Annotated in this window: 108 protein-coding genes and 1 other RNA gene (2 of these 109 running past the window's edge); 56 read left to right on the top strand and 53 right to left on the bottom strand. The window is 63.5% G+C overall.

Annotation, left to right across the window (positions count from 1 at the left end; all coding sequences use genetic code 11):
- Positions 1-283: the beginning of a cobalt-precorrin-5B (C(1))-methyltransferase gene (locus tag A4C63_RS05775; RefSeq protein ID WP_063911875.1), read on the bottom strand. The gene continues 812 nt to the left of window position 1, outside the view; the window shows 283 of its 1,095 coding nt (coding positions 1-283); its start codon is at positions 281-283; the stop codon falls past the left edge of the window.
- Complete coding sequence (locus tag A4C63_RS05770) at positions 276-1,487, bottom strand: bifunctional cobalt-precorrin-7 (C(5))-methyltransferase/cobalt-precorrin-6B (C(15))-methyltransferase (protein WP_063911874.1); 1,212 nt, start codon at positions 1,485-1,487, stop codon at positions 276-278. The genes A4C63_RS05775 and A4C63_RS05770 overlap by 8 nt, the downstream gene beginning before the upstream one ends.
- Before the next feature lie 242 nt (positions 1,488-1,729).
- Between A4C63_RS05770 and cobG the strand changes: the two genes are divergently transcribed.
- From cobG to A4C63_RS05735, 7 genes are all read left to right on the top strand, one after another.
- Positions 1,730-3,061 carry a precorrin-3B synthase gene (cobG, locus tag A4C63_RS05765; RefSeq protein WP_172827487.1) on the top strand — a complete coding sequence of 444 codons (1,332 nt, stop codon included), beginning with the start codon at positions 1,730-1,732 and terminating at the stop codon, positions 3,059-3,061.
- A complete protein-coding gene (locus tag A4C63_RS05760; RefSeq protein WP_003257545.1) occupies positions 3,054-3,680 on the top strand; it encodes a precorrin-8X methylmutase in 627 nt (208 codons plus the stop codon). The genes cobG and A4C63_RS05760 overlap by 8 nt, the downstream gene beginning before the upstream one ends.
- Positions 3,677-4,411 carry a precorrin-2 C(20)-methyltransferase gene (locus A4C63_RS05755; protein WP_016712210.1) on the top strand — a complete coding sequence of 245 codons (735 nt, stop codon included), beginning with the start codon at positions 3,677-3,679 and terminating at the stop codon, positions 4,409-4,411. Before A4C63_RS05760 ends, A4C63_RS05755 begins: the two co-directional genes overlap by 4 nt.
- 2 nt (positions 4,412-4,413) lie before the next feature.
- Positions 4,414-6,096 carry a precorrin-3B C(17)-methyltransferase gene (gene cobJ / locus A4C63_RS05750; protein WP_063911872.1) on the top strand — a complete coding sequence of 561 codons (1,683 nt, stop codon included), beginning with the start codon at positions 4,414-4,416 and terminating at the stop codon, positions 6,094-6,096.
- A 93-nt stretch (positions 6,097-6,189) separates the two neighbouring features.
- Entirely contained in the window at positions 6,190-6,873 is a 684-nt protein-coding gene (locus A4C63_RS05745; RefSeq protein ID WP_063911871.1) for a hypothetical protein, read from the top strand.
- 59 nt (positions 6,874-6,932) lie between these two features.
- Entirely contained in the window at positions 6,933-7,625 is a 693-nt protein-coding gene (locus A4C63_RS05740; RefSeq protein ID WP_172827486.1) for a hypothetical protein, read from the top strand.
- Complete coding sequence (locus A4C63_RS05735; RefSeq protein ID WP_063911870.1) at positions 7,618-8,241, top strand: hypothetical protein; 624 nt, start codon at positions 7,618-7,620, stop codon at positions 8,239-8,241. The genes A4C63_RS05740 and A4C63_RS05735 overlap by 8 nt, the downstream gene beginning before the upstream one ends.
- Here the strand turns inward: A4C63_RS05735 and A4C63_RS05730 are convergent.
- From A4C63_RS05730 to A4C63_RS05690, 9 genes are all read right to left on the bottom strand, one after another.
- The gene (locus A4C63_RS05730; protein WP_063911869.1) at positions 8,238-8,834 is read right to left on the bottom strand and encodes a MarC family protein; all 597 of its coding nucleotides are present in this window, start codon (positions 8,832-8,834) and stop codon (positions 8,238-8,240) included. The genes A4C63_RS05735 and A4C63_RS05730 overlap by 4 nt on opposite strands.
- A gap of 177 nt (positions 8,835-9,011) precedes the next feature.
- Complete coding sequence (locus A4C63_RS05725) at positions 9,012-11,783, bottom strand: hybrid sensor histidine kinase/response regulator (protein ID WP_063911868.1); 2,772 nt, start codon at positions 11,781-11,783, stop codon at positions 9,012-9,014.
- Positions 11,784-11,927: 144 nt separating this feature from the next.
- Positions 11,928-13,223 carry a phosphoribosylamine--glycine ligase gene (purD, locus tag A4C63_RS05720; RefSeq protein WP_063911867.1) on the bottom strand — a complete coding sequence of 432 codons (1,296 nt, stop codon included), beginning with the start codon at positions 13,221-13,223 and terminating at the stop codon, positions 11,928-11,930.
- A gap of 111 nt (positions 13,224-13,334) precedes the next feature.
- Complete coding sequence (purH, locus tag A4C63_RS05715; RefSeq protein ID WP_063911866.1) at positions 13,335-14,942, bottom strand: bifunctional phosphoribosylaminoimidazolecarboxamide formyltransferase/IMP cyclohydrolase; 1,608 nt, start codon at positions 14,940-14,942, stop codon at positions 13,335-13,337.
- Between the two features lie 81 nt (positions 14,943-15,023).
- On the bottom strand, positions 15,024-15,344 hold the full coding sequence (gene fis, locus A4C63_RS05710; protein ID WP_012274390.1) for a DNA-binding transcriptional regulator Fis: 321 nt from the start codon (positions 15,342-15,344) through the stop codon (positions 15,024-15,026).
- Complete coding sequence (dusB, locus tag A4C63_RS05705; RefSeq protein ID WP_046613238.1) at positions 15,341-16,354, bottom strand: tRNA dihydrouridine synthase DusB; 1,014 nt, start codon at positions 16,352-16,354, stop codon at positions 15,341-15,343. Before dusB ends, fis begins: the two co-directional genes overlap by 4 nt.
- A 254-nt stretch (positions 16,355-16,608) precedes the next feature.
- Entirely contained in the window at positions 16,609-17,994 is a 1,386-nt protein-coding gene (locus A4C63_RS05700) for a DUF3426 domain-containing protein (RefSeq protein ID WP_063911865.1), read from the bottom strand.
- 42 nt (positions 17,995-18,036) lie between these two features.
- Positions 18,037-18,915, bottom strand: a complete 879-nt coding sequence (prmA, locus tag A4C63_RS05695; protein ID WP_063911864.1) for a 50S ribosomal protein L11 methyltransferase — start codon at positions 18,913-18,915, stop codon at positions 18,037-18,039.
- Between the two features lie 180 nt (positions 18,916-19,095).
- Positions 19,096-19,551 (bottom strand): MaoC family dehydratase, encoded by a 456-nt coding sequence (locus tag A4C63_RS05690; protein ID WP_063911863.1) that lies wholly within the window; start codon positions 19,549-19,551, stop codon positions 19,096-19,098.
- A gap of 143 nt (positions 19,552-19,694) precedes the next feature.
- On the opposite strand from A4C63_RS05690, the gene A4C63_RS05685 reads away from it, so the two are divergent.
- Genes A4C63_RS05685 through A4C63_RS05675 form a run of 3 tightly spaced genes read left to right on the top strand, consistent with a single transcriptional unit; the run spans position 19,695 to position 21,370 of the window.
- Positions 19,695-20,057: a CidA/LrgA family protein gene (locus tag A4C63_RS05685; protein ID WP_063911862.1), complete on the top strand. Its 363-nt coding sequence runs from the start codon at positions 19,695-19,697 to the stop codon at positions 20,055-20,057.
- Positions 20,054-20,770 carry an LrgB family protein gene (locus A4C63_RS05680; protein ID WP_013974365.1) on the top strand — a complete coding sequence of 239 codons (717 nt, stop codon included), beginning with the start codon at positions 20,054-20,056 and terminating at the stop codon, positions 20,768-20,770. Before A4C63_RS05685 ends, A4C63_RS05680 begins: the two co-directional genes overlap by 4 nt.
- 9 nt (positions 20,771-20,779) lie before the next feature.
- Positions 20,780-21,370, top strand: a complete 591-nt coding sequence (locus A4C63_RS05675; RefSeq protein ID WP_063911861.1) for an LON peptidase substrate-binding domain-containing protein — start codon at positions 20,780-20,782, stop codon at positions 21,368-21,370.
- Between the two features lie 111 nt (positions 21,371-21,481).
- Here the strand turns inward: A4C63_RS05675 and A4C63_RS05670 are convergent, their stop codons facing one another.
- Positions 21,482-22,798: a bifunctional DedA family/phosphatase PAP2 family protein gene (locus A4C63_RS05670; RefSeq protein ID WP_063911860.1), complete on the bottom strand. Its 1,317-nt coding sequence runs from the start codon at positions 22,796-22,798 to the stop codon at positions 21,482-21,484.
- Between the two features lie 3 nt (positions 22,799-22,801).
- Positions 22,802-23,470 (bottom strand): DNA-3-methyladenine glycosylase, encoded by a 669-nt coding sequence (locus A4C63_RS05665; RefSeq protein WP_063911859.1) that lies wholly within the window; start codon positions 23,468-23,470, stop codon positions 22,802-22,804.
- 330 nt (positions 23,471-23,800) lie between these two features.
- On the opposite strand from A4C63_RS05665, the gene A4C63_RS05660 reads away from it, so the two are divergent.
- The 13 genes from A4C63_RS05660 (at position 23,801) to A4C63_RS05600 (ending at position 36,223) form a co-directional block, all read left to right on the top strand.
- Complete coding sequence (locus tag A4C63_RS05660) at positions 23,801-25,072, top strand: glutamate-5-semialdehyde dehydrogenase (protein ID WP_063911858.1); 1,272 nt, start codon at positions 23,801-23,803, stop codon at positions 25,070-25,072.
- Between the two features lies 1 nt (position 25,073).
- The gene (gene nadD / locus A4C63_RS05655; RefSeq protein WP_063911857.1) at positions 25,074-25,733 is read left to right on the top strand and encodes a nicotinate-nucleotide adenylyltransferase; all 660 of its coding nucleotides are present in this window, start codon (positions 25,074-25,076) and stop codon (positions 25,731-25,733) included.
- A gap of 43 nt (positions 25,734-25,776) precedes the next feature.
- Positions 25,777-26,196 (top strand): ribosome silencing factor, encoded by a 420-nt coding sequence (gene rsfS, locus A4C63_RS05650; protein ID WP_013974359.1) that lies wholly within the window; start codon positions 25,777-25,779, stop codon positions 26,194-26,196.
- A 10-nt stretch (positions 26,197-26,206) separates the two neighbouring features.
- The gene (gene rlmH, locus A4C63_RS05645; RefSeq protein ID WP_003249722.1) at positions 26,207-26,674 is read left to right on the top strand and encodes a 23S rRNA (pseudouridine(1915)-N(3))-methyltransferase RlmH; all 468 of its coding nucleotides are present in this window, start codon (positions 26,207-26,209) and stop codon (positions 26,672-26,674) included.
- A 16-nt stretch (positions 26,675-26,690) separates the two neighbouring features.
- Positions 26,691-28,580, top strand: a complete 1,890-nt coding sequence (gene mrdA / locus A4C63_RS05640; RefSeq protein WP_063911856.1) for a penicillin-binding protein 2 — start codon at positions 26,691-26,693, stop codon at positions 28,578-28,580.
- 38 nt (positions 28,581-28,618) lie between these two features.
- A complete protein-coding gene (gene rodA, locus A4C63_RS05635) occupies positions 28,619-29,722 on the top strand; it encodes a rod shape-determining protein RodA (RefSeq protein WP_015271941.1) in 1,104 nt (367 codons plus the stop codon).
- 17 nt (positions 29,723-29,739) lie between these two features.
- Positions 29,740-30,750, top strand: a complete 1,011-nt coding sequence (gene mltB, locus A4C63_RS05630; RefSeq protein WP_063912403.1) for a lytic murein transglycosylase B — start codon at positions 29,740-29,742, stop codon at positions 30,748-30,750.
- Positions 30,750-31,751: a septal ring lytic transglycosylase RlpA family protein gene (locus tag A4C63_RS05625; protein WP_063911855.1), complete on the top strand. Its 1,002-nt coding sequence runs from the start codon at positions 30,750-30,752 to the stop codon at positions 31,749-31,751. Before mltB ends, A4C63_RS05625 begins: the two co-directional genes overlap by 1 nt.
- Positions 31,752-32,021: 270 nt before the next feature.
- Positions 32,022-33,182: a D-alanyl-D-alanine carboxypeptidase family protein gene (locus A4C63_RS05620; protein ID WP_063911854.1), complete on the top strand. Its 1,161-nt coding sequence runs from the start codon at positions 32,022-32,024 to the stop codon at positions 33,180-33,182.
- Between the two features lie 73 nt (positions 33,183-33,255).
- Complete coding sequence (locus A4C63_RS05615; protein WP_003249736.1) at positions 33,256-33,531, top strand: DUF493 domain-containing protein; 276 nt, start codon at positions 33,256-33,258, stop codon at positions 33,529-33,531.
- A complete protein-coding gene (lipB, locus tag A4C63_RS05610; protein WP_063911853.1) occupies positions 33,531-34,178 on the top strand; it encodes a lipoyl(octanoyl) transferase LipB in 648 nt (215 codons plus the stop codon). The genes A4C63_RS05615 and lipB overlap by 1 nt, the downstream gene beginning before the upstream one ends.
- 2 nt (positions 34,179-34,180) lie before the next feature.
- A complete protein-coding gene (gene lipA / locus A4C63_RS05605) occupies positions 34,181-35,197 on the top strand; it encodes a lipoyl synthase (RefSeq protein ID WP_063911852.1) in 1,017 nt (338 codons plus the stop codon).
- 87 nt (positions 35,198-35,284) lie between these two features.
- Positions 35,285-36,223: an LD-carboxypeptidase gene (locus A4C63_RS05600; RefSeq protein WP_063911851.1), complete on the top strand. Its 939-nt coding sequence runs from the start codon at positions 35,285-35,287 to the stop codon at positions 36,221-36,223.
- 120 nt (positions 36,224-36,343) lie between these two features.
- Here A4C63_RS05600 and A4C63_RS05595 read toward each other — a convergent pair whose 3' ends face one another.
- The 5 genes from A4C63_RS05595 to leuS form a co-directional block, all read right to left on the bottom strand.
- The gene (locus tag A4C63_RS05595; RefSeq protein WP_063911850.1) at positions 36,344-37,657 is read right to left on the bottom strand and encodes a lytic murein transglycosylase; all 1,314 of its coding nucleotides are present in this window, start codon (positions 37,655-37,657) and stop codon (positions 36,344-36,346) included.
- A gap of 60 nt (positions 37,658-37,717) precedes the next feature.
- Entirely contained in the window at positions 37,718-37,882 is a 165-nt protein-coding gene (gene arfA, locus A4C63_RS05590) for an alternative ribosome rescue factor ArfA (RefSeq protein ID WP_025340762.1), read from the bottom strand.
- 200 nt (positions 37,883-38,082) lie between these two features.
- Positions 38,083-39,120 (bottom strand): DNA polymerase III subunit delta, encoded by a 1,038-nt coding sequence (holA, locus tag A4C63_RS05585; protein WP_063911849.1) that lies wholly within the window; start codon positions 39,118-39,120, stop codon positions 38,083-38,085.
- Between the two features lie 39 nt (positions 39,121-39,159).
- Positions 39,160-39,765 (bottom strand): LPS assembly lipoprotein LptE, encoded by a 606-nt coding sequence (lptE, locus tag A4C63_RS05580; RefSeq protein ID WP_063911848.1) that lies wholly within the window; start codon positions 39,763-39,765, stop codon positions 39,160-39,162.
- A 61-nt stretch (positions 39,766-39,826) separates the two neighbouring features.
- Positions 39,827-42,433 (bottom strand): leucine--tRNA ligase, encoded by a 2,607-nt coding sequence (gene leuS / locus A4C63_RS05575; RefSeq protein WP_063911847.1) that lies wholly within the window; start codon positions 42,431-42,433, stop codon positions 39,827-39,829.
- A gap of 227 nt (positions 42,434-42,660) precedes the next feature.
- Between leuS and A4C63_RS05570 the strand changes: the two genes are divergently transcribed.
- Both A4C63_RS05570 and A4C63_RS05565 read left to right on the top strand, forming a co-directional pair.
- Positions 42,661-42,975 carry a hypothetical protein gene (locus A4C63_RS05570; RefSeq protein WP_063911846.1) on the top strand — a complete coding sequence of 105 codons (315 nt, stop codon included), beginning with the start codon at positions 42,661-42,663 and terminating at the stop codon, positions 42,973-42,975.
- 136 nt (positions 42,976-43,111) lie between these two features.
- The gene (locus tag A4C63_RS05565) at positions 43,112-43,873 is read left to right on the top strand and encodes a YdcF family protein (protein ID WP_063911845.1); all 762 of its coding nucleotides are present in this window, start codon (positions 43,112-43,114) and stop codon (positions 43,871-43,873) included.
- A gap of 129 nt (positions 43,874-44,002) precedes the next feature.
- On the opposite strand, the gene lnt is transcribed toward A4C63_RS05565, so the two are convergent.
- Genes lnt through A4C63_RS05545 form a run of 4 tightly spaced genes read right to left on the bottom strand, consistent with a single transcriptional unit; the run spans position 44,003 to position 47,858 of the window.
- Complete coding sequence (gene lnt / locus A4C63_RS05560) at positions 44,003-45,520, bottom strand: apolipoprotein N-acyltransferase (RefSeq protein ID WP_063911844.1); 1,518 nt, start codon at positions 45,518-45,520, stop codon at positions 44,003-44,005.
- An 8-nt stretch (positions 45,521-45,528) separates the two neighbouring features.
- Positions 45,529-46,368, bottom strand: coding sequence for an HlyC/CorC family transporter (locus A4C63_RS05555; protein ID WP_003257584.1), 840 nt, complete (start codon positions 46,366-46,368; stop codon positions 45,529-45,531).
- Between the two features lie 25 nt (positions 46,369-46,393).
- Positions 46,394-46,867, bottom strand: coding sequence for an rRNA maturation RNase YbeY (ybeY, locus tag A4C63_RS05550; RefSeq protein ID WP_015271932.1), 474 nt, complete (start codon positions 46,865-46,867; stop codon positions 46,394-46,396).
- A complete protein-coding gene (locus A4C63_RS05545) occupies positions 46,860-47,858 on the bottom strand; it encodes a PhoH family protein (protein ID WP_063911843.1) in 999 nt (332 codons plus the stop codon). Before A4C63_RS05545 ends, ybeY begins: the two co-directional genes overlap by 8 nt.
- 250 nt (positions 47,859-48,108) lie before the next feature.
- On the opposite strand from A4C63_RS05545, the gene A4C63_RS05540 reads away from it, so the two are divergent.
- Positions 48,109-48,435: a DUF1820 family protein gene (locus A4C63_RS05540; RefSeq protein WP_063911842.1), complete on the top strand. Its 327-nt coding sequence runs from the start codon at positions 48,109-48,111 to the stop codon at positions 48,433-48,435.
- A 3-nt stretch (positions 48,436-48,438) separates the two neighbouring features.
- On the opposite strand, the gene A4C63_RS05535 is transcribed toward A4C63_RS05540, so the two are convergent.
- The 4 genes from A4C63_RS05535 to A4C63_RS05520 form a co-directional block, all read right to left on the bottom strand.
- Entirely contained in the window at positions 48,439-48,984 is a 546-nt protein-coding gene (locus tag A4C63_RS05535; protein ID WP_063911841.1) for a tetratricopeptide repeat protein, read from the bottom strand.
- 195 nt (positions 48,985-49,179) lie between these two features.
- Complete coding sequence (gene hemL / locus A4C63_RS05530) at positions 49,180-50,463, bottom strand: glutamate-1-semialdehyde 2,1-aminomutase (RefSeq protein ID WP_063911840.1); 1,284 nt, start codon at positions 50,461-50,463, stop codon at positions 49,180-49,182.
- Positions 50,464-50,479: 16 nt separating this feature from the next.
- Positions 50,480-51,103, bottom strand: coding sequence for a thiamine phosphate synthase (thiE, locus tag A4C63_RS05525; protein WP_063911839.1), 624 nt, complete (start codon positions 51,101-51,103; stop codon positions 50,480-50,482).
- 13 nt (positions 51,104-51,116) lie between these two features.
- Positions 51,117-51,914: a hydroxymethylpyrimidine/phosphomethylpyrimidine kinase gene (locus A4C63_RS05520; RefSeq protein ID WP_063911838.1), complete on the bottom strand. Its 798-nt coding sequence runs from the start codon at positions 51,912-51,914 to the stop codon at positions 51,117-51,119.
- Between the two features lie 265 nt (positions 51,915-52,179).
- On the opposite strand from A4C63_RS05520, the gene A4C63_RS05515 reads away from it, so the two are divergent.
- Positions 52,180-54,168 (top strand): hybrid sensor histidine kinase/response regulator, encoded by a 1,989-nt coding sequence (locus A4C63_RS05515; protein ID WP_063911837.1) that lies wholly within the window; start codon positions 52,180-52,182, stop codon positions 54,166-54,168.
- Between the two features lie 458 nt (positions 54,169-54,626).
- Complete coding sequence (locus tag A4C63_RS05510) at positions 54,627-54,887, top strand: DUF3077 domain-containing protein (protein ID WP_063912402.1); 261 nt, start codon at positions 54,627-54,629, stop codon at positions 54,885-54,887.
- A 112-nt stretch (positions 54,888-54,999) separates the two neighbouring features.
- Here A4C63_RS05510 and A4C63_RS05505 read toward each other — a convergent pair whose 3' ends face one another.
- The 3 genes from A4C63_RS05505 to A4C63_RS05495 are packed head-to-tail and all read right to left on the bottom strand — an operon-like array spanning position 55,000 to position 57,416.
- A complete protein-coding gene (locus tag A4C63_RS05505) occupies positions 55,000-55,617 on the bottom strand; it encodes a hypothetical protein (RefSeq protein WP_256202899.1) in 618 nt (205 codons plus the stop codon).
- 22 nt (positions 55,618-55,639) lie between these two features.
- Positions 55,640-56,017 (bottom strand): hypothetical protein, encoded by a 378-nt coding sequence (locus A4C63_RS05500; protein WP_063911836.1) that lies wholly within the window; start codon positions 56,015-56,017, stop codon positions 55,640-55,642.
- Positions 56,010-57,416, bottom strand: coding sequence for a PAAR domain-containing protein (locus A4C63_RS05495; protein ID WP_082888269.1), 1,407 nt, complete (start codon positions 57,414-57,416; stop codon positions 56,010-56,012). Before A4C63_RS05495 ends, A4C63_RS05500 begins: the two co-directional genes overlap by 8 nt.
- 391 nt (positions 57,417-57,807) lie before the next feature.
- Between A4C63_RS05495 and A4C63_RS05490 the strand changes: the two genes are divergently transcribed.
- The 3 genes from A4C63_RS05490 to A4C63_RS05480 all read left to right on the top strand — a co-directional run bounded on the left by A4C63_RS05490 (position 57,808) and on the right by A4C63_RS05480 (position 61,739).
- Positions 57,808-59,460 carry an acyl-CoA dehydrogenase family protein gene (locus A4C63_RS05490; protein ID WP_063911835.1) on the top strand — a complete coding sequence of 551 codons (1,653 nt, stop codon included), beginning with the start codon at positions 57,808-57,810 and terminating at the stop codon, positions 59,458-59,460.
- 176 nt (positions 59,461-59,636) lie between these two features.
- On the top strand, positions 59,637-61,100 hold the full coding sequence (amn, locus tag A4C63_RS05485; protein WP_063911834.1) for an AMP nucleosidase: 1,464 nt from the start codon (positions 59,637-59,639) through the stop codon (positions 61,098-61,100).
- Between the two features lie 6 nt (positions 61,101-61,106).
- A complete protein-coding gene (locus A4C63_RS05480) occupies positions 61,107-61,739 on the top strand; it encodes a pseudouridine synthase (RefSeq protein WP_063911833.1) in 633 nt (210 codons plus the stop codon).
- Between the two features lie 113 nt (positions 61,740-61,852).
- Here A4C63_RS05480 and A4C63_RS05475 read toward each other — a convergent pair whose 3' ends face one another.
- Both A4C63_RS05475 and A4C63_RS05470 read right to left on the bottom strand, forming a co-directional pair.
- The gene (locus A4C63_RS05475; RefSeq protein ID WP_013974331.1) at positions 61,853-62,056 is read right to left on the bottom strand and encodes a DUF2788 domain-containing protein; all 204 of its coding nucleotides are present in this window, start codon (positions 62,054-62,056) and stop codon (positions 61,853-61,855) included.
- Positions 62,057-62,110: 54 nt separating this feature from the next.
- A complete protein-coding gene (locus A4C63_RS05470; protein WP_003249795.1) occupies positions 62,111-62,587 on the bottom strand; it encodes an Lrp/AsnC family transcriptional regulator in 477 nt (158 codons plus the stop codon).
- A 395-nt stretch (positions 62,588-62,982) separates the two neighbouring features.
- On the opposite strand from A4C63_RS05470, the gene A4C63_RS05465 reads away from it, so the two are divergent.
- Positions 62,983-63,768: a DUF6515 family protein gene (locus A4C63_RS05465; RefSeq protein WP_063911832.1), complete on the top strand. Its 786-nt coding sequence runs from the start codon at positions 62,983-62,985 to the stop codon at positions 63,766-63,768.
- Positions 63,769-63,898: 130 nt separating this feature from the next.
- On the opposite strand, the gene A4C63_RS05460 is transcribed toward A4C63_RS05465, so the two are convergent.
- Positions 63,899-64,771, bottom strand: a complete 873-nt coding sequence (locus A4C63_RS05460; protein ID WP_063911831.1) for a cation diffusion facilitator family transporter — start codon at positions 64,769-64,771, stop codon at positions 63,899-63,901.
- A 22-nt stretch (positions 64,772-64,793) separates the two neighbouring features.
- Positions 64,794-65,213 (bottom strand): hypothetical protein, encoded by a 420-nt coding sequence (locus tag A4C63_RS05455; protein WP_013974328.1) that lies wholly within the window; start codon positions 65,211-65,213, stop codon positions 64,794-64,796.
- 116 nt (positions 65,214-65,329) lie between these two features.
- On the opposite strand from A4C63_RS05455, the gene hrpB reads away from it, so the two are divergent.
- The gene (gene hrpB / locus A4C63_RS05450) at positions 65,330-67,858 is read left to right on the top strand and encodes an ATP-dependent helicase HrpB (protein ID WP_063911830.1); all 2,529 of its coding nucleotides are present in this window, start codon (positions 65,330-65,332) and stop codon (positions 67,856-67,858) included.
- Between the two features lie 14 nt (positions 67,859-67,872).
- Here hrpB and A4C63_RS05445 read toward each other — a convergent pair whose 3' ends face one another.
- The 3 genes from A4C63_RS05445 to A4C63_RS05435 form a co-directional block, all read right to left on the bottom strand.
- Positions 67,873-68,367, bottom strand: coding sequence for a hypothetical protein (locus A4C63_RS05445; protein WP_063911829.1), 495 nt, complete (start codon positions 68,365-68,367; stop codon positions 67,873-67,875).
- Between the two features lie 21 nt (positions 68,368-68,388).
- Positions 68,389-68,880 carry a hypothetical protein gene (locus A4C63_RS05440; RefSeq protein ID WP_063911828.1) on the bottom strand — a complete coding sequence of 164 codons (492 nt, stop codon included), beginning with the start codon at positions 68,878-68,880 and terminating at the stop codon, positions 68,389-68,391.
- 87 nt (positions 68,881-68,967) lie between these two features.
- The gene (locus tag A4C63_RS05435; RefSeq protein ID WP_063911827.1) at positions 68,968-69,624 is read right to left on the bottom strand and encodes a YciC family protein; all 657 of its coding nucleotides are present in this window, start codon (positions 69,622-69,624) and stop codon (positions 68,968-68,970) included.
- Positions 69,625-69,791: 167 nt separating this feature from the next.
- Between A4C63_RS05435 and A4C63_RS05430 the strand changes: the two genes are divergently transcribed.
- From A4C63_RS05430 to A4C63_RS05420, 3 genes are all read left to right on the top strand, one after another.
- A complete protein-coding gene (locus A4C63_RS05430; RefSeq protein ID WP_063911826.1) occupies positions 69,792-70,547 on the top strand; it encodes a DUF2076 domain-containing protein in 756 nt (251 codons plus the stop codon).
- 77 nt (positions 70,548-70,624) lie between these two features.
- The gene (locus A4C63_RS05425; protein WP_063911825.1) at positions 70,625-71,104 is read left to right on the top strand and encodes an NYN domain-containing protein; all 480 of its coding nucleotides are present in this window, start codon (positions 70,625-70,627) and stop codon (positions 71,102-71,104) included.
- Between the two features lie 8 nt (positions 71,105-71,112).
- Entirely contained in the window at positions 71,113-71,718 is a 606-nt protein-coding gene (locus tag A4C63_RS05420) for a PolC-type DNA polymerase III (RefSeq protein ID WP_063911824.1), read from the top strand.
- Here A4C63_RS05420 and A4C63_RS05415 read toward each other — a convergent pair.
- Positions 71,715-72,164 carry an Lrp/AsnC family transcriptional regulator gene (locus A4C63_RS05415; protein WP_013974322.1) on the bottom strand — a complete coding sequence of 150 codons (450 nt, stop codon included), beginning with the start codon at positions 72,162-72,164 and terminating at the stop codon, positions 71,715-71,717. The two genes, A4C63_RS05420 and A4C63_RS05415, sit on opposite strands and share 4 nt — an antisense overlap.
- Before the next feature lie 154 nt (positions 72,165-72,318).
- On the opposite strand from A4C63_RS05415, the gene yedA reads away from it, so the two are divergent.
- Positions 72,319-73,239 (top strand): drug/metabolite exporter YedA, encoded by a 921-nt coding sequence (yedA, locus tag A4C63_RS05410; RefSeq protein ID WP_063911823.1) that lies wholly within the window; start codon positions 72,319-72,321, stop codon positions 73,237-73,239.
- A gap of 55 nt (positions 73,240-73,294) precedes the next feature.
- The gene (locus tag A4C63_RS05405; protein WP_013974320.1) at positions 73,295-74,626 is read left to right on the top strand and encodes a DEAD/DEAH box helicase; all 1,332 of its coding nucleotides are present in this window, start codon (positions 73,295-73,297) and stop codon (positions 74,624-74,626) included.
- A gap of 117 nt (positions 74,627-74,743) precedes the next feature.
- Here the strand turns inward: A4C63_RS05405 and A4C63_RS05400 are convergent, their stop codons facing one another.
- The 3 genes from A4C63_RS05400 to A4C63_RS05390 all read right to left on the bottom strand — a co-directional run bounded on the left by A4C63_RS05400 (position 74,744) and on the right by A4C63_RS05390 (position 77,918).
- On the bottom strand, positions 74,744-75,985 hold the full coding sequence (locus tag A4C63_RS05400; RefSeq protein ID WP_063911822.1) for a TIGR03862 family flavoprotein: 1,242 nt from the start codon (positions 75,983-75,985) through the stop codon (positions 74,744-74,746).
- 148 nt (positions 75,986-76,133) lie between these two features.
- Complete coding sequence (locus tag A4C63_RS05395) at positions 76,134-77,048, bottom strand: histone deacetylase (RefSeq protein WP_015271914.1); 915 nt, start codon at positions 77,046-77,048, stop codon at positions 76,134-76,136.
- 183 nt (positions 77,049-77,231) lie between these two features.
- Positions 77,232-77,918, bottom strand: coding sequence for a histidine phosphatase family protein (locus tag A4C63_RS05390; RefSeq protein WP_063911821.1), 687 nt, complete (start codon positions 77,916-77,918; stop codon positions 77,232-77,234).
- Positions 77,919-78,098: 180 nt separating this feature from the next.
- On the opposite strand from A4C63_RS05390, the gene A4C63_RS05385 reads away from it, so the two are divergent.
- From A4C63_RS05385 to gabP, 5 genes are all read left to right on the top strand, one after another.
- On the top strand, positions 78,099-78,668 hold the full coding sequence (locus tag A4C63_RS05385) for a GNAT family N-acetyltransferase (RefSeq protein WP_063911820.1): 570 nt from the start codon (positions 78,099-78,101) through the stop codon (positions 78,666-78,668).
- Between the two features lie 147 nt (positions 78,669-78,815).
- Entirely contained in the window at positions 78,816-79,685 is an 870-nt protein-coding gene (gene tesB / locus A4C63_RS05380; protein ID WP_063911819.1) for an acyl-CoA thioesterase II, read from the top strand.
- Positions 79,682-80,272: an HAD family hydrolase gene (locus tag A4C63_RS05375; RefSeq protein ID WP_063911818.1), complete on the top strand. Its 591-nt coding sequence runs from the start codon at positions 79,682-79,684 to the stop codon at positions 80,270-80,272. The genes tesB and A4C63_RS05375 overlap by 4 nt, the downstream gene beginning before the upstream one ends.
- A 165-nt stretch (positions 80,273-80,437) precedes the next feature.
- Positions 80,438-81,448 carry an NAD(P)-dependent alcohol dehydrogenase gene (locus tag A4C63_RS05370; RefSeq protein WP_063911817.1) on the top strand — a complete coding sequence of 337 codons (1,011 nt, stop codon included), beginning with the start codon at positions 80,438-80,440 and terminating at the stop codon, positions 81,446-81,448.
- Between the two features lie 337 nt (positions 81,449-81,785).
- Positions 81,786-83,177, top strand: coding sequence for a GABA permease (gene gabP / locus A4C63_RS05365; RefSeq protein WP_063911816.1), 1,392 nt, complete (start codon positions 81,786-81,788; stop codon positions 83,175-83,177).
- 57 nt (positions 83,178-83,234) lie between these two features.
- Here the strand turns inward: gabP and A4C63_RS05360 are convergent, their stop codons facing one another.
- Positions 83,235-84,098, bottom strand: coding sequence for a LysR family transcriptional regulator (locus A4C63_RS05360; RefSeq protein ID WP_063911815.1), 864 nt, complete (start codon positions 84,096-84,098; stop codon positions 83,235-83,237).
- 266 nt (positions 84,099-84,364) lie between these two features.
- Between A4C63_RS05360 and A4C63_RS05355 the strand changes: the two genes are divergently transcribed.
- Positions 84,365-85,903: an MFS transporter gene (locus A4C63_RS05355; RefSeq protein WP_063911814.1), complete on the top strand. Its 1,539-nt coding sequence runs from the start codon at positions 84,365-84,367 to the stop codon at positions 85,901-85,903.
- Between the two features lie 67 nt (positions 85,904-85,970).
- On the opposite strand, the gene A4C63_RS05350 is transcribed toward A4C63_RS05355, so the two are convergent.
- Complete coding sequence (locus A4C63_RS05350) at positions 85,971-86,846, bottom strand: WYL domain-containing protein (RefSeq protein ID WP_063911813.1); 876 nt, start codon at positions 86,844-86,846, stop codon at positions 85,971-85,973.
- A gap of 119 nt (positions 86,847-86,965) precedes the next feature.
- On the opposite strand from A4C63_RS05350, the gene A4C63_RS05345 reads away from it, so the two are divergent.
- From A4C63_RS05345 to A4C63_RS05335, 3 genes are all read left to right on the top strand, one after another.
- Entirely contained in the window at positions 86,966-87,223 is a 258-nt protein-coding gene (locus A4C63_RS05345; RefSeq protein WP_063911812.1) for a hypothetical protein, read from the top strand.
- A 199-nt stretch (positions 87,224-87,422) separates the two neighbouring features.
- A complete protein-coding gene (locus tag A4C63_RS05340; protein ID WP_063911811.1) occupies positions 87,423-87,983 on the top strand; it encodes a hypothetical protein in 561 nt (186 codons plus the stop codon).
- 388 nt (positions 87,984-88,371) lie between these two features.
- Complete coding sequence (locus A4C63_RS05335; RefSeq protein WP_063911810.1) at positions 88,372-89,826, top strand: multiheme c-type cytochrome; 1,455 nt, start codon at positions 88,372-88,374, stop codon at positions 89,824-89,826.
- A gap of 85 nt (positions 89,827-89,911) precedes the next feature.
- Here A4C63_RS05335 and A4C63_RS05330 read toward each other — a convergent pair whose 3' ends face one another.
- The 8 genes from A4C63_RS05330 to A4C63_RS05295 form a co-directional block, all read right to left on the bottom strand.
- A complete protein-coding gene (locus tag A4C63_RS05330; RefSeq protein WP_063911809.1) occupies positions 89,912-90,118 on the bottom strand; it encodes a co-regulatory protein PtrA N-terminal domain-containing protein in 207 nt (68 codons plus the stop codon).
- 262 nt (positions 90,119-90,380) lie between these two features.
- Complete coding sequence (locus tag A4C63_RS05325) at positions 90,381-90,659, bottom strand: DUF2790 domain-containing protein (protein WP_063911808.1); 279 nt, start codon at positions 90,657-90,659, stop codon at positions 90,381-90,383.
- Between the two features lie 233 nt (positions 90,660-90,892).
- Positions 90,893-91,156: a DUF3077 domain-containing protein gene (locus A4C63_RS05320; RefSeq protein WP_063911807.1), complete on the bottom strand. Its 264-nt coding sequence runs from the start codon at positions 91,154-91,156 to the stop codon at positions 90,893-90,895.
- Between the two features lie 607 nt (positions 91,157-91,763).
- Positions 91,764-92,153: a transfer-messenger RNA gene (ssrA, locus tag A4C63_RS05315) on the bottom strand.
- Between the two features lie 99 nt (positions 92,154-92,252).
- Positions 92,253-92,537: a hypothetical protein gene (locus A4C63_RS05310; protein WP_063911806.1), complete on the bottom strand. Its 285-nt coding sequence runs from the start codon at positions 92,535-92,537 to the stop codon at positions 92,253-92,255.
- 302 nt (positions 92,538-92,839) lie between these two features.
- Complete coding sequence (locus A4C63_RS05305) at positions 92,840-95,650, bottom strand: FAD-binding and (Fe-S)-binding domain-containing protein (protein ID WP_063911805.1); 2,811 nt, start codon at positions 95,648-95,650, stop codon at positions 92,840-92,842.
- Between the two features lie 75 nt (positions 95,651-95,725).
- Entirely contained in the window at positions 95,726-96,871 is a 1,146-nt protein-coding gene (lldD, locus tag A4C63_RS05300) for an FMN-dependent L-lactate dehydrogenase LldD (protein WP_063911804.1), read from the bottom strand.
- A 63-nt stretch (positions 96,872-96,934) separates the two neighbouring features.
- Complete coding sequence (locus tag A4C63_RS05295; RefSeq protein ID WP_063911803.1) at positions 96,935-98,605, bottom strand: lactate permease LctP family transporter; 1,671 nt, start codon at positions 98,603-98,605, stop codon at positions 96,935-96,937.
- A gap of 256 nt (positions 98,606-98,861) precedes the next feature.
- Here A4C63_RS05295 and A4C63_RS05290 point away from each other — a divergent pair, with 256 nt between their 5' ends.
- Positions 98,862-99,629 (top strand): FCD domain-containing protein, encoded by a 768-nt coding sequence (locus tag A4C63_RS05290; RefSeq protein WP_063911802.1) that lies wholly within the window; start codon positions 98,862-98,864, stop codon positions 99,627-99,629.
- Positions 99,630-99,764: 135 nt separating this feature from the next.
- Here A4C63_RS05290 and smpB read toward each other — a convergent pair whose 3' ends face one another.
- Positions 99,765-100,247: an SsrA-binding protein SmpB gene (gene smpB, locus A4C63_RS05285; RefSeq protein ID WP_013974300.1), complete on the bottom strand. Its 483-nt coding sequence runs from the start codon at positions 100,245-100,247 to the stop codon at positions 99,765-99,767.
- A 162-nt stretch (positions 100,248-100,409) separates the two neighbouring features.
- On the opposite strand from smpB, the gene A4C63_RS05280 reads away from it, so the two are divergent.
- On the top strand, positions 100,410-100,844 hold the full coding sequence (locus A4C63_RS05280) for a type II toxin-antitoxin system RatA family toxin (RefSeq protein WP_046613141.1): 435 nt from the start codon (positions 100,410-100,412) through the stop codon (positions 100,842-100,844).
- Between the two features lie 61 nt (positions 100,845-100,905).
- Here A4C63_RS05280 and A4C63_RS05275 read toward each other — a convergent pair whose 3' ends face one another.
- The gene (locus tag A4C63_RS05275; RefSeq protein ID WP_063911801.1) at positions 100,906-101,439 is read right to left on the bottom strand and encodes an outer membrane protein assembly factor BamE; all 534 of its coding nucleotides are present in this window, start codon (positions 101,437-101,439) and stop codon (positions 100,906-100,908) included.
- A gap of 97 nt (positions 101,440-101,536) precedes the next feature.
- Here A4C63_RS05275 and fur point away from each other — a divergent pair, with 97 nt between their 5' ends.
- Positions 101,537-101,941, top strand: a complete 405-nt coding sequence (fur, locus tag A4C63_RS05270; protein ID WP_015271870.1) for a ferric iron uptake transcriptional regulator — start codon at positions 101,537-101,539, stop codon at positions 101,939-101,941.
- 191 nt (positions 101,942-102,132) lie between these two features.
- On the opposite strand, the gene recN is transcribed toward fur, so the two are convergent.
- Positions 102,133-103,806 (bottom strand): DNA repair protein RecN, encoded by a 1,674-nt coding sequence (gene recN, locus A4C63_RS05265; protein ID WP_063911800.1) that lies wholly within the window; start codon positions 103,804-103,806, stop codon positions 102,133-102,135.
- Between the two features lie 191 nt (positions 103,807-103,997).
- Here recN and grpE point away from each other — a divergent pair, with 191 nt between their 5' ends.
- The 6 genes from grpE to carB form a co-directional block, all read left to right on the top strand.
- Positions 103,998-104,555, top strand: coding sequence for a nucleotide exchange factor GrpE (gene grpE / locus A4C63_RS05260; RefSeq protein WP_063911799.1), 558 nt, complete (start codon positions 103,998-104,000; stop codon positions 104,553-104,555).
- Positions 104,556-104,656: 101 nt separating this feature from the next.
- Complete coding sequence (gene dnaK / locus A4C63_RS05255; RefSeq protein ID WP_063911798.1) at positions 104,657-106,582, top strand: molecular chaperone DnaK; 1,926 nt, start codon at positions 104,657-104,659, stop codon at positions 106,580-106,582.
- A 197-nt stretch (positions 106,583-106,779) separates the two neighbouring features.
- Positions 106,780-107,904, top strand: a complete 1,125-nt coding sequence (dnaJ, locus tag A4C63_RS05250) for a molecular chaperone DnaJ (RefSeq protein ID WP_063911797.1) — start codon at positions 106,780-106,782, stop codon at positions 107,902-107,904.
- Between the two features lie 13 nt (positions 107,905-107,917).
- Complete coding sequence (dapB, locus tag A4C63_RS05245) at positions 107,918-108,724, top strand: 4-hydroxy-tetrahydrodipicolinate reductase (RefSeq protein WP_063911796.1); 807 nt, start codon at positions 107,918-107,920, stop codon at positions 108,722-108,724.
- 326 nt (positions 108,725-109,050) lie between these two features.
- Entirely contained in the window at positions 109,051-110,187 is a 1,137-nt protein-coding gene (carA, locus tag A4C63_RS05240; RefSeq protein WP_063911795.1) for a glutamine-hydrolyzing carbamoyl-phosphate synthase small subunit, read from the top strand.
- Between the two features lie 105 nt (positions 110,188-110,292).
- A protein-coding gene (gene carB, locus A4C63_RS05235) for a carbamoyl-phosphate synthase large subunit (protein ID WP_063911794.1) crosses the window boundary here: on the top strand, positions 110,293-111,708 show its start. 1,806 nt of this gene lie beyond the right edge of the window; only the first 1,416 of its 3,222 coding nucleotides appear in the window; its start codon is at positions 110,293-110,295; its stop codon lies off the right edge, out of view.

Raw genomic sequence — 111,708 nt, 5'->3', positions numbered from 1 at the left:
CGGCCAGCAGGCGCACCTGGCTATAGAGCAGGGCGCCGTGGGTCACATCCGGGTCGTCGCCGGCGTCCTTGAGCGTGCCCGCTTCGGCGCCTTTGCTGGTGAGGCGGCAGAACTCCAGGCGCATCTGTACCACCTTGCCCTTGGGCAGGGTGATGCTGACGGCGTCGCTGCTCTCGCCGCCCAGCAGCAAGCGTGCTGCTGCCAGGCTGGTGGCGGTGGCGCAGCTGCCGGTGGTCAGGCCGCTGCGCAGGGGGGCGGGTTGTTCGCGGGTTTCTTCACGCATCGGCGGGTTTCACCACGTCCAGCAAGGTGATCGGCAGCGCCTGGCGCCAAGTGTCGAACGCGCCCAATGGCTGGGCATGGGCGATGTGGATGCGGGTCAGCTCGCCGTCGTGGCGTTCACGGAAATGCGCCAGGGCCAGTTCGCTTTGCAGGGTCACGGCGTTGGCTACCAGCCGGCCGCCGGGGCGCAGGTTTGCCCAGCACAGGTCGAGTACACCTTCGCGGGTGACGCCGCCACCGATGAAGATCGCATCCGGTTGCTCCAAGCCTTCCAGCGCCGCCGGTGCCTTGCCGCGGACCAGTTGCAGGCCGGGTACACCCAGCGCATCGCGGTTGTGTTCGATGAAGCCCTGGCGGCCTTCGTCAGCCTCGATGGCCAGGGCGCGGCATGCCGGGTGGGCACGCATCCATTCGATGCCGATCGAACCGCAGCCGGCGCCCACATCCCACAGCAGCTCGCCGGGCTGTGGTGCCAGGCGCGCCAAGGTGATGGCGCGGACATCGCGTTTGGTCAGCTGGCCGTCATGCCGGAAGGCGCTGTCCGGTAACCCGGCCAGCCGGTGCAGGCGCGGGGCGTCGGCTGCGGCCAGGCACTCGATGGCCACCAGGTTGAGCGCGGCGACGTCGTTGTGCGGCCAGTCCTGTGCGGTGCCGGCCAATTCACGTTCGTCCACGCCACCCAAGTGCTCGAAGACCCGCAGGCGACTTGGCCCGAAGCCCCGCTCGCGCAGCAGCGTGGCAATTGCTGCCGGGCTATCGCCGTCGTTGCTCAGCACCAGCAGGCGCACGCCGCTGTGCAGGTGGGCATTGAGCGCAGCCAGGGGCCGAGCGACCAGCGATACCACTTGCACGTCCTGCAGCGGCCAGCCCAGGCGGGCGGCGGCCAGGGCGCAGGAGGAGGGCATCGACAACACGCGCATTTCCGCGGCGGGCAATTGGCGCGCCAGGCTGGCGCCGACGCCGTAGAACATCGGGTCACCGCTGGCCAGCACGCACACCGGCTCGCCGCGCAGGGCCAGTAGCGGGGCCAGGGAGAACGGGCTTGGCCAGCTCAGCCGTTCGCCGGCCACGCAGCGTGGCAGCAAGGCCAGCTGGCGCGGGCTGCCGAAGATCCGCGCAGCGCCCAGCAACGCGCGCCGGGCCTGCTTGCCCAGGCCGCTGAAGCCGTCTTCGCCGATACCTACTACTGTCAGCCAGGGTGCCATGTATTCGTTCCGCCATTTTTGGGGCCGCTGTGCGCCCCTTCGCGGGCTCGCCCGCTCCCACAGGTACAGCGCAGCCGTTGCGGGTAGCGGTGATCCTGTGGGAGCGGGCGAGCCCGCGAAGAAGGCGGCGCGGTCCTGAATTTCTATTCGATCGCCGAGGATGCTCGACCACCGGCTTTTCATGCCGCCGGACAAAGCAGGCATAATACCGCGCCTTCTACACTCAAGCGCATTTTCACAGATTGCCGGACGCCCCTTTGAACCAGGCCCATGCCCCCCATGTATCGCCCCGTCCCTCGGCCTGCCCGGGGTTATGGCGCATCGTCGGTGCCCGTGATGGCGGTATCTGCCGCATCAAGCTGCCGGGTGGCCTGTTGCTGGCCGACCAGGCCGATGCGGTGGCGGCGGCAGCCGAGCGTTTCGCCGGTGGCGTGATCGAGGCCACCAACCGCGGCAACCTGCAGATTCGCGGCATTGGCAGCGAGCATCGCGCCCTGGTCGAGACACTGCTCGCTGCCGGCCTGGGGCCACGTGATGCCGCCGGTGACGATGTGCGCAACCTGATGCTCAGCCCACTGGCCGGGCATGACCCGGCGATGCTGCTTGACGCTCGGCCGCTGGCCGGGCAGATCCTCGACCTGCTGGAAGGCACCCCGCGTTTTCACCAGTTGTCGGCCAAGTTCGCCGTGCAGCTGGATGCCGGCGAAAACCTGACCATGCTCGAACACCCCCATGACCTGTGGCTGTCGGCCCTGCGCCTGGAGCAGCAGACCTGGCTGGCGTTTGGCCTGGCGGGTTGCCCGGCAGACGGCCAGGTGCTCGGCGCGGTGCCGGCGGAACAAGGCCTGGCACTGGTGCGTGCGGTGCTTGAGCGTTTCCTCGATCTGGCCACCCCGGTACAGTCGCGCATGCGCCAGTTGCTCGAGGTGTGTTCGACAACCGATTTCATCGACGGGCTCGGCCTGGCCATCCGCCGCGACGCCGCCGTGCTCGCATGGCGACGTGAATCGCACAACGTCTCGTGGCTGGGCGTGCTGCCCCAGGCGCAGGGTCTGGCCTTGGGCGTTGCTCCGCCGCAGGGTCGCCTGACCCCGGCCATGCTGCGTGGCGCCGCGCGTATTGCCCGTGAACGGGGCGATGGCAGCCTGCGCCTGAGCCCCTGGCAAAGCCTGGTGCTGACCAACCTGCAAGCGCAACACGTCGACCACACCCAGGCCGAATTGTCCGCGCTGGGCCTGCTCTGCCACGACCGTGAGCCACTGGCACGCATCAGCGCCTGCACCGGCGCCAGCGGTTGTGCCAAGGCCTTGGGCGAGACCAAGGCCGATGCCGTCACCCTGGCTGCGCTGCTCGGCCCAGGCGTGCCCGGCAGCGTGCACTTGTCCGGTTGCCCCCGATCCTGCGCCGTGGCCCATGTTGCCCCGGCCACCCTGCTGGCCCGCGCGCCGGGCCGTTACGACCTGTACCTGCGTGATGCGCGCCTGCCGGGCTTCGGCGCCCTGCGCGCCACCGACCTTACCTTGAATGAAGCAGGCGCCATGCTCGACCTGCCGACGGAGCACCTTGATGATTGACTACATCCGCGATGGTCAGGAGATCTATCGCAACTCCTTCCGGATCATCCGCGAGGAAGCCCGACTCGAGCGGATACCCGCAGACCTCGAAAAGCTCGCCGTGCGCGTGATCCACGCCTGTGGCATGGTCGACGCCATCGATGGCCTGCAGTTCTCCGAAGGCGCCGGCCGGGCCGGGCGCGAGGCGCTGCTGAACGGCGCGCCGATCCTGTGCGATGCGCACATGGTCGCCGAAGGCATCACTCGCGCCCGCCTGCCGGCCGATAACAAGGTCATCTGCACCCTGCGCGACCCGAGCGTACCGGGCCTGGCGAAAGACGCCGGCAACACCCGTTCTGCCGTGGCCCTGGAGCTGTGGCGACCGCACCTGGAAGGCAGTGTGGTGGTGATTGGCAACGCGCCTACCGCGCTGTTCTACCTGCTGGAAATGCTCGACGCCGGTGCGCCCAAACCGGCACTGATCCTCGGCTTCCCGGTCGGTTTCGTCGGTGCCGCCGAGTCCAAGGCGATGCTCGCTGCCGACAGCCGTGGCGTGCCGTTCGTGATCATGCAGGGCCGCCTGGGCGGCAGTGCGATGGCCGCCGCCGCGGTCAACGCCCTGGCCACGGAGGTGGAATGATGGCGCCGCGTGGACGTCTGCTGGGCCTGGGCGTGGGCCCTGGCGACCCTGAACTGATTACCCTCAAGGCCCTGCGCCTGCTGCGTGAAGCGCCGGTGGTCGGCTACTTCGTGGCCAAGGGCAAGCGTGGCAATGCCTTCGGCATCATCGAGGCGCACTTGCAGCCCGAGCAGACCTTGCTGCCGCTGGTCTACCCGGTAACCACCGAAGCCCTGCCGGCGCCGCTGTCCTATGAACAGGTGATCAGCGACTTCTACGACGAGGCCAGCGTGCAGGTGGCCGAGCATCTGGATGCCGGCCGCGACGTGGCAGTGATCTGCGAAGGCGACCCGTTCTTCTACGGCTCCTACATGTACCTGCACGACCGCCTGGCGCAGCGCTACGAGGCCGAAGTGATCCCCGGCGTCTGCTCGATGCTTGGTGGCGCCTCGGTACTGGGCGCGCCGCTGGTGTACCGCAACCAGAGCCTGTCGGTGCTGTCTGGCGTGTTGCCGGCCGAAGAGCTCAAGCGTCGCCTGGCCGACGCCGATGCGGCAGTGATCATGAAGCTTGGCCGCAACTTCCCCAAGGTGCGCGAAGTGCTGGCCGAACTGGGCCTGGACGGGCGCGCGCTGTATGTGGAGCGGGCGACCATGGCCAACCAGAAGATCGTGCCGCTGGACCAGGTCGACCCGCAGTCGTCGCCGTACTTCTCGCTGATCATCGTGCCGGGTGAAAAATGGCAGGGCTGAACATGCACCGGGCACCGGCGATCGTCATCCTTGGCCAGGGCAGCCTGACCACGGCGCAGCGTATCCAGCAGTGTTATCCACAGGCATCGATCCATGGCCTGGAAGGCCGGGTCGAGGGTGCCGACCTTTATTACACCGCGTTCGGCGATACCCTGCGTGGGCTGTACCAGCAGGACACGCCGATCATCGCCCTGTGCGCCGCGGGTATCGTCATCCGCAGCCTGGCCAGCCTGCTCAGCGAGAAAGGTGTCGAGCCACCGGTACTGGCCGTGGCCGAAGACGGCAGTGCCGTAGTGCCGTTGCTTGGTGGCCTTGGCGGTGTGAACGTGATGGCGCGCGAAATCGCCGAAGCATTGGGCGTTGCTGCGGCCATCACCACCAGTGGCGAATTGCGTTTCGGCACCTGCCTACTGAACCCGCCGCAGGGCTATGCCCTGGCGGATATCGAGCAAGGCAAGCGCTTCGTCTCCGACCTGCTGGCTGGCGAGACGGTGCGCATCGAAGGTGACGCGCCGTGGCTGCAGCAGGCGCAATTGCCTGCCAGTGACGCGGCCCGGCGTACCATCCATGTGGGGCACCAGGCGCGTCCGGCCAGCCGTGACGAACTGCTGATCCACCCACGTTCGGTGGTAGTGGGTGTTGCTGGTGGTAGTCTGGCCAGTATTCGTGCGGCATTGCAGCAGGCCGGCATCGCCGAGCCTGCAGTGGCCTGCCTGCTGGCCGACGAGCAAGCCATGGCCGATAGCGCCCTGCACGAAGCGGCACAGGCCCTGGGTGTTGCCTTGCGCTTTGCCGCCAAGGCGCATGATTTGGCCGGCATGGTTGCTGCGGCATTGCCCGCTGCGCAACTGATCGAGGTGGCAGATGTGGTCATCGCGGTGGCGCCAGCCCCGGTCGAGGTGGCGCAGGTTGGCCGTCGTCGCGGTCGCCTGGCGGTCATCGGCCTGGGGCCGGGGGCTGCCGAACTGATGGTGCCGGCGGTCAAGGCTGAACTGGCGCGGGCCGAGGATGTGCTCGGTTACGAAACCTACGTGCGCATGGCCGGCCCGTTCCGTGACGACCAGGTGCTGCACTGCACCGACAACCGTGAAGAGATGCAGCGTGCCCGGCATGCCTTCGAACTGGCGGCCCAGGGCCGTTCGGTGGTGGTGGTGTCGTCGGGTGACCCGGGTGTGTTCGCCATGGCGGCTGCGGTACTTGAAGCGCTGCACGAGTCCACTGACCCGGCCTGGCACCGGGTGGATCTCGAGATCCTGCCGGGGGTGTCGGCCTCGCTCGCGACGGCCGCCCAGGCGGGCGCGCCGCTGGGTCATGACTTCTGCGTGATGTCGCTGTCGGACAACCTCAAACCCTGGTCGATCATTGAAAAGCGCTTGGACCTGGCGGCCCAGGCCGACCTGGTGCTGGCGTTCTACAACCCGATTTCCAAGTCCAGGCCGCATCAGCTCGGCGTGGCGCTGGAAGTGGTGCGTCGGCACCGTGACGGGAACACGCCTGTAGTCCTTGGCCGCGATATCGGTAGGCCGGGGCAGACGCTGAAGGTCGTCACTTTGGCCGAGCTGCTGCCGGAAATGGTCGACATGCGCACCATGGTACTGGTGGGCTCCTCTACAACCTGCGTGTTTCCTCGTCTGTCGGGCGGGGTGTGGGCCTACACGCCGCGTTGGTACCCGTCGGCCAACTAGTTGCACCGGAAACCCTTCAGCGCGCTGTGTCGTGGGCGCGCTGGCTAAGGTGGTTACCCCTGATTCGAGGGGCAACCACCAAGGAGTTTCCAGATGTCCGAAGCAACACAAGTCACCACCACAAACGATTCCGCCATCCTGGTCGAAGGCAACCTGCTGGCCTGTGGCGCGGGCATGTCTGCACAAAGCCGTCACGATGTGAAGAACGCCTTCCACTTTGCCACGCTGGTGGCCGACAAAGCCTTCGACGCCGAAAAGCAGAGCAGGCAGTGGTACGACAAATTCGTCGATGTCATGCGTGATCTCGGCTTTACCATCCCGCGTCGCAGCTTCGAGCTGGAAACCTCGGCTGAGCTGTCTGTCACCATAGGCGCTATCGCTATCCGCGCGATAGGGGCTGCTGGTAATGCCATGCTGGGTGGCACGGTGCTGGGTGACCTGGCCAAAACCGCTTTCGACAAACTGACCACCGTCGAGAATGACGCCAAGGTGCTCGACCACAAGCGCAAGAACAAGGCCAGGGGCATGGTCGGCCTGGCCGCCTGTATCGAAACCGAAAACAACGATGTGGTGATGGTGGTGAGCTGCATCCAGGCCAGTGCGCCGCAACTGGACGACGACGTGCTGGGCATCCAGTGGAAGCTGGACAAGACCCACTACTACGCCGGCACCGCAGTGCTCACGCTCAATACCTTCGTCTACGACAAAGTCCGCGAAACCGTGGAAAACAAACTCGGCGTGCGCAGTGTCGAGAACGTTCTCCAGTACGACATCTGATTGCAGGGCGGCGTTGTCGCAACGCCGCCTTGTTCGGTTCTTCGTGACGAGGCAACGCAATGGATAGAACAGTTGAAAAACTGATGTTGATTGGCGGAACGGCATTACTGTATCCCGCGGGTACCGGCCAGATTCAACGTCAGGCCGCCTTTGACTCGATACTTTACGCACAGTTGTTGGCCAACAAGAACGCTGGGTCTCGCTTTGAAAACTACGAAGGCTGGTACGCTGCCTACCGAGATGCATACCGCCAACTGGGCTGGATCAAGCTGGCCAGCACGCATGACCTAAAACAGTTGGGGCAACCCGTGCGCAACGCGCAGGTTCAGCCACTTGAGGCATGGCTGAAAATACGCTCGATTCGCCACGAGGCCGTGCTGGGGGCTGTAAAGGCGGGCCTGAACCGATCAGCTGCAGGTTTTCGCCACTTGCTGAAGTTCAGTGTGCAGGACCAGGTGCAGCGTTCGCAGTTGGTGATCGAGCTTGGCCTGCTCAAACCGGGGCCGGCGCTCGACCTTTGCAGCATCACGCTGCAGATAGACAAGCCGATCTCGGGCATCTCGCTGGACATATTGCTGCGCGAGCAGCTGCTTCAGGGTGAAGCCGAGTTCAATGGGCTTTCTCTGGTGCTGGATAACGGGCGCTTCCAACACCAGCGTGAGGAACTGCAGGCGTTGATGAAAACCAAGGATGCCCAAGGAGATTACCGGTTCGACCCCTACGCACTGTCAACAGGAGCAGATCATGAGTGAGGCCACATCTGCCGTGATCGGCGCGGGGATCGTTTCGTTCCTGCCGGGTATTTCTGCGGGGCACAGGGACAAGGTGAAACTGGCCCTGGCGATGGCCGAGCGTTCCACCGAGGCGGCGTACAGGGAAGGGCTGGTCGAGGACTGGTTTGCCTACTACCGCAACCAGCTCAAGTACATGGGCTGGGACGCTGTTTCTGCCGAGCAGGTGCATTGGCCAGACAAGCAGCGTGCCAGGCAAGCTGACCAGGTGCTGGAGACCATTGCCGCAACCGCTGGTGAGCACTTTGCTTCGGTAATCAGTATTTCCATGCACAAACTGTTGGCCAACCCGGCGCCTTTGCGGGAGCTGGAGCGGCGTGCCTACGAACGGCAGCATTTCCAGTTACTGCCCTGTGCGCCGGCCGGCGTCAACCGGGTTGATATGGTGCTTTACCATGAAATGGACGCGCGCTCGGCGTTCAGTGCGGGCTTTATCAGCCACAAGCGCAGCCACCGGAACGTGCGTGCGGAGTTGGTACGCTTCAACCTCCTGGCATTCGAACACAGCTTTTTGCCCAAGGTGCAGGACCGCGTCGTGCAGGTTTCCTTGCAGCGCATTCTGGATTACGGCCTCTAGGGTGCCAGGTAGCCTTTGATGCCGGTGAAGATGATCTGCGCTGCCAGGGCGCAGACGAACAGGCCCATCAGCCGGCTGACGATCTGCAGGCCCTGGTCGCCGAGAATGCGCTCGATTCGGTGCGAGAGGTACAGCACCAGGCCGACGGTGAAGCTGGCCAGGGCGATGCTGATGATGGCCAGCAGCTTGTCGTCCCAGTGCGGGTGGCCGACGCCCATCACCAACAGTGCACCGATGGTGCCCGGGCCGACGGTCAGGGGGATGGTCAGCGGCACGATGGTGACATCCTGCTGCACATTGTCGGCCTGTACCGCGGACTTGCCTTGGGCCATGCCCAGTGCCGAGATGAACAGCACGCTGCCGGCGCCGATGCGGAAGGCGTCGGCGGTGATGCCGAAAATGCCGAAAATCGCCCGCCCGAACAGGTACAGCAGAACACTGGCGATGAGCGCGGCGAACGCCACCTTCCAGGCCAGCTGCTTGCGCTCCTTGCTGGAGTGACCGCGGGTCAGGCTGATGAAGCACGACAGCACGAAGAACGGGCTGTAGAGCACGAGCATTTTCAGGTAGACGCTGAACAACTCATGGAGCATGGGGGCTAGTCCAGGCAGTTATGGCTGGGCAGAGTTTATCAGCAGATTCTGTTGATAGCCTGTGCCGGCCTTTTCGCGGGTGAACCCGCTCCCACAGGGATAGCATTGCCTTCAGGCCTTATGCAGTACCTGTAGGAGCGGGTTCACCCGCGAAGAGGCCGGCACAGGCGCCTCAGATCAGGAACTATGCACCGGATCCACCTTGGCTTCCCGCTGGTTGGCCCAGTACTGGATCAGCTCGCGCAACTGCGACAATTCCACCGGTTTGGCCATGTGCCCGTCCATGCCCGCCAGGCGGGCGCGTTCCTTGTGTTCGGCAAGTATGTGCGCGGTCAGCGCCACCACCGGGGTGCGCTGGCGCTGGTTGGCAGTTTCCCAGGCGCGCAGCTGCTGGGTGGCTGAGAAACCATCCAGTATCGGCATCTCGCAGTCCATCAGCACCAGGTCGTAGTGCTGCGCCTTCATCGCCTGCAAGGCCTCTTCGCCATTGCTGGCGGTGTCGGGCTCGAGGTTGAGCTTGCCGAGCATGCCGCGGATCACCTTGGTCGAGATGCTGTTGTCCTCGGCGACCAGCACGCGGAAATCACCGGGGAGGTCCAGTGCCTGGGGGATACCGGGCAAACTGGCAGGTACGGCTTGCTCGCGGCCGCGCTGGGCCAGTTCTTCGGCCAAGGTGGTTTTCAGCGTGTAGCCGGCCACCGGCTTGGCGAGGATCCGCTTGACCCCGGCGTTGCGCGCAATGACCTTGCTCGGCGCGTTGCTGATGCCGGTGAGCATCACCACCAGGATATCGTGGTTCAGGCTCGGGTCTTCCTTGATCTTGGCGGCCAGCTGCATGCCGGTCATGCCGGGCATGTTCTGGTCCAGCAGCACGGCATCGAAGTAGTCGCGCAGGTGGGCCTTGGTGCGCAGCAGGGCCAGGGCTTCCTTGCCCGACGGGACCGCGCTGACGTTCATGCCCCAGGCACTGCACTGCTGTACCAGCACCTTGCGGCAGGTGTCGTTGTCGTCCACCACCAGTACGCGGGCATCACGCAGCGGGCCGTCGAGGTCGGCCGGCGGCTGTTCCAGGCGCGAAGGGTCAAGCGGCAGGGTCAGCCACAGGGTGTTGCCCATGCCGGTACTGCTCTTGATGCCGAACTCGCCCTGCATCAGGCCGATCAGCTGCTTGGCGATGACCAGCCCCAGGTGGCCGCCCAGCTTGTTGCTGGACAGGAAGTGGTGGCTGTGCAGCTCGGCCTGCAGCAATGCTTCGCGCTCGGCGGCAGGTAACGGTTCGCCGCTGTCCTGCACGGCGATGCGCAGGCGCGGTACCTCGCCGCGCTGGTCCAGCGCCACCACCAGCAGGATCTCGCCCTGGTCGGTGTTTTTCAGGGCATTTTCCAGCAGGCTCGACAAGGCCTGGCGCAGGCGCGTCGGGTCGCCGCTGATCACCCGTGGTACTTGCGGCTGGGTGAAGCTGATCAGCTCGATGTTCTGCTGCTCGGCCTTGGCGCGGAAGATGTTCAGGCAATCCTCGATCAGCGCGTTGAGGTCGAACTGCACGTCATCCAGTTCGATCTGCCGGGATTCCAGCTTGGAAATGTCGAGAATTTCGTTGATCAGCGTGAGCAGTTCGTTGCCGGCGCTGTGAATGGTCTGTACGTAGTCGCGCTGCTTGACCGACAGCGGTGTGCCCAGCAGCAGCTCGGTCATGCCCAGCACACCGTTCATGGGGGTGCGGATTTCGTGGCTGATTTTGGCCAGGAACTCGGCCTTGGCGTTGATTTCGGCATCGCTGGCGGCCAGGGCGCGGCTGGCGCTGAAGCGCTCCTCGCTCATGCGCCGCAGGCGTTCGCTGACCGCCAGGTTGAGCAGCAGGCCACTGACCACGGTCAGGCCCAGCAGGATGCACAGCAGCCAGGGCGTCGAAGTGCGGGTCAGGCCCAGCAGTGCTGGCAGCAGCACCAGGCCACCGAGGTTGAATACCATCATGGCCAGGCTGAACAGGCGTGCAGGTGCATAGCCCTTGTACCAGTGGTAGCTGCTGACCAGCAGCATGCTCACGCTGCCCAGGGCCATCAAGGCGTAGGTCATCAGGTTGAGGGGCAGGGTGTCGACAAACAGCAACACCAGCCCGCTGACCCCGACCACCAGCATTTCCCCATGCAGCAGGCGGTTAAGCCGTGGTGAATTGCATGGCGAGAAGAAATGCTGGGTGAAATACAGCCCGGCCAGGCCGGCCAGGACCAGCGTCAGGTACGCGGCGGGCGTTTGCGCGCTGTGCCACACGTGCCACCAAGGGCCGCTGAGGTTCAGCAGGATCAGGCCGCTGAGCAGCATCAGGCCGTGGTACAGCGCCAGGATCAGGGTGGTGCTGGAGCGGCTGTAGAGGAAGCGGATCAGGTTGTGCATGATCAGCATCACCAGGCCGCCGAAAAGCATGCCGAACAGCAGCGGCTGGCGCTGGTCGGAGGCGGCCACGGCTGCAGGCTCCAGGCTGATGGCCGGGCGCAGCTGGTGCTCGGAAACCAGACGCAGGTAGATATCCAGGGGTTGCTTGCTGTTGGGCAGGGGCAGTACATGGTCGCTGCCACGCAGGGTCGGGCTGGCATTGCCGGCCTGGCGCCCGTGGTGCAGCTGACGCAGAAGTCGGTCGCCCTCGAGGGCGTAGAGGTCCAGGCCAGACAGGTCTGGGGCGAAAACCCGCAGCAGTTGTTCCTGGTCGCCGGGTTCCAGGCGGTAGTGCAGCCACAGGGCCTGTTCCGCAGGGGCGGCATTCAGGTCGGCGAGGACCAGAGGGCTGAACTGGTTGCGGTAACGTTCGGAGCGGACGTCGCTCAGTTGCAGGTTGGCCTGTTCGTCGAGCAGAACGGCCCAGCCTCCGTCATGTTCGGCCGCAGCCGGGAACATGCAGAGCAAGGTCAGCAAGCTGACGATCAGAGCTGAGGCAATCCGAAGCCGACGCACTACGAAATCCCTTCTTAGCCAAGGTGCCGGGTACTAACTATGCGCGGCGCGCCAAGTCGAAGGCAAGGCCCCTCGGGGCCTTGTCGACGAGCCGGATGCCGCAGGCACAAGGCGCTGCGGCGCACTGCGGCAGTCCGGCACAACTTACTGCTGGTGCTCACCGCGCTCGCGGGCGATGGCCCGGTAGCCAATGTCGGTGCGGTAGAAGCTGCCGTTCCAGCTTACTTCCTTGGCCAGGCGGTAAGCCTGCTGCTGCGCGTCGGCAACGGTGCTGCCCATGGCGGTGGCACACAAAACGCGGCCGCCGTTGGTGACCACTTGGCCATCCTTGAGCGAAGTACCGGCGTGGAACACCTTGCCTTCGATCTTCGCGGCAGCGTCCAGGCCGCTGATCACGTCGCCCTTGGCGTAGTCGCCCGGGTAACCGCCGGCAGCCAGCACCACGCCCAGGCTCGGGCGCGGGTCCCATTGCGCTTCGACCTTGTCCAGCGCCTTGGCGAATGCAGCCTCGACCAGCAGCACCAGGCTCGATTCCAGGCGCAACATGACCGGCTGGGTCTCAGGGTCGCCGAAGCGGCAGTTGAACTCGATGACCTTGGGGTTGCCCGCCTTGTCGATCATCAGGCCGGCGTAGAGGAAGCCGGTGTAGACGTTGCCTTCCTCGGCCATGCCGCGCACGGTCGGCCAGATCACCTGGTCCATCACACGCTGGTGCACTTCGGCGGTGACCACCGGGGCAGGGGAGTAGGCACCCATGCCGCCGGTGTTCGGGCCGGTGTCCTGGTTGCCGACGCGCTTGTGGTCCTGGCTGGTGGCCATGGGCAGCACGTTCTGGCCGTCGACCATGACGATGAAGCTGGCTTCCTCGCCGTCGAGGAACTCTTCGATGACCACGCGAGAACCCGCATCGCCGAAGGCGTTGCCGGCCAGCATGTCACGCACGGCGGCTTCGGCTTCTTCCAGGGTCATGGCGACGATCACGCCCTTGCCCGCGGCCAGGCCGTCGGCCTTGATAACGATCGGCGCGCCTTTTTCCTGCAGGTAGGCCAGCGCCGGCTCGATTTCGGTGAAATTCTGGTAGTCGGCGGTCGGGATCTTGTGACGTGCCAGGAAGTCTTTGGTGAAGGCCTTGGAGCCTTCCAGCTGGGCCGCGCCCTTGGTCGGGCCGAAGCAGTCCAGGCCGCGGCTGCGGAACAGGTCGACCACGCCGATGACCAGCGGCGCTTCCGGGCCGACGATGGTCAGGTCGACGTTCTTCTCGGCGAAGTCAGCCAGTTGCTCCAGGGCGCACACGTCGATGGCGACGTTCTCGCACTTGGCTTCAATGGCGGTGCCGGCGTTGCCCGGGGCAACGAAGACTTTCTCGACGCGAGGGTCCTGGGCGACTTTCCAGGCCAGGGCGTGCTCACGGCCGCCGCTGCCGATGATCAAAACTTTCATATCAAAACCTCTGTTTGGCGGCAGTCCTCGTACCCTGTGGGAACGGGTTCACCCGCGAATGCGGCGGTGAACCCGCTCCCACAGAGGCCGAGGATCGACCGGCCATCTTGATTAGTGGCGGAAGTGGCGCATACCGGTGAAGACCATCGCGATGCCGGCTTCGTCAGCAGCAGCAATCACCTCGGCATCACGCATCGAACCGCCTGGCTGGATCACGGCGCTGATACCCACTTTAGCCGCATTGTCGATGCCATCACGGAACGGGAAGAACGCATCCGATGCCATGACCGCGCCCTGCACCTGCAGGCCGGCATGCTCGGCCTTGATTGCAGCAATGCGCGCGGAGTTGACGCGGCTCATCTGGCCGGCGCCGACGCCAATGGTCTGGCGCTGCTTGGCGTAGACAATGGCGTTGGACTTGACGAACTTGGCCACTTTCCAGGCAAACACCAGGTCGTGGATCTCTTGCTCGGTCGGTGCACGCTTGGTGACGATCTTCAGGTCATCGGCAGTGATCATGCCGATATCGCGGCTCTGCACCAGCAGGCCACCGTTGACGCGCTTGAAGTCCCAACCTGCAGCGCGCTCGGCTGGCCACTCGCCGCATTCCAGCAGGCGTACGTTCTGCTTGGCGGCAACCACGTCGCGGGCAGCCTGGGAGATTTTCGGCGCGATGATCACTTCGACGAACTGGCGGTCGACGATGGCCTTGGCGGTTTCGCCGTCCAGCTCGCGGTTGAAGGCGATGATGCCGCCGAACGCCGACTCGGTGTCGGTGGCGTAGGCCAGGTCGTAGGCCTTGCGGATGCCGCCTTCGTCTTCAGGTACCACGGCCACGCCGCACGGGTTGGCGTGCTTGACGATGACGCAGGCCGGCTTGACGAAGCTCTTCACGCACTCCAGTGCGGCGTCGGTGTCGGCCACGTTGTTGAACGACAGCTCCTTGCCCTGCAGCTGGATGGCGGTCGAAACGCTGGCTTCGCCTTTCTTCGCTTCTACGTAGAACGCTGCGCTCTGGTGCGGGTTCTCGCCGTAGCGCATTTCCTGGGCCTTGACGAACTGGCTGTTGAAGGTGCGCGGGAATTCGCTGCGGCCTTCGGTCGACAGGGTCTCTTTGGCCTGGTCGATGGTGCCCATGTAGTTGGCGATCATGCCGTCGTAGGCAGCGGTGTGTTCGAACGCCTTGAGCATCAGGTCGAAACGCTGGGCGTAGGTCAGGCCGCCGGCCTTGAGGCCTTCGACGATGCCGGCGTAGTCGCTGGCGTTGACCACGATGGCCACGTCTTTGTGGTTCTTGGCGGCCGAACGGACCATGGTCGGGCCGCCGATGTCGATGTTCTCGATGGCGGTCGGCAGGTCACAGCCAGGCTTGGAAATGGTCGCTTCGAACGGGTACAGGTTGACCGCTACCAGGTCGATCGGCTTGATGCCGTGCTCGTTCATGATGGCGTCGTCGGTGCCGCGGCGGCCGAGGATGCCGCCGTGGATTTTCGGGTGCAGGGTCTTGACCCGGCCATCCATCATTTCGGCGAAGCCGGTGTAGTCGGCCACTTCCACCGCGTTGACGCCGTTGTCCTTGAGCAGCTTGTAGGTGCCGCCGGTGGACAGGATCTCGACACCGAGCTGCTGCAGCTCACGGGCGAATTCGAGGATACCGGTCTTGTCGGAGACGCTGATCAGGGCGCGGCGGACTGGCAGGCGGGTAGTCTGGTCGGTCATTTCGGGTTCCAATAACGCGGTGGAGTCAGCAAAAAAGGCGCCTCTGTTCAGGGAGCCGCCTTTTCTGGTTGGGATTCTGGCTTACAACAAGTCGTACTGCTTGAGCTTCTTGCGCAGGGTGCCTCGGTTCAGCCCGAGCATCTCGCTGGCCTTGGTCTGGTTGCCCTTCACGTAGTTCATCACGCTTTCGAGCAGGGGCGCCTCGACTTCGGAGAGCACCAGGTTGTACACGTCCGTCACGGTCGCGCCTTCCAGGTGGGCGAAGTAGTTGTGCAGCGCCTTCTCGACGCTGTCGCGAAGGGTCTGGCCCTCTTCGCTCGGCGTGTTGAGGTGCTGTTTCAGGTTGGCGTTGTCGCTCACGGGCGTTGTTCCACTCACAAATGTCTCGGTCATCATCGTCATGCGGCCACCCCTTGTCCGTCCTCTGTCTCAAGGCTCTGTCGACGTTCGCTGAAAAACGCGCGAACGTTGGCGCACTGCGCTTGTGTGTCTTCCAAAGCGTTGAACCGGGAGCGAAACTCCTTGCCGCCGGGTCGTGTTGCCAGGTACCAGCCAACGTGCTTGCGGGCGATACGTACGCCCATCACATCGCCATAGAAGGCATGCAGCGCGGCCAGGTGCTCCAGCAGGATGCGTTCCACTTCGTCCAGCTGCGGCGCTGGCAGGTGTTCGCCAGTGCGCAGGTAATGCTCGATCTCGCGAAAGATCCATGGCCGCCCCTGGGCGGCCCGGCCGATCAACAGGCCATCGACCCCGGTGGCGTCCAGCACCGCCCGGGCTTTTTCTGGCGAGGTGATATCGCCGTTGGCAAAAACCGGGATCGACACCGCCTGCTTGATGGCAGCGATGGTGTCGTATTCGGCTTCGCCGGTGTACAGGTCGGCGCGTGTGCGGCCATGCACCGCCAGCGCCTGGATGCCGGCCTGTTCGGCGATCCTCGCCACGTTCAGGCCGTTCTTGTTCGCCCGGTCCCAACCGGTGCGGATCTTCAGGGTCACCGGGACGTCCACGGCGCCGACCACGGCGTGGAGGATCTCGCTGACCAAGGCTTCATCTCTCAATAAAGCAGAGCCTGCGGCTTTGTTGCAGACTTTTTTTGCCGGGCAGCCCATGTTGATATCAATGATCTGGGCGCCTGCTTCGACGTTGGCCTTTGCCGCCGCTGCCATCATCTGCGCATCACCACCGGCGATCTGCACCGAGCGTGGCTCGGGATCACCTTCATGGATGCGGCGCAGGCTCGACTTGCGGCTGTTCCACAGGCTCATGTCGCTGGAGACCATTTCCGACACCACCATGCCGGCGCCCAGGCGCTGGCAAAGCGTACGGAAAGGCTGGTCCGTGACCCCGGCCATGGGCGCGAGGATCAGGTTGTTACGTAGTGTGTATGGGCCGATGCGTACCGCCGACATAGGTGATCCCTGTTGTGGGGCCGAATCTTGGAGTTCGAAAAAGGGTTGGCATGATACCCGCTCTCGATGACCGGATAAAGATGGATTTGGATAAAATCTGAACAGTTGTCGGCTTATGACATTTGGTGTGGTCGAGGACCCAGGACCTTGCGCGGCCCCTGTGGGAGCGGGCGTGCCCGCGCAGCAGGCGGCGCAATGGATGGCACGGGCTTCGCCCGTGTTCGCGGGCACGCCCGCTCCCACAGGGTTGCGGGTTATTCCGGCGAACGGAAGCTCAGGCTGTAATTCACGGCCTTCGGCCCCGGGTCGAGGATGTCCAGGGCGATATGGATCGGGGTCTGGCTGGGCATTTCGCCGCGCCCGGCCAGTTCACCCGAAAGGTACTCGCTGGGCTTGAAGCGCCGGCTGGCGATCAGCTGGCCATTGAGGTCGGCAAAGCGCAGCTCCAGCAGCGGGAACGGCTGGGCGAACGGCGCGCGGTTGTAGATGATCGCATCGACGATCAGCGCGCCCTTGAAGTCCGGGTGGCTGCGTACCACCAGGTTGCTGCTCTTGATTCGGGCGATATCGACGCGGGTCGGCACCTCGCAGCCGACCAGTGGGCAGACTTGCTGGAAGATCGGCCGGTACTGGTCCTGGCGGGCCATTTCGTCGAAGTGGAACCACACGTACTGGAACGCCAGCAGGCCAGCGGCCAGCAGGGTCAGGAAGCCCCACAGCAGGCGCTTGCCCCAGTTGGGCGCGGGCTTTTCCCAGCCCAGTTGCAGCGGGTCGTCGACCACGTCGACCAGCGGCTCCTTGCGCACGGGGCGCTCGGCTTTGCTGGCAAAGCCCGGTTCCAGGCGTTCGCCGGGCAGCGGCTCGACAGGGTCGTCATCGCGCGCCGAAAGGTGCAGCTCCAGCGGCTCGTCGTCGCGGGCGCTCAGGCCCTGTTCCGGGACGTCGTCATCACTGGCGCGCAGCGGCTCGTTGAATTCAGGGTGGTCATCGATTTCGGCGGCACGGTGTACCGGCGGCTCGTCATCGATGTCCAGGTCCAGGTTGCCACCCAGGGTCGGCTCGGTGCGCTCGCCGGGAGTGGGCTCCAGGTCCAGCTCCAGGTTTGGCTCCAGGGGGTGGGGCTGCAGCAGCACGGGTGCGGGCTCGGCTGCCTTTTGTGCCTCGAAAGGCTCGTCGGTAGCCGTGCCGAACAGGTCGTAGACATGCTCGTCCGGCTGCAACTCGTCGCGCCGTGCCTGCAGCCCGTCATCCTGGTTGGCAGGGCGTGCCGGGGCCTGCTGGCTGCGACGCTCCAGGCGCTCCAGCTCCTTGTCGAGGTCAAGGGCGTCCAGCGCCTGGGCCGTGAGCGCCCAGTCCTCGTCAGGGGTGACGCTGCGCTCGCTGCTGGCGGGCTCAGGGGCGCCTGCTGGCTCGACCACCGGCTCGACCATCGGCGCCTCAGGCTCCGCAGGTGGCGGCGCTTGCACCGCAGGTGTGCCGGCCGCTCCAGGACGGCTCTGTTCCAGCAACTGCCTTGCGGCGTTGAACACCTGCAGGCAGTGGCCGCAGCGCACTACGCCGCGGGCCACGCTCAACTGGTGGTGGGTGACGCGAAAGCTGGTCTGGCAATGCGGGCACTGGGTGACGAAACTGTCGGTCATGCGGCGATCCGGGAGCTGTGCAGAGAAGTATTCTAGGCCCGCTTAACGGCGGCGACCACTGATGCGTACCCAGCCGTCGCGCACGACGATCGGGTCCAGCTCGAAGTCGGCGGCATAGGCCGCGGCCACTTCCTCACCCTGCTCGGCGAGGATGCCCGACAGCGCCAGCAGGCCCCCTGGGCGGACCAGGCCGGACAGTTGCGGTGCCAGCGACACCAGCGGGCCGGCGAGGATGTTGGCGACCAGCACATCGGCCTGCATGGCCGGCATGTGCTCGGGCAGGTACAGCGCCAGCTTCTCGTCGGCGATACCGTTGCGCTGGGCGTTGTCGCGCGAAGCCTCGATGGCCTGCACGTCGATGTCGGTACCGACCGCCTCGCGGGCGCCCAGCAGCAGCGCGGCAATGGCCAGAATGCCCGAGCCGCAGCCGAAGTCCAGTACCTGGGTGCCTTCGAGTTGCTGGCCGTCGAGCCATTCCAGGCACAGGGCGGTGGTGGGGTGGGTGCCGGTGCCGAACGCCAGACCCGGGTCGAGCAGCAGGTTCACCGCGTCCTGTTCCGGGGCCTCGTGCCAGCTGGGCACGATCCACAGGCGGCGGCCGAAGCGCATCGGCTGGAAGTTGTCCATCCAGCTGCGTTCCCAGTCCTGGTCCTCGATTACCTCGGCCTGGTGCTCGGGCAGCTCGGTACCGGTCAGCAGGCGCAGGTGGGAGAACACTTGCTCGGGCACGGCATCGGCCTCGAACAGGGCCAGCAGGTGGGTGTGCGACCACAGCGGAGTGGTGTTGAGGTCTGGCTCGAAGATCGGTTGATCCTCGGCGTCCATGAACGTGACCGAGACGGCACCCACTTCGAGCAGGGCATCTTCGTAGGTTTCGGCTTGTTCCGGGCTGATGGCCAGGCGTACTTGCAGCCAGGGCATGGCGGGCACCTTTGGTAAATCGACAGGGGCAGCCCTAGGCTGCGCGAAGGCTGGCAGTTTACGCGAGTGCGGTGGGTTTGTAGAGGACGCCGGAACACCGTGCCGGCTTCTTCGCGGGCACGCCCGCTCCCACAGATTGCGCGAACTCTGTGGGAGCGGGCGTGCGCGCGAATGGCTCAATCAGACAAAGCAGAGGGAAAGCGACTCGGCTATGTAGGCAGGCTTCTCTTCACCGTCGATCTCCAGCGTGGCAATCGCCTTGAGCAGCCATTGCCCCGGCTTCTTCTCCACCACCTCGGCCAGGTCCACCTTCAGCCGCACCTGGCTGTCGACCTTGACCGGCTGGATGAATCGCACGCTGTCCAGCCCGTAGTTCACCACCATCTTCAGCCCCTCTGGCAGGATCAGGATGTCCTCGATCAGCTTGGGGATCAGCGACAACGTCAGGAAACCGTGGGCGATCGTGCTGCCAAACGGGGTTTTCGCCGCCTTTTCCGGGTCGACGTGGATGAATTGGAAATCGCCTGTGGCTTCGGCGAACAGGTTGATGCGCTGCTGGTCGATCTTCAGCCAGGCCGAGCGGCCCAGTTCCTTACCAACGTACTGCGAAAGCTCTGTAACCGGTACATAGGGCATCGCGGTCTCTCCAGGTTGTCAGTTGGTACGAAAGTGCAAGATCAGCACGGCGAACCGTTTCAGTCAAGTTGTCCGCTTTTCGACGAATATCGGTATATGGCGGCACATGCTTATAATGGCGGCCTTGCCCGAGGGAGATGCTTATGCTGTTGCGTGGTTTGACCTGGCTGGTGCTGTTCCAGCTGCTGGGGACGGCGATCAATCACCTGTTGCTGCCGTTTCTGCCGGGGCCGATCATCGGCCTGTTGCTGCTGTTGTTCTTCCTCATGGCCCGTGGTGAGGTCGGCAAGCCGCTGAACGAGGCCGCCAGCAGCCTGCTGCGTTACCTGCCGCTGTTGCTGGTGCCGCCGGCGGTGGGGGTGATGGTGTATGCCAGGGATATCGCCGCCGATTTCTGGGCCATTGCCGGTGCCTTGCTGATCTCCTGCCTGGTGACCCTGGTGTTCGTCGGCGTGTTGATGCAAAAGCTCATCCACCGCCAGGGCCGACGCGAGGAACAGCCATGATGCTCGACTGGCAAGGCGCGCTGGATGCGGTCGTTCATCATCCCTTGTTCGGTATCGGTATCACGCTTGGGGCCTACCAGGTGGTGCTGGCGGCCTACGAGAAGACCCGCTGGATCTTCCTGCAGCCGGTACTGGTGTCGATGTTGCTGGTGATCGGTGTGTTGCTGGTGTGTGGCATCGACTACAGCGAATACCGCAAGAGCACCGAAATCATGAACATCCTGCTGGGGCCCGCCACCGTGGCCCTGGCCGTGCCGCTCTACCTCAACCTGCGGCGTATCCGGCAGCTGTTCTGGCCCACATTTACTACGCTGGTAGTCGGAGGCCTGTTCGCCACGCTGTGCTGCCTGTTGCTGGGCTGGTGGTTCGGTGCCGAGCACATGATCCTGATGACCATGGCGCCGAAGTCGGTGACCTCGCCGATCGCCATGCTGGTGGCCGAGCAGATTGGCGGTGTGGCGGCCCTGGCGGCGGTGTTCGTGCTGATTACCGGGGTGATCGGGGCAATCTTCGGCCCGGCGCTGCTGAGCCGCTTTGGCGTACATAGCCCCGAGGCGCGTGGCATGTCGCTGGGCGTGACGGCACACGCGGTGGGTACTTCGGTGGCCCTGCAGGAAAGTGACGAATGCGGCGCCTTTGCCGCGCTGGCGATGAGCCTGATGGGGGTGGCCACGGCGGTGTTCCTGCCGCTGGCGGTCAGCCTGGTGGCTTGAGGACTTGTGATGACGCTACCGCTGTTTCCCCTCAATACCGTGCTGTTTCCTGGTTGTTTCCTCGATTTGCAGATTTTCGAGGCGCGCTACCTGGACATGATCGGGCGCTGCATGAAGCGGGGCGAAGGTTTTGGTGTGGTGTGCATCTTGGAAGGCGAGCAGGTTGGCAAGGCGCCGCCGGTGGTCGCTTCGATCGGCTGCGAGGCGGTGATCCGCGACTTCGTGCAGCAGGATAACGGCTTGCTGGGTATCCGCGTGGAAGGTGTGCGGCGCTTCAACCTGGAAAGCACCGAGGTGCAGAAGGACCAGTTGCTGGTGGGGCAGGTGCAATGGTTGCCGGAGCTGGCGGACAGCCCGTTGCTCGAGGCGGACGAAGACCTGCTGGCGTTGCTGGTGGCCCTGGGCGAGCACCCGATGGTCGAAGCGCTGGACATGCCGCGCCCGGTGGATGGGCGCCAGGCGTTGTCCAACCAGTTGGCGTACCTGCTGCCGTTCATGGAAGAGGACAAGCTGGATTTGCTGAGCCTCGACTCGCCGCAGGAGCGGTTGGGGGAAATCCAGAAGCTGCTGGAGCGGATTCAGGGCGAGCTGTTTGCCTGATAGTGATGTGTTGCCAGTACCGGCCTCTTCGCAGCGCAAGGCTGCTCCTACAGGCTGACGAGATCCCTGTAGGAGCAGCCTTGCGCTGCGAAGAGGCCGGTACTGGCGACATCAATATTGATACCGCAGCAAAGCCTGCGGCAACGCATGCAGGGCAAAGAACGTCAGCAACGCGACGCACGCCGGCAGCACCAGCCACCACACCCGCAGCGGCAAGGCCGGCAGGGTCTGGTGACGCTGCACCAGTGTCAGGCTGAGCGCACACACACAGCACGCCAGCAAGGCCCCGGCGAGAATGTCGGTCGGCCAGTGCGCTCCCAGGTACACCCGTGACAGGGCAATCGCCAGTGCCGGAATGCAGCCCAGCATCACCCAGGTCAGGCGCATCCGCGGCGGCTGCCCGCGTCCGGCCAGCACCGCCATTACCAGGAAGAACGCAAATGACGCCGAACTGTGCCCGCTCGGCATGCTGTAACTGGTCAACGGGTCGCTCAGCACTTCCGGCCGGGCCCGGGCAAACAGCCATTTCAGCGTACCGTTGGCAAGCGCCGTCCCCATCAGTGCGCCCGCAGCGAACATGGCATGTCGCCACTGCCGGGCAAGCAGCAGCAGGCCCGTCAGCAGGCCACCGAGGAACAGCTGGGTGCGGAAATCGCCCAGCCGGGTCACCAGCACCACAGCACCATCAATGGCCTGGCTGCGGTGCTCCTGCACCAGAGTCATCACGCCCTGGTCGAATTCGTGCAGGTAGGGCCAGCCGAGGAAGACCCCGGCCAGGGCGACGCCACTCATGCCGGCAATCAGTCGGGTGCCGTGGCGTTGATCGCGGAGGCTGGTGTTCAGGCTCAGCCCGATGATGACCGCCAGGGTGCCGGCGATGATCCCGGCATCCAGCCAGAAACCTTCCGGCAAGGGCAGGCGCATGGCCGCGCCGGTTGCCCAGCCAGGTAGCAGGTAGGCCACCGCCCAGCCGGCGCCGGCCACCAGGCTGACGGCGATGAAGCGCGGCAGCGGCATGTCGAACATGCCGGCTACCATCGGCAGCATTGGCCGCAGCGGCCCGATGAAGCGCCCTACCAGCAGGCTGGCGATACCGTAGCGCTGGAAGTAGGCCTCGGCGCTGCCGATCCATTCCGGATGGTGACGCAGCAGCGGCAGGCGGCGGATGTTCTGATGGAAGTACTTGCCCACCGTGTACGACAAGGCATCGCCCACCAGGCCGCCGAGAAAGCCCAGCAGCAGTGTTTCGCCCAGGCTGAAGGCGCCGCTGCCGGCCAGTACCGCGACGGCGAACAGCAGCACGGTGCCTGGCACGATGATGCCGGCAATGGCCAGGCACTCGATGCAGGCCACCAGGAAAATCGCCAGGCCAAGCCACTGCGGGTTGGCGCTGAGCCAGCCGGTCAGGCTGTCGAGCCATTGGCCCATGGTTCAGCTTCCTTGTTCGAGAATGAAGAAGTCGCGGCCTTCGACTTGGCCGCGGCGTAACGGGTTCCGCGTGCAAAAACGAGCGTATTCGGCATCGACGAAACGGTAGGGCAGGTGCTCGTCGCGACCATGCGGGATGCCCAGGCGGGCGGCCTGGATCACTCGTGGCACGGCGTTGCCGCAATCCTCCACGTACAGGCGCTCGGCGTCGAAACGCTGGGCGTCCCAGTGCGGCACCTTCAGGCCCAGGGCCCGGCACAGCAAGGTCTGGCCGGCGCACAGGCGCTCGGCCGGGCGGAGGTTGCCGCTGGCATCGGGGTTGTTCAGTTGCATCTGCGCCAGGCTGTTCGGCCCCGAGCGGGCGTCCTGCCAAGGATAGGCGGACTTGATCAGCACCGCGTTGCCCGGCCCGTGGGCGCTGAAATTCAGCGAGTCGCCGCCACGCGCGTAGTACATATAGATGTGCCCGCCATCGAGGAACAGCGCCTTGCGTTTTTCGGTGTAGCCGAGCGAGGCGTGGCTGCCTTTGTCGGTGAGGTAGTAGGCCTCGGTCTCGATGATGCGCGCGGCCAGCCACAGGTCGCCCTGGCGATGGCGGATGACCTTGCCCAGCAGGGCCTTGGCCAGGGTCTGGGCATCGCGGTCGAAAAAGCTGTCGGGCAGGGCAGGCATGCGGGCGGTTCGTGGCTGGGAAGGCGGGGATGATAGCAATGAATGGCTTAATCGAGGCTGAATCGAGTGTGAGTGTTGCAGTGCCGGCCCTTTCGCGGGCTCGCCCGCTCCTACAGGTGCTGTAGGGGGCTCAGGCCTTGTGAAATCCCTGTGGGAGCGGGCGCGCCCGCGAAAAGGTCACAACAGAAGGTGGATTTTTCGATAACCCCGGTTACATCTTTCCTACGCAATGCCCCCAGCCATTTTCTACCATCCGCCACCCGCCGCTGGGCGTACACCTGCGCGGCAGTTATAATCAGCCGATTTCCCCTTCGCCAAGACACCGAACCCATGACTGAGTCCGTTCTTGACTATATGACCCGCCTGGGTCGCGCTGCCCGTGAAGCTTCCCGGGTGATCGGCCGTGCCAGCACCGCGCAGAAGAACCGCGCCCTGCAAGCCGCCGCCGACGCACTGGACGCCGCTCGTGCCGAGCTGACCGCCGCCAACGAGCTGGACCTGGCCGCCGGCCGTGCCAACGGCCTGGAGCCGGCGCTGCTCGACCGCCTGGCGCTGACCCCGGCGCGTATCGACGGCATGATCACCGGCCTGCGCCAGGTGGCCAGCCTGCCGGACCCGGTCGGTGCCATCCGCGACATGAGCTACCGCCCATCGGGTATCCAGGTCGGCAAGATGCGCACGCCGCTGGGGGTGATCGGGATCATCTACGAATCGCGCCCGAACGTGACCATCGATGCCGCCAGCCTGTGCCTGAAGTCGGGTAACGCGACCATCCTGCGTGGCGGCTCCGAAGCCATCCACTCCAACCGTGCCATCGCCACCTGCATCCAGCGTGGCCTGGCCGCCGCCGGCCTGCCGGCAGCTGTGGTGCAGGTGGTCGAGACTACCGACCGCGAAGCCGTGGGCGCGCTGATCAGCATGCCGGAATTCGTTGACGTCATCGTGCCGCGCGGTGGCCGTGGCCTGATCGAACGTATCAGCCGCGATGCCCGCGTGCCGGTGATCAAGCACCTGGACGGTATCTGCCATGTCTACGTCAGCCAGCACGCTGACCTGGACAAGGCCTGGCGCGTGGCGTTCAACGCCAAGACCTACCGTTATGGCATCTGTGGTGCCATGGAAACGCTGTTGGTCGACCAGCAGGTGGCCGAGCGCTTCCTGCCGGAAATGGCCCGCCGCTTCCAGGAGAAGGGCGTCGAACTGCGTGGCTGCGAGCGCACCCGGGCAATCATCGACGCCAAGCCGGCCACCGAGGACGACTGGCACACCGAGTACTTGGACGCGATCCTGTCGATCCGCGTGGTCGACGGCCTGGACCAGGCCATCGAGCACATCAACCATTATGGCTCGCACCATACCGACTCGATCATCAGCGAACACCAGGGTGAAGCCCGCCAGTTCATGGCCGAGGTCGACTCGGCGTCGGTCATGCTCAATGCCCCGACCTGCTTCGCCGACGGCTTCGAGTACGGCCTGGGCGCGGAAATCGGCATTTCCACCGACAAGCTGCATGCCCGCGGCCCGGTCGGCCTGGAAGGCCTGACCTGCGAGAAGTACGTAGTGATCGGCGACGGCCAGCTGCGCGGCCAGGAGTCCTGCTGAGTTGAGCAAGGCCCAGGCAGTCCGGCGCATCGGCATTCTAGGCGGCACCTTCGACCCCGTGCACATCGGCCACCTGCGCAGCGCGCTGGAAGTGGCCGAGTGCATGGGGCTGGACGAGCTGCGCCTGCTGCCCAACGCCCGGCCGCCGCACCGCGACACCCCGCAGGTGGCCGCGCAAGACCGCCTGGCCATGGTGCAAAACGCCGTGCAGGGCGTGCCGTGCCTGAGCGTGGATGCCCGTGAGCTGGCGCGCGACAAGCCGTCGTACACCATCGATACGCTGGAATCGATCCGCGCCGAACTGGCCGCCAACGACCAGCTGTTCCTGGTGCTGGGCTGGGATGCCTTCTGTGGTCTGCCCAGCTGGCACCGCTGGGAAGAATTGCTGCAACACTGTCACATCCTGGTGCTGCAACGCCCGGATGCCGACGTAGAACCCCCTGACGAGCTGCGCAACCTGCTGGCTGCGCGCTCGGAGAGCGATCCCACCGCCATGTCCGGCCCGGCGGGAAACATTTCGTTCGTCTGGCAGACGCCGCTTGCGGTGTCGGCTACACAGATCCGACAGCTGCTGGCCAGCGGCAAATCGGTGAGGTTCCTGGTGCCGGACGCCGTACTGGCCTACATCGAGGCGCACGAACTGTATCGTGCGCCTAACTGACGGTGCCTCTGGCGCCTCATCCAACGAGTTGAACGAGTTTTATATGACCAAGCAGAAAATCCACGGCGAAGAACTGGTCGCCCTGACCAAGGCAGCGCTGGAAGACGTCAAGGCCCAGGACATCCAGGTCATCGACGTGCGCGAAAAGCACAGCCTGACCGACTACATGATCATTGCCACCGGTACCTCCAATCGCCAGATCAACGCGATGCTGGAAAAGGTCCGCGAAGCGGTCAAGGCCAAGGGTGCCCAGCCACTGGGTGAAGAAGGCAAGGGCGACAGCGACTGGGTGCTGCTGGACCTGAACGACGTCATCGTGCACATGATGACCGCCGCTGCCCGCCAGTTCTACGACCTGGAGCGCCTGTGGCAGGGTGCCGAGCAAAGCCGTGCCGCCGATGGCAAGCACCATAGCCCGGACCATGCCCACGAGTACTCCGACAAGCTCAAGGACCGGGAATAAGGAAAGCGCTGTGCGTCTGCGCCTGATCGCGGTCGGCTCGCGCATGCCGAAGTGGGTCGAGGAAGGCTGGCATGAATATGCCAAGCGCCTGCCCGCCGAGCTGTCGCTGGAGCTGGTGGAAATCCCGCTGAACACCCGTGGCAAGAATGCCGACGTCGCCCGCCTGATTCGTCAGGAGGGCGAGGCCATGCTGAGCAAGGTTCAGCCAGGGGAACGCATCGTCACCCTCGAGGTCCATGGCAAGCCCTGGAGTACCGAGCAGCTGGCGACCGAGCTGGACCGCTGGCGCCTGGATGCGCGCACGGTGAATTTGATGGTGGGCGGCCCGGAAGGCCTGGCGCCTGAGGTCTGTGCGCGCGCCGAACAACGCTGGTCGCTGTCGCCGCTGACCCTGCCGCACCCATTGGTAAGGATACTCATCGGCGAGCAGATCTACCGCGCCTGGACCGTGTTGTCCGGGCATCCTTACCATAAATGAGCCTGTAAGCAGTCCGATGTCGCAGCCGATCCGTCTCAAGGACCACGAGAAAGACGCCCGTTTGGTGCGCAACCGCGTCGTGGTCGGCGCAGTGGCGATCATGCTGCTTATTTGCGTGCTGATCGCGCGGCTGTACTACTTGCAGGTCATCCAGCACGAGTATCACTCCACGCTGTCGGAGAACAACCGGGTGCATGTGCAGCCGATCCCGCCGACCCGCGGGCTGATCTTCGACCGCAACGGGGTGATCGTTGCCGACAACCGGCCCAGCTTCAGCCTGTCGATGACCCGCGAACGTGCGGGTAACTGGCAGGAAGTGCTGGATACCATCGTCGAAGTGCTGGAGCTGACACCCGACGACCGCGCCCTGTTCGAGAAGCGCATGCGCCAGGGCCGCCGGCCGTTCGAGCCGGTGCCGATCCTGTTCGAACTCAACGAAGAGCAGATCGCCCGCGTGGCGGTGAACCAGTTCCGCCTGCCGGGCGTGGAAGTGGTGGCCCAGCTGGTGCGCCATTACCCTCAGGGCGCGCACTTCGCCCATTCGGTGGGGTATGTGGGGCGGATCAACGAGAAAGAGCTGAAAACCCTCGACCCGGTGAACTACAGCGGTACCCACCACATCGGCAAGACCGGTATCGAACGCTTCTACGAAGACGCCCTGCACGGCCAGGTGGGTTACGAGGAAGTCGAGACCAACGCCCGCGGCCGCGTGCTGCGGGTGCTCAAACGCACCGACCCGAAACCGGGCAAGGACATCGTGCTGAGCCTGGACATCAAGCTGCAGGAAGCCGCCGAGGCCGCCCTGGGTGGTCGGCGTGGTGCGGTGGTGGCGCTTGACCCGCGTACTGGCGAGGTGCTGGCGATGGTCAGCCAGCCCAGCTTCGACCCCAACCTGTTCGTCACCGGCATTGGCTTCAAGGCCTATGCCGAACTGCGCGACTCGATCGACCGGCCGCTGTTCAACCGCGTGCTGCGTGGCCTGTACCCGCCAGGCTCGACCATCAAGCCGGCGGTGGCCATCGCCGGCCTGGACAGCGGCGTGGTCAATGCCGGCAGTCGGGTGTTCGACCCGGGCTACTATCAGTTGCCCAACTACGACCACAAATACCGTAACTGGAACCGCTCGGGCGATGGCTGGGTCGACCTGGACACCGCGATCATGCGCTCCAACGACACCTACTTCTACGACCTTGCGCACAAGATGGGCATCGATCGCCTGTCCAGCTACATGAACAAGTTCGGTATCGGCCAGCGGGTTGCCCTCGACATGTTCGAGGAATCAGCCGGGCTGATGCCGTCGCGCGAATGGAAACGCGCCACCCGCCGTCAGGCCTGGTTCCCTGGCGAAACCCTGATCCTTGGAATCGGCCAGGGCTACATGCAGGCCACGCCGCTGCAACTGGCCCAGGCCACTGCCCTGATCGCCAACAAGGGCGTATGGAACCGCCCGCACCTGGCCAAGACCATCGAAGGCCAGCCGCCGGTGGACGACAACCCCATGGAAAACATCGTGCTGCGTGACAAGTCCGACTGGGCCAAGGTCACCCATGGCATGGAGCAGGTGATGCACAACGCCCGCGGTACCGCACGCAAGGCGGCCATCGGCTCGCAGTACCGCATTGCCGGCAAGAGCGGTACCGCCCAGGTAGTGGCGATCAAGCAGGGCGAGAAGTACGACCGCAACAAGCTCCAGGAGCGCCACCGCGACCACGCCCTGTTCGTCGCCTTCGCCCCGGCCGAAGCCCCGAGGATCGTGGTTTCGGTGATGGTCGAGAACGGCGAGTCCGGCTCGGGCGTCGCCGCCCCGGTGGTGCGTCAGGTGATGGACGCCTGGCTGCTTGACGAAAATGGCCGGCTCAAGCCTGAGTTCGCGCCGGCCACCGTTACCCAGGAATCAGCCCTGTGATGAACAATTTCGATCGCATGCTCTCCAGCGAGGATGTGATGCGTCGGCGCGCCAGCTTTCTGCAGCGCATCCACGTCGACGGCCCTTTGCTGATCATTCTGCTGACCCTCGCGGCCGGCAGCCTGTTCGTTCTTTATTCGGCCAGCGGCAAGAACTGGGACCTGCTGCTCAAGCAGGCCACCTCGTTCGGCATCGGCCTGGTGTCGATGTTCATCATCGCCCAGCTGGAGCCACGTTTCATGGCTCGCTGGGTGCCGCTGGCCTACCTGGCCGGGGTGCTGTTGCTGGTGGTGGTGGACGTGATGGGCCACAACGCCATGGGCGCCACGCGCTGGATCAACATTCCCGGGGTGATCCGCTTCCAGCCCTCGGAATTCATGAAGATCATCATGCCGGCGACCATCGCCTGGTACCTGTCCAAGCGCACCTTGCCGCCGCATCTGAAGCACGTGGCGATCAGCCTGGTGCTGATCGGTGTGCCGTTCATCCTGATCGTGCGCCAGCCCGACCTGGGCACGGCGCTGCTGATCCTCGCCTCCGGGGCCTTCGTGCTGTTCATGGGCGGCCTGCGCTGGCGCTGGATCCTCAGCGTGCTGGCGGCAGCGGTGCCAGTGGCGGTGGCGATGTGGTTCTTCGTCATGCACGACTACCAGAAGCAGCGGGTACTGACCTTCCTCGACCCGGAAAGCGACCCATTGGGCACTGGCTGGAACATCATCCAGTCGAAGGCGGCGATCGGCTCGGGTGGCGTGTTCGGCAAAGGCTGGCTGCTCGGCACCCAGTCGCACCTGGACTTCCTGCCGGAAAGCCACACCGACTTCATCATCGCCGTGCTCGGCGAGGAATTCGGCCTGGTCGGCATCTGCCTGCTGCTGATCGTCTACCTGCTGCTGATCGGCCGTGGCCTGATGATCACCGCCCAGGCGCAGACCCTGTTCGGCAAGCTGCTGGCGGGCAGCCTGACCATGACCTTCTTTGTGTACGTGTTCGTCAATATCGGTATGGTCAGCGGCCTTCTGCCCGTGGTGGGCGTGCCGCTGCCCTTCATCAGCTATGGCGGAACTTCGTTGGTGACGCTGCTGTCAGCGTTTGGCGTTCTGATGTCGATCCATACGCACCGCAAATGGATCGCGCAGGTTTGAATAAGGTGAAGAATTTCATGCAAGCAGTGCGTAACTGGGCTGCCCGTTGTGCGCCGTGGTTCGGCGCGGTGGGCCTGTTCGGCGCTGTACAGCTGGCCCATGCCGGCGATTACCAGGGCTCGCCCCAGGTGGCCCAGTTCGTTGGCGAAATGAGCCGCGACTATGGCTTTGCCCCTGAGCAGCTGATGGGTGTGTTCGGTGAGGTGCAGCGCAAGCAGTCGATCCTCGACGCCATTTCACGCCCGGCCGAACGGGTAAAGCCGTGGAAGGACTACCGGCCGATGTTCATCACCGACGCGCGCATCGCCCGCGGTGTGGACTTCTGGCGCCAGCACGAGGCGGTGCTGGCCCGTGCCGAGCAGGAATACGGCGTGCCGGCACAGTACATCGTCGCCATCATTGGCGTGGAAACCTTCTTTGGCCGAAACACCGGCAACTACCGGGTGATCGATGCGTTGTCGACCCTGGGCTTCGACTACCCGCCACGCGCCGAATTCTTCCGCAAGGAGCTGCGCGAATTCCTGTTGCTGGCCCGCGAAGAGCAGCTCGACCCGTTGACGCTCAAAGGTTCCTACGCCGGCGCCATGGGCCTGCCGCAGTTCATGCCGAGCAGTTTCCGCAACTTTGCGGTGGACTTCGACGGCGACGGCCACATCAATATCTGGAACAACCCGGACGATGCCATCGGCAGCGTGGCCAGCTACTTCAAGCGCCACGGCTGGGTGGCCGGCGAAGGCGTGGTCAGCCGCGCCTGGGTGGACGGTGGGCGCGTTGACGAAGGCCTGACTACCGGCATCGAGCCGGTAAAAACGGTAGGGGAGTTGCGTGCGCTCGGCTGGTCGGTCCATGATTCGCTGCGCGATGATCTGCCGGTTACCGCCTTCCGTCTCGAGGGCGACAATGGCCCCGAGTACTGGATGGGGCTGAAGAACTTCTACGCGATCACTCGCTACAACCGCAGCGTGATGTATGCCATGGCGGTGCATCAGCTTTCGGAACAGCTGGTTCAAGCACGGGGCGTCAAGTAATGCGCGCAATCATCTCTGGCAACACTTTCAAGCTGCTCACCTGTCTCGCTGTCGGCGTGGTGCTGGCCAGCTGTTCGTCCAGCCGCCCGCCCCAGCAAAGCGGTGGCAATGTGGTGCGCGCCCAGCCGGGCCTGGACATCAACCGGGCGCACAAGGACGGCGCGCCGTGGTGGGACGTGGATGTGAACAAGATCCCTGACGCCACGCCAACCGTGCACACCGGCAACTACAAGGCCAACCCGTACACGGTGCTGGGCAAGACCTACTACCCGATGCAGGACTCGCGCAACTACCGCGCCGAGGGCACCGCGTCGTGGTATGGCACCAAGTTCCACGGCCAGAACACCGCCAATGGTGAGCTGTACGACCTCTACGGCATGAGCGCGGCGCACAAGACTCTGCCGCTGCCGGCCTACGTGCGGGTGACCAACCTGGCCAACGGCCGCAGCGTGATCCTGCGGGTGAACGACCGTGGGCCGTTCTATTCCGACCGTATCATCGACCTGTCCTATGCCGCGGCGAAAAAACTCGGTTATGCCGAGATCGGCACCGCGCACGTTCGCGTCGAGGGTATCGACCCGCAGCAGTGGTGGGCCCAGCGCGGCCAGACACCACCGATGGTGCTTAAAGAGCCGCAGGTGGCCCAGACCCAGGCGATCCCGGCCAGTACCGGGCGCGTCGAGCAATGGACCCCGCCGCCCCAGCAGCATGCGGCGCCGGTGGTGCCGGTGCAGGTGGCTGGCAACAACGTGCCGGTCGGCAGCGGCGGCAGCTTCCTGCAGGTGGGCGCCTTCGCCAACCCGGACGCCGCCGAACTGTTGCGGTCCAAGCTCAGCAGCATGGTCAGCGCGCCGGTGTTCATCAGCTCGATCGTGCGTAACCAGCAGACCCTGCACCGCGTGCGCCTGGGGCCGATCAGCAGCCAGGGCGAGATCCAGCAGGCGCAGGACAGCATTCGCCTGGCGAACCTGGGGCAGGCCAAGCTGGTCACAGCTGACTGACCGTGTTGCCTTCTTCGCGGGCTCGCCCGCTGCCATAGGGGTATGCGAAACCCTGTGGCAGCGGGCGTGCCCGCGAAGAAGGCAACGCCAAACTGTCGGTTTTGTCATGAATTGCCGGGCGCGGCCATGTACAATATCGGCTTTTGCCCGCAGCGACATAAAGCCGCACGTTGCGAGCCTGGCCTACGGCCACAAAAACTAGACTGACTGGCGCTGGGCACATGATCTTGCCCAGGGAACATCAGACCATTAGCGATTTTCGAGAGACGGATGAACATCACCAACCTTGCCAAACGACTTTGCCTGCCCGTACTGCTGATGATCACGCCTGCCGCCTTCGCGGCTGAGCAGATGACGCCGGCTCCACCGCAACTGGCAGCCAAGTCCTACGTACTCATGGACGCGTCCAGCGGCAACGTGCTTGTCGAGAACAACGGTGACGAGCGCCTGCCGCCGGCCAGCCTGACCAAGCTGATGACCGCCTACATCGCCACCCTGGACATCCGCCGTGGCCAGATCGGTGAAAACGACCCGGTTACCGTCAGCGAAAACGCCTGGCGCACCGGCGGTTCGCGCATGTTCATCAAGGTGGGCAGCCAGGTGACCGTCAGCGACCTGCTGCACGGCATCATCATCCAGTCCGGCAACGACGCCTCGGTCGCCCTGGCCGAGCACATCGCCGGCAGCGAAGATGCCTTCGCCGACATGATGAACAAGACCGCTGCCGACCTGGGCATGTCCAACAGCCACTTCATGAACCCGACCGGCCTGCCGAACCCTGAGCACTATTCGTCGGCCCACGACATGGCTACCCTGGCCCGTGCGATCATCAACGTCGACCCGGCCCACTACGCCATCTACTCGCAGAAAGAGTTCTTCTGGAACAACATCAAGCAGCCCAACCGCAACCTGCTGCTGTGGCGTGACAAGACCGTCGACGGCCTGAAGACCGGCCACACCGACGAAGCCGGCTATTGCATGGTGGCCTCGGCCGTTCGTGATGGCCAGCGCCTGATCGCCGTGGTGTTCGGCACCAACAGCGAGCAGTCGCGTGCTGCCGAGACCCAGAAGCTGCTGACCTATGGCTTCCGCTTCTTCGAAACCCAGACTTTCTACCAGAAGGGCACCGAGCTGACCCAGGCCCCGGTATGGAAGGGCGCCACTGGCCAGATCAAGGCCGGCCTGGCCAACGACCTGACCATGACCATGCCTAAAGGCCAATTGAAGCGCCTGCAAGCTTCGATGACCATGAACCCGCAACTCACCGCGCCAATCGCCAAAGGTGACGTGATCGGCAAGGTGGAAGTCAAACTGGACGAGAAAGTGGTTCACAGCGCCGACCTGATCGCCCTCGATGGTGTCGAGGAAGGTGGTTTCTTCCGCCGTATGTGGGATAGCATCCGTCTATTCTTCTACGGGTTGTTCAACTGATACGTGACCTGCATGCCCCCGCGTATCTTGCGGGGGCGTTGTTGTTGCCACGGCTTACGAGGCCGTTTCCGCCATGAGCGAACCAGACGTCAAGTCGCACAAGATCGAATTCCCCTGCGACGATTACCCGATCAAGGTCATCGGCGACACCGTTGTCGGCTTCAAGGACACGGTGATCGAGATCCTCAGCAAGCACGCGAAGGTTGACCTTTCCACCCTGGCCGAGCGCCAGAGCAAGGAAGGCAAGTACACCACCGTGCAATTGCACATCGTTGCCGAAAGCGAGAACCAGCTGCACGATATCAATAGCGCCCTGCGCGCTACCGGCATCGTGAAAATGGTGCTCTGATGTCCGTCTGCCTCGGTTTTCGCGAGCTTGGCCTGCAGCCCTACGAACCGGTGCTGGAGGCCATGCGTCGCTTCACCGAGCAGCGCAGCCCGGACAGCCAGGATGAAATCTGGCTGGTCGAGCACCCTGCGGTCTTCACCCAGGGCCAGGCCGGCAAGGCCGAGCACCTGCTGGTGCCGGGTGACATCCCGGTGGTGCAGACCGACCGCGGTGGCCAGGTGACCTACCATGGCCCCGGGCAGCTGGTGGCCTACCTGCTGCTGGATGTGCGCCGGCTGGGCTTTGGTGTGCGTGAGCTGGTCAGCCGTATCGAGCAGACCCTCATCGACCTGCTCGCCAGTTACGATGTCCAGGCCGCGGCCAAGCCCGATGCCCCGGGCGTCTATGTCGACGGAGCGAAAATCGCCTCCCTCGGCCTGCGAATCCGCAACGGCCGTTCGTTCCACGGCCTTGCCCTGAACGTGGACATGGACCTTGCGCCATTCCGCCGAATCAACCCCTGCGGCTATGCGGGGCTGGCGATGACCCAGCTGCGCGACCTGGCAGGTCCGATCGAACTCGACGAGGTCAGGACAAGGCTGCGCGGACAGCTGGTCAAGCACCTCGACTACGCTGAGCAGACGACCCTCACGGGCGGAATCGACTGAATATGACAACTGTGCAAGAAGCCGTGCCGAACCTGATACCTACCCAGGAAGCCACCCCGCGCCCAGCGCCGAAGAAGGTGGAAGCCGGGGTCAAGCTGCGTGGTGCCGAAAAGGTGGCGCGCATCCCGGTGAAGATCATCCCTACCGACGAGCTGCCGAAAAAGCCCGACTGGATTCGCGTGCGTATCCCGGTGTCGCCCGAGGTAGACCGCATCAAGCAGCTGCTGCGCAAGCACAAGCTGCACAGCGTATGCGAAGAGGCGTCTTGCCCGAACCTGGGCGAGTGCTTCTCCGGCGGTACCGCCACCTTCATGATCATGGGTGACATCTGCACCCGTCGTTGCCCGTTCTGCGACGTTGGCCATGGCCGGCCGAAACCGCTGGACCTGGACGAGCCGAAGAACCTGGCCATCGCCATCGCCGACCTGCGCCTGAAGTACGTGGTAATCACCTCGGTGGACCGCGACGACCTGCGTGACGGTGGTGCCCAGCACTTCGCCGACTGCATCCGCGAAATCCGCGCGCTGTCGCCAGGCGTGCAGCTGGAAACCCTGGTACCGGACTACCGTGGGCGCATGGATATTGCCCTGGAGATCACCGCGCAAGAGCCGCCGGATGTGTTCAACCACAACCTCGAGACCGTACCGCGCCTGTACAAGGCTGCGCGCCCGGGTTCGGATTACGACTGGTCGCTGGACCTGCTGCAGAAGTTCAAGCAGCTGGTGCCGCACGTACCGACCAAATCGGGCCTGATGCTCGGCCTGGGCGAGACCGACGAGGAAGTGATCGAGGTGATGCACCGTATGCGCGAGCATGACATCGACATGCTCACCCTCGGCCAGTACCTGCAGCCGTCGCGCAGCCACCTGCCGGTGCAGCGTTTCGTCCACCCGGATACCTTCGCCTGGTTCGCCGAGGAAGGTTACAAGATGGGCTTCAAGAACGTCGCTTCCGGCCCGCTGGTGCGTTCTTCGTACCACGCTGACCAGCAGGCTCACGAAGCCAAGATCAAGCTCTGAGCCAAGACTGGAGCCACGCATGCCGATGCGCGCCGAAGGGCGGCATCGGCATTTTTGTTTGTGCCACACGCGCTGCAAGGAGCCGCGATGAATTGCGCCGAAACCTTCCAACCCAGCCTGCCAGCCGCACTGCCGCGTAATGCCTGTTTTGCCATTGTCGCCCCGGCGGGCGCGGCGCGGCTGGATACGCACAAGGTCAACCAGTGGTTCGTTGATCGAGGTTACAGTTGCCGCATCTACCCGGGGGCCCTTCAGGCCCAGGGCTACCTGGCGGGGCCGGACCAGCAGCGGTTGCAGGACCTGCATGATGCCTTTGCCGACCCGGCCATCGACGCCATTTTGTGCATGCGTGGGGGGTACGGCAGCATGCGCCTGCTCGACCAGCTCGATTTCGAACTGATCCGGCGCAACCCCAAGCCGCTGATCGGTTACAGCGACATCACCGCGCTGCACACGGCGATCTACCGGCATACCGGGCTGGTCACCTTCCATGGAGGGATGCTCAATGCCGACCTGCTGGGGGCCAAGTTGCCGCCGACCGAGGCTTCGTTGCTGGCGCAGCTGGGTGGGCATGTGCGGGCAGGAGAGCAGATCGTGCACCCCGCTGACTTCACCTTGAGCAGCGTGCTGCATGGGGTGGCCAGCGGGCCGCTGTTGGGAGGCAACCTGTCGATGCTAGGCGCGACCCTGGGGACAAATGCCGAGCTGGATACCCAGGGCTGCATCCTGTTCATCGAGGACGTCAACGAGCCGCTGTACCGGGTGGACCGCTTGCTCACCCAGTTGCGCCTGGCGGGCAAGCTGGAGGGGGTGAAGGGTGTGCTGGCGGGGGACTTTGCCGGAATTACCACTGCGGCGCTGACGCCCTTGCTGGAGGATATCTTCGCGCCGCTGGGTGTGCCGGTACTGGCCGGGTGGCGCAGTGGGCATTGTGACCCGAATGTGTGCTTGCCCTTGGGGGCTCGGGTCAGGCTGGACAGTGTTCGGCAGAGGCTGATGCTGGAGCAGGATCTTTTCCAGGCTTGAGATTGTCGGGGCTGCCTTGCAGCCCATCGCGACACAAGGCCGCTCCCACAGGAGAAGTGCTATCGCTTGTGGGAGCGGCCTTGTGTCGCGAAAGGGGCGCAACGCGCCCCCGCAATCTCACTATTTGCGCAGGCTCTCGAGCAGCTTGTGGGTCGGATACCCATCCGCCGGCCATCCCAACCCTTGCTGGGCATTGCGGATCGCCTTGCGGGTATTGGCGCCAATGATGCCATCGGCATTACCAGCTTCGTGCCCGTTGCTGTTCAGCAGGTTCTGCAGCTCCATGCGCTCGCTGCGGCTGAGCGGCAGGTCGTCTTTCGGCCAGCTGCCGGCAATGAAGCCCCAGCCCGTAAAGCGATCACCCAGCAGGCTTACCGCCAGCGCGTAGGACGACGAGTTGTTGTACTTGAGGATGGCGCGGAAGTTGTCCAGTACCAGGAACGCCGGGCCACGCGCGCCAGCTGGCAGCAGCAGGGCGGCAGACAGCTGGTTGCTACCTGCGGGCAGCTGGGTACCGGCAGGCAGTTTCACGCCCATTGCCAGCCACTCGCTCACCGGCTTGCGCAGCGCACCATCGGCCTGCCAGTAATCGAAGCCAGTTGGCACCTGTACCTCGAAGCCCCACGGCTGGCCACGTTTCCAGCCCGAGCTTTGCAGGTAGTGCGCGGTCGAGGCCAGGGCGTCTGCTGTGCTGTTCCAGATGTCTCGGCGGCCATCGCCGTCGAAGTCCACGGCATGGGTGTTGTAGGTGGTCGGAATGAACTGGGTCTGGCCCATGGCGCCGGCCCACGAGCCGCGCATGGCCTCAGGCTGGATATCGCCATGCTGGATGATCTGCAGCGCGGCGATCAGCTGGTCATGGGCGAACTGCGGACGGCGGCCTTCATAGGCCAGGGTCGCCAGCGAGCGGATCACCGACTTGTTGCCTTGGAACTGGCCGAAGTTGCTTTCCATGCCCCATATCGCGACCAGCACCTGGCGATCGACGCCATAGCGTTGCTCGATGCTGGTCAGCAGACCGGCGTTCTGCTCCAGTAGTTTCTTGCCGTTGCGCACACGCAGGGGCGACAGGGCACCTTCGAGGTATTCCCATACCGGGCGGGTGAACTCCGGCTGGCTGCGATCGGCCTTGATCACGTCCATGTCAGGGGTGATGCCGAGGAAGGCGCGGTCGAAGGTGTCCTGCGAAATGCCGGCTTGCAGGGCTTGCTGGCGGAAGCCGGCCTGCCATTGCGCGAAGGTTTGCAGAGGCTGGATTTCAGTGCTGCTGTCAGGCGTTGTGCCGGGCAGGGTCACCACCGGGGCGGGCTGGGCGGGGGCCAGCGGCAGGGCATCGGCGGCGGTGGGCTTTTCTGCGCAGGCCACGAGCAGGATGAAACTGGAGGCCGCGATCAGCTGACGGGTTTTCCAGCGGGGGAGAAGACTGAGAAGCATGCACAGATCCAGAATTGCAGGTCAGGTGACGACCATACCATGCCTGCGCTTTCGATGCTTTCATGCTGCCAAAAAGTAGGAAGCCTCCCAATCTCTCGATTGGAAGGCTTCGCGGCGGTAGCTGCCTTTGCCCTTGTTCGGTCGTTCCTGGCGGCAGCGGAACAGCGGCTGGGCGATGATCGACTTGGCCTTGTTGGGGCCGTGCTTTTTCGGCTTCTTGCTCATGGCGGGGTTCCCGGGTTGGGTGGGTTCGGGCGCACTGTAGGGCTTGGGGCAGGGTGGGGCCAATTGATTGTGTTTATGGTCGAGATGTTGGGGGCATTGCAGCCCTGTGGGAGCGGGCGTGCCCGCGAACACCGGCGAAGCCGGTGCCATCCACTGCGTCGCCTGATTCGCGGGCATGCCCGCTCCCACAGCGGCCCCAATTACTCGGCGGGTAGCGCCAGGCGCTGGCCGGCCATCAGCAGCGACAAGCGCGCCAGGCCAGTCCAGGGCGAACCCTCGGCCTGGCCCTTGATCTGTGCATCGATACGCTGGGCATCTTGCAGCAACTGCGCCCAGCGCTGCGCCGAGAGGCGCTGCAGGGCCTTGCTGACCAGTGGCCTGCGTTTGTCCCAGACCGGCGGGCGGGCCTGGCTGAAGGCCTTGTCCAGCGGTACGCCCTGGCTGAACTGCTGGGCCAGCCAGGCCAACTGACGCAACTCACGGGCCAGGGCCCAGAGGATCACCGGTGGCTCCACGCCTTCACCGCGCAAGCCATCGAGCATGCGCAGGGCATGCGCGGCCTCGCCATTGAGAATGGCATCTACCAGGCCGAAGACATCGAAGCGGGCGCTATCGGCGACAGCGGCCTGCACGGTCTCCACGGTGATCTGGTTGCCCTCGGCGAGCAGCTTGAGCTTTTCGATTTCCTGCGCTGCAGCCAGCAGGTTGCCTTCCACACGTGCGGCGATCAGGTCGACGGCGTCTCGCTGTGCCGACAGGCCGGCCTGCTGCAGGCGCTGATTGATCCACTGCGGCAGCTGGTGCACATCCACCGGCCAGATCTGGATGAACTGGCAGTGGGCACCTTCGATCAGGGCCTTGCCCCACTTGGTCTTCTGCGCGCTGCCGTCGAGCTTGGGCAGGCTGACCAGCAGCAGGGTGTCTTCGGCGGGGTTGGCGCAGTATTCCATCAGCGCCGCAGCGCCTTTGTCACCGGGCTTGCCCGAGGGCAGGCGCAATTCCAGCAGGCGGCGCTGGGCGAACAGGGACAGGCTGGCGCCGGCCTGGAGCAGGGTGCCCCAGTCGAAGTTGGCGTCGGCACTGAATACCTGGCGTTCGTCAAAGCCCTGCTGGCGTGCGGCGTTGCGGATGGCGTCGGCGGCTTCCTGGCACAGCAGCGGGTCGTCGCCGCTGACCACGTAGACTGGTGCCAGGGCGCCTTGCAGGTGCTTGTTGAGTTGGGCGGGGGCGAGCTTCATGGGGGACAGGCGGGGTACCCGAAGGTACCCCGCTCGGGCTTAGTTGCCCGGTACTTCCAGTGGTGACTGCTGAGGCGTTTCGGCCTGCTGGCGGCGTGCGGCCTCCAGCGCAGCGGCTTCGGCCTTGGCACGCTCGTCGGCTTGACGTTGCAGCTCGTCCAGCTGGGCCGGGGTCAGCATCTGCAGGCGAACGACCATGGCGTTGACCAGGTCGCGACGCATTTCTTCACGGGCGCGGTTGGCCTCCTGCTCGGAGCCGGTGATGTTCGAGCCGTCACGCACGTAGATCTTGCGTACTTCCAGCTTGTCGCTCATCAGTTCCAGGTTGTTCAGGCCCTGGATGCTGTAGTTCAGCACGGTGGTCAGCTCGTACTCGGCGGTACGGTTGCCACTGTTGTAGGTCGCCGAGCGCTCGCGCTCCTGCTCGTTGGTCAGCACCAGACGGTACGGTGCGCCAGCGTGTACGTTGACGCCGCTACGCTTCAGTACTTCACGCAGCTGAAGCACGGTCGGGCCGTAGGCGTTGCGTGCGCTGACGTCCATTTCCTTCACGCTCAGCTCGGTGGCGCCGGTGCCGCGCAGCTGGAAACCGCAGGCGCTGAGCATGACCGCCAGGCCGATTACCAGCAAATTGCGTTTGATCATGTTGTTGCTCCCTTGTGGGCCTGTTCCGCCCGCCCGCAGTGGCTGCGGGCGGGCGTTGCCATCAGTTGGCGACGATGTTGACCAGCTTGCCCGGTACCACGATGACCTTGCGGATGGTCAGGCCATCGATGAAGCGCAGGACGTTCTCGTTGCTGCGCGCGGCGGCTTCGATTTCTTCGCGGCTGGCGGCGGCCGGCATTTCGACCTGGCCACGCAGCTTGCCGTTGACCTGCACCACCAGGGTGACGGTGTCCTGTACCAGGGCTGCCTCGTCGACGGCTGGCCAGCTGGCGTCGATGACGGCCTGCTGGTGGCCCAGCTGTTGCCACAGCTCGTGGGAGATGTGCGGGGTGATCGGTGCCAGCAGCAGGGTGACGGCCTCGAGGCCTTCCTGCAGCAGGGCACGGTCCTGTTCGGTGGCCTGCGGGGCCTTTTCCAGCACGTTCATCACGGTCATCACCTGGGCGATGGCGGTGTTGAACTTGTGGAACTGGCCGACGTCGGTGCTGGCCTGTTTGATGGCAGCGTGGATGGCGCGGCGGATGACCTTCTGCGCGTCGTCCAGGGCGGCGACATCCAGCTTGCCTGGCAGGCCTTGGGCCACGTGGGCCTGGGCCAGGCGCCAGACGCGGCGCAGGAAGCGGCTGGCACCTTCGACGCCGGAGTCGGACCATTCCAGGCTCATGTCGGGCGGCGAGGCGAACATCATGAACAGGCGGCAGGTGTCGGCGCCGTACTGGTCGATCATCGATTGCGGGTCGACGCCGTTGTTCTTCGACTTCGACATCTTCTCGGTGCCACCGATTTCCACCGGCAGGCCGTCGGTCTTCAGGCGGGCGCCAATGATCTTGGCCTTGGCATCGCGCTCGACCTCGACATCGGCCGGGTTGAACCAGTCCTTGCCGCCGTTGCTGGCCACACGGTAGTAGGTCTCGGCGACCACCATGCCCTGGGTCAGCAGGTTCTTGAACGGCTCGTTCGAGGTAACCAGGCCTTCGTCACGCATCAGCTTGTGGAAGAAGCGCGCGTACAACAGGTGCAGGATGGCGTGTTCGATACCGCCGATGTACTGGTCGACCGGCAGCCAGTGGTTGGCCGCTTTCGGGTCGACCATGCCACCTTCGTAGTTCGGCGAGGCGTAGCGGGCGAAGTACCAGGACGACTCGACGAAGGTGTCCATGGTGTCGGTTTCGCGCTTGGCCGCGGTGCCGCATTTCGGGCAGCTGCACTCGTAGAATTCAGGCATGCGCGCCAGCGGCGAACCGGCACCGTCCGGCACCACGTTCTCCGGCAGGGTGACCGGCAACTGGTCTTCCGGCACCGGTACGTCGCCGCAGGACGGGCAGTGGATGATCGGGATCGGGCAGCCCCAGTAGCGCTGGCGGCTGATGCCCCAGTCGCGCAGGCGGAATTGGGTACGCGATTTGCCCAGCTCCTTGCGGATCAGGGCGGCTTCGATGGCGTCGAAGGCACCGGCGAAGTCCAGGCCGTCGAACTCGCCGGAGTTGATCAGCTGGCCGTGCTCGCCATAGGCGGCCAGCCACTCGCTGCCGACTTCATCGCCAGCGCTGGTGCGCACCACGGCCTTGACCGGCAGGTTGTACTTGTGGGCGAACTCGAAGTCGCGCTCGTCGTGGGCGGGCACGGCCATTACGGCGCCATCACCGTAGTGCATCAGCACGTAGTTGGCGACCCAGACCGGCAGCTTCTCGCCGGTCAGCGGGTGCTCGACCAGCAGGGAAGTGGCCATGCCCTTCTTCTCCTGGGTGGCCATGTCGGCTTCGGCAACGCTGCCGCTCTTGCACTCGTCGATGAACGCCTGCAGCGCCGGGTTGCCCTGGGCGGCCTGGGTGGCCAGCGGGTGTTCGGCGGCGACGGCGACGTAGGTGGCGCCCATCAGCGTGTCTGGACGGGTGGTGAAGACCTTGAGGGTGCCTTCGTGGCCGATGCTGGCGAGGTCGTACGGGAACTGCACTTCCATGCCGCGCGACTTGCCGATCCAGTTGCGCTGCATGGTCTTGACCTGCTCAGGCCAGCCTGGCAGCTCGTCGAGGCTTTCCAGCAGCTCGTCGGCGTAGTCGGTAATGCGGAAGTAGTACATCGGGATTTCGCGCTTCTCGATCAGCGCGCCCGAACGCCAGCCACGGCCGTCGATGACCTGCTCGTTGGCCAGTACGGTCTGGTCCGCCGGGTCCCAGTTCACGGTACCGTTCTTGCGGTAGATGATGCCTTTTTCGAACAGGCGGGTGAACAGCCACTGCTCCCAACGGTAGTAGTCGGGCTTGCAGGTGGTGACTTCACGTGCCCAGTCGATGGCCAGGCCCAGGCTCTTGAGCTGGGTCTTCATGTAGTCGATGTTTTCGTACGTCCACTTGGCCGGGGCGACGTTGTTCTTCATCGCCGCGTTTTCCGCGGGCATGCCGAAAGCGTCCCAGCCCATCGGCTGCAGGACGTTCTTGCCCAGCATGCGCTGGTAGCGGGCAATCACGTCACCGATGGTGTAGTTGCGCACGTGGCCCATGTGTAGCTTGCCGCTCGGGTACGGGAACATCGACAGGCAGTAGTAGGTGTCCTTGCCTGGCTGTTCGGTAACAGCGAACGATTGTTGCTCGTCCCAGAAGTTCTGGGCGGCGGCTTCGATATCACGGGGCGTGTATTGTTCGTGCATGGCTACTTTTTGCTGAGAGAGAAGAGACCTTGTTCCAGGCAGCGGAACCTCGCTGCGTCCGGCACTCCGGTGTCGTTTAGAGTGAACGCCGTAGCATACAGCAGCGCCGCGCATCGTGGGAAACCTTCGTTGCGAATGCCCGCTGGTCGCGGCACACGGCTGCTTTTTGCAACGACGCTAAGCTCAGGTGTGAGGGGAGATATTCTTATCTTCAATGAGGTGAACGGATGGGAGAGACGCAGCTACCCGCAATCAAACCGGAGCTATACGAACGCCTGATCGACCGGCTTGGCCTGGCGCTGGAAGTAGCCAGGACCTCGGTGCGATTGCGCGACGAGATGCCAGCCGAGCTGGAGTTGCGTGGCCTGAGCCACGCAGAGTTCGAACTGATCAAGGCCTACCTGGATTCCCTCCCGGAGCGCCACAACGCCTGTGTCGGCAGTTACCCACAAGCGGAGCCGACATCGGCCAAGATCATCTGGCTCAAGGACAAGAAACGCCCCGCCAGCACGGCGAGATCCAGGACGCTGCCACATCGCTAGTCGTTCAGGACGCCAGGCGCAGGCTATCGCGCGCCGGTTCTTCAAAATTTGCACAGCTCACGATCGGCGCCGGCCGCACCCTTGTTGACCGGCGTCGATCCTTCTAGGCTGCACGCCTGCCAAGGAGGTGTGGCCAATGCCGATCCGATTCTTCTTCAAACAATGGCTGATGCCGCCAGGTGTCCTGTTCCTGCTGCTGCTTGTGGCGTGGTGGCTGCGCCGCCGCCGGCCCAGGCTGGCAGCGCTGTGCTTTGCCGTGGGCCTTGGTGGCCTGTGGTTGATGAGCCTGCCGCTGGTGGTGCAGGAAACCGCCCGTGTGCTGGAGACCGAAGCGCCGCTGTCGGTAAGCGATTGGGCCGGTCTGGCAAGCCGGGCGGACGCCATCGTGGTGCTGGGCGCGGGGCGTGAGCGGGGAGACCCGGCCTGGGGTGGCAGCGACCAGCCCACGGTCACAGCATTGGAGCGCATGCGCTTTGCCGCGCGGCTGGCCAAGGCTTCGGGCTTGCCGGTGCTGACCAGCGGCGGGTTGCACTATGGCACGCCGCCGAGCGAGGCGCGGTTGATGGCCGATCGACTGCATGAAGATTTCGGTGTCGAGGTGAAGTGGCGGGAAGAGGGCAGCCGCACGACCTGGGAGAATGCCCGCCTTACGGCCAAGGTGCTGCAGCCGTTGGGGATTCGCCGGGTGGTCGTGGTGACCCAGGCCTGGCACATGCAGCGCTCACGCTGGAGCTTCGAGCAGGCGGGGTTCGAGGTGGTGCCGGCGCCGGTCGGGTTCCTCGGGCGCGATCATGCGCGGCCGTTTGGCGGTTTGCTGCCGGAGAGCCGGGCGATGTGGCAGAGCGGGCAGTTGCTCAATGAAGTGGCGGGGTTGGTGGGGTATCGGCTGCTTTATTGAGCCTTGTGTTGCCTGTACCGGCCTCTTCGCGGGTAAACCCGCTCCCACAGGATTCCCGCAGGCGTCGAGAATGGTGGAGGACCTGTGGGAGCGGGTTTACCCGCGAAGAGGCCGGTACAGGCGGCATCATCAGACGGTCTTGGCAATGCGTCCGGCCAGCACCGCCCAACCCAGCAGCAGCGCACAGACAATCGCCAGCGGCCACGAACGCCATTGCAGGTAAGGCGTCAGGTTCTGCATCGGCACCACCTCACCATACAGCACCGCCTGCTGGAACTGCGGCACCTGCGTGGTAATGCGGCCAAACGGGTCGATCAGCGCAGTCACGCCATTGTTGGTGGCGCGGATCATCCAGCGCCCGGCTTCCAGCGCGCGCATCTGCGCCATCTGCAGGTGCTGCAACGGGCCGATCGAGGTGCCGAACCAGGTGTCGTTGCTGATGGTCAGCAGCAGGTCGCTGCGGGCCGCCAGGCCAGCGGCGAATTCGGGGTAGACCACTTCGTAGCAGATGTAGGGCGCAATCTGGTAGCCCTTGGCCTGCAGCAGCGGCTGGTCTTCCGGCCCGCGAGCGAAGTCCGACATGGGCAGGTTGAAGAACTCGATAGCGCCACGCAGCATGTCCTGTAGCGGCACATACTCGCCAAACGGCACCAGCTTCTGCTTGAGGTAGGTGCCATCGCCTTCACCGGTAACGGTGATGCCGTTGTAGTAGCGGCGCTGGTGGTGCACCACTTCACGCACGGGCACGCCGGTGATCAGCGCCGAATGCCGCTCGGCGGCGAACCGGCCCATCACGTCGATATAGCCCTGGGCCTGGTCCTTGAGCACCGGCACCGCGGTTTCCGGCCACACCAGCAGGTCTACCGGCCTGGAGCTGAAGCTCAGGTCACGGTACAGCGCCAGTTGTGCGTCGATGTGCGCCGGGTCCCATTTCAGGTCCTGCGCGACGTTACCCTGGATGGCTGCCACTTTCAGTGGGTCGCCCGCCGGCTTGGTCCAGGCATGGCCCTTGAGCACCAGGCCCAGCACCCACGGGGCCAGCAACAGCAGGCAGCCCACCGCCAGGAACGAGGGGCGGGCGCGCAGGCGGTGCAGGTTGCACAGCAGGGCTGCGGTCAGGGCCAGGGCGAAGGAAATCAGCCACACGCCGCCCAGCGGTGCCAGGCCGGCCAGCGGGCCGTCCAGCTGGCTGTAGCCGGCGTAGAGCCAGGGGAAACCGGTCAGGAACCAGCCGCGGAAGGCCTCTTGCAGCAGCCACAGGGCGGCGAAGCACAGGGCGTCGGCCAGCGGTGCTTCGGTGCGCCGCAACCAGCGGGCCCACAGCCAGGTGGGCAGGGCGAAGAACCAGGCCAGGGCGGCGAAGAACGCCAGCAGCAGCAGGATTGCCAGCAGCGGCGAGGCGCCGCCGTAGGTGTTCATGCTGACGTAGATCCACCAGGTGCCAGCGCCGTACAGGCCGAAGCCGAACCACCAGCCACGCCACATGGCCTGGCGCGGGCTGAGCTCGCGCAGGCCAAGGTAGAGCAGGGCGATGGACAACACGGCCAATGGCCAGATGTCGAACGGCGCCAGGGCCAGGAGAGTGGAGGCGCCGGCCGCCAGGGCCAGCAGGTTACCGGGCCAGCCGGGGCGGGTGATCCAACGCATGTTTGTCCTTAACGGGTGATCGGTGTCAGGCGCAGCAAGTGTATCCGCCGGCTGTCGGCATTGAGAATACGGAACTTGTAAGGGCCGATCTCGGTAGTTTCGTTGCGCTTGGGCAGGTGACCGAAGGCGCTCATCACCAGGCCGCCGACTGTGTCGAACTCGTCATCGGAGAATTCGCTGTCGAAGAACTCGTTGAAGTTCTCGATCGGGGTAAGCGCCTTGACCAGGAAGTCACCGCTGGGCAGCGGCTTGATGTAGCTGTCTTCCTCGACGTCGTGCTCGTCCTCGATGTCGCCGACGATCTGCTCCAGCACGTCCTCGATGGTGACCAGGCCGGCTACGCCGCCGTACTCGTCGATTACGATGGCCATGTGGTTATGGTTGGCGCGGAACTCGCGCAGCAGCACGTTCAGGCGCTTGGACTCGGGCACGAACGTGGCCGGGCGCAGCAGGTCCTTGATGTTGAAGCTGTCGCCGTTCTCCTTGAGGATCAGCGGCAGCAGGTCTTTGGCGAGCAGGATCCCGAGCACATCGTCGTGGCTTTCGCCGATCACCGGGTAGCGCGAGTGCGCGGCGTCGATCACCGCCGGCAGGAACTCGCGCGGCGACTGGCTGGCCTTGATGCTGATCATCTGCGAACGCGGCACCATGATGTCGCGAACCTGCAGGTCGGCCACCTGGATGGCGCCTTCGACGATGGTCAGCGCTTCGCTGTCCAACAGTTTGTTCTGATGGGCTTCGCGCAGCAGCTCCAGGAGTTGCTGGCGGTTTTTCGGCTCATGGGCAAAAGCCTGGGTCAGTTTACCCAGCCAGGACTTCTGCCCGTTGCTCGATCGATCTTCGCTCATGGCGGTTCTCGTGATCCTTCGTGTATCAGTGTGTGATGGTGTCGGTTTCATCGTCGGCGTACGGGTCGGGGTGACCCAGTTCTGCCAGCAATTCCCGTTCCAGGCCTTCCATTTCCTCGGCTTCCTCATCCTCGATGTGGTCGTAGCCGAGCAGGTGCAGGCAACCGTGGATGACCAGGTGCGCCCAGTGCGCTTCCAGCGATTTGCCTTGCTCGGCCGCTTCGCGCTCGACCACCGGTACGCAGATCACCAGGTCGCCCAGCAGCGGGATATCGAGCAGGTCATCGGGTACGTCGGCCGGGAACGACAGCACATTGGTTGCGTAGTCCTTGTGCCGGTAGGTGTGGTTCAGCTCGCGGCCTTCGGCTTCGTCGACCAGGCGAATGGTCATTTCCGAGTCGGCGCTGCGCTGGCGCAGGGCCAGTTCGCACCAGCGGCGGAAGGCGGTGTCATCCGGGGCGGCAGCATCCGTGGCCCGTTGAATATCGAGTTCAAGCATCTTTGCCGGGCGCCTCGGGCTTGGCCTGGCGGGCATCGAAGCGGTCGTAGGCCTCGACAATGCGCTGCACCAGTGGGTGACGAACCACATCTTTGGGTTGGAAATGGGTAAAACTGATCCCCGGAACGTCCCTCAGCACTTCGATGACGTGCGCCAGGCCCGACTTGGTGCCACGGGGCAGGTCGACCTGGGTGATGTCACCGGTGATGACCGCGGTGGAGCCGAAGCCGATACGGGTGAGGAACATTTTCATCTGTTCCAGCGTGGTGTTCTGGCTTTCGTCGAGGATGATGAAGCTGTTGTTCAGGGTGCGGCCACGCATGTAGGCCAGCGGAGCGATCTCGATCACCTGGCGCTCGATCAGCTTGGCCACGTGTTCGAAGCCGAGCATTTCGTACAGGGCGTCGTACAGCGGGCGCAGGTATGGGTCGATCTTCTGGGCCAGGTCGCCGGGCAGAAAGCCGAGTTTTTCGCCCGCCTCGACCGCCGGGCGCACCAGCAGGATACGGCGCACCTGTTCGCGCTCCAGCGCGTCCACGGCGCAGGCCACGGCCAGGTAGGTCTTGCCGGTACCGGCCGGGCCGATGCCGAAGTTGATGTCGTTGGCCAGGATTTCCTTGACGTAGCGTTGCTGGTTGACCCCGCGCGGGCGGATGTTGCCCTTGCGCGTGCGCAGCGACACGCTGACCTCGTTGACGGCCGGGTTGTCGATGTTCTCGACGGTCGATTCCTGCAGGTACAGGTGCACGGTTTCCGGCGACAGATCGCTGGCCTTGGTCTCGCGGTAGAGACGGCGCAGCAGCTGTTCGGCAGCGGAGGTGGTCTTGGGTTCGCCGATCAGCTCGAACTGATTGCCGCGGTTGCGGATCTCGATGGCCAGGCGCTGTTCGATCAGGCGCAGGTGCTCGTCGAACTGGCCGCACAAGTTGGCGAAACGGTGGGCCTCGAAAGGTTCGAGGATGAAACGATGGGGTTCTATGGGTGCGTTCAAGGTCGTTTTTAGCCGCTCGACGGCAATGGATGTGAACTCAAGAATAACCCTTGAATGGCAGTGGCGAAAGCACTGAAACGTTCAACGGTATGTACTGCCTGTTTCGGCCTCTTCGCGGGCAAACCCGCTCCCACAGGGATTGCACTGTTCCTGAGGGCTGCGCAGAACCTGTGGGAGCGGGCTTGCCCGCGAAGGGGCCGGTACAGGTATGATGCCCGCCTTTTCTTACGCATGTGTTATCCCGACAAACATGAGCAAACGCGAGCCTGCCATCTATAAAGTGATCTTCCTCAACCAGGGGCAGGTCTTCGAGATGTATGCCAAGCAGATCTACCAGAGCGACCTGTGGGGCTTCCTGGAAATCGAGGAGTTCGTGTTCGGCGAGCGCTCGCAGTTGCTGGTGGACCCGAGCGAGGAGAAGCTCAAGAGCCAGTTCGAGGGGGTGATCCGCAGCTTCGTGCCGATGCACTCGATCGTGCGCATCGACGAGGTGGAGCGCCTGGGCACGGCCAAGATCAGCGAAGCCAAGGGCGGCGGCAACGTGATGCCGTTCCCCATGCCGATGCCGGAAAAGTAACCCTCAGGGGAGTGGCGAGAAGGGCGTGCGCCCTTCGGCGTTCTGCAGCTCCAGCAGGTACTTGCGGAAGATCTGGCCGAGCACCTGGGTGGCATGCTCAAGCTCGTCGCGGGGCATTTGCTCGGTCACTTCGTCGGCCATGTCCAGCGCATCTTCGGCGCCGTTGACCGCGGCCATCTTCAGCAGGATGTAGGCCTGCACGTTGTTGGCCTTGACCCCTTCGCCACGGAAGAACATGGCGCCCAGGCGGTACTGCGCCTCGGCATGGCCTTGCAGCGAGGCCTTTTCGAACCAGTTCAGGGCTTTGTTCAGGTTTTTCGGTGTTTGCGTGTAGTAGTACTCGCCCAGTTCGAATTGCGCCTGGGCATCCCCCGTCGTTGCCGTCTGCTCACAAGCCTTGAGGGCGTTTGCCAGGTCTTCAGGCTGGACATTCAAGGTGCAGCGGCCCGTCGCCGGAATCAGCAACGAGTTACCGCCCTCCGCCAGGGCCAGCAGGGGCTGAAGAAGCAACAGGCAGCCCAGGGTCAGGGCGCGGCCGGTGCGGTTCATGGGGATCGACTTACCTCTGCAAAGCTGCGGCCAATGTCTCTGGTGGCACATTATGGGATAAGCAGCGCCAACCTTACAAAGTTTTACTCGATTTTCTGCTTGGTTGGAGAAGTCAGCTGATTGTGCATGGGTATTTATTGCCTGTGCCGGCCTCTTCGCGGGTTTACCCGCGAAAGGGCCGGTACAGACACAGCATTACTTCAGGGCTGCAAAAGCCTTTTCAGCCGCATCCAGGGTGATTTGCAGCTCCTTGTCGCCATGGGCGATGGAGGTGAAGCCCGCCTCGAACGCGCTAGGTGCCAGGTACACGCCACCGTCGAGCATCAGGTGGAAGAAGCGCTTGAAGCGCTCGGCATCGCTGGCCATCACGTCGTCGAAGGTGACGATGTCGTCGGCACCGCTGAAGTACAGGCCGAACATGGCGCCGGCCTGGGTGGTGACGAACGGCACGCCAGCGGCATCGGCGCGCTGTTGCAGGCCGTCGAGCATGCGGCTGGTGTAGTCGGTCAGCTCGGCGTGGAAGCCCGGGCGGCTGATCAGCTTCAGGGTGGTCAGGCCGGCAGCCATGGCCAGCGGGTTGCCCGACAGGGTGCCAGCCTGGTAGACCGGGCCGAGCGGGGCGATGCAGCCCATGATTTCACGCTTGCCGCCGAAGCAGCCGACTGGCATACCGCCACCGACGATCTTGCCGAAGGTCGACAGGTCCGGCTTGATGCCATAGTGGCCCTGGGCGCCGCCGAGCGAGACGCGGAAACCGGTCATCACTTCGTCGAAGATCAACACCACGCCGTGCTTGTCGCACTGCTCGCGCAGGCCTTCGAGGAAGCCTGGCGCCGGCGGTACGCAGTTCATGTTGCCGGCCACCGGCTCGACGATGATGCAGGCTACGGTCTGGCCGACTTCGGCGAGGGTTTTCTCGACAGCGGCGATGTCGTTGAACGGCAGGGTCAGGGTGTGCTTGGCGAAGTCCGCCGGCACACCGGCCGAGCTCGGCACGCCCTGGGTCAGCAGGCCGGAGCCGGCTTTTACCAGCAGGCTGTCGGAGTGGCCGTGGTAGCAGCCTTCGAACTTGATGATGGCGTCACGGCCGGTGTAGCCACGGGCCAGGCGGATGGCGCTCATGGTGGCTTCGGTGCCCGAGCTGACCATGCGCACCATCTCCATGGACGGCACCAGCGAGCAGACCAGGTCGGCCATTTCGGTTTCCATGGCGGTCGGTGCACCGTAGGACAGGCCGTGCTCCAGCTGCCTGCGTACCGAGTCCAGTACCTGCGGGTGGCCGTGGCCGAGAATCATCGGGCCCCAGGAGCCGACGTAGTCGACATAGCGCTTGTCATCCTCGTCAACGACGTAGGCGCCTTCGGCATGCTTGAAGAACAGCGGCGTGCCGCCAACGCTCTTGAAAGCGCGGACCGGCGAGTTGACGCCACCGGGGATGTGCTTCTGGGCTTGGGCGAACAGGGCTTCGGAACGGGACATGGAAGGTTCTCTCGAATCAGGATGCGAACAAGGCATTGAAGGCGCGGGCGCGGCGGGTGACTTCCTGCGCGCTGTCGGCACCGAACAGGCCGTGGATCACCGCCAGCAGATCGGCACCATGGGCGACCAGCGGGGCGGCGTTGTCGAGGGTAATGCCGCCGATCACTGCGATCGGCAGTTTCACCTGGGCGCGAGCCTGCTCCAGCAGTTCGATGTTGGCCGCGGGGGCGCCCGGCTTGGTGACGGAGTTGAAGAAGCGGCCGAAGGCCACGTAGCTGGCACCTTCGCTGGCAGCCTGGGCGGCCAGTTCGAGGCTGGCGTGGCAGGTGGAGCCGATGATCGCCTGGCGCCCGAGCAGGGCGCGGGCCGGGGTCAGTGGGCCGTCGGTCTGGCCCAGGTGCACGCCGACGCCCAGGCGCGCGGCCAGTTCGGCATCGTCGTTGATGATCAGCTGGGTGCCGTAGCGCTCGCAGAGCTTCATCAGCCCTTCGGCCTCACGCAGGCGGCGTGCCGCGTCGTCACTTTTGTCGCGGTACTGCAGCAGGCACACGCCGCCTTCCAGTGCCGCCTCGACATGGGACAGGAAACGGCCAGCGAGCAGCTGGCTGTCGGTGATGGCGTACAGACCGCGTAGCTTCATTGGAGGCCTCGTGTCAGGAGCAGAAATCCAGTGGCAGGCGGCGCGGCACGTACTGGCCCTTGCCCAGTTGCTCGGCGTCACGCAGGGTGCGCCAGGTGTAGTCCAGGGCGCTGCGTACGGCGCTTTCCAGCTGCTCGCCGAGGGCCATGCGGCCGGCCAGGGCGCTGGCCAGGGTGCAGCCCGAACCATGGTAGCTGCCCGGCAGGCGCTGGCAGGTCCAGGTGTGGCGCTGGCCATCGCGGCTGTACAGGCGGTTGTGAATTTCGTCTTCGTCGCCGTGACCGCCGGTAATCAGCAGGTGTCTACAGAACGGCAACAGTTTTTCGGCACACTCGTCGGCGGTGCCTTCGGGCAGTTCGGCCAGGATGCGGGCTTCGGGCAGGTTCGGCGTAGCGATGGTCGCCAGCGGCAGCAGGCGTTCGCGCAGGGCGTAGCCCACTTCGTCCTTGCCCAGGCGGCCACCACCACCGGCACGCAGTACCGGGTCGCAGACCAGCGGCAGGTGCGGGTGGGCGGCCAGCAGTTCGGCGACGGTGTCGACCATCTCGATCGAACCGAGCATGCCGAGCTTGACGGCGGCCACCGTGGCGTCGGCCAGCACGGCGTTGGCCTGGGCCAGTACCCACTCGCGGTCAAGCACGCGGAAGTCGGAAACGTTGACGGTATCCTGCACGGTCAGGGCGGTCACTGCGGGTGCGGCGTGACAGCCTTGGGCGATCAGGGCTTCGATATCTGCCTGCAGGCCGGCGCCGCCACTGGGGTCGTGGCCGGAGAGACAGAGGACAACGGGGCGGGAGCTGTAGGTATTCATGGTCGGCGAGCTTACCACCAATCCTGTTTGGGCGGATCGTCCGACAAACGAGTTTTACTGATCGAACGGTCAGAATATTTTGTTTGTATCTCGTGAAAGTCTTGATTTAGAGCCTTTTCTTTGGTTTTTGATATGGCCGATTGCCAGGTTGCGAAGCTATGCTAGAGTGCTCGGATAACTCTACTAACGGGTTCTGCCGGATCGTGTCGTCTCAAACGGATGGGAGGCAACCGCGACTCGACTGGACAGGCCATGCTGGGGCTGTATGCGCTATTTGCTGATTGTGCTTCTGGGCTTGCTGCCCATGGTGGCCGGGGCCGTCGATTTCGACGACGCTACGCGGCATCTTCCGCTGGGCAAGGCCATGCAGGTTTATGAAGACCTCGATGGCAGTGCCAGCATCACCCAGGTCAGTGCCCCTGGGTTCGCCGAGCACTTTCGCCCCCATCTCGAAGACGTGCTGAACGCCGGTTATTCCACCTCGGTGTTCTGGCTCAAGGTCGAGCTGCGTCCTGTCGCCGCGCCCGGCGCTGCCCCACGGCAATGGCTGCTGGAGCTGGCCTATCCACCGCTGGACCACCTGGAGCTGTACCTGCCCGACCGCAGTGGCAGTTACCGCCTGGCCCAGCGCACCGGTGACGCCTTGCCCTACGCCAGCCGGCAGATCCGGCAGAACAACTACCTGTTCGAGTTGCAGCTGCCGCCTGGCCAGGTAACCACCGCCTACCTGCGCCTGCACAGCCAGGGCTCGGTGCAGGCGCCGCTGGCGCTGTGGTCCGCCGAGGCCTACATGGAGCAGCAGCCCACGCGCCTGTATGTGCTGGGGATGATCTACGGCGTGCTGCTGGTGATGCTGGTGTACAACCTGTTCATCTACCTCAGCGTGCGCGACGTCAGCTACCTCTACTACATCCTCTATATCGCTTCGTTCGGCTTTTACCAGGTGTCGGTGAATGGCGCCGGTGTGGCCTACTTCTGGCCGGACAGCCCCTGGTGGGCGAATGCCTCGACGCCGCTGTTCATTGGTGCCGCCGGCCTGTTCGGTTGCCAGTTCGCCCGGCATTTCCTGCAACTGGGCAGCATCAGCCGTGGCTTGGACCGGTTGCTGCAGCTGCTGATGCTGGGTGGCGCGCTGGTCATGGTGCTGGCGGTGAGCATGCCCTACGGCGTCGCCCTGCGCATGGCCACGGTGCTGGCGTTGCTGTTTACCGTGAGCATCTTCGCTGCCGGGCTTTACGCCTGGTGGCGTGGCTTGCGCGTGGCACGCTGGTTCATCATCGCCTGGACGGCGTTCCTGCTCGGTGGCCTGGTCAACACCCTGATGGTGCTGGGCTACCTGCCAAACGTGTTCATCACCATGTATGCCAGCCAGCTGGGGTCGGCGCTGGAGGTGGCCTTGCTGTCGCTGGCGCTGGCCGACCGTATCAACAGCTTGCGCGAGCAGCAGGCGCAGACCTTGCGTGACACCGGGCGCACGCTGGAGCAACTGAACCTGCAACTGGCCAGGAGCAACCGGCTGAAAGACGAATTCCTGGCCTGCGTGACCCATGAGCTGCGCACGCCGATGAATGGCGTGATCGGCTCGCTGGAGCTGATGCACACCCTGCCGATGGAGGCCGAAATGGCCCAGTACCACCGCACGGCGGTGGGGTCGGCCCAGGGCATGATGGACATGGTCGATGCCATTCTTACCCTGTCCGAACTGCAGGCCGGCCGCCTGCGCGCGCAGCCTGCGCCGTTCAGCCTGCGTGACCTGCTGCAGGGCTTGCGCGCCGGTTATGCCGGGCAGGCTTTGGGCAAAGGCTTGTACCTGAGCCTGGACATCCCCGCCGACTTGCCGGACGAGCTGCTGGGTGACGGCCAGAAACTGGCCCGCTGCCTGGGGTGCCTGGTGGACAACGGGCTGAAGTTCACCCACCAGGGCGGGGTAATGATCCAGGTGCGCGGCCGCCGGGCGGGGCTGGATGACCTGGCGCTGACCTTCATTGTCAGCGACAGCGGTATTGGCTTCGATGACCTGGACCAGTCGACCCTGTATCAGCGCTTCTTCCAGGTCGATGGCTCGATGACCCGGCGTTATGGCGGGCTGGGGATTGGTTTGTCGATCTGCCGGCAGATGGGGGAATTGCTGGGGGCGAAGTTGTCGCATGAATCGACGCGGGGGTTGGGGAGCCGGTTCGAGTTGAGTTTGAACATGGCGGTTTCGCAGGTGCAGATGAGCCCGGGCATCCAGCAGGTGCGGCGTTCGCTGTAGGTCTTATTGGGGCTGCTTTGCAGCCCTTCGCGGGCACGCCCGCTCCTACAGGTTTGGTGCTCAGCCCAAATAATGCGCGATCCCCTTGTGGGAGCGGGCGTGCCCGCGAAGGGCCGCAAAGCGGCCCCAAGAAGCCCACAGGCTACAACAACTCCAGACTCTTCCTACGCACTGGCACTGGAAACTGCGCCAACTGCGAAATACCCTACAACCCTTGTCGACACGCGTCTGATTGTTCCTGCAAATCCCGCCCTCTAGGCTTTTCCTGTCGCTGACGGTTCAGCGATCGGGTGTGGAAACCTGGCAAGACAAATGGTGTGTGTTGTCATGACAGCTGTATGCGGGAGGCCTTTGGGCCTACCGGGTTCGCACCATGCCTGGTTTTCCACCCCGTGTGCAGCTGTCACCCCTATGTGTGGAAACGGATGGGTGGCACATATTTCCATGGTGCCGAACTCATGAACGACGAAACCAAAACCACCCCTGGCGTTACCTACTTCTACCAAGGCGAAGGCCAAACCCACCCGCTGTTCCGCATTGCCGAGGGCATCCCCTGTCGCAGCGCCCGTGAGCAGGCCTCGGAACTGATGGGCTATGCACGCGATTTGTCGCTGACCGGCTTGATGGATGGCGGCCAGCAGATGCTCTGGGCTTCGCACTACTTCTCAGCCATGGCCAAGGCGCTGCTGGATGATGCCGAGTTGGGCTTGATGCGCTGATTCCTGTACTGGCTGTACCGGCCCTTTCGCGGGTGAACCCGCTCCCACAGGAGTTGTGCATAGACTGAAAGATGAGCTATCTCTGTGGAGGCGGGTTTCGCGCGGTGAGTCCTCAGGCAAGGCTGGGCAGTGCTAATGGTGCGTAAGCCGACAAAAATCCCAATAGTGCGGTAATGGGCATCCAGCAGATAATCAGCCATAGAACATTTGCCCAAGTTATTTTTGAATTTTCAAACCCGCACGCATCATCCTCGTAAACATTGACTGATTGTTGAATCTGCACCATTGCTACCGAGAAAAAGGTGGTGTACAGGAGCATGAGCATAATCGGGATTGTGGTGAAAACTGAGAGCGGCAGGCTATCGAATACCTTTTCGGATATATAGAATTCCCAGCCCGCTATCATTAAGATGGGGGCGCAAAACATCAGGGTGACACCGAGCGCACTACCTTCTACAGGCCGGTTCGCTTGAGTGCAGCGAGCGACGATTTTTTTCATCAAGAAGTATATTGTTAATGCACCGAAAATTGTACAGAGCAGTGGGATGAGTCTGAAGCCGTGCTGGCCTCTAATAAGTAACCAGTGTCGATAGTACCAGTAGTAAAGGTACAGGCCCATTGATAAGGAGCCCATGATTATGAGTTTTGAAATGGAAATGACATAGAGTTGTGTTTTTTTAGGGGGCGAGGTGGTAAGCGATTCGGGGTGGTGCTTCTGGTCTGAGGTCATATGGGGTGGTCTCTCAGTTTGGCTATTCGATGAAGAAATTTATGGCTATCCAGATGATGCCGATGATGTTCAGCGATGATGAAATAAGTATTTTTCTTTTTAGCTTTTTAGGGAATTGTAGGTAGTCTTGCTCATCCATAAGCCCTCTGCGAATGCTTGCGGCTGGTGATCCGATGGTGCCAGCGATTACAGAAATGACTAGCACTCTGGAGCCTATCTTTTTCTCCCCCCACATACCGGTCGCAAATGGAAGGCACGCACTCCGTTGGAGTGCCGATGTCATCTCTTTATATTGGCGAGAGCAGGCGATATGAACATCAGCAGCAAGCCCGATTAAAATTAGGCATGCAGGTGTTGCTAGCAAGAATAGTCTTAGTTTTAAGTCAAGATGCTCAATCATCTGCAAAGACCTCGAAGACTAATTCGCCGAGTTTTTCGCCGTATTCCATGCCACCTACGCTACCAGCCAAGGCTCCTGCACCAGTGATTACTATTCCGCATGCGAGAGTCCCAGATCCGAATCTCCAGCAAACCTTCGCAGAGACTCTGGCTGTTACTTTGCCAGCCGCCCAGCCGCCAGCTAAGCCGCCAGAGAAATTACTAGCCTCAGTAACTTTGACTTTTTCGCAGGCTTTGGAGTTTCCTTCTTTGCAGACTTCAGAGACTTTGATTGCCGAGCCTATGCCACCAATGGTTACGCCTATACGCCCTCCGGTTTTCAAATATCTGGCCATCTTGGCCAGTTTATCCAAGTGCGTCGAATAACCAGGGATGTGTGTCGGTCCTCCCGCTTTGGTCCAGTGATGGACCAAACTTCTGGATGAGATTCCCAAGTCCCGCCGCAAACTTTCATAATTTCCGAGATTGAGCCGCTTGTTCAGAACGGTCGCGTTCAGGTTTGCACTTAATTGCTTAAATAGTTTCTGACGCTCCGCAAAGAACTCAGGGTGCCTAAGATGCCCATGTTTGATGAATTGATCTTTATGCAGGTCTTCAATTTTTCGCAATATGTCGCTGAGCTCATCCAGCGACTTGCCAACCATCGCCTCACTCACCCCCATCGCCAGGCTCACATCACTAAGCAACCCGGCGATCTCGGCTTGATGGCGCATCATGAATTCGGCTTCCTCCGGCGTCAGTTCTGCCAACGCTTCCCGCGCCTGTTTCGCCGCACTCATCGCAATCAGTTCTTCACGCGTGCAGACCGGCCGCCGCAAGCCGTCGCCGATGACAAAGATTTCGCCTGCCTTGAATCCACGCTGATGCGTCGGGTTCAGCCGTTCCAGAATCGAGCGGGGCAGGTTGGCCTGCGGTGCGCCGAGTTCTGCCAGGACTTCCTGATAAGACATACAGCGTGGAACGATGTAGAAGCCGGGTTCCATGCCTTGTGGAGTGGGCGATGGCTGAAGTACCTCAGGCTGGTATGTATCTCTTATCTGGTTACTCGTTTGAGCCTGTGGCGGCGACTCATAGACGGCCGCAGGTACAGATGCCCTGCGCGGCGCCGGGCCTGTATGCGCAGGCGCAACCAGGCGATTGCTGCCCAATGGGCATCCGCATTGCACCAGCGCGCCGTCGACAGCCGTGGGTATGCCGTCCTGCGCCCAGCGGGAATCGCCCTCGATGATGGTGCCCTCTTGTCCACAGCGCGGGCAGGGGGTGGTCTTGTCGCCTTTGAGCAGCCAGTCGCTACCGTGCACGCGGCCCCTGGCCTGGCCGGCAATGCAGATGGCGCCAGTGGTGGTTTCGTCCCCGTCCAGGCCCTGGCCTCGGCCGAAGATGTTCATGCGCATGCTCATGGCTTGCCTCTTTTTGAAATGTGGAAGCCAGGAACCTAGCAGCCTGTAGGCGGGTATTTTCAGGTCGGGGAGGGTTTAGGAAGGGTCCTACAATAGGCAGGGATTTGGACTACAACGCATTTTGATGGCAGTGCCGGGAAGTGAAGCGGGGATCGGGTTAGGGCTGGCAGCTTCTCGCCGTGGCAGGTGTAGCGTTTGGGAGATCGAGCGCCGCCCGCGCGGCGCTCGATCTACCAGGCGCTACACCCCTCACGGCGAACACCTCTCAGCCCCGCAGCATCCCCAACACATGCGCCCCCCACCACATGTTTAGTCATTAATGTCACTTTGACTGACTCGTACAGAGTGCTTCACTGGGTCTCTCAAGCCTACCCGGATCCAGGAGCCCCCGATGAACCTGCACCAGTACGCTGAAACCCACGAAGTCACCAACCAGCCACCGCCTCTCGACGGTGCCAACCTGTACCGCCTCGACCTGCCGCTACAGGAGTGGTCGCGGCGCTTCGGCGCGGGTTGGGCCGAGTCGCGGATCGATGCCTACGGGGCCCTGGCCGGTGGCCCGCTGATGCAGGCGGGTTTCCTGGCCAATGCGCACAAGCCGGAGTTCAGCAGCCATGACCGCTACGGCCACCGCATCGACCTGGTCGAGTTCCACCCGGCCTACCACGAACTGATGCGCACCGCTGTCGAGCATGGCCTGCCTTCGCTACCGTGGGCCGAACCCCGCCCCGGCGCCCATGTAGCGCGGGCTTCGATGACCTACCTGCACAGCCAGGCCGAGGCCGGTACCGGCTGCCCGCTGACCATGACCTTCGCTGCCGTACCTGCGCTGCGGCTGCAACCCGAACTGGCCGAATACTGGTTGCCGAAAATCCTCGCCTGCGAATACGACCCGCGTAACGTCGGCGACCGGCACAAGGCCGGGGTCACCCTGGGTATGGCCATGACCGAGAAGCAGGGTGGCACCGATGTACGTGCCAACACTACCCGGGCTTATCCGGTCGGCGCCGCAGGCCCGGGCCAGGCCTACGAGCTGGTCGGGCACAAGTGGTTCTGCTCGGCGCCGATGTGCGATGCCTTCCTGACCCTGGCCCAGACCGAAAAAGGCCTGAGCTGCTTCCTGCTGCCGCGTCACCGCCCCGACGACAGCCGCAACCAGTTCTATATCCAGCGCCTGAAGAACAAGCTGGGCAACAGTTCCAATGCCTCCAGCGAGGTGGAATTCCGCGGCGCCCTGGCGTGGATGGTCGGGGAAGAAGGGCGGGGCGTGCCGACCATCATCGAAATGGTGGCCATGACCCGCTTCGACTGCATGGTCGGCTCCAGTGCCCTGATGCGCCAGGCGCTGACCCAGGCGGCCCACCACTGTGCGCACCGCAAGGTCGGCGGGCGGCTGCTGAGCGAGCAGCCGTTGATGCAGAACGTGCTGGCCGACCTGGCGCTGGAAAGCGAGGCCGCGCTGGCCCTGAGCCTGCGCATGGGGCAGGCGCTGGAACAGCTGGACGACCCGCAGCAGGCGCATTTCGCCCGGCTGGTCACGGCGGTGGGCAAGTACTGGATCTGCAAGCGCGCGCCGGCCATGATCAACGAGGCCGCCGAGTGTCTGGGCGGGGCGGGTTATGTGGAAGACAGCATCCTGCCACGGCTGTACCGCGAAGCGCCGGTCAACTCGACCTGGGAAGGCTCGGGCAATGTGCAGTGCCTGGATGTGCTGCGGGCCTTGTCCAAGGAACCGGGCGTGCTCGATGCGTTGTTCGCCGAGCTGGGTGATGGGCATGGGGACCCGCGTTTGGCGGCGCACATCGGCAACCTCAAGGGTGCGTTTGCCGACACCGGCGACATGCAGTACCGCGCGCGGCAACTGACCGAGGACATTGCCCTGGCATTGCAGGCCAAGCTGTTGCTGGAGGCGGGCAATACGGTGGTCAGTGATGCGTTCATCGACAGCCGCTTGGCGGGTGGGGGGCGCGTTTATGGGGCGTTGCCGCGGGGTGTGGATGTGGCGGCATTGGTGGCCAGGGCTACGCCAGCCTGGACGAACTGAGCTGGCTTTTTCGCGGGCACGCCCGCTCCCACAGGTACTGCGCCGTACTTAGGGCAGTGAATATCCTGTGAGAGCGAGCGTGCCCGCGAATGGATGCAACACCGATCAATGGGGGTGTATTTAGCCAAGAAGGCAGGCAAGATGGTTCACATGCATGTCCAGACAGGAAGCACAGTGTGAGCCAAGCTTTTGTAGTCGTTGATACCCCCGAACAGGCCGTCGACCGTCTGGCGGCCCTGCATGAACAGGCCACCGGGGCCCTTAGCCAGGCCCTCAAGCGTTACCTGAAGGACCGTACCGAGCCGGACGCCGAAGAGCGTGACCTGTTCCGCTACCCGGCGCTGCGCCTGACCTACTACAGCCACGGTGAAGTCGCCGCCACCACGCGGGCCTACGCCAAGGTCCAGGTGGCCGGTACCTACAGCGTCACCATCACCCAGCCGGCTGCTTTCCGTGGCTATCTGCTGGAGCAACTGCGCCCGCTGATGCATGACTACACCGTCACGGTGGAGGTTGGCGTCAGCGAACAGAACATCCCATACCCCTACGTGGTCGACCAGGGCGACGAGCTGGCCGGCAGCGGCATCACCGCAGCGCAACTGGCGCGGGTGTTCCCCAGCACCGACCTGTCGGCTGCCACCGACAACATCGCCGACGGCCTGTGTGACTGGGGCAGTGCCGAAACCCTGCCGCTGGCGCTGTTCGATGCCGCGCGGGTCGACTTCTCGCTGCGCCGCCTGGTGCACTACACCGGCAGCGACTGGCGCCATGTGCAGCCATGGATCCTGCTGACCAACTACCACCGCTATGTCGACCAGTTCATCAGCCACGGCCTCGACCAGTTGCGTGACGACCCGCGCTTCGTGCGCATGGTGCTGCCGGGCAACGTGGTGATCGAAAAGGGCATGGACCACGGTGAAACCCAGGCCCTGGTAGCCAGCGTGGTCTGGCACCGCTACCAGATGCCGGCGTACCACCTGATCGCCGCCGACGGCGACGGTGTCACGTTGGTCAACATCGGCGTCGGCCCGTCCAATGCCAAGAACATCACCGACCACCTGGCCGTGCTGCGCCCGCACTGCTGGCTGATGATCGGCCACTGCGGCGGCCTGCGGCAATCGCAGACCATCGGCGACTATGTGCTGGCACACGCCTACATGCGCCGTGACGGCATTCTCGACCGGGTGGTGCCACCGAACATCCCGATCCCGGCCCTGGCCGAAGTGCAGCTGGCCTTGCAGGAGGCCGCCGCGCAGGTCACCGGCGAGCGTGGCGAACAGCTGAAGAAGCGCCTGCGCACCGGCACCGTGCTGACCTACGACGACCGCAACTGGGAGCTGCGCTGGGCCCAGGAACGGCCGCTGATCAACCTGTCGCGTGCCGTGGCGGTGGACATGGAAAGCGGCACCATTGCCGCCCAGGGTTACCGCTTGCGCGTGCCTTACGGCACCTTGCTGTGTGTGTCCGACAAGCCGCTGCACAGCGAGATCAAGCTGCCGGGCTCGGCCAACGCCTTCTATAACCGGGCGGTCAGCCAGCATTTGAAGATCGGCATTGCCGCCCTCGACTTGCTGCGCACCGAGCTCAACTCGCTGCACTCGCGTAAACTGCGCAGTTTCGATGAGCCGCCGTTCCGCTGAGGATCCATGTCACTGCCACCCCGTAACAAGCCGCGCCGTCCCCAGGCGCGGCCTGCCACCGGCCCGCGTCGCCAGCCCAAGGCGCCACCGGCCGAGCCGCGCCTGATCCTGTTCAACAAGCCGTTCGACGTGCTGACCCAGTTCAGCGACGGCGACGGGCGCGCGACGCTCAAGGACTACATCGACATCCCGGGCGTGTACCCGGCCGGGCGGCTGGACCGCGACAGCGAAGGCCTGTTGCTGTTGACCAACGATGGCGGCCTGCAGGCACGCATTGCCGACCCGAAGCACAAGCTGGCCAAGACTTACTGGGTTCAGGTGGAGGGGGAGCCGAGCGAGGAGCAGTTGCAGCGTTTGCGCGATGGCGTGGAGCTGAACGACGGGCCGACCTTGCCGGCCGAGGCGCGGCGCCTGGACGAGCCCGAACTGTGGCCGCGCAACCCGCCGGTGCGTTTTCGCAAGAGTGTGCCGACCAGCTGGCTGGAGCTGGTGATTCGCGAAGGGCGTAACCGCCAGGTGCGGCGAATGACGGCGGCGGTGGGGTTGCCGACCTTGCGCCTGGTGCGGGTGCGGATTGGCGACTGGGCGCTGGACGGGTTGGAACAGGGCTGCTGGCGCGAAGTGGCTGCCAAGCTTTAGCCCAGTTCAAGGGCCTATTCGCGGGCACGCCCGCTCCCACAGGTAGGGTGCAGCCCTCAAGTGCAGCGCCAGACCTGTGGGAGCGGGCGTGCCCGCGAATGGCCCTGAATTTTCTACACCCCTTCGAGAAACCCCACCACCACGCTCTTGATGATAAAGGCCAGCACCCCCAGCCCCAGCACGAAGAACAGGATCAGCGTCCCGAACCGCCCCGCCTTGGACTTTTTCGCCAGGTCCCAGACGATGAAGCCCATGAAACCGATCAACACGGTGACCAGGATGATCATCATCCACTCTTCGAATACGGCGGGATCCATCAGTGTTCTCCAGGCGGGTTGAGCGTCCGATTATACGCTTGCTGGCGCAGGCAATTAACGCAGGTGGGTCAATGGCAGCTCGGTGCTGGCCAGCACCTGGTTCAGCACGAAGCTCGAACGCACGCTGGTGACGCCTTCAATACGGGTCAGGCTGCCTAGCAGCAGTTTTTGGTAGTGGTCCATGTCGGGCACCACCACTTTCAGCTGGTAGTCGGCATCCATGCCAGTGACCAGGCTGCATTCGAGCACCTGTGGCAGGTTGCGGATGGCCGCCTCGAAGGTTTCGAAACGCTCCGGGGTGTGGCGGTCCATGCCGATCAGCACGTAGGCCGTCAGGCTCAGGCCCAGCTTCTTGCGGTCGAGCAGGGCCACCTGGCGCGAGATGTAGCCATCGTCCTCCAGTTGCTTGACCCGACGCGAGCATGGCGAAGGCGACAGGCCGATGCGTTCGGCCAGTTCCTGGTTGGAAATGCGCGCATCGCGCTGCAATTCGGCGAGGATGCTCAGGTCGTAGCGGTCAAGTTTGCTCATGGTTTATGCCTTTTCTGTTCGGATTGCGGTGAATTATCAATCCAGGGTGAAAAATTGCGCAAGTGCTATTTATCTGAGCAATCTTCGCAATCATCTGCCGCAACTGCTTCGGTATCTTTATCCACAGAATCACTGCCCGGACATCAGTCCACGGCGACGCGCCCTAGGCGGGCGGTCGCGGCCAGCCATCCAACAGGATCTGCAGGCCCCCGGGCTACACACCTTTCAGAAGACGGTGTGAGGTGAGCCGGCGCCACAAGTGCCGAGCACGGACGACAATTCCTGAAGGGAGGCCCTGCGGCCTCCCTTTTTTCATGGCTGGAAATTTAATTGGCCTGCGTTACGGGCGCGGTAGACTGGCTGTGGTTGCCGTATTTTCTACCGAGAGGAACAGCATGAAGTCGCGCATCTGGCAGTTGGCAGGTGTTGGTGTGTTGGGGTTGAGCATCAGCCTCGGGGCCATGGCCGAAGGGCCGGGCGAGGGGGCGCCGGGCCGCTCGCTCAATTCGCGTGACGAAGTGCAGCAGACCCAGCCGCCGCGTCAGGGCTACTATCAGGATATTCCTCGCCGCCATGGTGATAGCCGCTACTGGGAAGCCGGTGGCCCGGGGCAACGGCCTGGCGGTGACTGGCAGGGGCGCCCGGACGGTCATGGCAATGGCTGGGGGCCGGGGCCGCAGTATCGCCCGGGACACACCATCGATCATTTCCCGGACCGCTACTGGAAAGTGCCCTACCGTGGCGATGATTACTTCTACTCCGGTGGTTACTGGTACCGCCCCCATGGTGACCGTTATGTCGTGGTGGCCCCGCCCTACGGCGTGCGGGTCAATTACCTTCCGCCCTATGCGCGGGAAGTCTGGCTGGGCGGGGCGCTGTTCTTCCTGGTGGCCGATACCTATTACCAGTACCAGGCTGACAGCCGCGATTACGTGGTGGTCAACCCGCCGGTTGCCGCGCCGGCACCTGTAGGCGGTGGGTATGACGTGGTGGCCTACCCGATGTATGGGCAAGGGCAGGAACAGCAGGACCAGGACCGTTACCAGTGCCACCGCTGGGCCGTGAACCAGTCAGGCTTCGACCCGGCAACGGCGACTTATGCGCCGCCGGCCAACGTGGCGGACAACTACCGGCGGGCGCTGGGGGCGTGCTTCAGTGGCCGGGGCTACAGCATCAACTGAAGCGGGACACGTCCCTGCAACGGAGAGCCCTGTGGGAGCGGGTTTACCCGCGAAGAATGCGACGCGGTGCATGGCACCGGCTGTGCCGGTGTTCGCGGGTAAACCCGCTCCCACAGTTACGCTCACTGATTCACACCGGATCCGCATGCACCATCACATCCGCCTGTGGATAACGCTGGCGGATCACCCGCGAGGCCTCCACGCACAAGGCGTGCGCTTCATGCAGCGGTAACTGCCCCGGCATCTCCAGGTGCAGTTGCACGAACCACTGTTTGCCCGACACCCGTGTACGCAGGTCATGCACGCCTTCAACCCCGGGAATGGCCAGCACCAGCGCAGCCATGTCCTCGCCAACATCACCGGGCAGTTCCTGGTCCATCAGGATGGCCGTACTCTCCCGGGCGATCTGCAGCGCGCTCCAGAGGATGTAGACGGCAATGCCCAGACCGAACAGCGCATCCAGCTGCGGCCAGCCAAAGCGTGCCAGCAGCAGGGCCAGCAGGATGCTGCCGTTAAGCAGCAGGTCCGAGCGGTAGTGCAGGGAGTCGGCCCGCACCGCCGTGGAGCCGGTCAGGCGGATGACCTTGTGTTGCAGTGCCAGCAGGGCAAGGGTCAGCACCAGCGACAGCAGCATTACCGCGATACCTATGGCGGTATCGCCCAAGGGTTGCGGGGTGTGCAGGCGTTCCACCGCCTGCACCCCGATCAGCACCGCACTGACCCCGATGAACAGCGCCTGCGCCATACCGGCCAGGGCTTCGGCCTTGCCATGACCGAATCGGTGGTCGTCGTCGGCCGGGCGCAGGGCGTAGTGCACGGCGAGCAGGTTGAGGAACGAGGCAACGGCATCCAGTGCCGAGTCGGTCAGCCCTGCCAGCAGGCTGATCGAGCCGCTCAGCCACCAGGCCAGCGCCTTGCTGAGGACCAGGATGCTGGCCACCGCCAGTGATGCGCGGGTGGCCAGGCGTAGCAGGCGCTGGTGTTCAGCCGGGGTGGTCATCATCCGTGGTCAGTGTCCTTATGGTTCAGGCTGCAGGCACCAGGCCCAGGCTGGCCAGTTGTTCAATGCTGCCGCGGTGCTGGATCAGCCGTGGGTCGTTCAGCGGCAGGCGCTGGCCCAGCTCGCTTTCGAGAATGGCCTGCAACTTCAGGTTGTCGACCTTGCCATCGGGGCTGACAGCCTCGCGCAGTTTGACTGGGTCGACCTGGGCGGATCGCCCGCCTGAGTAATAGATGGCGCCCGTGGCGAAGTCGATACCGAAGGCGATCAGCCCCGGGATCACGTAGAACAGGATGCCGATAGCATCCATTGCGGCAACCACAGGGTCGATCTTGCCGCCGATCTGGCCGCGACGTTCCGGGTAGAGAATGGTGCCGCAGGCTGTCAGTTGGGTCAGCAAGGTGACGATGAGGGCGCCACCGATGACGCGGGTTGGGATGCGCATGTAAATCTCCGAGAAGGTATTCAGCAGGGCAAGCGAAGCGCCTGCACCTGAAGCTAAGACCATGATAGAGCAGGCTGGGTTCGCCGTTATACTCGCGGGACTGTTCGAGGACCACCATGATTTCATTACCGATCGATGCTGTCTTGCCCGCCTTGCACCAGGCCCTGGAAAACCGTGACGAAGCGGTGCTCGAGGCGCCACCCGGCGCCGGCAAGACCACCCGCGTACCGCTGGCGTTACTCAATGAGCCATGGCTGGCAGGGCAGAGCATTCTCATGCTCGAACCCAGGCGCCTGGCGGCGCGCGCGGCTGCGGAACGGCTGGCCAGCGAACTGGGCGAGCAGGTTGGTGAAACGGTGGGCTACCGCATTCGCCTGGACAGCAAGGTCGGGCCTAAAACCCGCATCGAGGTGGTGACCGAAGGTATCCTCACCCGCCGCTTGCAGGCCGACCCGGCGCTGGAGGGGGTGGGGCTGGTGATCTTCGACGAATTCCACGAGCGCAGCCTCGATGCCGACCTGGCCCTGGCATTGAGCCTGAATGGCCGCGAATTGCTGCGTGACGACCCGCCACTGAAGGTTCTGCTGATGTCCGCGACCCTGGAGGGCGAGCGGCTGTCGCGGCTGCTGGACGATGCCCCTGTGGTCAGCAGCGAAGGCCGCATGCACCCCGTCGACATCCGTTGGGGGCGGCCTTACCAGCCGGGTGAGTTCATCGAGCCACGGGTGGTGGATAGCGTGCTGCAGGCGCTGGCCGATCAAGCCGGCAGTGTGCTGGTGTTCCTGCCGGGCCAGGCCGAGATCCGCCGGGTGCATCAGAGCCTGCAGGAAGCGTTGGGTGAACGGCCCGAAATCCTGCTGTGTCCGCTGCATGGCGAGCTCGACCTCAATGCACAGCGTGCGGCCATCGACCCGGCGCCCAAGGGCCTGCGCAAGGTGGTGCTGGCCACCAACATCGCCGAGACCAGCCTGACCATCGACGGTGTGCGCGTGGTGATCGACGCAGGCCTGGCCCGGGTACCGCGCTTCGACCCCGGCAGCGGCATGACCCGCCTGGACACCCAGCGCATCTCCCGCGCCAGTGCGACCCAGCGCGCCGGCCGCGCCGGGCGCCTGGAGCCCGGCGTGTGCTACCGCCTGTGGTCCGAAGCCCAGCATGACCAGCTGGCCGCCCACGGCAGCGCCGAGATCCTGCAGGCCGACCTGGCCGGCCTGGCCCTGCAACTGGCACGCTGGGGCGTTACGCCCGAGCAGTTGCGCTGGCTCGACCAGCCCCCCACTGCTGCCTTCGCCCAGGCCCAGGACCTGCTGGCACGGCTCAATGCCTTCAAGCCCGGCAGCCGTGACAACCTCAGCGAACACGGCCAGGCCATGGCCGAGCTGCCGGCGCATCCACGTATCGCGCATTTGCTGTTGCGCGGCCAGGACCTGGGTCTGGCACAGATGGCCTGTGATGTGGCCGCGCTGCTGGGCGAGCGGGATATCCAGCGCGGCGGTGGCGCCGACTTGCACAGCCGGCTGGCGCTGGTCAGCGGCGAGAGCAAGGCTACGCGGGGCGGCCAGGGTGGCGTGCAACGTGCCCGGCAACTGTCTCGTCAGTACCGCGGCCTGCTGCGTGGCAAGGCCGGTGCACCGGTCGCCGACCCGGATCACCCTCGCTGGCTGGGCGCACTGCTGGCGCTGGCTTACCCCGACCGCGTCGCCCAGCAGCGCCGCGAGGGTGGCGCGGAGTATCGGCTGGCCAATGGCCGTGCGGCGCTGTTTGCCGAAGTCGATGCACTGATGAAGTGCCCGTGGCTGGTGATTGCCGACCTGGGCAGCCGGCAGGGCCAACGCGAAGAACGCATCTACCTGGCCGCCGAATTCGAGCCGGCGCTGCTCGAGGGCGTGCTGGCCGAGCAGGTCGAGCGGGTCGATATTCTCGACTGGGACGAGCGCGAGCAGGTGCTGCGCGCCGAACGCCAGGCCAAGGTTGGCGAGCTGGTGCTCAGCCGTGAGCCGCTGACCGGCCTGGATGATGAAGCCCGGGCGCGCGCGTTACTTGGCCTGGTCCGGCGCAAAGGCCTGAATCTGCTGACCTGGACGCCGGAGCTGCGGCAATGGCAGTCGCGGGTGGCGCTGTTGCGTCAGCTCGACCTGGCCAAAGAGGGCCATAGTGAGTGGCCCGATCTGGGTGACGAAGCTTTGCTCGCCAGCCTGGAGGACTGGCTGCAGCCCTACCTGGGCAAGGTTTCGCGTCTTAGTCATTTCGCCGCGCTGGACCTGTCTTCGCTGCTGCGCAACTTGTTGCCCTGGCCACTGCCGCAACGTCTGGAAGAGCAGGCCCCCGCGTCCCTTGCCGTACCGTCCGGTTCCAACATTCGCCTGGACTACAGCGAAAGCCCACCGATTCTCGCCGTGCGCCTGCAAGAGCTGTTCGGCCTGGCCGACACCCCACGCATCGCCAATGGCCGACAGCAGGTCAAGCTGCACCTGCTGTCACCGGCTCGCCGACCGGTGCAGGTGACTCAGGACCTGGCCAACTTCTGGCGCACGACCTATGCCGAGGTGAAGAAGGACCTGAAAGGGCGCTACCCGAAGCATTACTGGCCGGATGACCCTTTGGTGGCCGAGGCGACCGCACGGGCGAAGCCGCGCGGTACCTGAAAGTGAGCGGCAATTCAGTTCTGCAGGCTGCGTTCGATCAAAAACTCGTGTAGCAGTCCTTCGCCTACGGTGAGATAGGCTCTATCGTCACAACCAAAAGTTTCCGTGGCCTGAGCCTTCACCTGGTGTCCCAGGTGGTCGCGCAAGCGGCATCGAATGAAGCGTTCTGTGACTTCCAGGGGCTCGAGCTTGAAGTAGTCGCCTTGTGTGATTGGCAGGTAAAGGCCCAGGTAACCGTTATCGCTGATCATCAACTGTCGTTTCACGGCGTAATGGGTGCTGAAGATATGATGGTGCAGTCGGTCTTTGGTTCTGGAATGGAACCTGAAGCTGAACCTTGTCGCTTTATCGCCCCCCGACTCCAGCCAATCGTTGGCGATCAGGCTTGCTACGGGAACATCGGTTGCTTTGCTGAGATGGATCGGGATCCTGCGATCCCCCTGAATCATGTAGATGCGGCCAAGAAAACTGTGTCCAGGCCAGGAAGTGTCAATGGAAGTGTCTTTCATCGTATAGCCCACCTGTGAAGTTCAGTTTGCCTGTCTCAGCAGGAAGGTCACGATTTCACCCTCCTCGACGTTTAACAGGTACACCTTGTCTCCGCTATGGTGTGGTGCATCGGGTATGGCACCCACCCTGTATCCGCGGTGGTCGCGCAGATGGCAGAGCAGCCCTTCATCGCTCAGATGCAGCGGTTCGATCTTCACGTAATCGGTGACTTCGGCATACCAGTAGAAACCGAGGTAGCCATTGCGGCTGATGCCCAGCTTCTTGGTCGCCGGGCGCCCTGGGATGCTGATGTGGTAGTGCAGGCGATCTTCGGTTCGAGAGTCGTACTCGAAGTCCATCAGCGGGGAGTCCAGGCTTCCGCCCGCCTGCAACCAGTCATCTTCGGGGGTGATACCCCAGTTGAATTTGTCCGTGCTGCGGCTCAGGCGCAGGGGGAGGTGGTAGTCGACTGCGTGCATGTACAGCCTGCCGCGAAAAGACCTGGCGAATCCCGCCTGAATGTCTTCGTCCATGGTGCTCTCCTTGAATGGCATTGAAGGTTGTGCACCCTAATGCCAGGGCCGGGCAGCCAGGCAGAACGAAGACTTTCCCTTGTGGCCTCAGGCGCTGGCTTCGCCTTCCAGCAGCATGAACAGGCGGTACAGCACCACGGTGCTGAACAGTTGCAGGAAGCCGCTGAGGCTGTCCATGGCCAGCTCCATGCCGGGCGATGGCTCGGGGAAGGCCATCAGCAGCAGCCCGTCGATCAGCCAGATCGGTGCCAGCACGCCGACCACGCAAACCATGATGCGCATGAAATGCCCCGTGGTCATGCTGGCACTGTCGCGCATCGACTGCACCACCGGCCGGCCGCGCAGTACCAGCAGGTACTCGGCGAACACCAGGTTGATCATGATCCACACGCCCGGGAAGATGAACAGCGCAAGGCCGGCCATGATCAGCAGCGAGCTGATCAGGATCAGCAGGGCCAGTTGCGGCCACAGTTGCACGGCGCGGGCGAACAGGTCGCGCTTGGCGATGTCCTGGCCGTTGCTGCGGGTGTCCAGGTACAGGATCAGCGCGGCGCTGTACAGCGGGTAGAACAGCAGGCTGACCAGCATGCCGTAGGCTGGCGATGCCTGGTCGCCCAGCTGGCGGTACAGCAGTTGGGTGACCAGGGCTTCCAGCACCACCAGCGGCAGGCACAGCTGGAGGATGTTCGGCAGGTGGCGGCGGAAGAAGTACAGGGAGTCGCGCAGAACGCTCAGCGGATTCATCAGTCAACATCGCATGGCAGTAAAAACAGGGGCCTAACTTTAGCCCAAAGCAGGCTTGGAGCTGTCATTTGCTGAAAAAAGTTTCACGCCGCTGGTGATTGAATCCCGCGCGTGTACGCCCCATCTTTGGCGCTATCCGTTGTCCCGCTACCCCACGAGGTCGCCCCATGAATACTGAAGAACAAACCCTGATCGACGGCCTGTTCGGCCGCCTCAAGCAAGCCGAGGACCCGAGCCAGCCACGTGATGCGCAGGCCCAGGCATGCATCGAGGAACATGTACGTCAGCAGCCGGCGGCGCCTTATTACATGGCCCAGGCGATCCTGGTGCAGGAGGCAGCGATCAAGCGCCTCGACGAGCAGAACAAGCAACTGGAAGCCGAACTGAAGCAGGCCCGTGCCCAGGCCGAGGCCGCCCGTGCCGGCAGCGCGCCGAGCAATGGCGGTGGTGGTTTCCTGTCCAGCATCTTTGGTTCGTCTGGGCGCAATGCGGCCCCGGCCGTGCAACCGCAGCGTCCCGCTGCAGCCCCCGTGGCATCTGGCGGTGGCTGGCGTGAGCCGTCGGCGCCGGGCTTTTCCCAGCCACAAGCGCAGCAGCCTGGCTTTGGCGCTGCACCGGCACGCAGTGCTGCCAGCAGCTTCCTCGGCGGTGCCATGCAGACTGCAGCCGGTGTGGCGGGTGGCGTGTTGCTGGCGCAGGGTATCAGCAGCCTGTTCAACCACAACTCGCAGCCGGAGGAGGTAGTAGAGGTGATCAAGGAAGAGCCGGCGCCTGCCAGCGACAGCGGGGGCTGGAGCGACTCGGGGGCGCAGCAGCAGGTGGCTGACAACAGTGGTTGGGGCAGCGACCAGGGTGGTTATGCCGACAGCGATTATGGCAGCGATGATGGCGGGTTCTTCTCGGACGACGATTCGTACGTCTGACAGGTCTGGCATACTGCTGGCAATTATTGGGGGCGCTTTGCGCCTCCAGCATTCCAGGCCGACCAAGGGGTTCCAAGGTGAAAAAGATCGCGCTGTTCGCCGATGTGCAGAACCTCTACTACACCGTGCGCCAGGCCAACGGCTGCCATTTCAACTACACCGCCCTGTGGGCCGACGTCAGCCGCGAAGGCCAGATCGTCGAGGCCGTGGCCTATGCCATCGACCGTGGCGACAGCAAACAACAGCAGTTCCAGCAGATCCTGCGCAACCTCGGTTTCGATGTGCGCCTAAAGCCCTTCATCCAGCGCAGCGATGGCTCGGCCAAAGGTGATTGGGATGTGGGCATTACCCTGGATGTGATCGACGCCGCCAGCCGCGTCGACCAAGTGGTACTGGCCTCTGGCGATGGCGATTTCGATCTGCTGCTGGAGCGGGTGAGACAGCGCCATGGCACCGAAGCAGTGGTGTATGGTGTGCCGGGGCTTACCGCGCTCTCGCTGATCCGTGCCGCCACCCGCTATGTGCCCATCGAGGGTGCGCTGTTGCTAAAACACTGAGATTTTTCATGGAACGTATCGCTGTCATCGACTTTGAAACTACCGGCATCAGCCCCGGCGCCGGCTGCCGCGCCACTGAGGTGGCGGTGGTGATGCTGGAGGGCGGGCGCATTGTCGAGCGCTACCAGAGCCTGATGAACGCGGGTGTGCCGGTACCGGCCTTCGTCGCCGGGCTCACTGGCATCACCACCGCCATGCTGCGCAGTGCGCCGCCGGTGGAGAAGGTGATGAACGAAGTGGCCGAGTTCGTTGGTGGCACCCCGCTGCTGGCACACAATGCCGCCTTCGACCAGAAGTTCTGGGACTACGAACTGGGTCGCATCGGCCGTAGCCGCACCCAGGCCTTCGCCTGCTCCTTGCTGCTGTCACGGCGCTTGTTGCCGGCGGCGCCGAACCACAAGCTGGGCACCTTGACCCGCTGGGCCGGGCTGCCGGATACCGGTACCGCGCACCGGGCCATGGCCGACGCCGAAATGGCCGCCAACCTGCTGCAACACCTGGCCGGCGTGCTGCGCCAGGGCCATGGTGTACAGCAACTCTCGCACGACCTGCTCTGCCGCCTGCAGAAAACACCTGCCGCGAAGGTTCGTGAGACCCTGTCCAGGTTCTGTTAGGGCTTCTTCTCCAGTTGCCCCAGCGGCACCCGCCGCTCCACAGCGCTGGAGAGAATGATCGAGGTCTTGCTGAAGCCGAATTGCGCGACCCGGTTGATCAGTTCTTCCAGCTCCGGCATTGAACCCACCGCTGCCTGCATGATGACGCAGGGGTCGCCGGTTACCCGATGGCATTCGGTCAATTGGGGTATCTGGGTCAACGCTTCGTAGGCCTGCTGGTTGCCGTGGCTGGCCAGGCGCAGTTCGATCACGCACTGGATCGGCAGGCCAATCTTGCTCATGTCGACCTTGGCCTGGTAGCCGGTGATTACTCCGCTGGCCTCGAGCTTGGCCACCCGCTCGGCCACCGCCGGCGCCGACAGGTTCACCTGGCGCGCCAGTTGCGCGAAGGTGGCGCGGCCGTTGTCGAGCAGAGCGGCGAGCAGCATGCGGTCGTACTTGTCCATGGAATTTCCCTGCCTGGTTTCGATTCGATTGAAAAGCATCCGAATAACCATGCAATGCAAAGTGTTCGGGTCATTTAAAGCTGCTTTGTAACTTAAGTTTACACGGTGGCCTTTTTAAACTAAGTCACCCGTAAACGGATTTCGAGTGTTTCCCATGCCTGCCTCCCGTCGCTTCCCGTTGTTGCTCATTGGCGCTTTCCTGGCCTTGTACCTGGTCTGGGGCTCTACCTACCTGTTCATTCGCATTGGCGTCGAGAGCTGGCCACCGATGCTCATGGCCGGGGTGCGCTTCCTGATTGCCGGGGGCCTGCTGTATGGCTTCTTGCGCTGGCGCGGTGTACCGGCACCGACCTGGCCGCAGTGGCGGGCTGCGGGGGCGATCGGTTTCCTGTTGCTCAGCTGTGGCAACGGTGGCGTGACCGTGGCCGAGCATGCCGGCGTGGCCTCGGGCGTGGCGGCGCTGGCGGTGGCGACCGTGCCGCTGTTCACCTTGCTGTTCGGCCTGCTGTTCGGGCACCGCAATTCGAAGCTGGAGTGGGCGGGGATAGCCCTCGGGCTGGTGGGTATCGGCCTGCTGAACCTGGGCTCCAACCTGCAGGCAAGCCCGATTGGCGCGGCGCTGATCATCTTTGCGGCGGCGTCGTGGGCGTTCGGCTCGGTGTGGAGCAAGACCTTGCCGTTGCCCCTGGGACCCATGGCCAGCGCCGCGGAAATGCTCGTTGGTGGCGCTGTGCTGTTGCTCGGCAGCGCTCTGTCTGGCGAGCGCATGACGCAGATGCCGACCGCTGCCGGCTGGGGGGCACTGGCCTACCTGGTGTTGTTCGGTTCGATCCTAGCGTTCAGTGCCTACATGTACCTACTCAAGCACGTGCGCCCGGCAGCTGCCACCAGCTATGCCTACGTCAACCCGGCAGTGGCCGTTCTGCTGGGTATCGTCTTTGCCGGTGAGCAGATTGGTGCAGAAGAATGTGTGGCCATGGCGGTGATCATCGGCGCAGTGGTGCTGATCGGCCTACCGCAGTGGCGCAAGGCACCAGAGCCGGCGCAGCCATTGAAAGGCGAAATCTGCAAGTAGGCAGGGGTGATGCGGTAAACTTGCCGCCTTCGCTGAACCCCCTGACGGTATTGCCATGAATTTCGCCAAACTCGGCCTGATCGAACCACTGCTGCGCACCCTGCAGCAACTGGACTACACCACCCCGACCCCGGTGCAGGCCAAGGCCATCCCCGCCGTGCTGGCCGGCCGCGACCTGATGGCTGCGGCCCAGACCGGCACCGGCAAGACCGCGGGCTTTGCCCTGCCCGTGCTGCAGCGCCTGGCGCTGGAAGGCGAGAAGGTGGCCAGCAACTCGATCCGCGCGCTGGTGCTGGTGCCCACCCGTGAGCTGGCCGAGCAGGTGCACAACAACGTGCGCGAGTATGCCGAGAATCTGCCGCTGAGCACCTACGCGGTGTATGGCGGGGTCAGCATCAACCCGCAGATGATGCGCCTGCGCCGTGGTGTCGACCTGCTGGTGGCCACCCCGGGGCGCTTGCTCGACCTGTTCCGGCAGAACGCCGTGAAGTTCAACCAGGTACAGACGCTGGTGCTGGACGAAGCCGACCGCATGCTTGACCTGGGCTTTGCCGAAGAGCTGCAGTCGGTGTACGCCGCGCTGCCACGCAAGCGCCAGACGTTGCTGTTCTCCGCCACGTTCTCCGACCAGATCCGCATGCTGGCGGGGCTGGCCCTGAATGACCCGCTGAGCATCGAAGTCAGCCCGCGCAATGCCACGGCCACCAGCGTCAAACAGTGGCTGGTGCCTGTGGATAAAAAGCGCAAGGTCGACCTGTTCTGCCACCTGCTGCGCAAGCAACGCTGGAAGCAGGTGCTGGTGTTCGCCAAGACTCGCAATGGTGTGGACCAACTGGTGGAGCGCTTGCTGGCCGAGGGTGTGAATGCCGACGGCATCCACGGTGACCGCCCGCAAGCCACCCGTCAGCGTGCGCTGGACAGCTTCAAGGCCCGCGAAATCCAGGTGCTGGTGGCAACCGATGTGGCGGCCCGCGGCCTGGATATCGATGACTTGCCGCTGGTGGTCAACCTTGACCTGCCGATCGTTGCCGAGGATTACGTGCACCGCATCGGGCGTACCGGGCGGGCGGGCAACAAGGGCGAGGCCATTTCGCTGGTGTGTGCGGATGAAGTGCAGTTGCTGGCGGCGATCGAAGTGCTTACCCGGCAAACCTTGCCGCGTCATGAAGAGCCGGATTTCATCCCTGACCACCGCGTGCCGATGACCGACGCCAGTGGCCAGGTGATCAAGAAACCGAAGAAGCCCAAGAAGCCGAAAGAAAACAGCGCCAAGCGCGGGTTGGGGCGCTGGATGGACAGTGCTGAATCAGGCAGTGCGGAGCCGGCGGTGAAGGCAGTGCGCAAGGTGCCTAGTTTCAATGGTGGGGCGCGCAAGCGTAAGCCGTAGATTTGCGGTCTACGCGGTCTCTGTGGGAGCGGGTTTACCCGCGAAGAATGCGACGCGGTGTCTGGCACGGGCTTCGCCCGTGTTCGCGGGTAAACCCGCTCCCACAGGCGGACGGTGTCAGCCTTGGGATTTGAGCCAATCCGCCGCCGCCCGCCCGGCCCGCAAGCCGCTGGCAAAGCACGCCGTCAGCAGATACCCCCCGGTCGGCGCCTCCCAGTCCAGCATCTCGCCGGCACAGAACACCCCCGGCATGCCCTTGACCATCAAGCCCTCATCCAACGCCTCGAAACGTACCCCACCCGCGCTGCTGATCGCTTCATCCAGCGGCCGTGTGCGCACCAGCGTGATCGGCAATGCCTTGATCGCCCTCGCCAAGGCATCAGGGGCGGCAAAGGTCGCCTGATCGGTCAGCTCACGCAACAGCGCCGCCTTGACCCCATCGATACCCAACTGGCTGTGCAGGTGCTTGGCCATGGAGCGCGAACCCCGTGGCTTGGCCAGCGCCTGGGCAATCTTGTCCACAGGCTTGTCCGGCAACAGGTCGAGCAGCAACACCCCGTGGCCCTCACGGTTGATGGCCTCGCGCACCGGTGCTGACCAGGCATACACCAGGCTGCCTTCCACACCCTGCGCGGTGAGGATGAACTCTCCCTTGCGCGGCGCGCTGCCGGGAACGCTGAGGGCAATGTTCTTCAACGGCGCACCGGCGAACTTGTCCTTGAGCAGCGCGCTCCAGCCTGCCACTTCAAAACCGCAGTTGCTGGGCTGCAAGGGCGAAATATCCACAGCCCGTGCGGCCAGCAACGGTTGCCAGCTCCCGTCCGAACCCAGTCGGGCCCAACTGCCGCCACCCAGCGCCAACACCACTACGGCGGCCTTCACCAGCCGCTCGCCCTGTGGATAAGCAATCCGCAATGCCCCCTCGCTGTTCCAGCCCAACCAGCGGTGACGGGTGTGGATAACTACCCCGCCGTCGCGCAGGCGCTTGAGCCAGGCGCGCAGCAGTGGCGCGGCTTTCATGTCGGTGGGGAACACCCGGCCCGAAGTGCCGACGAAGGTTTCGATGCCCAGGCCGTGAATCCACTGGCGCAAGGCGTCGGCATCGAAGTCGCGCAGCAGCGCAGCAATTTCGCCCTGGCGCTCGGCATAGCGGCTGACGAACGCCGGGTAGGGCTCGGAATGGGTGATGTTCATGCCTCCGACACCTGCCAGCAGGAACTTGCGGCCCACCGAAGGCATGGCATCGAACACCTCGACCGCCAGGCCCGCCTGGGCCAGTGCTTCGGCGGCCATCAGGCCGGCTGGGCCGCCGCCGATGACGACAGCGAGGGGAGGGGAGGCGGGGCTCAGATCAGACATGGTGGGCAGCAGGCTGTGGAAAAGAGGCGCATTCTAGCGCAGCGCGGCCTGTGGAAGCACTGATCAAAAAATGATCAGTGTTCTGCAGGCCTTGCCTGTAAAGGGCTGCAGCGCCTTTCCCGCAGGTTATCCACAAGCGGTTCCACAGTCATTGTGAACAACCGATGACGCGTGCCGCGCTGTGATGAAGGATGCCGTGGCGCCTGGCCAGGGCTGCGCGGTCCTTGCTGTAGCCACCGCCGATCACGCCCACCACCGGGATGTCGCGGCCCAGGCAGTGGCGCAGCACCGCCTCGTCACGGGCGGCAACGCCTGCATCGGTCAATTGCAGATAGCCCAGGGCGTCGTCCTTGTGCACATCGACCCCGGCGTCATACAGCACCAGGTCGGGTCGATAGAGCGGCAGCAGGTAGTTGAGGGCGTCGTCCACCACCTTCAGGTAGGCCATGTCACCCATGCCGCGGGGCAGGGGGATGTCCCAATCGCTTTGCGCCTTGCGCGCCGGGAAGTTCTGTTCACAGTGCAGCGACACGGTGATGGCGTCTGGTGTGTCGTGCAGGATGCGCGCGGTGCCATCACCCTGATGCACATCGCAGTCGAAGATCAGCACCCGGTGTACCCGGCCAGCCTCCAGCAGGTAGCGGCTGATCACGGCCAGGTCGTTGAAGATGCAGAAGCCGGCAGGATGATCGTAATGGGCGTGGTGAGTGCCGCCGGCAAGGTGGCAGGCGATGCCGTGCTGCAGCGCCATCTCGGCGCTCAGCAGCGAGCCGCCTACGGCGCGCACGGTACGCCGGGCCAGGGCCTCGCTCCAGGGCAGGCCGAGGCGACGCTGGTCCTCGCGCGACAGGTCGCCGTTCATGTAGCGCTCGATGTAGCTGCGGTCGTGGGCCAGGGCGAGAATGTCGTTGGGGCAGATGTCCGGGCGCAGTAGGGCCTGGTCGGTGGTCAGCCCGCTGTCGATCAAGTGGTCGTGCAGCAGGCGGAACTTGTCCATGGGGAAGCGGTGTTCGGCAGGGAACTCCGGGCTGTAGTCTTCGTGGTAGATCAGCGGCAATGGCATGGGTGGGATCGCAATCGGGGCCAGTGCTGATCTTGCCATGAGCTTGCTGGCCGATCACGTGTAGGAGCAGCCTTGTGCTGCGAAAGGGCCGGCATGGAGGACAATGTTCTGTGGCGGCTATGGCCTCTTCGCAGCGCAAGGCTGCTCCTACACGGAATAGCGACAACCTAGACGATTGGCGTGTTATTTCGTGGTGCTGGCCAGCACCCGTTGCCAGTCCGGCTCGTTCAGGCGGCCGAGGATGCGCGCCTTGCCATTACTATCCACCGAAACGAACAGCGCACTGGCATAGCCACTCTCACGTTCGCCACCCGCAACGTTCTGCTGGCGGGCAAAATGATCGATGCAACCGTTGTGGGTCACCAGCACCAGGTTATGCCCCGGCCGTTTGTGCGCCAGCGCTTCGCTGGCGAACTGGTTGCCGCACCCTTCCAGCCACTCCTCACTGGCCACCGCCTGGCCAAGGATGAAATGCGCGGTTTGCCGTGTGCGCAGTTTCGGGCTGCTGAGCATATCGGCGTTGTTCAGGCCCAACTCGTGCAGCCCTTGGCCAACGCGGGCCGCGGCCTGGCTGCCAGCCACGGTGATGCCGGTGGGGTCGTCCAGGCACGGGCCGGGGGCGCTGTCGCAGCGCTCGGCGTGGCGGATCATCACGATCACTGCACCGCCGGCCCAGTCCTGCAGCAGGCCGCTGTCACTCAACTGTTGTTCGTTGCCAAGGTCCACGATGTGCGTCCTCGTCGCCAGCCAGGTGCTCAACGCCGCCACGACCATGCACAGGCCAAGGGCGGCACCGAGGGCTTTGCGGGTCAGGCGTCGCTTGCGCCGGGCTTGGATGGCAGGGTGCCCCTGGGTGTTGCTGATTAGCATGCATTGCTCCGTTGGCGTGGCCGCGGTTGGCGCGGCGGTGGATGGCAGGCATCCTGCCAAGCGGCCTGTCGGGGGGCGGTGAAGGACATGTGAAAATTGCATTCGGGCATGCCGGCTGGGTGAAACCAGCGCCCGCGCCTACGCTGTAAACTGCAAGACAGTAAAACCGGAGCATGTCCCATGACCCCTATCTTGCAACTGGAAAGCGCACGCCTGGTGCTGCGCCAATGGCACGACGAAGACCTGCGCGAGTTCGCTGCGATGTGCGCCGACCCGCAGGTGATGCGCTACTTCCCGGCGCCGCTGACGCGCCTGGAGGCAGCCGCGCTGATCGGCCGTGTGCGCGGGCATTTCAATGAGTACGGCTTTGGCCTGTGGGCCCTGGAGCGCAAGGACAGCGGTGCATTCATCGGCATGACCGGGTTGCTGCACGTGGGCTTCGATGCCGATTTCACGCCGGCGGTGGAGATCGGCTGGCGCCTGGCACGCCGTCACTGGGGCCTGGGTTTTGCCAGTGAGGCGGCGTGGACTTGCCTGCGTTGCGCTTTCGCCCAATTGCGCCTGGAAGAGGTGGTGTCGTTCACTAGCGAGAGCAACCTGCCCTCGCAGAAGGTCATGCAGGCCATCGGTATGCAGCAGGACCTGAACGGTAGTTTCGAACACCCCCGCCTGCCCGTGGGCCACCCGCTGCGTCCGCATGTGCTGTACCGCATCGACCGCGCACACTGGGAGCGTACCCTGCGCGCCTGAATGCATGGCCATGTCCGGCGCGAATGACAAACCCTGTATCATTTCCCTAATGGAGGGCGCTTGCCGCAAGATGTTCAGCGCCTATGAGATCGAGCGCCGCTTGGGCGGCGCATCGCGAGCAAGACTCGCTCCTACGGAGAACCCCCGATGAGTCATGTGTTGGACGACCTGGTCGACCTGTTGAGCCTCGAGTCCATCGAGGAGAACCTGTTCCGTGGACGCAGCCAGGACCTGGGCTTCCGCCAGTTGTACGGCGGGCAGGTATTGGGCCAATCATTGTCGGCGGCCAGCCAGACGGTCGAGGATGCACGCCATGTGCATTCGTTGCACGGCTACTTCCTGCGCCCTGGCGATGCCAGCCTGCCGGTGGTGTATTCGGTGGACCGCGTGCGCGATGGCGGCAGCTTCAGCACCCGGCGGGTGACGGCGATTCAGAAAGGCCAGACGATCTTTACCTGCAGCGCCTCGTTCCAGTACGACGAGGAAGGTTTCCAGCACCAGGCGCCGATGCCTGAGGTGGTCGGCCCGGAGAACCTGCCCAGTGAAGTCGAGCTGGCCCGGGCCATGGCCGACCAGCTGCCCGAGCGCATTCGCGACAAGGTGCTGTGCGCCAAGCCGATCGAGATCCGCCCGGTCACCGAGCGCGACCCGTTCAACCCCAAGCCTGGCGACCCGGTGAAGTACGCCTGGTTTCGCGCCGACGGCAACCTGCCCGATATCCCCGCCCTGCACAAATACCTGCTGGCCTACGCCTCGGACTTCGGCCTGCTGACCACTTCGTTGCTGCCCCATGGCAAATCGGTGTGGCAGCGCGACATGCAGATCGCCAGCCTCGACCACTCACTGTGGTTCCACGGCAACCTGCGTGCCGACGAGTGGCTGCTGTACGCCACCGACAGCCCTTGGGCGGGTAATGCCCGTGGCTTCTGCCGCGGCAACATCTTCAACCAGGCCGGGCAACTGGTGGCGTCGTCGTGCCAGGAAGGCCTGATTCGACATCGCAAGGACTGGGCATGAGCCTGGGCGAGGTGCGCAACTGGGTGTTCGACATGGACGGCACCCTGACCGTGGCCGTGCACGATTTTGCCGCCATCCGCGTGGCGCTGGACATCCCGGCCGAGCACGACATCCTCACCCACCTGGCGGCCTTGCCGGCGGACGAAGCGGCGGCCAAGCATGCCTGGCTGCTGGAGCACGAGCGCGACCTGGCAATTGCCTCCACGGCGGCCACCGGGGCGGTGGAACTGGTGCGCGAACTGGCCGAGCGTGGTTGTCGGCTGGGCATTCTGACCCGCAATGCCCGCGAGTTGGCGCATGTGACGCTGGAGGCCATCGGCCTGGCGGACTGCTTCCCGGTGGAGCATATTCTCGGGCGTGACGAAGCGGCGCCCAAGCCTAGCCCGGATGGGCTGCTGAAGATTGCCAATGCCTGGGGTGTGGCACCGGGTGAGCTGGTGATGGTGGGGGATTACCGGTTTGACCTGGACTGTGGGCGGGCTGCGGGGGCGCGCACGGTGCTGGTGAACCTGCCGGACAATCCGTGGCCGGAACTGGTGGATTGGCATGCGGCCGATTGCCGGGCATTGAAGGTGATGCTGGGCTGAGTTTTTGTGTCGCCTGTGCGGGCCTCTTCGCGGGTAAACCCGCTCCTACAGGGACCGCGCCGAGCTCAAGTCCAGCACTCAACCTGTGGGAGCGGGTTCACCCGCGAAGAGGCCGGACCTGTCTATGCTGAACCCCAATCTATTCCCTGAACGGAGACCCTACCCATGACCAGCAAGGCCATTTACGTAAAACCCGGCGGCGGCTACGACAAGGTCGAGGTCGGTAGCAGCGAGGCTCCTGCACCCCAGGCCGGCGAGATCACCGTGCGCCTGCACGCCAGCTCCCTCAATTATCACGATTTCGCCGTGGTCAGCGGCATGTGGGGCCCGAGCGAGCGGCGCATCCCCATGGCCGATGGCGCGGGTGAAGTGGTCGCGGTGGGGAGTGGCGTCACCGAGTTCCAGGTTGGCGACAATGTGGTCAGTACCTTCTTCCCCGACTGGCTTGACGGCCAGGCCAATGTCGAAGGCTTTGCCAGAGTGCCCGGCGACGGTATCGATGGTTACGCCCGTGAACAGGTCACCGCTCGCGCCACCGCGTTCACCCTGGCGCCCAAGGGCTTCAGCCACGCTGAAGCTGCCACGCTGACCACGGCCGGTCTCACTGCCTGGCGTGCGCTGATGAGCGACGACCACCTCAAGCCCGGCGATACGGTGCTGGTGCAGGGCACCGGTGGTGTGTCGATCTTCGCCCTGCAGTTTGCCAAGCTGGCCGGTGCGACGGTGATCGCCACCTCGTCCAGCGACGCCAAGCTGGAGCGTCTGAAGGCCCTGGGTGCCGACCACCTGATCAACTACAAGAGCACCCCGGCCTGGGGTGAGAAAGTGCGCGAGCTGACCGGCAACCGCGGCGTCGACCATGTGATCGAAGTGGGCGGCCCGGCGACGTTGGAGCAATCGATGATTGCCACGCGCATCGGTGGACATGTGTCGTTGATCGGCATCCTCACCGGCGTGGCCGGGCAGTTGCCGTTGGTGCAGGCGCTGGTGCGGCAGATTCGCCTGCAAGGCGTGCTGGTGGGCAGCCGCGCCCAGCAGCAGGCGATGGTGCGGGCGATCGATGCCAACGGCCTGCGGCCGGTGGTGGACAAGCATTTCGAGCTGGAGCAGATCGTCGAGGCGTTCCGTTATCAGGAGAGCAACCGGCATTTCGGCAAGATCTGCCTGACCTGGTAACGGCCTGGGCTGCTTTGCGGCCCAGGCACAATACACTCGAATGAAAAACAAAAGCTCCAGACGGCCCGGTGACGGGATCGGGCATGCCGTCGGTGATAGCTGGCGGCAATGTAAATACCCTGTCGTGATCGAACAGTTCCGGGGCGTTCTCGTGTAATTACCCACAGCCCTGCGCGGCTTAAATGAAACCCCACCTGCACTGACACGTTGCTCTGTGACGCGCGCCAAATATCAACAACAGAACGCGACTAACGTGTCGACTTATTGATTTCAAAGGAGATATTTTCGCCTACGCCTGCCCGTCCATCCTTGTGTCAGCAAAAAGAGAACAACATCAATGAACACCGTGGGATCTGATGGCAACCTTGCACAAGGTTTCAAGCCACGTCATGTAACGATGCTGTCCATCGCCGGCATCATCGGCGCCGGACTTTTCGTCGGCTCTGGCCATGCCATCGCGGCAGCCGGGCCAGCTACCATAGTTTCCTATTTCGTGGCCGGGGCCCTGGTGGTACTGGTCATGCGCATGCTCGGCGAAATGGCCGTGGCACACCCGGACACCGGATCGTTTTCCACCTACGCCGAGCAGGCCATCGGCCGCTGGGCCGGCTACACCATCGGCTGGTTGTACTGGTGGTTCTGGGTACTGGTGATCCCGATCGAAGCGCTGGCCGCCGGGCATGTGCTGAACGCCTGGTTCCCGCAGGTGGACAGCTGGATATTCGCCCTGGCTTCGGTGCTGCTGCTGGCCGGTACCAACCTGTTCAGCGTGGCCAAGTACGGTGAGTTCGAATTCTGGTTCGCCATTCTCAAGGTCACGGCCATTCTCGGTTTCATCGGCCTGGGTTTCGCCGCGCTGATGGGCTGGCTGCCCAACCGTGAGGTCAGTGGCCTGAGCGGCTTGATGGCCGAGCACGGCGGCTTCGCGCCGAAGGGCTGGTCGGCTGTGGTCGGTGCGTTCATCACCGTGATGTTCAGCTTCATCGGCACCGAAGCGGTGACCATCGCCGCGTCCGAATCCAGCGACCCGTCGCGCAACATCGCCAAGGCCACTCGCTCGGTGATCTGGCGCATCAGCACCTTCTACATCCTGTCGATCTTCGTGATCATTTCGGTGGTGCCGTGGAACGACCCTCAGCTGGCGGTGGTGGGTTCCTACCAGCGTGCGCTGGAGATCATGAACATTCCCAACGCGGCCTTCATGGTCGACCTGGTGGTGCTGGTGGCAGTGACCAGCTGCATGAACTCGTCGATCTACATTGCCTCGCGGATGATGTATTCGCTGGCCAAGCGCGGTGACGCCCCGGCCATGCTCAACAAGACCTCCAAGGTCGGTGTACCGCGCGCTGCGGTATTCGGTAGCACGCTGATCGGCGCGGCCATTGCCATCCTCAACTACTTCGCGCCGAAGGGCGTGTTCGAGTTCCTGCTGGCCAGCTCCGGCGCCATTGCCTTGCTGGTGTACATGGTCATCGCCATTTCGCAGCTGCGCATGCGCCGCCGCCTGGAGCGGGAGAACACCGAGCTGAAGTTCCGCATGTGGCTGTTCCCGTACCTGACCTGGGCGGTGATCCTGTTCATTGGCGGGGCACTGGCGGTCATGATGTTCACGCCTGAACACCGGGCAGAAGTGAGCTCGACATTGGGCCTGGCGATCGTGATTTCCTTCCTGGGGATCGTGACCACGCGGGGCCATGCGCAACCCGTGGCGGTGCGTTCGATGGGGTGATTGAGTTCACCTGGCGGTAGGGCAAAGGGCACCAGTGGATGGGTGCCCTTTGTTTTTTCAGCCCTCCATCATCTTGATGTATCTGATTGTCGCTGGCGCTTTCTCGAAGCGCCGGTGAATCAGGCTAAGCCACGAGCTGGCCTGGCAGTCGACAATACGCCGGTAGTTCACCTGCGGCAGGCTGATGCGCTGTACCACCGATTCCGGCACCACTGCGATGCCTTGGCCGAGTGACACCAGGGTGATCACCGCCACCAGGCTACCCGGCTGTGGGCCGAGCCTCGGGACGAAGCCACCTTGTGCCGCTACCTCCAGCGTGCCGGAGATCTGCTCGGGCAGGATGAAGGTTTCATTGGCCAGGCGCGAAGCCGGGATCTGCGGAACCTCATTGATCCGCGAGCTGGCGGGCAGGGCCAGGACGAAACCTTCCTGGTGCAAGGCGATGGCTTCGAGCTCTTCGGGCAGCTCCAGCGGCGAGCGCACATAGGCAAGGTCGAGCAGGCCATCGCGGACCATGCCGGGCAGTTCGGCCATGGGCAATTCGCGAATATTCAGGCGCACGCCGGGGCAGGTTTCGCTGTAACGGCTGACTTGCTGCTGGAGCATGCCCGAGTACGCGGCCGAGGCCACATAGCCCAGCTCGATGCGCCCGCTTTCGCCTCGGGCTGCCCGTTGCGCGCCCAGTTGCGCGGCGTCGAACTGGCGTACGGCATGTTCGGCCTCGATCAACAGGGCCTGGCCGGCGGCGGTGAGGTTGACCTCGCGCTGGTTGCGCTCGAACAGGCGCACGCCCAGTTCGCGCTCCATGTCCTGGATCTGCCGGCTGAGGGTGGGCGGGGCGATGCCCAGTTGCTCGGCGGCGCGGGTGAAGTGACCGTGGCGGGCGACGCAGAGGAAGTAGCGGAAATGGCGGATTTCCATGGGTGTTACCTACAGGGTAATGACGCAGGCCGCCGGGGCTAACAAGCCTGGGGGCTGGCGGCGTTATGGTGAGGCCAACACTACAAGGCTGGTGGCTTGGCGGCAAAGGCTGCCTGGGGGTTGCTACAGGTATTGCGCAATCCTCGAAGGCGGTGCGGTTTCTGTAGGAGCTGGCTTGCCTGCGATGGGCTGCAAAGCAGCCCCCGGCGATCTTGCAGGCCAACAACACCGCCAAATCCAACCAGCCCTGCATCCGGAGTCTCACCATGCCCTCTGCGCGTTTCACCCTGCTCACCGCCTCCCTGGTCTGCGCCCTGATCATCCTCGACACCAACATCGTCGCGGTCAGCCTGCCCAGCATTGCCCGCGACCTGTCCGGCTCGTTCGCCGATATCGAATGGGTGGTCAGCGCCTACCTGCTGGCCTTCGCCGCCTGCCTGCTGCCCGCCGGCAGCCTGGCCGACCGCTTTGGTCGCCGCCGCATGCTGCTGCTCGGGCTGGCCCTGTTCGGCCTGGCGTCACTGGCCTGCGGCGCGGCGCCCAACCTGCTGTTCCTCGACCTGGCCAGGGCAGCCAAGGGCGTTGGCGCGGCATTGCTGCTGACCTCGGCCCTGGCCGCGATCGGCAACCGCTTCCACCAACCTCAGGAGCGCATGCGCGCCTGGGCCTTCTGGGGCGCCTGCATGGGCGCCACCATCACCTTTGCGCCGCTGCTGGGCGGGGTGATCGCCAGTACCCTGGGCTGGCGCTGGATCTTCTACATCAACTTGCCGTTGGTGGCGCTGCTTGCGGTAATGGTGCTGCGCAGTGTCGAGGAGTCCCGCGACAGCGCCGCGGCCCGGCTCGACCCGTGGGGCAGCCTGACCTTCGCCGGCAGCCTGGGCTACCTGATCTGGGCGATGATCGATGCCAACCAGGTGGGCTGGGGCAGCGCGCAAACCCTCGCTCGACTGGTGATCAGTGCCTTCCTGTTCGGCCTGTTCGTCATGGTCGAGCGCAGCCAGGAACGGCCGATGATCGACCTGCGGCTGATGCGTAGCGGGCGCTTCGTTGGCGCCTTGCTGGGCATGTTCGCCTACGCCGCCTGCGCCCAGGTGATGATGACCCTGCTGCCGCTTTACTTGCAGAACGGCCTGCAGTTGTCGGCCCTGGCTGCAGGAGCGGGCATGCTGCCGTTTGCCGTGGCCATGCTGCTGACGCCACGTCTGGGCATGCGCCTGGCTGCGCACTTGAGCCCGGCGCAGGTGTTCGCGCTTGGGCTGGTGCTGGTGGGGGCGGGTAACCTGCTGTGTGCCTGGGCTGCGGGCCATGGCGGCTATAGCGCATTCGCCCTGGCCAGCCTGGTGCTGGGCGCTGGTGCCGGGCTGTTGAATGGCGATACGCAGAAGAACATCATGGCTTGTGTGCCGCGTGAGCGTACGGGCATGGCTTCGGGGTTGAGTACCACCACGCGGTTCGGGGCGATCGTGCTGGCCATTGGAGTGCTCGGTGGCGTGCTGGCTGCTCGTAGCGGGCAATTGCTGCACGAGGCCATGGCTGTGGTGGCGCCCGGGCAATCGGGGCAGGTTACCGCGATGGCCACGCGGGTTGCCGCTGGGGACTTGCACGCGGCGTTGGGGTTGCTTGAGCCCGGGTTGCGGGAAACGGTGGCCCCCTTGGCCCGCCAGGCGTTCATCGGAGGCTTCGAAGCCGTGTTGCAGGTCGCGGGTGTGGCGGCGCTGCTGTTTGCGGTGCTGGTCGGCGTGTTGCTGAGCCGGCCGTTGCCAGCCATGCCGGAGGGGTTGCTGGCTGAGGGGCAATCATGAAGCGGGCGGCGGGGCATCTGGACACAGCGACTCGGGGCATCAAGCCCCTCGTCGCGGCATTCGACACTCAGTCATTCAACAGCCACGGCTTCAGTTCCTTGAGGTTACTCACCACCAGTTGCTGCGCCTCGGGGAGCACTGCCAGGTTGCGGTGGTCGATCTGGTAGCGTTGCAACACGTACTTCACCAGTGCCCTGCGGCTGGGCACCACCAATTGCCCCTGCGTCATGCCGAAGTCGGTTTCGATGATTGCCTTCTGCGCCGCATTCAATCGCCCATCAGGTTCGAAGATGACCGGTACCTCGACATTCCAGTCTTCATCCTGCTCGCGCGTGTTCGGTGATTGGTCGAGCAAGTCTGGCTGCCCACGCAGGCGGCTGAGGACGAAGTCGCGGTACTGGCCATTCTTCTCGCAGTAAGCCCTCACGTGCCAGCGCATGCCGGTGTAGACCAGCGTGTGTGGGGCGATGAGGCGAACCTCCACGTTGGGGGTATTGAAGGACACGTATTCGGTTTCCAGGCGCAGGCCTTCACGGCAGGCCTTGAGCAAGGGGCGCAGCACCTCCGGGCGAATAGGCCGGTCAGGCACTTCCAGCACCCGGGTATGCGCATAGGCCAGTGCCAGCCCGTCGATGTGCGGGGCCCGTTCATTGTTCTGATAGAGCAGGTGCAGATAGGCGCTGGCGCTGTCGTCGATGAACAGTGGCTTGAATTGCTTGCCGGGCACATAGCCCTTGAGCTGCTTGTCATATGTCAAGTTTTTGGGCGCATGTTCGGTGATGTAGGTATTGATGTCCTTGGACGCCTGCTGGCGGCTGATGCCAAAGCTCTGCATCAGGTGGCCCGTGGTCAGCCGGCCTTCCCACCAGGCAACGGTCTCGATCAAGCGATAGCGAAGTGCCAGGTCCCAGCGTACCTGCTCGATGGATTGCTTGCGTTTCATACCCTCTCCATGTGCGCGATTACTTTACCTGTATAAGTCTACATTCTAGACCTGTCGTAAATCGCTACATATCTTCTCGCTGTCTTCGAAATGATTTTAAGCCAGTAAAGGAAGTGGACATGACTATGTCTGAGGCGGTTTCGACAGGGGCGTTGGTGTTGATTGGCGTGATCCTGGCGGTGCTCCTGATGCAGTACCTGAAGTTGCGCGAACTCTGGCAGATGGCCCTGGCCTGCCGCCACAACGCGCGTTGGGCGCGGATATGGGAGATGGAAAACCGGGAGCTACGTGCGGCACGGCGTGCCGACAAAGCGCACATCGCGCAACTGCAAAGCAAGCTGGTGCTTTTGCAAAACCTCGTCTGCGCAGAAGAGTGATAGGGAAGGCATGAACAGACTTGAGCGGATCAAAGGCTGCCTGCTGGGTTTTGCGCAGGGGGCGAGGAAAAATTCACCCGTGCAGGCGCTGATTTGATGACTTTGAAACATTATGTTGCAGGAGGTAATCACTATCATTAAGATTAAATTTCATGATGCAGGGAGCGCATTGTCCATATAAAAACAAGGTCAAAAAATAATGCTGAAAATGCTCCTCGTGTATGTTCATCTGCTCGCCACCTGTATTGCCCTGGGCAGGGTATTGCTTGCCGATCACAAGCTTTGGAGCTGGCGCAAGGAAGCGCTGGATCAGGCAAAGCATGAGTACCTGCAAGAAACCAGGAAAATCGCCACCCTCGCGTTATTGGCCCTTTGGGGCAGTGGTCTGCTGTTAATACTTCAGGGGTATCTCCTCGAGGGCACAGCGTATTTGCTCAACCAGAAGCTCTGGGCCAAGGTTGCGGTTGTTGCACTGCTGACGCTGAATGGCGGTCTGTTACATCGCGTCGGCTTCCCGTTATTGCAAAAAGCCCCTTTCGTCTTGTTACCAGGTTCCGACCGCGGTCGCCTTGCGCTCTTGGGGGCGTTCTCTATGAGTGGTTGGCTGTTCGCCGCTTTTCTGGGGGTAGCCCGAGCCTGGAATCATGTCATGCCATGCATGCATGTGATGGCGGTGTTCACGGCATTCGCTTTGCTGGCCTGTATAGTGGCGCTTGTGGTCGCTAGCACGGCAGGCACCATGGAAACTACGGTTTCATAGTGGCTGTGGCACAACTCAAGCGTAAGTAGCATGAAACTTCCCGCGGCGCAGGAACCCGCCAGCGTTTTCGTTCCCCCCGACTTCGGGGTGAGGTTCCCCACTAATGGGCGTGATACCCCAGCAGTGTGTGGGCCTCCATTCACTGAGCGCTTCAAGCGCTGAACAATGTCTGCTGGTCTTCCTGTTGCCCCGACATATTCTTGCGAGCTGGCAAGCCAATTGCTGAGTGAGCATATCCTGCTCATCAAAGGTGCAGAGTCGGGAAGCAGCGGAGCTGACAGTACCTATTGGGTGATTGCAGGTAACCATCGGTTGGCAGCGCAAATACCCCTGGCTACTCAATAAAAGCATTGCTGCGCGCCTCTACAACCGTCCAGGGGAAATGCTTATGAGCCACTCCAGGTATATGTGTGTGCGGTTAGCGCTGCCCCAGTTGTGTTTTCTAGCCTGCCTGCTGATGGTAACGCTGGCGGCGGTGGCCGACGAACCTCAGGGTAATGACAATCAAAGTAACGACAAGTGGCTGGAGCCGGCGCGCTCCAGGCTCATGCATGTGACTGGCGCGATGCCGTTTTTCCCGCACCGGGCCAATACCCCCGGCAACCTGGTGCTGAATGTGAAGGACTTCGACAACGCTCAGGTATGCGGTGCTTGCCATACGGAGATCTACAGGCAGTGGCGCTCATCCATGATGTCCCAGGCCTGGGATGAACCTATCTATCGGGCCTTGCTCAAGCGTGCGAGTGCGGCCACCGAGGGTAAGGTCGACAACTTCTGCACCGGCTGCCATACCCCGATCGGTCTCACGACCGGGCAGATCAATTCGCAAGTCAATCGCTCCTCGATTGAAGACAGCGCGAAGAATCATCCGATGCCTGGGGTCGATTGCGAGAGCTGCCACAACATCAGTACCCGCACTGGCCTCGATAACGGCGCCTATGTTCTGAGCCCTCGGGCACATGGTAAACCGACCAAGTTCGGGCCGCGCAAAGATGCCGTATCGCCGTATCACGATACCGTCTATTCCGCTTTACACACGCGCTCGGACTTTTGTGGCACCTGCCACAACGTCACGCATCCCTTCAGCAGCGTGGCGGTCGAGCGCACGTATGACGAGTGGCAGGAGAGCGCCTACAGCCTTGACGGTATCACTTGCCAAGGTTGCCATATGCCAGGTTTTGCGGGTAAGGCCGCGATCATGGGGCCAGACCGCGAAGATGTTGCCTCGCATTGGTTCAGCGGAGCCAATGCCATGATGCTCAAGCATCTCGGCCAGGAAGAGGGCGCGCAACGCGCGCGCGACATGCTTGTGCATGCAGCGGAAATAACCTTCCAGCAACCGCCGGCAGTCATCACACCCGGGCAATTCACCTCGGTGGCCGTCAAAGTTGCCAACGTCGGCGCCGGGCACAAACTGCCGACCGGCTTTCCGGAGGGCCGGGAGATGTGGATCGATTTCCGGGTGCTGGATGCCAGTGGGCGAGAGCTCTATCGGCTGGGTTCGATCAAGGACGGCAAGACCGAGGACAACACGCGAAACTTCAAAGTGCACATCGGTGACAAGGACGGTAATCCGTTGGATGTCGAGGTCTGGAATGCCACGCAAATCCTCTCGGACAACCGCATTCTGCCCAAGGGCTACGAAATCGGCGAGTTCTCCTTCCAGGTGCCGACCGACGCCGTCGGGCCGTTGACCCTGACCGCTACGCTGAACTACTGGCCGTTCTCGCAGAAACTGGCCGACTACCTGCTCGGCAAAGACCAGCTGCAGGTGGAAATCACCCAGATGGCCAAAGCCACGCAGAGCGTCCCCCTGTCCCCGATCACTGCGTCCCGACCCTAGCGGCATATGTGCATGCGCTGGTTGTGACGGTATATGGATCGAAAACGCCTGCTATCTGGCCAGGCTGGAGGACGCGCTACACCGATCAGCCTTTGGCGTCATTGGCTGGCTTGGCTTTGCTTTCAGCTACAGCGGCTTCTGCCTTTTGTTTCTGTGCAAGCTGGAACGCCTGCATCGAGGCTTTGCGGGCTGACTCCATGCGTGCGAAGGTCCGATCGCCACCGCCGGAGGCCATCGCCAGAGAAGAAGCGGTCAGGGCGGCGGCAACGAAGAGAACTTTCATGGTTTTCATTTGGGTATCCTCAAGTAAAACTTTGTGAACTGCTCAGCATTACACCCAGCACGGATTGACTAGAGCGTGCTGTGGTTGGGTGTAACTTGATTTCAGTGATGACTATCTATTAATTTGCAGCGTTAGACTGCCAAGGCAATAGTGTTTTTCGCGAATGAACTTTTAATCATTCGATCATGTTCAGGTAATAAAAAACATCATCTGCACTGAGTGCCTATGAGGTTTGACTTCCGCTTCTGGGGGGGATTTAACGTTGGGCGGATCAGGCCACGCCAGTAGGGGCGGCGGGGCTTCCACCCCATTCGAGGAAACGGATTTTATGAATTTCGCCGTTACTGTCTTCATACACTACGGTCACCGGTACCACGCCGGTCTTGTCGGATGTATCGGTGCGTTGCAATACCCGTTTCACATCGATGTTCATACCGTAGTGGTATTCGACGGCAGCGACATGCGCGCCGGGTTCTTGCAGGCTGTTATGGTCAAAGACACTGGGTGCGAGACTGGAAATCACGGCACTTACAATTGTGGCCATGCTCATAAGGCTGTACCTCTACTGAAGTTCGCTTGACAAGGACCTAATCTGACACGCCGAAAAAGTGAAGTTCACTTCACCACGACGAACGCGCCTGATTGAGGCGCCTGTAGTGGCAAAAAACTCCCTGCAATTCCCCGTGCCTGACACATTTCGACCATTCGTCCTTTGACCCCCGTATCTGTTGGTCGAAGTCCGTTTTTGAGGTTGGTCCTGCACGGGGTAGGGTGGTGCGCTGTTCAGCGCATCATGCCGAGTTCGGCATCATCCAGTAGCGCTTTGCCCAAGGCGCAGAGGTAGTGCGCGGCCCAGATCAGCTTCGGTTTGTCTTCCATCAAGCCGTCGATGGTCAGGTCCCGCGCGTAGCCCATCAGTTCCGAGGCTTGTTCACGGGCGCTCTGGCAGGGAATGCCGGCCTCGATGCGAAAGAGTGGGTGAGTCTGGTTTTCACCTTGGTAGAAGATGGTTTTACCGACTGTGCATTGGGTGTCTTCGGTGGCCATTGATCGATCTCCCTCGTGTAGCAGGTGCTTGTGCTGGCCCTGTCTCCCGCAAGCCGGGTTTTCATGGAGCTGCACATAACTCATTGATTTGGCGAGGCTCTGTGGGAGCGGGGTTACCCGCGAACACCGGCGCAGCCGGTGCCATACACCGCGTTGGATTCTTCGCGGGCATGCCCGCTCCCACAGAGTCCGGGGCCAGCATGATCGTGTCTTCCAGGGAATGGAGATGGTGGGGCGGGGACAATCTTCAGCATATTTTGGTCCTCAGTGGAGCGACCAGCGCTTGCTGTCAAACAAGTGGTGGCAGCCGTGTATGGGTTGACAGACCGGTGAAGACCAAACCGGCGCACACGAGGTGCCCCACACACAGCCGCCATAGGCAAAACCGTGTGTTTGGTCGTCATCAGCCTGTCAAAGCTGGTCGTTGATGTGCAACGACCCACCGAGCCTAGAACGCTGAAAAAACGACCGCAACGGAAAACAGGCGCAGGGAGTATCTTTGGGAAACGGCCTACACGGAAGGGGTGAAATCTGATTTTTGGGGCTCGCACACCCTAAAATCCAGGCACAAAAAAAGACGCCCGAGGGCGTCTTCTTCTTTGGGATTTGGTGGAGCCGGGGGGATTTGAACCCCCGTCCGCCAGTACTCCGCTGTCGGTACTACATGCTTAGCCGTGTCTACTGAGTTAATCCGCAGCCGCCCGACGGGCAGGGTGCTTTGGACGAGTTGGGTAAGTTTTAGTCGCTTTGCCCCCAACGTGCTACACGACGATCCTGTTCTGTATGACAATCATTTCGGGTTTACAGGCATCCCCTGATGATTGCTGGAGCCGAAGCTACCAGAAGGTCAGGTCAGCTGCACTTAAGCAGCGAGACGCGCCTCGAAGGTTTCGTCATTGGCAACTATAGAAAGTTGCAACAGTGGATTTACGAGTTCTGTTACCAACTCGGCATGCACCTAGAGTTTCGCTACCGGCGTCGAATCCTAATCGGCCCCACACTAGCTCTTGGCTAACGCACCTTACGGTACGTGAGGCCGAGTATACGCCATTGTTCGGGCGACGTCGACAGCCGGACCGGTCGCCCGCCTCTGGGCTCACGCGCCGCTACCGCCGCTGCCTTTCTCGGTTTTTTCCAGGCGCTCCAGGACTTTGCTGGTGATGGCGATGCATTCCTTGGTATCGCCCGAGGCCTGGGCAGCCTTGGCTTTGTCGACGTGCTCGGTAATGGCCTTGTCCAGGCCTTCGGAGGTGGCGCCGGCGGTGGCCATGCTGTCGTCGATCTTTTGCAGGTTGGCAGTGCACAGGTCTTCGGCGGCGAACACCGGCGAAGCCAGCAGGGTGGCGGCCGCGAACAGGGCCGAAAGCGCGGTACCTTTCATGGGAGTCTCCTTCGGGGCCTCTGGAAGGTGGGCCTGTAAGGGTGGACTGCGGGGAGTTGGCAGGGGTTCAATCGGGATGGTGGCGGGGTCGAATGAGGGGGGGGATGGCACCGGCTTTGCCGGTGTTCGCGGGTGAACCCGCTCCCACATGGAATTGGCTTGGCTCGGGTATCCCTGTACCGGTGGGAGCGGGCGTGCCCGCGAAGCAGGCGGCGCGGTGTATGGCACCGGCTGCGCCGGTGTTCGCGGGCATGCCCGCTCCTACAGGGGATTTGCGGCGGCTGTCAGGTTTATGTAAGCCGTCAGATGCTGCGTGGCCGGGTGACGCGGTCTACCAGGTAGACCAGGCCGTGGTAGTCGATGCCGCTGTGGCTGGACAGGCCGATCTCGCAGGTGCGGCTGGTGGAGATGCCTTCGCTGCAATATTGCACCGCATCCTTCAGGCTGCGCAGCGAGTGGGCGTTGAGTTCGGGGGTGGTGAAGCCTTTGTCACCGGCAAAGCCGCAGCAGTGTATGCCCTCCGGGATCACCACCTGTTTGCTGCAACGCCGCGCCAGGTCGATCAGCGCCTGGCTTTCGCCTAAGTGCTGGGTGCTGCAGGTCACGTGCACGGCCACCGGTTCGTCCTGGGGGGTGAATTCCAGGCGCTCGAGCAGGTGGGTGCGGATGAAGCGCACCGGGTCGTATAGGTCCAGCCGGGTGTCGCTCAGGTCCTGCACCAGGCGCAGGGTGCAGGGGCTGGTGTCGCAGTAGATCGGGTCGAGGCCGCCGCGGCTGGCGTGCAGCAGGGCGGCGATCAGTTCCTGGCGTTTGTGTTCGGCCTGCTCGGGGTAGCCCTTGGAGGCGAACGGCTGGCCGCAGCACAGGCTGTCGGCGTTGTCGGGGAACACCACCTGGTAACCGGCCTTCTCAAGCAGGGCGCGGGTCTTGTCCAGTAGCGAGCTCTGCTCGCGGTCGGCGTAGGCCGGGCCCATCACCCGCGAGACGCAGGCTGCCAGGTACACCACGCGGGGGCGGGCGTCGTTGCTGGCCGGGCCGAAGTCCAGCGGACGCAGGGGTTGTGGCATGGCCGGGGTCCACTGCGGCAGGCGGCCTTTGCTGGCTTTGTTCAGCGCGGCACTCAGGCGGCCCAGGCGTGGGGCGCCGAGCAGCTTGCGTGCGGTGTTGGCAGCGGTCAGGGTCAGGCGCGCGCCGCCCAGGGCGGTGTGGAAGTGTTCGGCCAACCAGTCGGCGGTTTTTTCGTGCTCGGCGGCCTGGCTGCGCAGTTTCTTCACCAGTTCGCCGGTGTTGATGCCGACCGGGCAGCGCTGGGCGCACAGGCCGGTGGCGGCGCAGGTGTCGATACCCTGGTACTGGTAGGTCTGCATTAGCTCGCGGGTGTCGATGCCGGCGCGCTGTTTGGCCTGGATGTCACGCCACATGACGATGCGCTGGCGCGGGCTGAGGGTCAGGCCCTTGGACGGGCACACCGGTTCGCAGAAGCCGCACTCGATGCACTTGTCGACGATTTCGTCGGCAGCGGGCAGCGGCTTGAGGTTTTTCAGGTGGATGTCTGGGTCTTCGCTCAACACCACGTCGGGGTTGAGGATGCCGTTGGGGTCGAGCAGGCGCTTGAGTTTCCACATCAGCTGGTAGGCATCCTGCCCCCACTCCAGCTCCACGAACGGCGCCATGTTGCGCCCGGTGCCGTGCTCGGCCTTGAGCGAGCCGCCGAACTCCACTGCCACCAGTTGCGCCACGTCGTCCATGAAGGCCTGGTAGCGGGCGACTTCCTCGGCGCTGTTGAAACCCTGGGTAAAGACGAAATGCAGGTTGCCTTCCAGGGCATGGCCGAAAATGATCGCTTCGTCGTAGCGGTGCTTGTCGAACAGCTGGATCAGGCGGTTGACGCCTTCGGCCAGTTGCTCGATGGGGAAGGTGACGTCTTCGATGATGACGGTGGTGCCGGTCTGGCGCACGGCGCCAACGGCGGGGAAGGTGTCCTTGCGGATTTTCCACAACTGGTTGTACACGGCCGGGTCTTCGCTGAAGTCCACCTGCTGTTCCAGTGGGAAGTCGGCAATCGAGGCCATCACCTGTTGCAGTTGTTCATGCAGCAGGCTCTGGCTGGCGGCGCGGGACTCGATCAGCAGGGCGCAGGCGTTGTCCGACAGGCCTTTTACCCACAGCGGCATGCCAGGCATGTCCTGCACCGAGCGCAGGCTGCGGCGGTCGAGCAGTTCCACGGCCGAAACCGGCTGGCGCTTGAGCACGGTCACCGCGCGGCAGCAGCTTTCCACACTGGGGAACACCAGCAGGGCGCTGGCCTTGTGCGGGTGGTCGGGCACGGTGTCGTAGGTGACGGCACTGATGAAGCCCAGGGTACCTTCGGAACCGACCAGCAGGTGCTGCAGGATATCCAGCGGCTGGTCGTAGTCCACCAGCGCGTTCAGCGACAGGCCGGTGGTGTTCTTCAGCCGGTACTTGTGCCGGATACGCTCGGCAAGTGCGGTGTTGGCGCGGGTCTCGCGGCCCAGGCGGGCCAGTGCTTCCAGCAGGTCGGCGTGGCTGGCCTCGAACGCGGCGACGCTGGCCGGGTCTTCGCTGTCCAGGCGCGTGCCGTCGGCCAGCACCAGGCGCAGGCCGGCCAGGGTGTGGTAGGTGTTCTGCGCGGTGCCGCAGCACATGCCGCTGGCGTTGTTGGCGACGATACCGCCGATCTTGCAGGCGTTGATCGAGGCCGGGTCGGGGCCGATCTTGCGCCCGAAAGGCGCCAGCCAGGCGTTGGCCTGGGCGCCGATGACCCCGGGTTGCAGGCGGATCTGCTCGCCTTGGCCGCGGATTTCGCGACCGTTCCAGTTATCGCCGAGCACGATCAGCACCGAGTCGCTGATGGCCTGGCCGGACAGGCTGGTGCCGGCGGCGCGGAAGGTGACCGGCACGCGCTCGCGCTGGGCCAGTTTGATCAGGCCGACCACTTCGTCCTCGGACTCGACGCGCACCACCAGCTTGGGAATCAGCCGGTAGAAGCTGGCGTCGGTGCCGAAGGCCAGGGTGGAGGTGGGGTCGTCGAAACGGCGTTCGGCGGGGATCAGGCGCTCGGCATCACGCAGGAACGCGGCGGGCAGGCTCATGCAGTCTCCTCGCGGGGCCGTGGCGTCTGTGCGCCACATGCCCCGGGTCAATCAGGCGGTCGTTCTTGCGGGCGGTCAGGCGCCCAGTTCGCGTACCAGCGAGTCGCGGGTGATTTCGCTGATCGACTTGGCGCCGGTCAGCACCATGGCTACGCGCATTTCCTTCTCGAACAGCTCCAGCAGGTTTTTCACCCCGGCCTGGCCGTGCACGGCAAGGGCGTAGAGGAAGGCGCGGCCGATCAGTACGGTATCGGCGCCCAGGGCGATCATGCGTACCACGTCGAGGCCGCTGCGGATGCCGGAGTCGGCGAGGATCTTCAGGTCACCTTTGACCGCATCGGCAATCGCCGGCAGGGCACGGGCGCTGGACAGCACACCGTCAAGCTGGCGGCCGCCATGGTTGGACACGACGATGCCATCGGCACCGAACCTGACCGCATCGCGGGCGTCATCGGCATCGAGAATGCCCTTGATGATCATCGGGCCGTCCCAGAAGTCGCGGATCCACTCCAGGTCTTTCCAGGAGATCGACGGGTCGAAGTTGTTGGCCAGCCAGCCGATGTAGTCGGCAAGGCCCGTGGGGTTGCCACGGTAGGTGGAAATGTTGCCCAGGTCGTGTGGGCGGCCCATCACGCCGACATCCCATGCCCACTCGGGGTGGGTCATGGCTTGCAGCACGCGGCGCAGCGGGCCGTTCTTGCCGCTCATGCCAGAGTGGGCGTCGCGGTAGCGGGCGCCTGGGGTTGGCATGTCGACGGTGAACACCAGGGTCTTGACCCCGGCGGCCTTGGCCCGCTCCAGGGCGTTGCGCATGAAACCGCGGTCCTTGAGCACGTACAGCTGGAACCACATCGGCCGGTCGATGGCCGGGGCCACTTCTTCGATCGGGCACACCGACACCGTGGACATGGTGAACGGGATGCCGTGGGCCGCCGCTGCGCGCGCCGCCTGCACTTCGCCACGGCGGGCGTACATGCCGGTAAGGCCGACCGGGGCGAGGGCCACCGGCATGCTCAGGGTTTCGTCGAACAGCTTGGTCTGCAGGCTGAGCTCGGACATGTTCTTCAGCACGCGCTGACGCAGGGCAATGCTGGCCAGGTCCGAGACGTTGTGGCGCAGGGTGTGCTCGGCGTAGGCGCCGCCGTCGGCATAGTGGAACAGGAAGGGAGGCAGCTTGCGTTGGGCCGCGGCGCGATAGTCGGTAGAGGCAGAAATGATCATGGATTCTCGCAGCGTTGCGTGTGGGGATTGCCGGGCGCGCCATGGCGCCCGGCCCCTTTCACTTTAGTGATGAACCAGCATGCCGGTCAGCCAGTAGGCCTGGATCAGGGTGATCAGGCCGACGATGGTGGCGAAGAACAGGCTGTGCTTGACGGTGAAGCGGAACAGGTCGGATTCCTTGCCGACCAGGCCGGTAGCGGCGCAGGCCACGGCGATCGATTGCGGCGAGATCATCTTGCCGGTCACGCCGCCGCTGGTGTTGGCAGCCACCAGCAGGGTGTCGTTGACCCCGATCTGGTGTGCGGTGGTGGCCTGCAGCGAGCTGAACAGGGCGTTGGACGAGGTGTCGGAACCGGTCAGGAACACGCCCAGCCAGCCAAGGAACGGCGAGAAGAACGGGAACGCGGCACCGGTACCGGCCAGCACCAGGGCCATGGTCGAGGACATGCCCGAGTAGTTGGTGACGAAGGCGAAGGCCAGCACCATGCCGATCGACAGGATGGGCCAACGCAGTTCCCAGAAGGTTTCCTTGAAAGTGGTCAGACCAGTTTTGAAGTTGATCTTCAGCACCGCCATGGAGATCAGCGCCGAGAGGAAGATCGCGGTGCCGGTGGCAGAGATCGGGTCGAGCTTGAACACCGCTGGCATGGCGGTTGGCGCGGCGACGATCGGTGCGCTCTTGATCACCAGCTGGTCGAGGTGCGGGATGGCGAAGTTGAACACGAAGTTGTACATCGCGCCGCCCGGGGCGAAGGCCGCCTTGAATGGCTTCAGGGTCCAGATGGTCACCAGCACGGTGAGGATCAGGAACGGCGACCAGGCCTTGAAGATCTCGCCAAAGCTGTAGGGGCTTGGCTGGCTGCCGCTTGGCTGCACCACGGCGGCACCGACGCTGCCTTTGGCTTCGGCGAACGAACGCTTGGGCTGCCAGACTTTCAGGAACAGGGTCAGGGCGATCAGGCTGGCCAAGGCCGAGGTGATGTCCGGCAGCTCCGGGCCGATGAAGTTCGAGGTGAAGTACTGGGTGACGGCGAAGCTCAGGCCGGCGACCAGGGCGGCAGGCCAGGTTTCCTTCACGCCACGCAGGCCGTCCATCATGAACACCAGCCAGAACGGCACGAACAGCGACAGCAGCGGCAGCTGGCGACCGGTCATGGCACCGATGTGGAAGGCGTCGATACCGGTGACCTGGCCGGCCACGATGATCGGGATACCCAGGGCGCCGAAGGCCACTGGCGCGGTGTTGGCGATCAGGCACAGGCCGGCGGCGTACAGCGGGTTGAAGCCCAGGCCCACCAGCAGCGCGGCAGTGATTGCCACCGGTGCACCAAAGCCCGCCGCACCTTCCAGGAAGGCACCGAAGCAGAAGCCGATCAGCAGCACTTGCAGGCGCTGGTCGTCGGTAATCGACAGCACCGAGCTGCGGATCACTTCGAACTGGCCGCTCTTGACCGTGAGTTTGTACAGGAACACCGCGGCAACGATGATCCAGGCAATCGGCCAGAGGCCGTAGAGGAAGCCATAACCCGCGGCGGCGAATGCCATGTCGACAGGCATCTGGAAGGCAAAGATTGCCACCAGGATCGACAACGCGAGGGTGATGCTGCCGGCCACGTGGCCTTTGAGGCGGAACACGGCGAGGGCAAGGAAGAAGAAGACGATGGGAATGACCGCCGCCAGTGCGGACAGGCCAAGACTACCAAGCGGGCTATAGAGTTGTTGCCAGGTTTGCATATGGGGTGGCCCCTAATTGTTGTTGGTCAGGCACCGGCATTGGATAATTGGTAAGACCAATTTACAATGGCTGGTCGCTAGGTTAAAAGCGTCGTCGTGGGTGTGTCAATTTGTCCCGTGCAAAACTTTGGTCGCGTGCCGATGAGCGGGCGCCTGATGGGCTGGGAAAATCGTTGCCTGGTGGGTGTTTGCGCGGCCTGGATCGGCGAGAATAGACGCCCCCTGAAATCTGCCGGGGGTTTGTGGAGAGCATGTGATGGTTTTTGATCAGGTCCGCCAACGGCGCCTGTCTGACGACATCGTCGATCGGTTGGAAGGGATGATTCTGGAAGGCACGCTGACCTCGGGGCAGCGGCTGCCGGCCGAGCGCGTCCTCGCCGAGCAGTTCGGCGTGTCCCGCCCGTCACTGCGTGAGGCGATCCAGAAGCTGGTGGCCAAGGGGCTGCTGGTCAGCCGCCAGGGCGGGGGCAATTTTGTCGCCGAGTCTCTGGGGTCCACCTTCAGCGACCCGTTGTTGCAGTTGCTTGAGCACAGTGCCGAGGCGCAGCGTGACCTGCTCGAATTCCGCCATACCTTGGAGGCTTCCTGCGCCTACTACGCGGCCCGGCGCGCCACCGAGCCGGACCGGGCGCGGCTCAAGGCGGCCTTCGATGCGCTGCAGGACTGCTATGCCAGGGCTGACGAAGTGACCCGGGCGGAGGAGGGCGCCGCCGATGCGTGTTTCCACCTGGCGATTGCCGAGGCCAGTCATAACGCCGTGCTGCTGCACACCATTCGGGGCTTGTTCGACCTGCTCAAGCGCAACGTGGTGACCAACATTGGTGGCATGTACCAACAGCGGACCGAGACCCGGGACATGCTGATCAGCCAGCACCGGGAACTGTACCTGGCGATTGTCGAGGGCAGGGCGGAGGATGCGCGGGAGGTGTCCAGCCGGCACATTCTGTATGTGCAGGAGGTGCTGGAAGAGGCGCACGAAGAAGCGCAGCGAGTGGCGCGGGCGGAGCGGCGTAGCGGGCGTTGAAATTTGTATTGGCAATGCTGGCCTCTTCGCGGGTAAACCCGCTCCCACAGGGATGGCACCGAATCTGAACTCAGTGTTAACCCTGTGGGAGCGGGTTTACCCGCGAAGAGGCCGGAGCAGGCTGAAGAAGAGGTATTACTCTTCCTTGCCCTTGTTCCGCACAGCCCGCTGCAGCTCGCGGTTGGAATCGCGCTCGCGCATGGTGTCGCGCTTGTCGAATTCCTTCTTGCCCTTGCCCAGTGCGATTTCGCACTTGATCAGGTGCTTGCTCCAGTACAGCGCCAGGGCCACGCAGGTGTAGCCCTTTTGCGCCACGGCCGCTTCCAGGCGCTCGAGCTCGCGCTTGTTCAGCAGCAGCTTGCGGGTGCGGATGGGGTCGGCGATGACGTGGGTGCTGGCGGTGGTCAGCGGGGTGATGTGGCTGCCGAACAGCCAGGCTTCACCGTCCTTCAGCAGCACGTAGCTGTCAGTCAGGTGCGCCTTGCCGGCTCGCAGGCTTTTTACTTCCCAGCCGGACAGGACCAGCCCGGCCTCGAACTTGTGTTCGATGAAGTAATCGTGTCGCGCCTTCTTGTTCTGCGCGATGGTCCCGGTCGGATGTTTCTTTTGCTTAGCCATAGGGGCGGCATTATAGGCAGTCGCCGCGTTGTCGGCTACGGGATTTCGGTGTGCTTGAGCCACTGCAATGAATACCGGACAATACAGCCCCTGTCTTGGGGACAGTACCTGTTTTCGGCACGCTGTGAAGCGCCGCCACCCAGCCTTGGAAGTGACGCCTGGATGACTACCCATATTCAACGCTCCGCCCTGCTGCCATACCCTGCCCAGGCGCTCTACGATCTGGTCAACGATGTGGCCAGCTACCCGCAGTTCCTGCCTTGGTGCTCGGCCTCGACGGTGATCGAAGCCAGTGACACGCACATGCGCGCCAAGCTCGAAGTGGCCAAGGGCGGCATGAGCCAGCACTTTGTCACGCGCAACGTACTGGTGCCGGGGCAGTCCATTGAGATGAACCTGGAAGAGGGGCCGTTCACCCAGTTGCATGGTCTGTGGGTGTTCAAGCCGCTGGGTGACAAGGCCTGCAAGATCAGCCTGGACCTGTCGTTCGACTACGCCGGTCCGCTGGTGCGCGCGACACTGGGGCCGCTGTTCAATCAGGCGGCCAATACGCTGGTGGATGCGTTCTGCCAGCGTGCCAAGCAACTGAATGCCTGACTGAAAAAGCGGCAACAAAAAGCCCGGATCAGGTCCGGGCTTTTTTGTATCTGCTCGCCGCTTACTGAGGCGAGGTTTCCAGTGGAGCCGGCGTCGGGACCGGGGTGGTCTCGATGGTGTCGATCTCGCGCTGGATGGATTCTTCCACCGAGCCTGGCTTGGCCGGTTTTTCTTCAGGCTGCACGGTTGGCTGCTCTGCCTGGTTGGCCGGGCTGACCGTGGTGTCGCTGCTGCCGCCGAGGATTTCCTGGTCGCGGCTGACGCCTGGCATGAAGTCGCCAGACAGGTTGACCAGCTGGTCGCTTTCGTTGAAGAACACGCTCATGCGTTCTTGCTGGCGTTTGCCGCCGCCTGGCTGCAGGCTGTACAGGTAATCCCAACGGTTGGTGTTGAAGGTGTCCTGGATCAGCGGGTTACCCATGATAAACCTTACTTGCCGGCGGGTCATTCCGGGGCGCAATTGGTCTATCATGTCTTGCGTAACGACATTGCCCTGCTGGATGTCGATTTTGTAAACCCCGGGAAACGAGCAACCGGCGAGTGCGAGCAGTCCCACTAGGGTGAGGCTGGTTAGCAAGAGCTTGGTGTTTTGCATCGGTGGGCGACTTCCACTATCTTGGCTGGACAACGTAAACCCCGATCATACCCGTATTAAGAGAAGCTGCGAAGCAGCATCGGCGAGAAAGCTGACCATGGTTGAAAATAGCGAATTGCGCAAAGCCGGCCTCAAGGTGACCCTGCCTCGAGTCAAGATCCTTCAGATGCTCGACTCCACCGAGCAGCGTCACATGAGCGCCGAGGATGTCTACAAGGCGCTGATGGAAGCTGGCGAGGACGTGGGCCTGGCCACCGTCTATCGCGTACTGACCCAGTTCGAAGCAGCGGGTCTGGTGGTTCGCCACAACTTCGACGGCGGTCATGCGGTGTTTGAACTGGCCGATGGCGGTCACCACGACCATATGGTCAACGTGGAGACCAGTGAAGTCATCGAGTTCATGGATGCCGAAATCGAGAAACGCCAGCGCGAAATCGTGGCCGAGCATGGCTACGAGCTGGTGGACCACAATCTGGTCCTGTACGTGCGTAAGAAGAAGTAACGATTCTTATCGTTATGGATAGCAAAGGCGACCTTCGGGTCGCCTTTGTGCTTTCTGGGGCTGGAAGATGTGTTGTCGGTACTGGCCTCTTCGCGGGCACGCCCGCTCCCACAGGATGATCACAGGGCCTGAAATCTGTGACGTACCTGTGGGAGCGGGCGTGCCCGCGAATTGTCCTTAAAAATGAGGGCTCAGGCCTTGCCGCTCACCACCATCTTGCGCGCATGTGCCAGGGATTCCTTGGTCAGGTCGATGCCACCCAGCATCCGCGCCACCTCTTCGACCCGCTCGCGCTTGCCTAGGCTGGCCACGGCGGTGTGAGTGGTGTCGCTGTTGCGCACCTTGTGCACGAACAGGTGGTGATGCCCCTGTGCCGCCACCTGCGGCAGGTGAGTTACGGTCAGCACCTGGCCGCGTTCGCCCAGGCGGCGCAGCAGTTGGCCGACGATTTCGGCAGTAGGCCCGCCGATACCGACGTCGACCTCGTCGAACACCAGGGTGGGGATGCGCGAGGTCTGCGCGGTAATCACCTGGATCGCCAGGCTGATGCGCGACAGTTCGCCGCCTGACGCCACCTTGGCCAGGCCCTTGAGTGGCTGGCCGGGGTTGGCGCTGACCAGTAGCTCGATCTGCTCCAGGCCATGAGGCGACAGGTCTGCGCCCTCATTGGGTGTGAGTGCGATGCAGAAGCGCCCGCCGGGCATGCCCAGGCGCTGGATCTCCTGCTCGACGGCCACCGCCAACTGCTGGGCAGCCTGTTGGCGCAGTGCGCTCAGCTCGCGAGCCTTCTCTTTATAGTGCTGGGCAAAGGCCGACAGCTCTTCACCCAGGCGCTCGATTGACTCGTCACTGGCGTTCAGGTCTTCCAGCTCTTCCATCAGTTGCTGCTGCAGATGGGGCAGTTCGGTGGGGTGCACGCGGTGTTTGCGCGCCAGCGTGTAGATAGTGTCGAGGCGTTCTTCCAGTGCCTGCAGGCGCATGGGGTCGGCGTCGAAGTTGTCGAGGAAGCGATTGAGCTCGCCCACGGCTTCCTCCACCTGGATCTGCGCACTGGCGATCAGGTTGGCCGCTTCGCCCAGTGCCTTTGGTGAGTTGGTGGCGGCACCCAGGCGGTTGAGGCTGGCAGTGAGGGCGCTGAGCACATTGCCCGAATCGCTTTCGCTGCACTGGTCGATGACCTGGCGGCAAATGCTGAACAGGGCTTCGGCGCTGGTCAGGTTCTTGTGTTCCTGCTCCAGTTGCTCCAGCTCGTGCTCGCCCAGGCCGAGGTTGTCCAGCTCTTCCAGTTGATAGCTCAACAGTTGATGGCGGGCGCGCTGCTCATCGCCGGAGTTGGACAGACGCTCCAGCTCCAGGCGGGTCTGGTTCCAGCGCTTGGCCGCCAGCTGCACCTGGCGGGCCAGGTCGACGGCACCGGCGTACTCGTCGAGCAGGCGGCGGTGAGTATCGGTCTTGAGCAGTGACTGGTGCTCGTGCTGGCTGTGAATATCGATCAGCAGTTCGCCCAGCGCCTTGAGGTCGCCGAGCGGGCAGGGCGTGCCATTGATGTAGCCGCGGCTGCGGCCTTCGGCAGTGATCACCCGGCGCAGGATGCACAGGCCGTCGTTGTCCAGGTCGCGCTCGGCCAGCCAGGCATGCGCCTCGGGGATATCCACCAGGTCGAAGGTGGCGAGGATGTCTGCCTTGTCCGTGCCGGGGCGCACCACGCCGCTGTCGGCCCGGTCACCCAGGGCCAGGCCGAGGGCGTCGAGCATGATCGATTTACCGGCGCCGGTCTCGCCGGTGATGACGGACATGCCGCGGGCGATCTCGAGGTCGAGATGCTCGACGATGGCGTAGTTGTGAATGGACAGGTGCACCAGCATGGGGCGGCTCCCGAAAGTCAGGTATGGTTATTTATACAGTACTTTTTTCAGACCTGCCAATGCCCCTCGGCAGATTCTGTTGCGGCCGGGAAATCCACCTTGCCCCTTGAAGCTGGTTTTTCCGGCCCCATATAGCCGACATCCAAGGCGAGCCTGGCTCGCAGTCCACAAAATTGCGCAGGAGAGACCCCATGGCTGACGAACAGCTGAACGAGAAAGACCTTAACGTCGAAGAGACCGGTGCAGGTAACGCTGCCGACGCCCGTGTCCTGGAACTCGAGGAGCAGCTGGCCGCCGCCAAGGACCAGGCGCTGCGCGCCGTTGCCGACGTGCAGAACGCGCGCCGTCGCGCCGAACAGGATGTCGAGAAAGCCCACAAGTTCGCCCTCGAGAAGTTCTCGGGCGACCTGCTGCCGGTGATCGACAGCCTGGAACTGGCCCTGGCGCACTCCAGTGCCGACGATGAACACGTCAAGCAGATCCGCGAAGGCGTCGAGCTGACCCTGAAGATGTTCCAGGACATCCTAAAGCGCTACAACCTCGAAGCAGTCGACCCGCACGGCCAGCCGTTCAACCCGGAGCACCACCAGGCCATGGCCATGCAGGAAAACGCCGAAGTAGAGCCGAACAGCGTGCTGAACGTGTTCCAGAAGGGCTACCTGCTCAACGGCCGTCTGCTGCGCCCCGCCATGGTGGTGGTCAGCAAGGCGCCGAGCGCGCCACAACCCTCGATCAATGAGAAGGCTTGAAATCTTTCGGGGCATCCCCATCTAGGTGTCAAGCCTTCAAGTATTACCGCAGTTGGCCAAAGTAGTCGCTGCCACCAAATTCAAGTTTCGGGAGAGTTAACATGGGTAAAATCATCGGTATCGACCTGGGGACCACCAACTCGTGCGTCTCTGTGCTGGAAAACGGTAACGTCAAAGTCATCGAAAACGCCGAGGGTGCGCGTACCACCCCGTCGATCGTGGCCTACGCCAACGACGGCGAAATCCTGGTTGGTCAGTCGGCCAAGCGTCAGGCGGTCACCAACCCGCACAACACTCTGTTCGCAGTGAAACGCCTGATCGGCCGCCGCTTCGAAGAAGACGTGGTGCAGAAAGACATCAAGCTGGTGCCTTACAAGATCGTCAAGGCCAGCAACGGCGACGCCTGGGTGCAGGCCAGCGGCAAGGACATGGCGCCACCGCAGATCAGCGCTGAAGTCCTGAAAAAAATGAAGAAGACCGCCGAAGACTACCTCGGCGAGCCGGTTACCGAAGCGGTCATCACCGTTCCGGCCTACTTCAACGACAGCCAGCGTCAGGCCACCAAAGATGCCGGTCGTATCGCTGGCCTGGACGTAAAACGTATCATCAACGAGCCAACTGCCGCTGCACTGGCTTACGGCATGGACAAGGCCAAGGGCGACCACACTGTCATCGTTTATGACCTGGGTGGCGGTACCTTCGACGTTTCGGTCATCGAAATCGCCGAAGTCGACGGTGAGCACCAGTTCGAAGTACTGGCAACCAACGGCGACACCTTCCTGGGTGGCGAAGACTTCGACATGCGCCTGATCGACTACCTCGTCGACGAGTTCAAGAAAGAGTCCGGCATGGACCTGAAGAACGATCCGCTGGCACTGCAGCGTCTGAAAGAAGCCGCTGAAAAGGCCAAGATCGAGCTGTCCTCTGCCCAGTCGACCGACGTCAACCTGCCGTACATCACTGCAGACGCTACCGGTCCGAAGCACCTGAACGTGAAGATCTCCCGCGCCAAGCTGGAGTCGCTGGTCGAAGACCTGGTCAACCGTACCATCGAGCCTTGCCGCATCGCCCTGAAAGACGCTGGTATCGATGCCAGCAAGATCGACGACGTGATCCTGGTCGGCGGTCAGACCCGTATGCCGCTGGTGCAGAAAGCCGTTGCCGACTTCTTCGGTAAAGAAGCGCGCAAGGACGTCAACCCGGACGAAGCCGTGGCCATGGGTGCTGCCATCCAGGGTGCCGTACTGGCTGGTGACGTGAAGGACGTACTGCTGCTGGACGTCAGCCCGCTGACCCTGGGTATCGAAACCATGGGTGGCGTGATGACTTCGCTGATCGAGAAGAACACCACCATCCCGACCAAGAAGTCGCAGGTATTCTCGACTGCCGACGACAACCAGGGTGCCGTGACCATTCACGTGCTGCAGGGTGAGCGTAAGCAGGCTGCACAGAACAAGTCGCTGGGCAAGTTCGACCTGGCTGACATTCCGCCGGCTCCGCGTGGTGTGCCGCAGATCGAAGTAACCTTCGACATCGACGCCAACGGCATCCTGCACGTCAGCGCCAAAGACAAGGCCACCGGCAAGTCGCAGTCGATCGTGATCAAGGCCAACTCCGGCCTGTCGGACGAAGAAATCGAGCGCATGGTGCGTGACGCCGAGGCCAACGCCGAGGAAGACCGCAAGTTCGAAGAGCTGGCCGCTGCCCGTAACCAGGGTGACGCGCTGGTTCACTCGACCCGCAAGATGGTCGCTGACGCTGGTGACAAGGTTACCGCTGAAGAGAAAGCCGCCATCGAGGCTGCCGTTGTTGCCCTGGAAGCCGCTGTCAAAGGCGACGACAAGGCTGCCATCGACGCCAAGGTCGAAGAGCTGTCCAAGGTGTCGGCGCCGGTTGCCCAGAAGATGTACGCCGAGCAGTCGGCTGAACAGCCTCAGGGCGGCGCGCAGCAGGCCGAACCGGAAGCCAAGCACGATGACGTGGTTGACGCTGAGTTCGAAGAAGTAAAAGACAACAACAAGCAGTAATCCCTGCATGTTGTCGGCCGGTTCACCGTCGTTTGGCGGTGAGCTGGTAGGATGTCGCCGCGCGGGGGCTTGCTCCCGCGTTGGCGTATCTGGAATTCGAGAATTTTTACAGCATCTGTCAGTGGCCCGGGTAGGCAAGCGGCAGGTGCTGATGGCGCGGCGTAGATGCCAGACGCCCAACAAGGTGCAAATGACCTATGTCCAAGCGTGATTATTATGAGGTACTGGGTGTCGAGCGCGGCGCCAGCGAATCAGACCTCAAGAAGGCTTACCGTCGCCTGGCGATGAAGTACCACCCGGACCGCAACCCGGGCGACAAAGAGTCGGAAGACAAGTTCAAGGAGGCCAACGAGGCCTACGAAGTGCTGTCTGACGCCAGCAAGCGTGCGGCGTTCGACCAGTACGGTCATGCGGGTGTAGACCCGAGCATGGGTGGCGGTGGCGCCGGTTTCGGCGGTGCCAACTTCTCCGACATCTTCGGCGATGTGTTCAGCGACTTCTTCGGTGGCGGCCGTGGTGGTTCGCGTGGCGGGGCCCAGCGTGGCAGCGACCTGCGCTATACCCTGGAGCTGAACCTGGAAGAAGCGGTGCGTGGCACCACGGTCAGCATCCGCGTGCCCACGCTGGTCAACTGCCAGCCATGCGACGGCTCCGGTGCCAAGAAGGGCTCGACCCCGTCCACCTGCCCGACGTGCGGTGGTATCGGCCAGGTGCGCATGCAGCAGGGCTTCTTCTCGGTGCAGCAAACCTGCCCGCGCTGCCACGGTCAGGGCAAGATCATTACCGACCCCTGCACCTCGTGCCACGGCGAAGGCCGTGTCGAGGAATACAAGACGCTGTCGGTCAAGGTGCCGGCGGGTGTCGATACTGGCGACCGCATTCGCTTGTCGGGCGAGGGTGAGGCCGGTACCCATGGTGGCCCGACTGGCGACCTGTATGTGGTGATCAGCGTGCGTGAGCACGAGATCTTCCAGCGTGATGGCAAGCACCTGTACTGCGAAGTGCCGATCAGCTACACCGATGCCGCCCTGGGTGGCGAGCTGGAAGTGCCGACCCTCGATGGCCGGGTGAAGCTGAAGATCCCGGAAGGCACCCAGACCGGCAAGCAGTTCCGCCTGCGCGGGAAGGGTGTTGCCCCGGTGCGCGGTGGTGGTGCGGGTGACCTGCTGTGCCGTGTGGCGGTGGAAACCCCGGTCAACCTCAGCCGCCGCCAGCGCGAGCTGCTCGAAGAGCTGCGTGATTCGCTGGAAGGCGACAGCTCCCACTCGCCCAAGGCCAGTGGCTGGTTCGATGGCGTGAAGCGCTTCTTCGGCGATCTCTGACAAGGAAATGGCTATGCGACGTATTGCAGTGATGGGTGCGGCAGGGCGGATGGGCAAGACCCTCGTCGAAGCCGTGCAGCAACAGGCACCTCAGGCGGGCCTGACGGCGGCGATCGACCGCCCGGACAGCTCGCTGGTGGGGGCTGATGCCGGTGAGCTGGCGGCCTTGGGCCGTATCGGTGTGCCGATTTCCGACGACCTGGCCAAGGTGGTCGACGAGTTCGACGTGCTGATCGACTTCACCCACCCTTCGGTGACCCTGAAGAACCTGGCGTTCTGCCGCAAGGCCGGCAAGGCCATGGTCATCGGCACCACTGGCTTCACTCCGGAAGAGAAGCAGCAACTGGCCGAAGCCGGCAAGGAAATCCCGATCGTCTTCGCCGCCAACTTCAGTGTCGGCGTCAACCTGTGCCTGAAGCTGCTGGATACCGCAGCGCGCGTGCTGGGTGACGATGTGGATATCGAGATCCTAGAAGCGCACCACCGGCACAAAGTCGATGCGCCGTCGGGCACTGCGCTGCGCATGGGTGAAGTGGTTGCTCAGGCGCTGGGCCGTAATCTGCAGGAAGTGGCCGTGTACGGTCGTGAAGGGCAGACCGGTGCGCGTGAGCGTCAGACCATCGGCTTTGCCACCGTGCGTGCCGGTGATGTGGTGGGTGACCATACCGTGCTGTTCGCCGCCGAAGGCGAGCGCGTGGAGATCACCCACAAGGCCTCCAGCCGCATGACCTTTGCCAAGGGGGCCGTGCGAGCGGCGCTGTGGCTGGACGGGCGCGAGCCTGGCCTGTACGACATGCAGGATGTGCTCGAGCTGCGCTGACCTGTAGGTTGGTGTTGGCTTCTTCGCGGGCTTGCCCGCTCCCACAGGAATCACGCAAGCCTGAGGGTGTTCGGGGTTCCTGTGGGAGCGGGCGAGCCCGCGAAGAAGCCAGCGCCGATGTCAGCCTGTCGCATTGATGTGTTTTAGAGGCACATCTGCGGTAGACCGAAAACGCACTTTTCTGTAAGCTACAGCTTTAGTGTGTCCACTAAAAGCGCGCAGCGAATTGAATTCAGCACATGAAAGCGGGGTGACGTGTCCATACGTCACTCCGCTTTTTTGCAACCTGCGATCGCCCTTTCATGCTTGATTTACGGGAGGTCTTCTTGACAAAGCCAGCCATACTCGCCCTTGCCGACGGCAGTATTTTCCGCGGTGAAGCTATCGGTGCCGACGGTCAGACCGTTGGTGAGGTGGTATTCAACACCGCTATGACCGGCTACCAGGAAATCCTTACAGACCCTTCCTACGCGCAGCAAATCGTTACCCTGACCTATCCGCACATCGGCAATACCGGTACTACCCCGGAAGACGCCGAGTCGAACCGCGTCTGGTCCGCTGGCCTGGTCATCCGTGACCTGCCGCTGCTGGCCAGCAACTGGCGTAACACCCAGTCGCTGCCTGAGTACCTCAAGGCCAACAACGTCGTCGCCATCGCTGGCATCGACACCCGTCGCCTGACCCGAATCCTGCGTGAAAAGGGCGCTCAGAACGGTTGCATCCTCGCCGGTGACAACATCAGCGAAGAAGCCGCCATCGCCGCTGCCCGCGCCTTCCCGGGCCTGAAGGGCATGGACCTGGCCAAGGTCGTTTCCACCAAGGAGCGCTACGAGTGGCGCTCCAGCGTGTGGGAACTGAAGACCGACAGCCACCCGACCATCGAAGCCGCTGACCTGCCATACCACGTGGTCGCCTTCGACTACGGCGTCAAGCTGAACATCCTGCGCATGCTGGTTGCCCGTGGCTGCCGCGTGACTGTGGTGCCGGCCCAGACCCCGGCCAGCGAAGTGCTGGCACTCAACCCGGACGGCGTGTTCCTGTCCAACGGCCCTGGTGACCCCGAGCCGTGCGACTACGCCATCCAGGCGATCAAGGAAATCCTCGACACCGAGATCCCGGTATTCGGCATCTGCCTCGGCCACCAGCTGCTGGCCCTGGCTTCTGGCGCCAAGACCGTGAAGATGGGCCACGGCCACCACGGTGCCAACCACCCGGTCCAGGACCTGGACACCGGTGTGGTCATGATCACCAGCCAGAACCACGGCTTTGCCGTTGACGAGGCCACCCTGCCGGGCAACGTTCGCGCCATCCACAAGTCGCTGTTCGACGGCACCCTGCAGGGTATCGAGCGTACCGACAAGAGCGCGTTCAGCTTCCAGGGCCACCCTGAAGCGAGCCCAGGCCCGACCGACGTCGCGCCACTGTTCGATCGTTTCATCGATGCCATGGCCAAGCGCCGCTGAGCATCCTGCTTCAAGGCCCCGGGCCGGCTTGCGCCGCGCCCGGAAGCGCCTGACCCAGATTGTTCAAAGCGGCTTGCCGACTGACCCCGGATTTGAGTGACAACCATGCCAAAACGTACAGACATCAAAAGCATCCTGATTCTCGGCGCTGGCCCGATCGTGATCGGCCAGGCCTGCGAATTCGACTACTCCGGCGCCCAGGCCTGTAAAGCCCTGCGCGAGGAAGGTTTCCGCGTCATCCTGGTGAACTCCAACCCGGCCACCATCATGACCGACCCGGCCATGGCCGACGCCACCTACATCGAGCCGATCAAGTGGCAGTCGGTGGCCAAGATCATCGAGAAAGAGCGCCCGGACGCACTGCTGCCGACCATGGGTGGCCAGACCGCACTGAACTGCGCCCTGGACCTGGAGCGCCACGGCGTTCTGGAAAAGTTCGGCGTGGAAATGATCGGCGCCAACGCCGATACCATCGACAAGGCCGAAGACCGCTCGCGCTTCGACAAGGCGATGAAGGACATCGGCCTGGAGTGCCCGCGCTCCGGTATCGCCCACAGCATGGAAGAAGCCAACGCCGTCCTCGAACGCCTGGGCTTCCCGTGCATCATCCGTCCGTCGTTCACCATGGGCGGCACCGGTGGTGGTATCGCCTACAACCGTGAAGAATTCGAAGAAATCTGCGCCCGCGGTCTGGACCTGTCGCCGACCAAGGAACTGCTGATCGACGAATCGCTGATCGGCTGGAAGGAATACGAGATGGAGGTGGTCCGCGACAAGAAGGACAACTGCATCATCGTCTGCTCGATCGAGAACTTCGACCCAATGGGCGTGCACACCGGTGACTCGATCACCGTTGCTCCGGCACAGACCCTGACCGACAAGGAATACCAGATCATGCGCAACGCCTCGCTGGCGGTGCTGCGTGAAATCGGTGTTGAAACCGGCGGTTCCAACGTGCAGTTCGGTATCTGCCCGAACACTGGCCGCATGGTCGTGATCGAGATGAACCCGCGTGTTTCGCGTTCCTCGGCGCTGGCTTCCAAGGCCACCGGCTTCCCGATCGCCAAGATCGCTGCCAAGCTGGCTGTCGGCTACACCCTCGACGAGCTGCAGAACGACATCACCGGCGGCCGCACCCCGGCGTCCTTCGAGCCGTCGATCGACTACGTCGTCACCAAGCTGCCGCGTTTCGCCTTCGAGAAATTCCCGAAAGCCGACGCCCGCCTGACCACCCAGATGAAGTCCGTGGGTGAAGTCATGGCCATCGGCCGTACCTTCCAGGAGTCCCTGCAGAAAGCCCTGCGCGGCCTGGAAGTCGGCGCCTGCGGCCTCGACCCGAAAGTCGACCTGGCCAGCCCGGAAGCCAACAGCATCCTCAAGCGCGAGCTGACCGTACCGGGCGCCGAGCGTATCTGGTACGTGGCTGACGCCATGCGCGCCGGCATGACCTGCGAGCAGATCTTCGACCTGACCGGCATCGACATGTGGTTCCTGGTGCAGATGGAAGACCTGATCAAGGAA

Origin of the sequence: Pseudomonas sp. p21, assembly GCF_001642705.1 — a bacterium.
Classification (GTDB): Bacteria; Pseudomonadota; Gammaproteobacteria; order Pseudomonadales; family Pseudomonadaceae; genus Aquipseudomonas.
Note: the sequence above shows the minus strand (reverse complement) of the source record. Positions and strands in the feature narration are given on the sequence as shown.

Excerpts from the sequence above, each read along its gene's own strand:
- A4C63_RS05600 (WP_063911851.1), top strand. The coding sequence starts at position 35,285 with ATGAATTGCGCCGAAACCTTCCAACCCAGCCTGCCAGCCGCACTGCCG.
- dnaJ (WP_063911797.1), top strand. The coding sequence starts at position 106,780 with ATGTCCAAGCGTGATTATTATGAGGTACTGGGTGTCGAGCGCGGCGCC.
- A4C63_RS05375 (WP_063911818.1), top strand. The coding sequence starts at position 79,682 with ATGAGCCTGGGCGAGGTGCGCAACTGGGTGTTCGACATGGACGGCACC.
- dnaK (WP_063911798.1), top strand. The coding sequence starts at position 104,657 with ATGGGTAAAATCATCGGTATCGACCTGGGGACCACCAACTCGTGCGTC.
- A4C63_RS05420 (WP_063911824.1), top strand. The coding sequence starts at position 71,113 with ATGGAACGTATCGCTGTCATCGACTTTGAAACTACCGGCATCAGCCCC.
- A4C63_RS05435 (WP_063911827.1), bottom strand. The coding sequence starts at position 69,624 with ATGAATCCGCTGAGCGTTCTGCGCGACTCCCTGTACTTCTTCCGCCGC.
- fis (WP_012274390.1), bottom strand. The coding sequence starts at position 15,344 with ATGACGATGATGACCGAGACATTTGTGAGTGGAACAACGCCCGTGAGC.
- A4C63_RS05680 (WP_013974365.1), top strand. The coding sequence starts at position 20,054 with ATGATGCTCGACTGGCAAGGCGCGCTGGATGCGGTCGTTCATCATCCC.
- smpB (WP_013974300.1), bottom strand. The coding sequence starts at position 100,247 with ATGGCTAAGCAAAAGAAACATCCGACCGGGACCATCGCGCAGAACAAG.
- purD (WP_063911867.1), bottom strand. The coding sequence starts at position 13,223 with ATGAAAGTTTTGATCATCGGCAGCGGCGGCCGTGAGCACGCCCTGGCC.
- grpE (WP_063911799.1), top strand. The coding sequence starts at position 103,998 with ATGGCTGACGAACAGCTGAACGAGAAAGACCTTAACGTCGAAGAGACC.
- A4C63_RS05280 (WP_046613141.1), top strand. The coding sequence starts at position 100,410 with ATGACTACCCATATTCAACGCTCCGCCCTGCTGCCATACCCTGCCCAG.
- recN (WP_063911800.1), bottom strand. The coding sequence starts at position 103,806 with ATGCTGGTGCACCTGTCCATTCACAACTACGCCATCGTCGAGCATCTC.
- lldD (WP_063911804.1), bottom strand. The coding sequence starts at position 96,871 with ATGATCATTTCTGCCTCTACCGACTATCGCGCCGCGGCCCAACGCAAG.
- fur (WP_015271870.1), top strand. The coding sequence starts at position 101,537 with ATGGTTGAAAATAGCGAATTGCGCAAAGCCGGCCTCAAGGTGACCCTG.
- A4C63_RS05520 (WP_063911838.1), bottom strand. The coding sequence starts at position 51,914 with ATGAATACCTACAGCTCCCGCCCCGTTGTCCTCTGTCTCTCCGGCCAC.
- A4C63_RS05595 (WP_063911850.1), bottom strand. The coding sequence starts at position 37,657 with ATGCTTCTCAGTCTTCTCCCCCGCTGGAAAACCCGTCAGCTGATCGCG.
- A4C63_RS05325 (WP_063911808.1), bottom strand. The coding sequence starts at position 90,659 with ATGAGCATGGCCACAATTGTAAGTGCCGTGATTTCCAGTCTCGCACCC.
- arfA (WP_025340762.1), bottom strand. The coding sequence starts at position 37,882 with ATGAGCAAGAAGCCGAAAAAGCACGGCCCCAACAAGGCCAAGTCGATC.
- A4C63_RS05305 (WP_063911805.1), bottom strand. The coding sequence starts at position 95,650 with ATGAGCCTGCCCGCCGCGTTCCTGCGTGATGCCGAGCGCCTGATCCCC.
- A4C63_RS05675 (WP_063911861.1), top strand. The coding sequence starts at position 20,780 with ATGACGCTACCGCTGTTTCCCCTCAATACCGTGCTGTTTCCTGGTTGT.
- A4C63_RS05555 (WP_003257584.1), bottom strand. The coding sequence starts at position 46,368 with ATGAGCGAAGATCGATCGAGCAACGGGCAGAAGTCCTGGCTGGGTAAA.
- lipA (WP_063911852.1), top strand. The coding sequence starts at position 34,181 with ATGACAACTGTGCAAGAAGCCGTGCCGAACCTGATACCTACCCAGGAA.
- A4C63_RS05440 (WP_063911828.1), bottom strand. The coding sequence starts at position 68,880 with ATGGACGAAGACATTCAGGCGGGATTCGCCAGGTCTTTTCGCGGCAGG.
- A4C63_RS05570 (WP_063911846.1), top strand. The coding sequence starts at position 42,661 with ATGGGAGAGACGCAGCTACCCGCAATCAAACCGGAGCTATACGAACGC.
- A4C63_RS05330 (WP_063911809.1), bottom strand. The coding sequence starts at position 90,118 with ATGAAAACCATGAAAGTTCTCTTCGTTGCCGCCGCCCTGACCGCTTCT.
- A4C63_RS05390 (WP_063911821.1), bottom strand. The coding sequence starts at position 77,918 with ATGCTAATCAGCAACACCCAGGGGCACCCTGCCATCCAAGCCCGGCGC.
- A4C63_RS05370 (WP_063911817.1), top strand. The coding sequence starts at position 80,438 with ATGACCAGCAAGGCCATTTACGTAAAACCCGGCGGCGGCTACGACAAG.
- A4C63_RS05385 (WP_063911820.1), top strand. The coding sequence starts at position 78,099 with ATGACCCCTATCTTGCAACTGGAAAGCGCACGCCTGGTGCTGCGCCAA.
- lptE (WP_063911848.1), bottom strand. The coding sequence starts at position 39,765 with ATGATCAAACGCAATTTGCTGGTAATCGGCCTGGCGGTCATGCTCAGC.
- hrpB (WP_063911830.1), top strand. The coding sequence starts at position 65,330 with ATGATTTCATTACCGATCGATGCTGTCTTGCCCGCCTTGCACCAGGCC.
- A4C63_RS05505 (WP_256202899.1), bottom strand. The coding sequence starts at position 55,617 with ATGACCTCAGACCAGAAGCACCACCCCGAATCGCTTACCACCTCGCCC.
- thiE (WP_063911839.1), bottom strand. The coding sequence starts at position 51,103 with ATGAAGCTACGCGGTCTGTACGCCATCACCGACAGCCAGCTGCTCGCT.
- yedA (WP_063911823.1), top strand. The coding sequence starts at position 72,319 with ATGCCTGCCTCCCGTCGCTTCCCGTTGTTGCTCATTGGCGCTTTCCTG.
- mltB (WP_063912403.1), top strand. The coding sequence starts at position 29,740 with ATGCAAGCAGTGCGTAACTGGGCTGCCCGTTGTGCGCCGTGGTTCGGC.
- A4C63_RS05400 (WP_063911822.1), bottom strand. The coding sequence starts at position 75,985 with ATGTCTGATCTGAGCCCCGCCTCCCCTCCCCTCGCTGTCGTCATCGGC.
- A4C63_RS05735 (WP_063911870.1), top strand. The coding sequence starts at position 7,618 with ATGAGTGAGGCCACATCTGCCGTGATCGGCGCGGGGATCGTTTCGTTC.
- prmA (WP_063911864.1), bottom strand. The coding sequence starts at position 18,915 with ATGCCCTGGCTGCAAGTACGCCTGGCCATCAGCCCGGAACAAGCCGAA.
- lipB (WP_063911853.1), top strand. The coding sequence starts at position 33,531 with ATGTCCGTCTGCCTCGGTTTTCGCGAGCTTGGCCTGCAGCCCTACGAA.
- A4C63_RS05620 (WP_063911854.1), top strand. The coding sequence starts at position 32,022 with ATGAACATCACCAACCTTGCCAAACGACTTTGCCTGCCCGTACTGCTG.
- A4C63_RS05290 (WP_063911802.1), top strand. The coding sequence starts at position 98,862 with ATGGTTTTTGATCAGGTCCGCCAACGGCGCCTGTCTGACGACATCGTC.
- A4C63_RS05515 (WP_063911837.1), top strand. The coding sequence starts at position 52,180 with ATGCGCTATTTGCTGATTGTGCTTCTGGGCTTGCTGCCCATGGTGGCC.
- A4C63_RS05345 (WP_063911812.1), top strand. The coding sequence starts at position 86,966 with ATGACTATGTCTGAGGCGGTTTCGACAGGGGCGTTGGTGTTGATTGGC.
- A4C63_RS05670 (WP_063911860.1), bottom strand. The coding sequence starts at position 22,798 with ATGGGCCAATGGCTCGACAGCCTGACCGGCTGGCTCAGCGCCAACCCG.
- A4C63_RS05470 (WP_003249795.1), bottom strand. The coding sequence starts at position 62,587 with ATGAGCAAACTTGACCGCTACGACCTGAGCATCCTCGCCGAATTGCAG.
- A4C63_RS05665 (WP_063911859.1), bottom strand. The coding sequence starts at position 23,470 with ATGCCTGCCCTGCCCGACAGCTTTTTCGACCGCGATGCCCAGACCCTG.
- holA (WP_063911849.1), bottom strand. The coding sequence starts at position 39,120 with ATGAAGCTCGCCCCCGCCCAACTCAACAAGCACCTGCAAGGCGCCCTG.
- A4C63_RS05480 (WP_063911833.1), top strand. The coding sequence starts at position 61,107 with ATGTCACTGCCACCCCGTAACAAGCCGCGCCGTCCCCAGGCGCGGCCT.
- hemL (WP_063911840.1), bottom strand. The coding sequence starts at position 50,463 with ATGTCCCGTTCCGAAGCCCTGTTCGCCCAAGCCCAGAAGCACATCCCC.
- tesB (WP_063911819.1), top strand. The coding sequence starts at position 78,816 with ATGAGTCATGTGTTGGACGACCTGGTCGACCTGTTGAGCCTCGAGTCC.
- A4C63_RS05295 (WP_063911803.1), bottom strand. The coding sequence starts at position 98,605 with ATGCAAACCTGGCAACAACTCTATAGCCCGCTTGGTAGTCTTGGCCTG.
- rsfS (WP_013974359.1), top strand. The coding sequence starts at position 25,777 with ATGACCAAGCAGAAAATCCACGGCGAAGAACTGGTCGCCCTGACCAAG.
- cobJ (WP_063911872.1), top strand. The coding sequence starts at position 4,414 with ATGCACCGGGCACCGGCGATCGTCATCCTTGGCCAGGGCAGCCTGACC.
- A4C63_RS05660 (WP_063911858.1), top strand. The coding sequence starts at position 23,801 with ATGACTGAGTCCGTTCTTGACTATATGACCCGCCTGGGTCGCGCTGCC.
- A4C63_RS05760 (WP_003257545.1), top strand. The coding sequence starts at position 3,054 with ATGATTGACTACATCCGCGATGGTCAGGAGATCTATCGCAACTCCTTC.
- A4C63_RS05770 (WP_063911874.1), bottom strand. The coding sequence starts at position 1,487 with ATGGCACCCTGGCTGACAGTAGTAGGTATCGGCGAAGACGGCTTCAGC.
- A4C63_RS05445 (WP_063911829.1), bottom strand. The coding sequence starts at position 68,367 with ATGAAAGACACTTCCATTGACACTTCCTGGCCTGGACACAGTTTTCTT.
- A4C63_RS05460 (WP_063911831.1), bottom strand. The coding sequence starts at position 64,771 with ATGATGACCACCCCGGCTGAACACCAGCGCCTGCTACGCCTGGCCACC.
- A4C63_RS05565 (WP_063911845.1), top strand. The coding sequence starts at position 43,112 with ATGCCGATCCGATTCTTCTTCAAACAATGGCTGATGCCGCCAGGTGTC.
- dusB (WP_046613238.1), bottom strand. The coding sequence starts at position 16,354 with ATGTCGGCGGTACGCATCGGCCCATACACACTACGTAACAACCTGATC.
- A4C63_RS05510 (WP_063912402.1), top strand. The coding sequence starts at position 54,627 with ATGAACGACGAAACCAAAACCACCCCTGGCGTTACCTACTTCTACCAA.
- A4C63_RS05745 (WP_063911871.1), top strand. The coding sequence starts at position 6,190 with ATGTCCGAAGCAACACAAGTCACCACCACAAACGATTCCGCCATCCTG.
- lnt (WP_063911844.1), bottom strand. The coding sequence starts at position 45,520 with ATGCGTTGGATCACCCGCCCCGGCTGGCCCGGTAACCTGCTGGCCCTG.
- A4C63_RS05360 (WP_063911815.1), bottom strand. The coding sequence starts at position 84,098 with ATGGAAATCCGCCATTTCCGCTACTTCCTCTGCGTCGCCCGCCACGGT.
- A4C63_RS05685 (WP_063911862.1), top strand. The coding sequence starts at position 19,695 with ATGCTGTTGCGTGGTTTGACCTGGCTGGTGCTGTTCCAGCTGCTGGGG.
- rodA (WP_015271941.1), top strand. The coding sequence starts at position 28,619 with ATGCGTCGGCGCGCCAGCTTTCTGCAGCGCATCCACGTCGACGGCCCT.
- A4C63_RS05355 (WP_063911814.1), top strand. The coding sequence starts at position 84,365 with ATGCCCTCTGCGCGTTTCACCCTGCTCACCGCCTCCCTGGTCTGCGCC.
- dapB (WP_063911796.1), top strand. The coding sequence starts at position 107,918 with ATGCGACGTATTGCAGTGATGGGTGCGGCAGGGCGGATGGGCAAGACC.
- A4C63_RS05540 (WP_063911842.1), top strand. The coding sequence starts at position 48,109 with ATGAGCAAACGCGAGCCTGCCATCTATAAAGTGATCTTCCTCAACCAG.
- gabP (WP_063911816.1), top strand. The coding sequence starts at position 81,786 with ATGAACACCGTGGGATCTGATGGCAACCTTGCACAAGGTTTCAAGCCA.
- A4C63_RS05415 (WP_013974322.1), bottom strand. The coding sequence starts at position 72,164 with ATGGACAAGTACGACCGCATGCTGCTCGCCGCTCTGCTCGACAACGGC.
- A4C63_RS05700 (WP_063911865.1), bottom strand. The coding sequence starts at position 17,994 with ATGACCGACAGTTTCGTCACCCAGTGCCCGCATTGCCAGACCAGCTTT.
- leuS (WP_063911847.1), bottom strand. The coding sequence starts at position 42,433 with ATGCACGAACAATACACGCCCCGTGATATCGAAGCCGCCGCCCAGAAC.
- A4C63_RS05730 (WP_063911869.1), bottom strand. The coding sequence starts at position 8,834 with ATGCTCCATGAGTTGTTCAGCGTCTACCTGAAAATGCTCGTGCTCTAC.
- A4C63_RS05500 (WP_063911836.1), bottom strand. The coding sequence starts at position 56,017 with ATGATTGAGCATCTTGACTTAAAACTAAGACTATTCTTGCTAGCAACA.
- mrdA (WP_063911856.1), top strand. The coding sequence starts at position 26,691 with ATGTCGCAGCCGATCCGTCTCAAGGACCACGAGAAAGACGCCCGTTTG.
- A4C63_RS05395 (WP_015271914.1), bottom strand. The coding sequence starts at position 77,048 with ATGCCATTGCCGCTGATCTACCACGAAGACTACAGCCCGGAGTTCCCT.
- A4C63_RS05320 (WP_063911807.1), bottom strand. The coding sequence starts at position 91,156 with ATGGCCACCGAAGACACCCAATGCACAGTCGGTAAAACCATCTTCTAC.
- ybeY (WP_015271932.1), bottom strand. The coding sequence starts at position 46,867 with ATGCTTGAACTCGATATTCAACGGGCCACGGATGCTGCCGCCCCGGAT.
- A4C63_RS05405 (WP_013974320.1), top strand. The coding sequence starts at position 73,295 with ATGAATTTCGCCAAACTCGGCCTGATCGAACCACTGCTGCGCACCCTG.
- purH (WP_063911866.1), bottom strand. The coding sequence starts at position 14,942 with ATGACCGACCAGACTACCCGCCTGCCAGTCCGCCGCGCCCTGATCAGC.
- A4C63_RS05535 (WP_063911841.1), bottom strand. The coding sequence starts at position 48,984 with ATGAACCGCACCGGCCGCGCCCTGACCCTGGGCTGCCTGTTGCTTCTT.
- A4C63_RS05465 (WP_063911832.1), top strand. The coding sequence starts at position 62,983 with ATGAAGTCGCGCATCTGGCAGTTGGCAGGTGTTGGTGTGTTGGGGTTG.
- A4C63_RS05740 (WP_172827486.1), top strand. The coding sequence starts at position 6,933 with ATGGATAGAACAGTTGAAAAACTGATGTTGATTGGCGGAACGGCATTA.
- A4C63_RS05275 (WP_063911801.1), bottom strand. The coding sequence starts at position 101,439 with ATGCAAAACACCAAGCTCTTGCTAACCAGCCTCACCCTAGTGGGACTG.
- A4C63_RS05310 (WP_063911806.1), bottom strand. The coding sequence starts at position 92,537 with ATGAAAGGTACCGCGCTTTCGGCCCTGTTCGCGGCCGCCACCCTGCTG.
- A4C63_RS05350 (WP_063911813.1), bottom strand. The coding sequence starts at position 86,846 with ATGAAACGCAAGCAATCCATCGAGCAGGTACGCTGGGACCTGGCACTT.
- A4C63_RS05755 (WP_016712210.1), top strand. The coding sequence starts at position 3,677 with ATGATGGCGCCGCGTGGACGTCTGCTGGGCCTGGGCGTGGGCCCTGGC.
- A4C63_RS05625 (WP_063911855.1), top strand. The coding sequence starts at position 30,750 with ATGCGCGCAATCATCTCTGGCAACACTTTCAAGCTGCTCACCTGTCTC.
- A4C63_RS05430 (WP_063911826.1), top strand. The coding sequence starts at position 69,792 with ATGAATACTGAAGAACAAACCCTGATCGACGGCCTGTTCGGCCGCCTC.
- A4C63_RS05495 (WP_082888269.1), bottom strand. The coding sequence starts at position 57,416 with ATGAGCATGCGCATGAACATCTTCGGCCGAGGCCAGGGCCTGGACGGG.
- A4C63_RS05340 (WP_063911811.1), top strand. The coding sequence starts at position 87,423 with ATGCTGAAAATGCTCCTCGTGTATGTTCATCTGCTCGCCACCTGTATT.
- A4C63_RS05335 (WP_063911810.1), top strand. The coding sequence starts at position 88,372 with ATGAGCCACTCCAGGTATATGTGTGTGCGGTTAGCGCTGCCCCAGTTG.
- A4C63_RS05690 (WP_063911863.1), bottom strand. The coding sequence starts at position 19,551 with ATGCCCTATGTACCGGTTACAGAGCTTTCGCAGTACGTTGGTAAGGAA.
- A4C63_RS05475 (WP_013974331.1), bottom strand. The coding sequence starts at position 62,056 with ATGGATCCCGCCGTATTCGAAGAGTGGATGATGATCATCCTGGTCACC.
- A4C63_RS05455 (WP_013974328.1), bottom strand. The coding sequence starts at position 65,213 with ATGCGCATCCCAACCCGCGTCATCGGTGGCGCCCTCATCGTCACCTTG.
- A4C63_RS05615 (WP_003249736.1), top strand. The coding sequence starts at position 33,256 with ATGAGCGAACCAGACGTCAAGTCGCACAAGATCGAATTCCCCTGCGAC.
- A4C63_RS05490 (WP_063911835.1), top strand. The coding sequence starts at position 57,808 with ATGAACCTGCACCAGTACGCTGAAACCCACGAAGTCACCAACCAGCCA.